This window comes from Streptomyces sp. NPDC096132 (assembly GCF_044763345.1).
Classification (GTDB): domain Bacteria; phylum Actinomycetota; class Actinomycetes; order Streptomycetales; family Streptomycetaceae; genus Streptomyces.
Genome location: NZ_JBIWGA010000003.1, coordinates 397019 through 508942 on the forward strand (window position 1 = coordinate 397019; position 111924 = coordinate 508942).

General features: G+C 71.7%; 98 protein-coding genes and 6 pseudogenes (2 of these 104 only partly in view). 51 read left to right on the forward strand and 53 right to left on the reverse strand.

What is annotated here, in order from left to right; translation table 11 throughout:
- Positions 1-43 carry the start of a hypothetical protein gene (locus ACIRF9_RS09525; RefSeq protein WP_403818609.1) on the reverse strand. 527 nt of this gene lie to the left of the window's left edge, so only the first 43 of its 570 coding nucleotides appear in the window; its start codon is at positions 41-43; its stop codon lies off the left edge, out of view.
- Positions 44-201: 158 nt separating this feature from the next.
- Between ACIRF9_RS09525 and ACIRF9_RS09530 the strand changes: the two genes are divergently transcribed.
- The gene (locus ACIRF9_RS09530) at positions 202-873 is read left to right on the forward strand and encodes a formylglycine-generating enzyme family protein (protein ID WP_403818611.1); all 672 of its coding nucleotides are present in this window, start codon (positions 202-204) and stop codon (positions 871-873) included.
- Between the two features lie 30 nt (positions 874-903).
- Here ACIRF9_RS09530 and ACIRF9_RS09535 read toward each other — a convergent pair whose 3' ends face one another.
- Positions 904-1359 carry a MarR family winged helix-turn-helix transcriptional regulator gene (locus tag ACIRF9_RS09535; RefSeq protein WP_403818613.1) on the reverse strand — a complete coding sequence of 152 codons (456 nt, stop codon included), beginning with the start codon at positions 1357-1359 and terminating at the stop codon, positions 904-906.
- Positions 1360-1460: 101 nt separating this feature from the next.
- On the opposite strand from ACIRF9_RS09535, the gene ACIRF9_RS09540 reads away from it, so the two are divergent.
- Positions 1461-2918, forward strand: a complete 1458-nt coding sequence (locus tag ACIRF9_RS09540; RefSeq protein WP_403818615.1) for an MFS transporter — start codon at positions 1461-1463, stop codon at positions 2916-2918.
- A gap of 87 nt (positions 2919-3005) precedes the next feature.
- On the opposite strand, the gene ACIRF9_RS09545 is transcribed toward ACIRF9_RS09540, so the two are convergent.
- The 4 genes from ACIRF9_RS09545 to ACIRF9_RS09560 form a co-directional block, all read right to left on the reverse strand.
- The gene (locus tag ACIRF9_RS09545; protein WP_403818616.1) at positions 3006-3656 is read right to left on the reverse strand and encodes a response regulator transcription factor; all 651 of its coding nucleotides are present in this window, start codon (positions 3654-3656) and stop codon (positions 3006-3008) included.
- Positions 3653-4903 (reverse strand): sensor histidine kinase, encoded by a 1251-nt coding sequence (locus ACIRF9_RS09550; protein ID WP_403818618.1) that lies wholly within the window; start codon positions 4901-4903, stop codon positions 3653-3655. Before ACIRF9_RS09550 ends, ACIRF9_RS09545 begins: the two co-directional genes overlap by 4 nt.
- 89 nt (positions 4904-4992) lie before the next feature.
- Complete coding sequence (locus ACIRF9_RS09555) at positions 4993-6141, reverse strand: ABC transporter substrate-binding protein (RefSeq protein ID WP_403818620.1); 1149 nt, start codon at positions 6139-6141, stop codon at positions 4993-4995.
- A 337-nt stretch (positions 6142-6478) separates the two neighbouring features.
- Entirely contained in the window at positions 6479-7696 is a 1218-nt protein-coding gene (locus tag ACIRF9_RS09560; RefSeq protein ID WP_403818622.1) for a helix-turn-helix domain-containing protein, read from the reverse strand.
- A 138-nt stretch (positions 7697-7834) separates the two neighbouring features.
- Between ACIRF9_RS09560 and ACIRF9_RS09565 the strand changes: the two genes are divergently transcribed.
- Entirely contained in the window at positions 7835-9202 is a 1368-nt protein-coding gene (locus ACIRF9_RS09565) for a TerD family protein (protein ID WP_403818624.1), read from the forward strand.
- A 27-nt stretch (positions 9203-9229) separates the two neighbouring features.
- On the opposite strand, the gene ACIRF9_RS09570 is transcribed toward ACIRF9_RS09565, so the two are convergent.
- Entirely contained in the window at positions 9230-10204 is a 975-nt protein-coding gene (locus ACIRF9_RS09570; protein WP_403818626.1) for an alpha/beta hydrolase, read from the reverse strand.
- 41 nt (positions 10205-10245) lie between these two features.
- Between ACIRF9_RS09570 and ACIRF9_RS09575 the strand changes: the two are divergent.
- Positions 10246-10868: pseudogene (locus tag ACIRF9_RS09575) on the forward strand (hypothetical protein).
- Here the strand turns inward: ACIRF9_RS09575 and ACIRF9_RS09580 are convergent.
- Entirely contained in the window at positions 10762-11775 is a 1014-nt protein-coding gene (locus tag ACIRF9_RS09580; protein ID WP_403818628.1) for an FkbM family methyltransferase, read from the reverse strand. The pseudogene ACIRF9_RS09575 and the gene ACIRF9_RS09580 sit on opposite strands and share 107 nt — an antisense overlap.
- Positions 11776-11956: 181 nt before the next feature.
- Positions 11957-12520, reverse strand: coding sequence for an NAD(P)H-dependent oxidoreductase (locus ACIRF9_RS09585; protein WP_403818630.1), 564 nt, complete (start codon positions 12518-12520; stop codon positions 11957-11959).
- A 117-nt stretch (positions 12521-12637) separates the two neighbouring features.
- On the opposite strand from ACIRF9_RS09585, the gene ACIRF9_RS09590 reads away from it, so the two are divergent.
- From ACIRF9_RS09590 to ACIRF9_RS09600, 3 genes are all read left to right on the forward strand, one after another.
- The gene (locus ACIRF9_RS09590) at positions 12638-13291 is read left to right on the forward strand and encodes a TetR/AcrR family transcriptional regulator (protein ID WP_403818632.1); all 654 of its coding nucleotides are present in this window, start codon (positions 12638-12640) and stop codon (positions 13289-13291) included.
- Between the two features lie 123 nt (positions 13292-13414).
- Positions 13415-14452 carry a LacI family DNA-binding transcriptional regulator gene (locus ACIRF9_RS09595; RefSeq protein WP_403818634.1) on the forward strand — a complete coding sequence of 346 codons (1038 nt, stop codon included), beginning with the start codon at positions 13415-13417 and terminating at the stop codon, positions 14450-14452.
- 110 nt (positions 14453-14562) lie between these two features.
- Positions 14563-16008 (forward strand): aldehyde dehydrogenase family protein, encoded by a 1446-nt coding sequence (locus ACIRF9_RS09600; protein WP_403818636.1) that lies wholly within the window; start codon positions 14563-14565, stop codon positions 16006-16008.
- 31 nt (positions 16009-16039) lie between these two features.
- Here ACIRF9_RS09600 and trxA read toward each other — a convergent pair whose 3' ends face one another.
- A complete protein-coding gene (trxA, locus tag ACIRF9_RS09605) occupies positions 16040-16420 on the reverse strand; it encodes a thioredoxin (RefSeq protein ID WP_403818638.1) in 381 nt (126 codons plus the stop codon).
- A gap of 144 nt (positions 16421-16564) precedes the next feature.
- Between trxA and ACIRF9_RS09610 the strand changes: the two genes are divergently transcribed.
- The gene (locus ACIRF9_RS09610) at positions 16565-17983 is read left to right on the forward strand and encodes a dihydrolipoyl dehydrogenase family protein (RefSeq protein WP_403818640.1); all 1419 of its coding nucleotides are present in this window, start codon (positions 16565-16567) and stop codon (positions 17981-17983) included.
- Positions 17984-17996: 13 nt separating this feature from the next.
- Here the strand turns inward: ACIRF9_RS09610 and ACIRF9_RS09615 are convergent, their stop codons facing one another.
- Positions 17997-22370 carry a hypothetical protein gene (locus ACIRF9_RS09615; protein ID WP_403818642.1) on the reverse strand — a complete coding sequence of 1458 codons (4374 nt, stop codon included), beginning with the start codon at positions 22368-22370 and terminating at the stop codon, positions 17997-17999.
- A 121-nt stretch (positions 22371-22491) separates the two neighbouring features.
- On the opposite strand from ACIRF9_RS09615, the gene ACIRF9_RS09620 reads away from it, so the two are divergent.
- On the forward strand, positions 22492-23871 hold the full coding sequence (locus tag ACIRF9_RS09620) for a hypothetical protein (RefSeq protein ID WP_403818644.1): 1380 nt from the start codon (positions 22492-22494) through the stop codon (positions 23869-23871).
- A 15-nt stretch (positions 23872-23886) separates the two neighbouring features.
- Here the strand turns inward: ACIRF9_RS09620 and ACIRF9_RS09625 are convergent, their stop codons facing one another.
- Positions 23887-24534 carry a peptide deformylase gene (locus ACIRF9_RS09625; protein WP_403818646.1) on the reverse strand — a complete coding sequence of 216 codons (648 nt, stop codon included), beginning with the start codon at positions 24532-24534 and terminating at the stop codon, positions 23887-23889.
- A gap of 133 nt (positions 24535-24667) precedes the next feature.
- Between ACIRF9_RS09625 and ACIRF9_RS09630 the strand changes: the two genes are divergently transcribed.
- Positions 24668-26077: a PepSY-associated TM helix domain-containing protein gene (locus tag ACIRF9_RS09630; RefSeq protein ID WP_403818648.1), complete on the forward strand. Its 1410-nt coding sequence runs from the start codon at positions 24668-24670 to the stop codon at positions 26075-26077.
- 66 nt (positions 26078-26143) lie between these two features.
- Here the strand turns inward: ACIRF9_RS09630 and ACIRF9_RS09635 are convergent, their stop codons facing one another.
- The 12 genes from ACIRF9_RS09635 to ACIRF9_RS09690 all read right to left on the reverse strand — a co-directional run bounded on the left by ACIRF9_RS09635 (position 26144) and on the right by ACIRF9_RS09690 (position 36945).
- A complete protein-coding gene (locus ACIRF9_RS09635; protein WP_403818649.1) occupies positions 26144-26521 on the reverse strand; it encodes a tetratricopeptide repeat protein in 378 nt (125 codons plus the stop codon).
- A gap of 62 nt (positions 26522-26583) precedes the next feature.
- Positions 26584-27042, reverse strand: coding sequence for a MarR family transcriptional regulator (locus tag ACIRF9_RS09640; protein ID WP_403818650.1), 459 nt, complete (start codon positions 27040-27042; stop codon positions 26584-26586).
- Positions 27039-27518 carry a MarR family winged helix-turn-helix transcriptional regulator gene (locus ACIRF9_RS09645; protein WP_403818652.1) on the reverse strand — a complete coding sequence of 160 codons (480 nt, stop codon included), beginning with the start codon at positions 27516-27518 and terminating at the stop codon, positions 27039-27041. The genes ACIRF9_RS09640 and ACIRF9_RS09645 overlap by 4 nt, the downstream gene beginning before the upstream one ends.
- Before the next feature lie 10 nt (positions 27519-27528).
- Entirely contained in the window at positions 27529-28701 is a 1173-nt protein-coding gene (locus ACIRF9_RS09650; RefSeq protein WP_403818654.1) for an XdhC family protein, read from the reverse strand.
- Between the two features lie 40 nt (positions 28702-28741).
- Complete coding sequence (locus tag ACIRF9_RS09655) at positions 28742-30973, reverse strand: xanthine dehydrogenase family protein molybdopterin-binding subunit (RefSeq protein WP_403818656.1); 2232 nt, start codon at positions 30971-30973, stop codon at positions 28742-28744.
- On the reverse strand, positions 30970-31950 hold the full coding sequence (locus ACIRF9_RS09660) for an FAD binding domain-containing protein (RefSeq protein WP_403818657.1): 981 nt from the start codon (positions 31948-31950) through the stop codon (positions 30970-30972). Before ACIRF9_RS09660 ends, ACIRF9_RS09655 begins: the two co-directional genes overlap by 4 nt.
- A 3-nt stretch (positions 31951-31953) precedes the next feature.
- Positions 31954-32604 (reverse strand): (2Fe-2S)-binding protein, encoded by a 651-nt coding sequence (locus ACIRF9_RS09665; RefSeq protein WP_403818659.1) that lies wholly within the window; start codon positions 32602-32604, stop codon positions 31954-31956.
- 231 nt (positions 32605-32835) lie between these two features.
- On the reverse strand, positions 32836-33702 hold the full coding sequence (locus ACIRF9_RS09670; RefSeq protein ID WP_403818661.1) for a helix-turn-helix domain-containing protein: 867 nt from the start codon (positions 33700-33702) through the stop codon (positions 32836-32838).
- Between the two features lie 473 nt (positions 33703-34175).
- Positions 34176-34943 carry a glucose 1-dehydrogenase gene (locus tag ACIRF9_RS09675; protein WP_403818663.1) on the reverse strand — a complete coding sequence of 256 codons (768 nt, stop codon included), beginning with the start codon at positions 34941-34943 and terminating at the stop codon, positions 34176-34178.
- Between the two features lie 47 nt (positions 34944-34990).
- Positions 34991-35539: a cyclophilin-like fold protein gene (locus ACIRF9_RS09680; RefSeq protein ID WP_403818665.1), complete on the reverse strand. Its 549-nt coding sequence runs from the start codon at positions 35537-35539 to the stop codon at positions 34991-34993.
- A gap of 227 nt (positions 35540-35766) precedes the next feature.
- The gene (locus tag ACIRF9_RS09685; protein ID WP_403818667.1) at positions 35767-35901 is read right to left on the reverse strand and encodes a hypothetical protein; all 135 of its coding nucleotides are present in this window, start codon (positions 35899-35901) and stop codon (positions 35767-35769) included.
- A gap of 27 nt (positions 35902-35928) precedes the next feature.
- A complete protein-coding gene (locus ACIRF9_RS09690) occupies positions 35929-36945 on the reverse strand; it encodes a zinc-dependent alcohol dehydrogenase family protein (RefSeq protein ID WP_403818669.1) in 1017 nt (338 codons plus the stop codon).
- Between the two features lie 168 nt (positions 36946-37113).
- Between ACIRF9_RS09690 and ACIRF9_RS09695 the strand changes: the two genes are divergently transcribed.
- From ACIRF9_RS09695 to ACIRF9_RS09735, 9 genes are all read left to right on the forward strand, one after another.
- On the forward strand, positions 37114-37995 hold the full coding sequence (locus ACIRF9_RS09695) for a helix-turn-helix domain-containing protein (protein ID WP_403818671.1): 882 nt from the start codon (positions 37114-37116) through the stop codon (positions 37993-37995).
- A gap of 163 nt (positions 37996-38158) precedes the next feature.
- Positions 38159-39571, forward strand: coding sequence for an alpha/beta hydrolase (locus ACIRF9_RS09700; RefSeq protein WP_403818672.1), 1413 nt, complete (start codon positions 38159-38161; stop codon positions 39569-39571).
- 146 nt (positions 39572-39717) lie between these two features.
- Entirely contained in the window at positions 39718-40899 is a 1182-nt protein-coding gene (locus ACIRF9_RS09705) for an ROK family protein (RefSeq protein WP_403818674.1), read from the forward strand.
- Between the two features lie 106 nt (positions 40900-41005).
- Entirely contained in the window at positions 41006-42523 is a 1518-nt protein-coding gene (locus ACIRF9_RS09710; protein ID WP_403818675.1) for a sugar ABC transporter ATP-binding protein, read from the forward strand.
- Positions 42520-43539 carry an ABC transporter permease gene (locus tag ACIRF9_RS09715; RefSeq protein WP_403818677.1) on the forward strand — a complete coding sequence of 340 codons (1020 nt, stop codon included), beginning with the start codon at positions 42520-42522 and terminating at the stop codon, positions 43537-43539. The genes ACIRF9_RS09710 and ACIRF9_RS09715 overlap by 4 nt, the downstream gene beginning before the upstream one ends.
- A gap of 17 nt (positions 43540-43556) precedes the next feature.
- On the forward strand, positions 43557-44597 hold the full coding sequence (locus ACIRF9_RS09720) for a substrate-binding domain-containing protein (protein ID WP_403818679.1): 1041 nt from the start codon (positions 43557-43559) through the stop codon (positions 44595-44597).
- A gap of 82 nt (positions 44598-44679) precedes the next feature.
- Positions 44680-45888: a Gfo/Idh/MocA family protein gene (locus ACIRF9_RS09725; RefSeq protein WP_403818681.1), complete on the forward strand. Its 1209-nt coding sequence runs from the start codon at positions 44680-44682 to the stop codon at positions 45886-45888.
- Positions 45889-45904: 16 nt separating this feature from the next.
- Positions 45905-46903, forward strand: coding sequence for a sugar phosphate isomerase/epimerase family protein (locus ACIRF9_RS09730; protein WP_403818682.1), 999 nt, complete (start codon positions 45905-45907; stop codon positions 46901-46903).
- A gap of 29 nt (positions 46904-46932) precedes the next feature.
- Complete coding sequence (locus ACIRF9_RS09735; protein ID WP_403818684.1) at positions 46933-47964, forward strand: sugar phosphate isomerase/epimerase family protein; 1032 nt, start codon at positions 46933-46935, stop codon at positions 47962-47964.
- A gap of 18 nt (positions 47965-47982) precedes the next feature.
- On the opposite strand, the gene ACIRF9_RS09740 is transcribed toward ACIRF9_RS09735, so the two are convergent.
- Positions 47983-49653: an amidohydrolase gene (locus ACIRF9_RS09740; protein WP_403818685.1), complete on the reverse strand. Its 1671-nt coding sequence runs from the start codon at positions 49651-49653 to the stop codon at positions 47983-47985.
- Between the two features lie 48 nt (positions 49654-49701).
- Positions 49702-51180, reverse strand: a complete 1479-nt coding sequence (locus ACIRF9_RS09745; RefSeq protein ID WP_403818687.1) for an APC family permease — start codon at positions 51178-51180, stop codon at positions 49702-49704.
- Positions 51181-51331: 151 nt separating this feature from the next.
- Between ACIRF9_RS09745 and ACIRF9_RS09750 the strand changes: the two genes are divergently transcribed.
- Together ACIRF9_RS09750 and ACIRF9_RS09755 are read left to right on the forward strand one after the other, a co-directional pair.
- Positions 51332-52024, forward strand: coding sequence for a TetR/AcrR family transcriptional regulator (locus tag ACIRF9_RS09750; RefSeq protein ID WP_403818689.1), 693 nt, complete (start codon positions 51332-51334; stop codon positions 52022-52024).
- A gap of 101 nt (positions 52025-52125) precedes the next feature.
- A complete protein-coding gene (locus tag ACIRF9_RS09755; protein WP_403818690.1) occupies positions 52126-52797 on the forward strand; it encodes a GntR family transcriptional regulator in 672 nt (223 codons plus the stop codon).
- A gap of 46 nt (positions 52798-52843) precedes the next feature.
- Here ACIRF9_RS09755 and ACIRF9_RS09760 read toward each other — a convergent pair whose 3' ends face one another.
- From ACIRF9_RS09760 to ACIRF9_RS09775, 4 genes are all read right to left on the reverse strand, one after another.
- Positions 52844-53650 carry an amino acid ABC transporter ATP-binding protein gene (locus ACIRF9_RS09760; RefSeq protein ID WP_403818692.1) on the reverse strand — a complete coding sequence of 269 codons (807 nt, stop codon included), beginning with the start codon at positions 53648-53650 and terminating at the stop codon, positions 52844-52846.
- 23 nt (positions 53651-53673) lie between these two features.
- Positions 53674-54636 carry an amino acid ABC transporter permease gene (locus ACIRF9_RS09765; RefSeq protein ID WP_403818693.1) on the reverse strand — a complete coding sequence of 321 codons (963 nt, stop codon included), beginning with the start codon at positions 54634-54636 and terminating at the stop codon, positions 53674-53676.
- Positions 54636-55568, reverse strand: coding sequence for a transporter substrate-binding domain-containing protein (locus tag ACIRF9_RS09770; RefSeq protein ID WP_403818695.1), 933 nt, complete (start codon positions 55566-55568; stop codon positions 54636-54638). The genes ACIRF9_RS09765 and ACIRF9_RS09770 overlap by 1 nt, the downstream gene beginning before the upstream one ends.
- Before the next feature lie 287 nt (positions 55569-55855).
- Positions 55856-56524 (reverse strand): GntR family transcriptional regulator, encoded by a 669-nt coding sequence (locus tag ACIRF9_RS09775; RefSeq protein ID WP_403818697.1) that lies wholly within the window; start codon positions 56522-56524, stop codon positions 55856-55858.
- A gap of 208 nt (positions 56525-56732) precedes the next feature.
- Between ACIRF9_RS09775 and ACIRF9_RS09780 the strand changes: the two genes are divergently transcribed.
- The 5 genes and pseudogenes from ACIRF9_RS09780 to ACIRF9_RS09800 all read left to right on the forward strand — a co-directional run.
- A complete protein-coding gene (locus ACIRF9_RS09780) occupies positions 56733-58100 on the forward strand; it encodes an MFS transporter (RefSeq protein ID WP_403818699.1) in 1368 nt (455 codons plus the stop codon).
- Positions 58101-58166: 66 nt separating this feature from the next.
- Positions 58167-59549, forward strand: a complete 1383-nt coding sequence (locus tag ACIRF9_RS09785; protein ID WP_403818700.1) for an NAD(P)/FAD-dependent oxidoreductase — start codon at positions 58167-58169, stop codon at positions 59547-59549.
- 43 nt (positions 59550-59592) lie between these two features.
- The gene (gene dapA, locus ACIRF9_RS09790) at positions 59593-60492 is read left to right on the forward strand and encodes a 4-hydroxy-tetrahydrodipicolinate synthase (protein WP_403818702.1); all 900 of its coding nucleotides are present in this window, start codon (positions 59593-59595) and stop codon (positions 60490-60492) included.
- Positions 60493-60614: 122 nt separating this feature from the next.
- On the forward strand, positions 60615-62126 hold the full coding sequence (locus ACIRF9_RS09795; RefSeq protein WP_403818703.1) for an aminobutyraldehyde dehydrogenase: 1512 nt from the start codon (positions 60615-60617) through the stop codon (positions 62124-62126).
- Positions 62127-62273: 147 nt separating this feature from the next.
- Positions 62274-62396, forward strand: a pseudogene (locus tag ACIRF9_RS09800) (SDR family oxidoreductase); the annotation flags it as partial.
- Between the two features lie 60 nt (positions 62397-62456).
- Here ACIRF9_RS09800 and ACIRF9_RS09805 read toward each other — a convergent pair.
- From ACIRF9_RS09805 to ACIRF9_RS09820, 4 genes are all read right to left on the reverse strand, one after another.
- The gene (locus tag ACIRF9_RS09805) at positions 62457-62804 is read right to left on the reverse strand and encodes a cytochrome C oxidase subunit I (protein ID WP_403818705.1); all 348 of its coding nucleotides are present in this window, start codon (positions 62802-62804) and stop codon (positions 62457-62459) included.
- Positions 62805-62824: 20 nt separating this feature from the next.
- Positions 62825-64516 (reverse strand): cytochrome c oxidase subunit I, encoded by a 1692-nt coding sequence (gene ctaD / locus ACIRF9_RS09810; RefSeq protein ID WP_403818707.1) that lies wholly within the window; start codon positions 64514-64516, stop codon positions 62825-62827.
- A gap of 291 nt (positions 64517-64807) precedes the next feature.
- Positions 64808-65419, reverse strand: a complete 612-nt coding sequence (locus ACIRF9_RS09815) for a hemerythrin domain-containing protein (protein WP_403818709.1) — start codon at positions 65417-65419, stop codon at positions 64808-64810.
- A 644-nt stretch (positions 65420-66063) separates the two neighbouring features.
- Positions 66064-67227 (reverse strand): amidohydrolase, encoded by a 1164-nt coding sequence (locus ACIRF9_RS09820; RefSeq protein WP_403818711.1) that lies wholly within the window; start codon positions 67225-67227, stop codon positions 66064-66066.
- A 783-nt stretch (positions 67228-68010) separates the two neighbouring features.
- Between ACIRF9_RS09820 and ACIRF9_RS09825 the strand changes: the two genes are divergently transcribed.
- The gene (locus tag ACIRF9_RS09825; protein WP_403818712.1) at positions 68011-69474 is read left to right on the forward strand and encodes an aminotransferase class I/II-fold pyridoxal phosphate-dependent enzyme; all 1464 of its coding nucleotides are present in this window, start codon (positions 68011-68013) and stop codon (positions 69472-69474) included.
- 264 nt (positions 69475-69738) lie between these two features.
- On the opposite strand, the gene ACIRF9_RS09830 is transcribed toward ACIRF9_RS09825, so the two are convergent.
- Both ACIRF9_RS09830 and ACIRF9_RS09835 read right to left on the reverse strand, forming a co-directional pair.
- On the reverse strand, positions 69739-70950 hold the full coding sequence (locus ACIRF9_RS09830; RefSeq protein ID WP_403819033.1) for a PP2C family protein-serine/threonine phosphatase: 1212 nt from the start codon (positions 70948-70950) through the stop codon (positions 69739-69741).
- Positions 70951-71389: 439 nt separating this feature from the next.
- Complete coding sequence (locus ACIRF9_RS09835; RefSeq protein WP_403818714.1) at positions 71390-71758, reverse strand: DUF6479 family protein; 369 nt, start codon at positions 71756-71758, stop codon at positions 71390-71392.
- Between the two features lie 323 nt (positions 71759-72081).
- On the opposite strand from ACIRF9_RS09835, the pseudogene ACIRF9_RS09840 reads away from it, so the two are divergent.
- Positions 72082-72544, forward strand: a pseudogene (locus tag ACIRF9_RS09840) (iron-containing redox enzyme family protein); the annotation flags it as partial.
- 19 nt (positions 72545-72563) lie between these two features.
- Here the strand turns inward: ACIRF9_RS09840 and ACIRF9_RS09845 are convergent.
- The 4 genes and pseudogenes from ACIRF9_RS09845 to ACIRF9_RS09860 all read right to left on the reverse strand — a co-directional run bounded on the left by ACIRF9_RS09845 (position 72564) and on the right by ACIRF9_RS09860 (position 75325).
- A complete protein-coding gene (locus ACIRF9_RS09845) occupies positions 72564-72890 on the reverse strand; it encodes a plasmid stabilization protein (protein WP_403818716.1) in 327 nt (108 codons plus the stop codon).
- Between the two features lie 294 nt (positions 72891-73184).
- Positions 73185-74244 (reverse strand): annotated as a pseudogene (locus ACIRF9_RS09850) (proton-conducting transporter membrane subunit); the annotation flags it as partial.
- 120 nt (positions 74245-74364) lie between these two features.
- Entirely contained in the window at positions 74365-74550 is a 186-nt protein-coding gene (locus ACIRF9_RS09855) for a hypothetical protein (protein WP_403818718.1), read from the reverse strand.
- A 133-nt stretch (positions 74551-74683) separates the two neighbouring features.
- On the reverse strand, positions 74684-75325 hold the full coding sequence (locus ACIRF9_RS09860; RefSeq protein ID WP_403818720.1) for a diguanylate cyclase: 642 nt from the start codon (positions 75323-75325) through the stop codon (positions 74684-74686).
- 135 nt (positions 75326-75460) lie between these two features.
- Here ACIRF9_RS09860 and ACIRF9_RS09865 point away from each other — a divergent pair, with 135 nt between their 5' ends.
- The 4 genes and pseudogenes from ACIRF9_RS09865 to ACIRF9_RS09880 form a co-directional block, all read left to right on the forward strand.
- On the forward strand, positions 75461-76417 hold the full coding sequence (locus tag ACIRF9_RS09865; RefSeq protein ID WP_403818722.1) for a TIGR03557 family F420-dependent LLM class oxidoreductase: 957 nt from the start codon (positions 75461-75463) through the stop codon (positions 76415-76417).
- Position 76418: 1 nt separating this feature from the next.
- Positions 76419-76697, forward strand: a complete 279-nt coding sequence (locus ACIRF9_RS09870) for an FAD-binding oxidoreductase (protein WP_403818724.1) — start codon at positions 76419-76421, stop codon at positions 76695-76697.
- Positions 76694-78235 carry a (Fe-S)-binding protein gene (locus tag ACIRF9_RS09875; RefSeq protein ID WP_403818726.1) on the forward strand — a complete coding sequence of 514 codons (1542 nt, stop codon included), beginning with the start codon at positions 76694-76696 and terminating at the stop codon, positions 78233-78235. Before ACIRF9_RS09870 ends, ACIRF9_RS09875 begins: the two co-directional genes overlap by 4 nt.
- Positions 78236-78271: 36 nt before the next feature.
- Positions 78272-78438, forward strand: a pseudogene (locus ACIRF9_RS09880) (thiamine pyrophosphate-binding protein); the annotation flags it as partial.
- A 432-nt stretch (positions 78439-78870) separates the two neighbouring features.
- Here ACIRF9_RS09880 and ACIRF9_RS09885 read toward each other — a convergent pair.
- From ACIRF9_RS09885 to ACIRF9_RS09895, 3 genes are read right to left on the reverse strand one after another with little or no spacing between them, the layout of a single operon-like run.
- Entirely contained in the window at positions 78871-79836 is a 966-nt protein-coding gene (locus ACIRF9_RS09885; RefSeq protein ID WP_403818728.1) for a pirin family protein, read from the reverse strand.
- A gap of 53 nt (positions 79837-79889) precedes the next feature.
- On the reverse strand, positions 79890-80378 hold the full coding sequence (locus ACIRF9_RS09890) for a hypothetical protein (protein ID WP_403818729.1): 489 nt from the start codon (positions 80376-80378) through the stop codon (positions 79890-79892).
- Positions 80375-80833, reverse strand: a complete 459-nt coding sequence (locus tag ACIRF9_RS09895; protein ID WP_403818731.1) for an ATP-binding protein — start codon at positions 80831-80833, stop codon at positions 80375-80377. The genes ACIRF9_RS09890 and ACIRF9_RS09895 overlap by 4 nt, the downstream gene beginning before the upstream one ends.
- Positions 80834-80963: 130 nt before the next feature.
- On the opposite strand from ACIRF9_RS09895, the gene ACIRF9_RS09900 reads away from it, so the two are divergent.
- Complete coding sequence (locus tag ACIRF9_RS09900) at positions 80964-81218, forward strand: DUF397 domain-containing protein (RefSeq protein WP_403818733.1); 255 nt, start codon at positions 80964-80966, stop codon at positions 81216-81218.
- 109 nt (positions 81219-81327) lie between these two features.
- On the forward strand, positions 81328-82242 hold the full coding sequence (locus ACIRF9_RS09905) for a helix-turn-helix domain-containing protein (RefSeq protein ID WP_403818735.1): 915 nt from the start codon (positions 81328-81330) through the stop codon (positions 82240-82242).
- A 21-nt stretch (positions 82243-82263) separates the two neighbouring features.
- On the opposite strand, the gene ACIRF9_RS09910 is transcribed toward ACIRF9_RS09905, so the two are convergent.
- Entirely contained in the window at positions 82264-83082 is an 819-nt protein-coding gene (locus tag ACIRF9_RS09910) for an SAM-dependent methyltransferase (RefSeq protein WP_403818737.1), read from the reverse strand.
- A gap of 177 nt (positions 83083-83259) precedes the next feature.
- Between ACIRF9_RS09910 and ACIRF9_RS09915 the strand changes: the two are divergent.
- From ACIRF9_RS09915 to ACIRF9_RS09925, 3 genes and pseudogenes are all read left to right on the forward strand, one after another.
- Positions 83260-83931: pseudogene (locus ACIRF9_RS09915) on the forward strand (transcriptional regulator); the annotation flags it as partial.
- A 359-nt stretch (positions 83932-84290) separates the two neighbouring features.
- The gene (locus tag ACIRF9_RS09920) at positions 84291-85268 is read left to right on the forward strand and encodes a threo-3-hydroxy-L-aspartate ammonia-lyase (RefSeq protein ID WP_403818739.1); all 978 of its coding nucleotides are present in this window, start codon (positions 84291-84293) and stop codon (positions 85266-85268) included.
- Positions 85269-85410: 142 nt separating this feature from the next.
- Positions 85411-85776 (forward strand): cupin domain-containing protein, encoded by a 366-nt coding sequence (locus ACIRF9_RS09925; protein ID WP_403818741.1) that lies wholly within the window; start codon positions 85411-85413, stop codon positions 85774-85776.
- Between the two features lie 32 nt (positions 85777-85808).
- Here ACIRF9_RS09925 and ACIRF9_RS09930 read toward each other — a convergent pair whose 3' ends face one another.
- Together ACIRF9_RS09930 and ACIRF9_RS09935 are read right to left on the reverse strand one after the other, a co-directional pair.
- A complete protein-coding gene (locus tag ACIRF9_RS09930) occupies positions 85809-87161 on the reverse strand; it encodes a VWA domain-containing protein (protein ID WP_403818743.1) in 1353 nt (450 codons plus the stop codon).
- Positions 87158-88015 carry an AAA family ATPase gene (locus ACIRF9_RS09935; RefSeq protein WP_403818745.1) on the reverse strand — a complete coding sequence of 286 codons (858 nt, stop codon included), beginning with the start codon at positions 88013-88015 and terminating at the stop codon, positions 87158-87160. The genes ACIRF9_RS09930 and ACIRF9_RS09935 overlap by 4 nt, the downstream gene beginning before the upstream one ends.
- Positions 88016-88140: 125 nt before the next feature.
- On the opposite strand from ACIRF9_RS09935, the gene ACIRF9_RS09940 reads away from it, so the two are divergent.
- Positions 88141-88716, forward strand: coding sequence for a hypothetical protein (locus ACIRF9_RS09940; protein WP_403818747.1), 576 nt, complete (start codon positions 88141-88143; stop codon positions 88714-88716).
- A gap of 71 nt (positions 88717-88787) precedes the next feature.
- The gene (locus ACIRF9_RS09945; RefSeq protein WP_403818749.1) at positions 88788-90326 is read left to right on the forward strand and encodes an FAD-dependent oxidoreductase; all 1539 of its coding nucleotides are present in this window, start codon (positions 88788-88790) and stop codon (positions 90324-90326) included.
- A gap of 22 nt (positions 90327-90348) precedes the next feature.
- On the opposite strand, the gene ACIRF9_RS09950 is transcribed toward ACIRF9_RS09945, so the two are convergent.
- The 6 genes from ACIRF9_RS09950 to rhaI form a co-directional block, all read right to left on the reverse strand.
- Complete coding sequence (locus ACIRF9_RS09950) at positions 90349-90990, reverse strand: lactate utilization protein C (protein WP_403818751.1); 642 nt, start codon at positions 90988-90990, stop codon at positions 90349-90351.
- Complete coding sequence (locus ACIRF9_RS09955; RefSeq protein WP_403818753.1) at positions 90987-92465, reverse strand: LutB/LldF family L-lactate oxidation iron-sulfur protein; 1479 nt, start codon at positions 92463-92465, stop codon at positions 90987-90989. Before ACIRF9_RS09955 ends, ACIRF9_RS09950 begins: the two co-directional genes overlap by 4 nt.
- Positions 92462-93217, reverse strand: coding sequence for a (Fe-S)-binding protein (locus tag ACIRF9_RS09960; protein ID WP_403818755.1), 756 nt, complete (start codon positions 93215-93217; stop codon positions 92462-92464). The genes ACIRF9_RS09955 and ACIRF9_RS09960 overlap by 4 nt, the downstream gene beginning before the upstream one ends.
- A gap of 72 nt (positions 93218-93289) precedes the next feature.
- Positions 93290-94678, reverse strand: coding sequence for a rhamnulokinase family protein (locus ACIRF9_RS09965; protein ID WP_403819035.1), 1389 nt, complete (start codon positions 94676-94678; stop codon positions 93290-93292).
- Positions 94679-94731: 53 nt separating this feature from the next.
- On the reverse strand, positions 94732-96771 hold the full coding sequence (locus ACIRF9_RS09970) for a bifunctional aldolase/short-chain dehydrogenase (RefSeq protein WP_403818756.1): 2040 nt from the start codon (positions 96769-96771) through the stop codon (positions 94732-94734).
- Between the two features lie 139 nt (positions 96772-96910).
- Positions 96911-98071, reverse strand: a complete 1161-nt coding sequence (gene rhaI / locus ACIRF9_RS09975; RefSeq protein ID WP_403818758.1) for an L-rhamnose isomerase — start codon at positions 98069-98071, stop codon at positions 96911-96913.
- Positions 98072-98345: 274 nt separating this feature from the next.
- Between rhaI and ACIRF9_RS09980 the strand changes: the two genes are divergently transcribed.
- The 11 genes from ACIRF9_RS09980 (at position 98346) to ACIRF9_RS10030 (ending at position 110011) form a co-directional block, all read left to right on the forward strand.
- Positions 98346-99863, forward strand: coding sequence for a sugar ABC transporter ATP-binding protein (locus ACIRF9_RS09980; protein WP_403818760.1), 1518 nt, complete (start codon positions 98346-98348; stop codon positions 99861-99863).
- Positions 99860-100930, forward strand: coding sequence for an ABC transporter permease (locus ACIRF9_RS09985; protein ID WP_403818762.1), 1071 nt, complete (start codon positions 99860-99862; stop codon positions 100928-100930). The genes ACIRF9_RS09980 and ACIRF9_RS09985 overlap by 4 nt, the downstream gene beginning before the upstream one ends.
- A complete protein-coding gene (locus tag ACIRF9_RS09990) occupies positions 100923-101897 on the forward strand; it encodes an ABC transporter permease (RefSeq protein WP_403818764.1) in 975 nt (324 codons plus the stop codon). Before ACIRF9_RS09985 ends, ACIRF9_RS09990 begins: the two co-directional genes overlap by 8 nt.
- A 116-nt stretch (positions 101898-102013) precedes the next feature.
- A complete protein-coding gene (gene rhaS, locus ACIRF9_RS09995; protein WP_403818766.1) occupies positions 102014-103093 on the forward strand; it encodes a rhamnose ABC transporter substrate-binding protein in 1080 nt (359 codons plus the stop codon).
- Positions 103094-103112: 19 nt separating this feature from the next.
- Complete coding sequence (locus ACIRF9_RS10000) at positions 103113-103433, forward strand: L-rhamnose mutarotase (protein WP_403818768.1); 321 nt, start codon at positions 103113-103115, stop codon at positions 103431-103433.
- Between the two features lie 63 nt (positions 103434-103496).
- A complete protein-coding gene (locus ACIRF9_RS10005) occupies positions 103497-104927 on the forward strand; it encodes a BNR repeat-containing protein (RefSeq protein WP_403818770.1) in 1431 nt (476 codons plus the stop codon).
- 79 nt (positions 104928-105006) lie between these two features.
- Positions 105007-106026: a LacI family DNA-binding transcriptional regulator gene (locus ACIRF9_RS10010; protein WP_403818772.1), complete on the forward strand. Its 1020-nt coding sequence runs from the start codon at positions 105007-105009 to the stop codon at positions 106024-106026.
- A gap of 127 nt (positions 106027-106153) precedes the next feature.
- Positions 106154-107455: an alpha/beta fold hydrolase gene (locus ACIRF9_RS10015; RefSeq protein ID WP_403818774.1), complete on the forward strand. Its 1302-nt coding sequence runs from the start codon at positions 106154-106156 to the stop codon at positions 107453-107455.
- A gap of 28 nt (positions 107456-107483) precedes the next feature.
- The gene (locus ACIRF9_RS10020; RefSeq protein ID WP_403818776.1) at positions 107484-108227 is read left to right on the forward strand and encodes a PIG-L deacetylase family protein; all 744 of its coding nucleotides are present in this window, start codon (positions 107484-107486) and stop codon (positions 108225-108227) included.
- A 29-nt stretch (positions 108228-108256) separates the two neighbouring features.
- Positions 108257-109156 (forward strand): sigma-70 family RNA polymerase sigma factor, encoded by a 900-nt coding sequence (locus ACIRF9_RS10025; RefSeq protein WP_403818778.1) that lies wholly within the window; start codon positions 108257-108259, stop codon positions 109154-109156.
- A gap of 24 nt (positions 109157-109180) precedes the next feature.
- Entirely contained in the window at positions 109181-110011 is an 831-nt protein-coding gene (locus tag ACIRF9_RS10030; RefSeq protein WP_403818780.1) for a pentapeptide repeat-containing protein, read from the forward strand.
- On the opposite strand, the gene ACIRF9_RS10035 is transcribed toward ACIRF9_RS10030, so the two are convergent.
- Positions 109973-111490: a cytochrome P450 gene (locus ACIRF9_RS10035; protein WP_403818782.1), complete on the reverse strand. Its 1518-nt coding sequence runs from the start codon at positions 111488-111490 to the stop codon at positions 109973-109975. The two genes, ACIRF9_RS10030 and ACIRF9_RS10035, sit on opposite strands and share 39 nt — an antisense overlap.
- A 107-nt stretch (positions 111491-111597) precedes the next feature.
- On the opposite strand from ACIRF9_RS10035, the gene ACIRF9_RS10040 reads away from it, so the two are divergent.
- Positions 111598-111924, forward strand: the 5' portion of a protein-coding gene (locus tag ACIRF9_RS10040; RefSeq protein ID WP_403818784.1) for a TetR/AcrR family transcriptional regulator. The gene runs 282 nt beyond the window's last position; the window shows 327 of its 609 coding nt (coding positions 1-327); the start codon lies at positions 111598-111600; its stop codon lies off the right edge, out of view.

Here is a 111924-nt window from a genome sequence, read left to right on the forward strand (position 1 = left end):
CGCCCGCGATCCCTTCGTGGGACTCCCCGAACTGCTCGGTCATCCACCCCACGGATCTTCCCCCCTGTGTCAGGTCCCGCTCGAACACCTCGCGAGGCGCCGTACGGCGAGGCACCCCGGGAGCGAGCATGCCCCGGCCCGCACGGGCGTGAACGGCGCTCGCCCGGCGCCCCGGGGCACGGCGGTGAGATCATCCTCGGCATGGACACCAGCCCGGAGCCCGAGATGACCGACGTTCCGCCGGGACGGGTCATCCTGTCGGACCGCCGTACGCGGCGCACCTGGGCCGTGGAGGTGGCGGCCTGCCGGATCGGCGCCCACCCGGTCACCCGGGACCTGTACGCGCGTGTGGCCGGGCCGCTCCCGGACATTGCCGGGGGAGACCGGCTGCCCGTGGAGGGCGTGTCCTGGTGGGACGCGGTCCGCTTCTGCAACGCGCTCTCCCTTCGCGCCGGTCTCACGCCCGCCTATGACCTGCGGCCCGACGAGGAGGCGGTCGCCTGGGACACCTCGGCCGACGGATACCGGCTGCCCACCGAGGCCGAATGGGAGCACGCCTGCCGGGCCGGCACCGACGGACCGCGTTACGGCCCCCTCGACGACATCGCCTGGTACCGCGACAACTCCGGCGAGCGGCTCCACGAGGTGGGCGGCAGGCTCCCCAACCCCTGGGGCCTGCACGACATGCTCGGCAATGTCTGGGAGTGGTGCTGGGACCTCTACGACAGCGACGTCTACGGCACCTACCGCGTCCTGCGTGGCGGCGGCTGGTTCGACGAGCACTGGAGCTGCCGGGCGTCCGTACGGCGTCGCAGTCATCCCACGTTCCGGGTGGACGACGTCGGCTTCCGTCTCGCGCGCACGGTGAGCTGACCGGCGTACGCCACTGACCGGCGTACGCCGCTACGGGCGCGGCCAGGGGCGCCCGCCGATCGCCTCGATGCCGTTGTTGAAGCGGCGCAGGAAGCCCGCGAAGGCGGCGATGTCGTCGTCCGACCAGTCCTGCATCACCCGGTCCAGGATCTCGACGATCCCCTCCCGCTCCGCGTCCAGCAGCCGTGTGCCCTCGTCGGTGAGACGGAACTTGCGGGCCATCCCGCCCTCGGGATCGGGGATGCGCTCGATGAGGCCCGCCCGCATCGCCGCGGCCGTCTGCCGGTTCAGGGTGGAGGCGTCCAGACCGAAGGCCTCGCTGAGTTCCCCGATCGACATGGGGCCCTGGACCCTGATCCGGCTCAGCAGGATGTAGGCGCTGCGCTCCATGAGGCTGTTGTTGCGGCGGCCGCCCCGTTGGTTCAGGAACGTGTGGCGGCTGAGCAGCATCTGCTCGTACTCGACCTCATGGGTGGGCGTCTCCATGGCTCCATCCTGGCATACCGGTGTGTATGGGCCACGACATGTGCTCGATACACACGGCATGTACGATGCACATCCTTCCTACTTTCACCGAGGAGTCCCTCATGGGCGCCCCCGCTCAACAGCCCACGGCCCGCCCGGGTGCCGTGATCGCCACGCTGGCCTTCGCCGGCACCACGGCGGCGATCATGCAGACGCTGGTCACGCCCCTCATCGCCGAGCTCCCGCAGATCCTGGACACCTCGTCCTCGAACGCGGCGTGGGTGATCACGGTCACCCTGCTGGTGGCGGCCGTGTGCGTGCCGGTCGTCGGCCGTCTCGGCGACCTGGTGGGCAAGCGCCGGATGCTGCTCGCCTGCTCCGTGCCGCTGATCGTGGGCTCGGTGGTGTGCGCGTTCGCCTCCGACGTCGTCACGATGATCGTCGGGCGCGGTCTGCAGGGCATGGGCATGGGCATGGTGCCGCTCGGCATCGCGCTGCTGCGGGACGTCGTACCGGCCGAGAAGCTCAGCGGCTCCATCGCCCTGGTCAGCGCCTCCATGGGCATCGGCGGCGCCATCGGCCTGCCGCTGGCCGCCGCGGTCGCCCAGTACGCGAACTGGCGGGTGCTCTTCTGGGGCTCCGCCGCCCTCGCCGCCGTCGTCGCCGTCCTCATCTTCACGCTCGTCCCGGACGTCCCCGCCGGCGCCAAGGGCCAGCGCTTCGACCTGCCCGGCGCGATCGGCCTCGGCGCCGGTCTGATCTCGCTGCTGCTCGCCGTCTCCAAGGGCGCCGACTGGGGCTGGGGCAGCGGCACGACCCTCGGTCTGTTCGCCGCCGCCCTGGTGCTGCTGGCCGGCTGGGGCGTGTGGGAGGTGCGCACCACCGACCCGCTGATCGACCTGCGCACCACCGCCCGCCCCCGCGTCCTCCTCACCAACCTCGCCTCGGTCTTCATCGGCTTCGGCATGTACGCGAGCATGCTGGTGATGCCGCAGCTGCTGCAGTTCCCGGAGGCCACCGGCTACGGCCTCGGCCAGTCCATGCTCGCGGCCGGTCTGTGGATGGCGCCGGGCGGCCTGATGATGATGCTGGTCTCCCCGCTCGGCGGAAAGCTCACCAACGCCCGCGGCCCGAAGTTCACGCTGGTCTGCGGTGCCCTGGTGCTCGCCGCCGGCTACTTCGCCTCCATGGCGCTGATCGGCTCCGCCTGGGGCGTCATGCTGGTCACGATCATCACCAGCAGCGGTGTGGGCCTCGCCTACGGCGCCATGCCCGCCCTGATCATGAGCTCGGTGCCGCTGACCGAGACCGCCGCCGCCAACGCCTTCAACACCCTCATGCGCTCGCTCGGCACCTCGATCGGCTCCGCCGTCATCGGGGTGATCCTCTCCCAGATGACCACCACCATGGGCGGCTACACCTTCGCCTCCGAGGACGGCTTCCGCACCGCGCTCCTCGTCGGCGGCGGCCTCGCCCTGGTCTCCGCGGCGATCGCCGCCGTGATCCCGGCCGCCCGCGCCGCCGTCTCCGGCGAGGCCGAGACCGATTCCGCGACCGCGCCCGAGCAGGCCAAGGTCTGAGACCCCGGAGGGTGTGAGGGCCTGAGAGGGCCAGGACCTGAGACCCCGGAGGGGGTGTCCGTAGCGGCGGACACCCCCTCCGGCCTGTCACGCCAGGTCCAGCAGCCCCCTGCGCACCGCCTCCGACACCGCCGCCGCGCGGTTGTCCGCGCCGAGCTTGCGGTAGACGCGCACCAGGTGGGTCTTCACGGTGGCCTCGCTCAGGAACAGCGCCTCGGCGATGGCCCGGTTGCTCAGCCCCTCCGCCAGCAGCCGCACCACCTCGACCTCCCGCCCGCTCAACTCCCGTTCCGGGGCGGGGGACCGGCCGACCAGCTCGCCCACGACCTCCGAGGCAAGCCCGAGCGCACCGGCCGCGGCACCCCGTACGGCCCGGAACAGTTCCTCCGGCGGACCCGCCTTCAGCACATACCCCCGGGCTCCCGCCTCCAGTGCGCGCACCACATCGGCGCGGCCCGAGTAACTCGTCAGCATCACCGCCGGGATCCCCGGCGCCTCGGCCGCGAGTCGGCGCACCGCCTCGATCCCGTCGATCCCGGACCCGCCCCCGCCGCCGAACCGCAGGTCCATCAGCACGACGTCCGGCACCAGCCGCGCCGCGAGCCGCACCGCCTCCTCACCGGACCCCGCCTCGGCGGCCACCTCGAGATCCGGCTCGCCCTCCAGCAGCGCGCGCAGACCCGCCCGTACGACGGCGTGGTCGTCGGCGACCAGCAGACGCAACGGCGTGCCGCTCACCGTGCGGCCACCCGGGCGGCCGGGCGGTTCTCCGGCAGGGCGGGCACCGTCGCCCGTACGCACGTACCGCGTCCCGGCGCGCTGCCCACGTCGAGGTCGCCCCCGCACTCCCGCAGACGCGCGCGGGCCGCGGGCAGCCCGAGGCCACGCCCGCCCTGGGAGGGGACGCCGAGCCGGCCGGTCTCGAACCCGGCGCCGTCGTCCCGTACTTCGAGCTCCACCCGGTCCGCCCGGGCGTGCAGGCTGACCTGGACGTTCACGGCGTGCGCGTGTTCGCGCACATTGGCCAGCGTGCTCTGCGCGACCCGGAACAGGGTCGCGGCGGCCTGCCCGTCCAGGGCCGGCCGCCGCGCACCCACCGACCGGAACCGGACCCGGGCCGCCGCGCCCTCCGCCTCGGCCCGGGCGCACAGCAGCCGCAGCGCGCCCTCCAGACCGGCCTCGTCCACGGCGGACGGCGTCAGGTCGCGGATGATCCTGCGGGTCTCGGCGAGATTGGCGTGCAGCCCGTCGGCCACGGCCCGCACCCGGGTACGGGCCATGTCCGGACGCGCGTCCCAGTCGCGGTCGGCGGCCTGCAGCAGCATGACACCGCCGGACAGCTCCTGGGCCAGCGTGTCGTGCAGGTCCCGGGCGATCCTGGCCCGCTCGGCCAGCACCCCGGCCTGCCGCTGCTGCCGGGCCAGCACGTCCCGGGTGCCGCGCAACTCCTCGACCAGCCGCAGCCGTTCGGCGGCGTCCCGCTGCTGGGAGCGGTACAGGGCGACCGTGCCCCAGACCGCCGCCACCGGGATCAGGACGATCTCCGGATCGAACCTGCCAGCGCTGCGGACGAGTTGAGCGGCGAGGACGACCGTGAGGGCGGCCACCGCCACCCCGGCCGCCCGCCGGCCGAGCGCCCGCAGCGCCGCACAGGCCAGCGGCACGGCACCCCAGACGTAGGCACCCGTGAGGGAGGAGGGGGCGAGGACCACCAGCGTGGTCCACAGCGCCAGCAGCGCCGCGACCCACGCGTGTGCGCCGACCCGCCCCAGTCGCTCACCGGCCGCGAGCCCGCCCGCGTACACCAGCGCCAGCAGCCCGCTGACGGTGACGATGTCCCAGCACAGTCCGATCCTCAGCTGGAAGAGCCGGACCAGCCCGGCGCCGACGACCACGAAGAACGTCAGATGGGCGAGGAGGGCGGGCGTCGGCCGGCTCCCGCGGACGGCCCTCGCAAGGGTACGGACGGGAGCACGATCGGACACGGAAGACCCCTTGGACGATGATCCGTTCGAACAGGGGGTCCGAGTCTATCCGCCGCCTGTAGGGACCGTGTGAAACCGGCCAGTGCCTGCTAGGCGCCCGGGTGCAGCCCCAGGAAGCCCGGGGTCGGGTCGCCCTTCACCTCGCCGAAGTAGAGGGCGAAGGTCTGCTTCAGGCGCTCCACCTCGGCGCGGTCGGACATGAAGCGGGGGAAGCCGTCGATGTTGGCGTTCGGGTACTCCCAGACCGGCTTCAGCCCGGTCGGGGGAGTGATGTCGGTGCGCACCGACCAGCCGTTGAAGGAGTTCTGCTGGGTGGCCGTCGACAGCTGCCAGTTGAGGTACAGCTTGGCCGCCGTGGTGTTCGCGGCCGCCTTGAGGATCGCCGCCCGCTGACCCCACGCCATGAACGGCGCGCTGTCCGGGAGGACCCACTTCACGGGGCCGGTCGACAGGGGCGCACCGGAGCCGCCGACGCCGATCGGGTACTGCCCGGAGCGCACGGCGTCACCGGGGGAGTTGCTGCCGCGCGCGAAGCGGACGTCCTGCGCGGCCAGCCCGGCCACCCAGTCCCAGCCGTAGTGCTTGACGTAGAGCGAGAAGAGGAAGAGGACCGCGTCGTCGTCGTGCGGGAAGGACGAGGCGATCTTCCCCTTCCACTTGGCGTCGACCAGGTCCAGCGGGGTGCGCGGCGCGTCCGAACCGACCGCGGCCGGCGCGTACATGAAGCTGAAACCGATCGCGGCGATCGCGACCCAGGCGCCCTGCGGGTCCTTGAACGTGTCGTGGACCGCGGCGAACCCGGCGGGCTTGTAGTGCAGCAGCCGGCCCTGGGACTTCCAGCGGACGAAGTCCTGGAGCGTCTGCAGCTGGACGACGTCGGGCACGAGGGTGCCGGTGGCGAGCTGGTTGTCGACGCGGACGTCGTGGTACTTGCTGTAGTCCACGATCAGCTTCAGGTCGATGCCGGGGAAGCGCTTGAGGAAGGCGGCCTTGGTGCCGTCCTGCTGGGTCGGGGTGTCCCCGCCGGCGTAGACGACGAGCTTGCCCCCTTCCGCGAGAGCGGCCTGGTACAGCTCGTCGAGCGACCGGGTCTCCTCGGCGCCCGAGCCGTACCGGGCGGACGCCGGCCGCGCGGACGCCGGGGACGCCGAGGCGGGGGACGTACCGAGGGCGCCGAGGCCGAGTGCGGCACCCGCGCCGGTCGCGAGGAGACGCCTTCTGCTGGGGGAGCTGGGCATGGTGCTACGACCTCTCTGATCTCTGAGAGCCTGTGTCATATCCCGGTCGGATCAGCGCGCGGCGTCTGGTGCGTGCGATCGCAAGGCGCCGGAGCGCCCTCGTGGCGGAGCCACGTGGGCCTTTCGGCAACGTGGCGAGCGTGCGTGCCAGGCGTCGCGCGCCCGGCCGGGGATATGACACAGGCTCTGAGGGGGGGTGGGAGACCGGGCGCCACGGTCGACGCCGATTCTGCTGGCCCCGGGCGGTCCCGCGCGTCGTCCGGACGGACCGGATGACAGGCGTCCGGTGGAACCGCCGTTCAATCGAACGGTTGAACGCCCTCGGACGGAAGGAGCTCTACGGCCGTGCCAGCCGCCGCATCGTCAGTGCGAGGTGCAGCCGCAGCCGGCCCTGCGGAGTGCGCACCGGCCAGCCCAGCAGATGCTCGGCGTGGACCAGCCGGTCCTGGAGCGTGGAGTGGTGCACGTTGGCCTCGGCGGCGGCCGCCCGCAGGCTCGCCGTCGCGGTGACGGCGTACAGCGTGGTGAGCAGCCAGGGCGCGTCCGCGGCGGCCGCCTCCACCGCCTGGACGTCCGGCGGCGGCTCGGCGCCCGGTACGACGAGGCCGGCCAGCAGGGCGATGCCGCCGAGCTCGTCGGCGTACACCACCCGGGGACCGGGGTCCTGCCCGGTGCCCTCGGCGGTGAACCGGAGCGCGGTGCGGGCGTCGGCCCAGGACCGGGGCAGTTCGAGGACGGGAACGGCGGGACCGACACCGGTCCGCACGCCGGGTACCTCGGCGGTGGGCCCTTCCGGCGCGACCGCCCGTGGCCGCTCTGCGGACGTGGCCGGCGGTCCGGCGGCGGCCGAGGCGTCGAGGCCCCTCCGGCGTGCGGGCGCGTCGCCGCCGCGGAGCTCCTGAGGTACGGGGAGGGCCGCCCTGGGGCGCCTGCCGGGTGAGGCCGTGGAGCGGGCAGCCAGAGGATCGGCGCCCGTCCGGCGTGCGGCGGATCCGCCGGTGCCGGGCTCCTCGGGCGTCGCGGACACCACCCGCGGCCGTCCGCCCGGTGTGGCGACGGCGCGGGCGGTGGCGAGCGGGTCGAGGCCGAGGCGGCGGGCCGCGTGCAGGCGGGCCGGCTCGGGGGCGGTGGCGTCCAGGAGCGTCTCGATCAGCGCGGGATCGTCGAGCGGGGCCCGCCCTCGGGTGCGGTCGAGGACGAGGCGCGCGGCTCCGGCGGCCCGCTCCAGGATCACCGCGTCGACCACGCTGGGCGCCGCACCCGCGCGCTCCAGCCACAGGGCGGGCTCGCCGTCCGGGGTCAGCGCGGCGGACGGCCACTGCGGGTCCGGCGGCCGGTCCGCGTCCCGGCGGGTGCCGTCGGCCTCGACCCGGATCCGCACCCGCCGGTCGGCGTCGACGAGCCGCGCGGGCACCCCGGCCAGCACCGCGGCCCCGCGCACCAGCGCCTCCACCCCGGCCCGGGTCTCGGCCAGCCGGTCGAAGTAGGCGATGACCCGCACGGCGGCACCGGCGTCCGGGTCCAGCGCGGTCAGGCGCCCGGCCAGCTCTTTCATACGGTCATGATGCGCCACGCGCACGCGGGTGAGGAGAGTCGCGATGCACCCTTCCCACCCTTCTGATCAAGATCGGGCATTGCCGGTCGGATCCGCTCACGTTGTGCAAAGGTGGCGGGAAACCGATGGGGAGATCGCGTGGGGGTGGGCGACATGCCGGAACTGGGCAAGGGCGGGAACACGGCGCTGGGGGCCGGAGCGGTGACCGTGGAGCTGTCCGCCGAGGGCGAGCCGGTCGACCTCAGCGCCCTGCTCGTCACCACCGAGGGCAGGGTCAGGTCCGACGACGACCTCGTCTTCTACAACCAGCCCTCCGCCGAGTCCGACGCCGTACGCCACCGGGCCGCCGACGCCGACGGTCCCGAGCGGATCGAGGTGGACCCGGCCGCGCTGCCCGCCGAGGTGGACCGGGTCGTCCTGGTGGCCAGCTGCGACCCGGACGACGCGGCCCGCACGTTCCACGGGGTGAAGAACGTCGAGGTGCGGGCCGTGCAGGACGGCACCGAGCCGGTCGTCTTCCGGCCGCCCGCCCTCACGGACGGCGAACGCGCGGTCCTGCTGACCGAGCTCTACCGCCGCGGCGAGGCGTGGAAGGTGCGCGCCATCGGCCAGGGGTACGCCGACGGGTTGGCCGGTCTCGCCACGGACTTCGGAATCGAGGTGGCCGAGGAGGCGGCCCCCGAGGCGACGGAGCTCGTGCAGCCGACGGCGCCGGCCGAGCCGGTGGTGGCGGAAGCCCCCTCCACCGTCGCCCCGCCCCCTCCCCGCCTGGTCAAGCCGCCCCTCGGGAAGATCAGTCTCGACAAGGGCAGCCAGGTCTCGCTGAGCCTGGACAAGGCCGACCGCGATCTGGTGGTCACGGTGGCCCTGGAGTGGGACGGCGGCAGTGCGGAACGCCGCAGGCGGGGCGCCGACCTCGATCTGTACGCCCTCTTCGTCCCGGCCACCAAGGCCCTGCGCGGTGCCGACGCGCCGGGCACCCGCGTGAAGAAGGGGCATGTACCCCAGGGCGAGCCGCTGCGTCCCGGCGGGGCGCCCTCCGGGCCCGCGCACCCCACGGGAAAGAAGCGCAGGAAGGGCGCCCCGCAGGACGTCGTCTACTACCGGCGTCTCGGCTCCCTGACGGAGCGCCCCTACCTCTGCCTCGACGGCGACTCGCGCGTCCCCGGCCGTGAGGTCGTGCGGATCGGGCGGCCCGACGAGCAGGGGTACGTCCTGCTGTGCGCGTACTCGGCGGTCAGCAACGGCGCCGGATCCTTCCACAGCTTCGGCGCGCGGGTCGTCGTCGACGACGGCCGGGGATCCACGGTCACCGTCCCGCTGTACGAGAACACCAGCACCCGCTACTGGGTGGCGATCGCGCTCGTCGACTTCACCTCGGCCGACGGGGCGGCGATCCACCACGTCGAGGCCTACAGCGCCCGGATGACCGAGCGCCGGCCCGTCCTGCACCCGGACGGGACCGTGGAGATGAACGCCGGTCCCATCGAGTTCAAGCGTCACTGAGTCCCGCGAGGCCTGGGACGACCTGTCCTACTCGGCGAGCAGCCGGCGCAGCCAGTCCAGGTGGGCCGCCCGTGCCGACCTGGACAGGGCGGCCTGCGGGGCGAATCCGTCGAAGCCGTGGAAGCCGCCCGGCCACACGTGCAGTTCGGCGATCCCGCCGGCCTGCCAGATCCGGGAGGCGTAGGCGACGACCTCGTCCCGGAAGGTCTCGGCGGAGCCGACGTCGAGGAAGGCCGGGGGCAGCCCGGACAGGTCCTCGGCGCGGGCCGGCGCCGCGTACGGGGAGACGTCCGGGCCGCCGCGCCGCTCGCCGAGCAGGGCGCCCCAGCCGGTCTCGTTGGCCGTGCGGTCCCACACGCCGAGGCCCGCCATCTGGTGGGAGGAGACCGTGTCGTTGCGGTCGTCCAGCATCGGGCACAACAGCAGCTGGCCGATCGGCCGCGGGCCGCCCCGGTCGCGCAGCAGCAGGGCGAGCGCCGCGCTGAGCCCGCCGCCCGCGCTGGCGCCGGCGATCACGATCCGCTCCGGGTCCCCGCCCAGCTCCTTGGCGTGCTCCGCCGTCCACACCAGGCCGGCGTACACGTCCTCGACGGGCGCCGGGTGCGGGTGCTCCGGCGCCAGCCGGTACTCCACGGACACCACGACCAGGTCCAGTTCCCGCGCCCAGTCCAGGGCCGCGTCGATGCCGACCCGGTTGTTGCCGATGACCATGCCGCCGCCGTGGACGTGGTAGACGACCGGCCGCGGCCGGTCGGGGGCCGCGGCGGTCGGGCGGCAGATCAGCAGCGAGATCTCGGGGGCGCCCTCGGGTCCCGGCACGGTCCGGTCCTCGACCTCGAAGGCCCCGCCCGCGGTCAGGTCCAGGTCGGCGAGCAGCGCGATGCCCGGCCCCTGACGGACGGTCTCGATGTCCTCGGGCGCCATCCCGGGCTGGATCATCTCCTTGATCAGCTCCAGCGCGGCGGCGAGTTCCGGGTCGAACGGCGGCGGGACGTACGTCATGGCTTCTCCTCACACAGGTGAGTGCGGCGGCTCGTGCACACATGATCCGTGCGGTGGACGCCTTACGGACCACCGCCGTCCGGCGGAAGCTCCCCGCCATCCGGCGGGTGACACACTTCACAGGCCGCAGACCCCATGACGTGTCCGTGCGGGAGGCCGGTGCCTGGACGATGGTGTGGCTCGTGCCGGCCCGCACGTTCGGGCTCGGTGTGTTCGTCTTCGGCGGCGGGGGACCGACGGGCGAGTTCTTCGCCGGGTACATCACGGAGAAAAGCGCTTCGGTGTCGCCGACCGCTACCACGGCGCCAAGCTGTGGATCGAGCAGAACGGCAAGCGGGTCATGACCCCGATGCTCGTCGTGATGCTCGCGATCGGCTCCACCGACGTGCTGTTCGCCCTCGACTCCATCCCCGCCATCTACGGGCTGACCGAGGCCCCTCAGCTACGGCCTGTCGATGTCGGCATCCCCTTCTCGCTCGGTTTCATCGTGCTCGTCCTCACGGTCACGACGTTCACCGGCCTGCGCGTGGCCAGGCGGCAGGAGGGGGAGGCTGCCGCTACTGCTTGGGCGGCTCGGGTGCCGCCTCCGCGCGCATCATCACGCAGTCGAACTCGATCACGCGGCCGGTGGTCGCCTCGCGGGTCACCGGGTACATCCCGGTGATGCCGAAGCCCTCCGCCTCGTACGCGGCGACGGCCTCGCCCATGCCCGGGCTGCCCTCGTACAGACGCAGACAGGCGACCTCGGACTGCAGGCCCACGAAGTCGGTGACGCGCTTGCCGGCCCCGGCGAAGACCTCCAGGTCATAGCCCTGGGTGTCCATCTTCAGATACGGGACGGGGTCGGCGAGACCCTCCAGCGCCTCGTCCATCACCTCGTCGAGGCGGCGGATGCGGATCTCCTCGGTGTCGGACTTCTTGAACCGGCTGTAGCGGCCCTTGCCGTAGTCGCTGGGCGGCAGCAGGGAGTTCATCGTCAGCCAGCTCTTGTGGATCTCGGCGGTCGACTCCTCGCGGCCCAGTCCGCACTGGTACACCCGCCAGTCGGGGTCCTTCTCGGCGGCCTTCGCCAGCTTGGTGAACGTCTCGGACGTGGGCTCGAAGGACACGATCCGGCCGGTGTAGCCGGCCCTGCGCAGCCGCTTGGCGTACTGGCCGGTGTTGGCGCCGACGTCGAAGACGCAGTTCACGCCGTACAGCTCGAGCATGGCGGTCACATGCTGGACGCACAGGTATTCGGCAGCGGAAAGCTGCAGTTTGCGCTCGTCCTGGTGCTCCGGGTCATCGATCAGCAGCACGGCACCGGTGTCGCCGAGCGGAACGACTCCCTTCTCGGCGACCGCGGTCCTGGCACCGCCCCGCGTCCGCCGCAGGAGCCAGGTGTCCTTGTCCACGCCGGTCACCCGGTAGGGGCCGCCACGCCGGGAGAGCACCTTCGTGCCCTGGTCCACGTCGGTCACCTCGTAGGGGCCGCCGCGCCGGGCCACCACCGCCGCGCCCGGGCCGAGGTCGGTCACCTGAACGCCGATACGGGGCATCAGTCGGAGCAGTCGTCGATAAAGGGTCTGCATCTCTCAAGCCATATCAGACCCGCTGGGCGGCGGTCTGCGGGTTGAACGACTTTCGACGGTCGGTTACCCGCCGGAAACGAGGACCGCCGGACTCGGAGGGCTCACCGCAACGGCGAGGGGGCCGCGGCAACCGTGCCGCGACCCCCTCGTGACGTACCGGACGTCGGGGACGTACCCCGGGTCAGGCGGCGACGGCCTCGCCCGCGTGGCCGTGCAGACGGGCCACGACCTCGGTCAGCTGGGCGGCGACCTCGGCGTCGTCCACCGGGTGGGTCTCGGCGAAGCGGGTCAGGGAGCCGGGGATGGAGAGCTTGAGGTCCTCGATGACCTTGCCGCCGGCGATGCCCACGGCCTTGCGGGCCTCGTCCTGCGCCCATACGCCGCCGAACTGGCCGAAGGCGGTGCCGACCACGGCGACGGGCTTGCCGCCGAAGGCGCCGGCGCCGTACGGGCGGGACAGCCAGTCGATGGCGTTCTTCAGGACGGCCGGGATGGTGCCGTTGTACTCGGGGGAGAAGAGCAGGAAGGCGTCGGCGGCCTGGGCGGCCTCGCGCAGCTTGGCGGCGGCGGCCGGGACGCTGCCCTCGACGTCGAGGTCCTCGTTGTAGAACGGGATCTCGGCCAGGCCCTCGAAGAGGTCGACCTCGGCGCCCTCGGGAGCGACCTTGACGGCCGCCTCGGCGAGCTGGCGGTTGGTGGAACCGGCGCGGAGGCTGCCGACGAGCGCGAGGATGCGGACAGACATGGGTACTCCCAAGGGCTGAAACATTGCGTTTACGATCCGGACCGAGGTCCGTTTAACTTTCTAGCACCCTAACCGGACCGCGGTCCAGTTTCATTCCCGGTGCTTTACGCTGAGTTCATGTCCAGCCTTCTGCCCCCGTGTCCGGAGCCCGAGGAGAAGATCGGCGAGCCTCAGCAACTGCTCCAGCTGGGGCCCGCCGGCGACGAGCCGTGCCTGCGGGCCGACGCGGCCCGCAACCGGGCCCGGCTGCTGGACGCCGCCGCCCGGCTGATCGCCGAGCACGGCGCGGCCGGGGTGACGATGGAGGCGGTGGCGGCCGCGGCGAACGTCGGCAAGGGGACGGTCTTCCGCCGCTTCGGCGACCGCACCGGCCTGCTGACGGCCCTCCTGGACCACTCCGAGCAGAAGATGCAGGCCGCGTTCCTGAGCGGCCCCCCGCCGCTGGGGCCGGGCGCGCCGCCGGTGGAGCGGCTGCGGGCGTTCGGCATCACCATGCTCAGGCGCGCCGTCGACGAACTCGACCTGCTGCTGGCGGCCGAGGCCGGCCCGGACCGCCGCCACTCGGTGCCCGCCCGCCGCGTCCACCACAGCCACCTCACGCTGCTGCTGCGCCAGGCGCTGCCGGGCGCGGACCACGAACTGCTCGCCCACACGCTGATAGGCGCTCTGGACCCGGTCCTGGTCCACCATCTGACCCGGCAGTGCGGGGTGCCGCTCGGGCGGCTGGAGGCGGGCTGGAGTGATCTGATCGACCGGGTCACGGGCCCCTGACGGCCATCGCGCGAGGCGCTCCAGGTCAGGGCGCCCGACCGTCCGGTATGTTGACGCTTCATCAAATTTGGGCGTCCCCCGCCCGAACTTCCGCGCACAGCTTCTGCCAAGATGCCGTACGTCATGGTGCAGATACCGAACACACCCGCGCCGACGAAGTCGCCGGCGCCGCGCTCCGTGCCCACGAGCGCCGACGTGGCCCGCCTGGCCGGCGTCTCGCGCGCGACCGTCTCCTACGTCCTGAACAACACCAGCGCCGTACGCATCAGCGAACCCACCCGCCGCCGGGTCCACGAGGCCGCGAAGGAACTCGGGTACGTGCCGCACGCGGCCGCCCGCAGCCTGCGCGCCGGACACAGCCGCATGGTCCTGATGCCCACCCTGCCCGTCCCGGCGGGCCCGCTCTACAGCCAGTTCGTGCACGACTTCCAGGGCGCGCTCAGCCGCCTCGACTACACCGTCGTCCAGTACGGCGCCACCGGTCTGCGCGGTGACGACGCCGCCCGGGCCTGGGCCGAACTGCGGCCCGTCGCCGTGCTGGTGCCCACCCCCGGCATCGGCCCGGAGGGGGTCGCCGTCCTCAAGCGGTCCGGTGCCCGGGCCGTGGTGACCCTCAGTCCCGTGGCCGTCGAGGGCGCCCACGCCCTGCTCCTGGACCACGCCGGCGTCGGCCGCAGCGCCGCCGGGCACCTGTACGCCCGGGGCAGACGGCGGATCGGCGTCGTCGTCCCCGAGGAGCCCGGTCTGGAGATCTTCTCCGCGCCCCGGCTGGCCGGCACCCGCGAGGCCCTGCACGGCACCGACGCGACCGTCACCGAGCTGTCCCTCGCCTACACCGAGGAGTCCGCGGCCGCCCTCGCCGCCCGCTGGACGGACCTCGGCCTGGACGCCGTGTTCGCCTACAACGACGAGTACGCGATGCTGCTGATGCGGGCCCTGCAGGACGCCGGGGTGCGCGTCCCCGAGGACGCGGCCGTCATCGGCGCCGACGACCTGATGCTCGGCCGGCTGCTGCGGCCCCGGCTCAGCACCGTCCGCATAGCGCTGCCCTCCGGCCGCGACCTCGCCTCCCTGGTCGACCGTGCGGTGCGCAACCCGAACGCCGAGCCCGGGTCGCACGAGCTGTTCGGGGCAACCGCCGTGCACCGCGAGTCCAGTTGACCCACGGTGGTCTCGTCTGACAGGACTAGGATGTTGCATGCTCAACCAGATGGGATCTCCGCTCCCCTGTGAGCCGTGGGTCCCGCGGGACACCGATCGGAGAGCCATCCATGCCGCTGCTCGACCCCCAGACCTGGCAGTCCTCGCCGTCCCGCGCCCTGACGGGCGGGCAGTACACCGTCACCGAGCCCGCCACCGGTGAGACGCTCGGCACGGTCGTCCTGGCCGCCGCCGCGGACGTGGCCCCGGCCGCCGAGGCCGCCCGCGCCGCCCAGACCGAGTGGGCCCGCGTCCCGCACTTCGTCCGCGCCGGCGTGCTGCGCAAGGCCGGTGACCTGTTCGCGGCCCACGCGGAGGAACTGCGCGACTGGATCGTCCGTGAGTCCGGCTCCATCCCGGGCAAGGCCGAGTTCGAGCTGCACGTCGCCGCCCAGGAGTGCTACGAGGCCGCCGCCCTCGCCTCCCGCCCGGCCGGACAGGTCCTGCCCAGCGAGGCGCCCCGGCTGTCGTACACCCGGCGGGTCCCCGTCGGCGTGGTCGGCGTGATCTCCCCGTTCAACGCCCCGCTGATCCTCTCCATCCGCTCCGTCGCCCCCGCCCTCGCCCTCGGCAACGCGGTCGTCCTGAAGCCGGACCCGCGCACCGCGGTCTGCGGCGGTCTCTCCCTGGCCGCGGTCTTCGCCGAGGCGGGACTGCCCGAGGGCCTGCTGCACGTGCTGCCCGGCGGCGCCGAGACGGGCGCGGCCCTGGTCGCGGACCCGCACGTGCCGGTGATCTCCTTCACCGGCTCCACCGCCGCGGGCCGCGCGGTCGGCGAGGCGGCCGGACGCCACCTCAAGCGCGCCCACCTGGAACTCGGCGGCAACTCCGCCCTGATCGTGCTGGAGGACGCCGACCTCGACGCCGTGATCTCCACCGCCGCCTGGGGATCCTTCTTCCACCAGGGCCAGATCTGCATGACCACCGGCCGCCACCTGGTCCACGCCTCGCTCTACGAGGAGTACGTCGAGCGGCTCGCGGCCAAGGCTGACTCCCTGGCCGTCGGCGACCCGCACCGCGCCCAGGTCCACCTCGGCCCCCTCATCGACGGCGGCCAACTCGCCAAGGTGCACGGCCTGGTGGAGGCCAGCACGGCAGCCGGCGCGAAACTCGCCGCGGGCGGCCACCACGACAGCCTGTTCTACCGACCGACCGTCCTCGCGGGCGTCGACGACGCCACCCCCGCCTACGCGGAGGAGGTCTTCGGCCCGGTGGCCCCCGTACGTCCCTTCACCACCCCCGACGAGGCCGCCGCGCTGGCCGCCCACAGCGCCTACGGCCTCTCCCTGGGCATCGTCACCCGTGACGCCGCCCGCGGCCTGGACCTCGCCGAACGCGTCCCCACCGGCATCGTCCACATCAACGACCAGACCGTGAACGACGAGGCCGTGGCCCCCTTCGGTGGCGTCGCCGCCTCCGGCACCGGCGCCCGCTTCGGCGGCGAGGCCAACCTGGAGGCCTTCACCGACGTGCGCTGGACGACGGTGCGCGGGGACGTCGCGCCCTACCCCTTCTAGATCCCGCCGTACCCCTCCCGGATCCCCGCGGTCACTCGCCGGCGGTCTCGGCCTGCTGGGCCTCGACCGCCTTGCGGACCTCGTCCATGTCCAGCTTGCGCGCCTGCCCGATCACATCCGCGAGAGCGGGCTCGGGCAGGGCGCCGGGCTGGGCGAACACCGCCACCCGGTCACGGACGATCATCAGCGTGGGAATGGACTGGATGCCGAAGGCCGCGGCCAGCTCCGGCTGCGCCTCGGTGTCCACCTTGCCGAAGACCAGGTCGGGGTTGTCCTGCGCGGCCTTCTCGTACACCGGCGCGAACTGACGGCACGGGCCGCACCAGGCCGCCCAGAAGTCGATCAGGACGAAGTCGTTGTCCGTGACCGTCTGGTCGAAGTTCTCCTTGGTGAGCTCCACGGTGCTGCTCATGACCTTGAATCCCTCTTCCCGGTGCTTCCTGCCAGGTGCTTCCCGGCATGGGGCGAAGCCGTCCGCACAACACGGCCGGACAGTCGCGTATTCCGCGCCCTTACCCGTGTGGCCAGCGCGCACACCACCCACCAGACTGACCCCATGACGGAATCGGAAACCATCGCGTACGACGTCGTGGTGCTCGGGGCCGGGCCCGTGGGGGAGAACGTCGCCGACCGCACCCGCGCGGCCGGCCTCACCACCGCGGTCGTGGAGAGCGAGCTGATCGGCGGCGAGTGCTCGTACTGGGCCTGCATGCCGAGCAAGGCCCTGCTGCGCCCGGTCATCGCCCGGGCCGACGCCCGCCGCCTGCCCGGTCTGCGCCAGGCGGTGCAGGGCCCGCTGGACACGGCGGCGATCTTCGCCCGGCGCAACTGGTACACCGGCGACTGGACCGACGACGGCCAGGCCGACTGGCTCGCCGGCATCGGCGCCGACCTCTACCGCGGCCACGGCAGACTCGCCGGGCCCCGCACGGTCACCGTGGGGGACCGGACACTCACCGCCCGCCACGCCGTCGTCGTCTCCACCGGCACCCGCGCCGTCCTGCCCGGTCTGCCGGGCCTCGCCGAGGTGAAGCCCTGGACGAGCCGCGAGGCGACCAGTGCCCAGTCCGTGCCCGGCCGGCTCGTCGTGGTCGGCGGGGGAGTGGTCGCCACCGAGATGGCCACCGCCTTCCAGGCCTTCGGCGCGCGGGTCACCGTCCTGGTGCGCGGCAAGGGCCTGCTGAACCGCATGGAGCCCTTCGCCGGCGAACTCGTCGCCGAGGCGCTCACCGAGGCCGGCGCCGACGTGCGGACCGGCACCTCGGTGGAGTCGGTCACCCGCTCGGACGGCACCGTCGTGGTCGTCACCGACCACGGCGACCGCATCGAGGCCGACGAGATCCTCTTCGCCACCGGCCGCGCCCCGCGCACCGAGGACATCGGCCTCGACACGATCGGCCTGGAACCCGGCTCCTGGCTCACCGTCGACGACAGCCTGCGCGTCACCGGCACCGACTGGCTGTACGGGGTCGGCGACGTCAACCACCGTGCCCTCCTCACCCACCAGGGCAAGTACCAGGCCCGGATCGCGGGCGCCGCCATCGCCGCCCGCGCCGCCGGCACGGCCGTGGACGGGGCGGAGCCGTGGAGCGCCCACGTGGCGACGGCCGACCACGAATGCGTCCCCCAGGTCGTCTTCACCGACCCGGAGGCCGCCGCGGTCGGCCTCTCGCTCGCGGAGGCCGAACAGGCCGGGTACCGGGTGCGGGCCGTCGACGTCGAGATGTCCTCGGTGGCGGGAGCCGGCCTGTACGCCGAGGGCTACAAGGGCCGCGCCCGGATGGTCGTCGACCTGGAGGAGGAGATCCTGCGCGGGGTCACGTTCGTCGGCCCCGGCGTCGGCGAGCTGATCCACTCGGCGACCGTCGCCGTCACCGGCCGGGTCCCGATCGCCCGGCTGTGGCACGCGGTCCCCTCCTACCCGACGATCAGCGAGGTGTGGTTGCGGCTGCTGGAGGCCTTCCGGGACACCTGAGCCACCCCCGCGGTCAGGCGGAGAGCAGAGGGCCGAGCCGGGTCAGCCGGAGGGCGAACCAGTGCTCCTCGACCAGGACGTACACGAGGTCGGGGGCGGTGACGGCGAGGTCGTCGACGGCCCCCGGCACCGGCACGGACAGCGGTTCGCGCTCCGGCCGCGTCGGGTTCCAGACGCGCAGGGCCCGGTCCTCGCACGCGCCCACGATCAGGTCCTGGTCGGGGCGCGCGAGCCGGGTCAGCTGCGTCAGCGGGACGCCGGAGTGGCGCAGGGTCAGGCCGGTCGCCTCGTCGTGACCGGGCGTCAGGTCCCACAGCTCCACCGCGTGCCGTGTGCTGCCGGGAACCTCCACCGGCACGGCCAGCTGCCAGTGACCCGTCGGGGTGGACACCGCGACCGGCGCCAGACCGGGCACCGGAGGAGCGGCCGTACGCCCCACGAACCCGGTGCGGTCCGGGGGACCGTGCACGTCGACGGTGCCGTCCGGGTGCGTCAGGGCGGTCAGGGCCGTGTCCCGCGGATGCACACACGGCACGGCCGTGACCTCGGGGCCGAAGGCGGCGTCCTCCTCGACCGGGGCGTGTTCCCGGACCTCTGTCCTGTTGCCCGGCAGCCACAGCAGGGTGCGCGGCGGACGGTCGTCGTACTGCACGACCAGGGCGGCCATCCAGTGCGGTACGTCCGCGGCGCGCAGCGCGCTCACCGGGCCTTTCAGCGCCTCCAGTGCCGCCATCACCTCGCCGGACGCGATCGCCTCGCCCGTCTCGGCGTCGACGAGGCACAGCCCGTGCTTCTTCGGCTCGGTCAGGGCGACGACCGGCTCGCCGCCGGGGAGCACCAGGGCGGCCAGGTGCTCGACCCGTCGGTTGGCCGGCCACAGCCCGGTCCGGGTCCCCCCGTCGGCGTCGGCCAGCCAGGCGCCGCCCGACCTGCCGGCCACGACCAGGGCCCAGCCCAGGCCGTCCGGCAGATGGGAGAAGGCCGCGACGCGTCGTGCCCGGCGGCTGTCGTAGTCGGGCTGACCGCTCGCTCCGCCGCTCCGCGCGCTCCACAGACGTACGGCCCCGTCCCAGCCCGCCGAGGCGAACAGATCCGTCGTGCGGCCCGTCCGCAGGGTGGTGAGCGCGTACGACCCGCTCACATGACGCTGCTCGTCGCGCACGTGGGGCAGGTCGACCGGCACCAGCTGGGTCCCGGTGACCCCGCGGGAGTCGAGCTGCTCGGGCACGGCGGACATCCGGGTCGTCAGCAGCCGTGACAGGGAACCCTCGTACGGATCGACGACGGCCAGCCGCGACCCCCGGCCGGCCACCGCGAGCAGCGTCCGGCCGTGCGCCCTGAACGCGGACAGCGAGCGGACTCCGCCCACCTGCCCGGGGATCACCCGCTGGATCGCCATCCGGGCCACGTCCCAGATCCGCAGCGTGCCGTCGTCGCCGCCCGACACCGCGAGCGGGCCGCCCTCCGGCGCTTCCAGACAGGTGAGCGAGTAGACCGTGCCGGTGTGCCCGTGCATCGACCCGGCCGCCTCCGGGCCGTCCGGGAACCAGCGGCGTACGGCGCAGTCCGCGCCCGTGGACAGCAAAAAGCGGCGCCCGTCCGTCAGACGGCCCCAGGTCACGGCCGTCACCGGACCCACATGGCCGGTGAGGGGGGTGCTGTTCCACTTGCCGGGACGCCACACCCGCAGCGTGCGGTCCACACCCGCGGAGACCAGCAGGGGCGGGCCCCCGGCCTCGACGGCGGTGAGGCACAGCACGGTGTCCGTGTGCCCCTGCAGCACGGTCACCTGGGCGCCGGTGTCGAGGTCCCACACGAACAGGTCGGGTCCGGCCGCCCCGACCAGCAGCCGGCGGCCCGTGGCGTCGGTGAGCCGGGTCAGGGCCGTCACCGTCGTCGTCGGCCCGGTCAGGACCATGCGGGTCTCCCCGGTGTCCGGATCCCACACCCGCACGGTCGCGTCGCCGCCCGCGGAGGCGAGCAACTCGCGTCCGTCACCGCTGTCGACGGGCTGCAGGGCGACCACGGGACCCGAGTGCCCCCGCAGGACGACACTGAAGTCGTCCGGGGGCGTGGAGGAGCCCTCCAGCCGCGCGGGCACGACGGTGTGCCCCCGGAACAGGCCGATCAGGTCCGGTTCCTCGAACATCGCCGTCATCTGCAGCGTGCGCAGCCGCTCCGCCGGGGAGAGCGCGGGCAGCCGGTGCGCGGCCCGGAGGTACAGGCGCGCCTCCGGCAGGTCGAAGCGGTTCGGCAGGGTGCGCACCGCCGCGGCCGTGCGGGACGGGTCGGTGCAGGTGAGGAAGCCGAGGTCGCGCATGACCGTGGGCAGCAGGCGCGCCGCGAGGGCGTGCGTGGCGAGGTGCCGCCGCAGATAGGGCTGGGCGGAGGAGTTCCAGGCGGCGGGGCCGCGACCCGGCAGCGTCGCGAGGAGGGCCTTGGTGATGCGGGCGTGGGCGTCCCAGGGCGAGGTACGGCGGAAGTGGTCGATGAGCGACTGGTGGTGGAGGCGGTACACGGTCTGGCCCGACTCGCCGGACTCCACGAGATGGAATCCGGCGTGCTCCAGCACCCAGCTGACGTCCGTGTCCTCGTAGGCGCGCTTCCCGTCGGCGAGCGCGGACGCCAGCACCGGCCACAGGTCGCGGCGCGGCAGCCCGGCCCCTTCCGCCCAGGCCAGCGGACGCAGCAGGTCACGCAGCCGCTCCGGATCGGGGGACCGTTCGAACTCCGTGTCGAGCACCTTCGTGAGGCCGCCCGTGAGCAGCCGCTCCAGGGCGGTCCGCCAGTTCGTGCCCGGCGGCGGGACCGGCGCCTCCAGAATCGAACGAGCGGCGACCCGCGCGTACAGGAAGCTGCCCCGGCTCGCGTCGGCGATCCGTTCGGCCCACTCGCGGGCGCTGTCCTGCGGCAGCCGTGGCCCGTCACCCGGTGCGAACAGCCGGCGGTACGCGTAGGCGGTGAGGTCGGCCCGGCTCTCGGGCTCGTGGTCCAGCACCGCCGTCTCGTCGGGGTCCAGGGCGTGGATCAACGGGCCGGCGTCGGTGGTGACCGTGGTGCCGTCGGCCCGGTGCGGCCGGGTTCCCACCAGCACGCGCACGCCCGGCAGTTCGGCGAGCGGGCGCAGCAGATCGGCGGCGATCGGCACGGCCTCGGCCCGTTTCGCCTCGTCCAGACCGTCGATCACCACGGCCACCCGCCGGCCCAGGTCGCCGACCTGTCGTACGACCTCCGCCGCCCGCAGCCAGCCGTCCTCGCGGGTCGGCAGGTCCAGGGCGTCGGCCACCGCGCGCAGACAGTCGTCCAGGGTCTTGTTGCGGCAGGACAGCGCGAGATCCACGGAACCCAGCGTCGGCAGGGCGGAGTTGGGCGTGTCGTTCAGGGCGCCCTCCGCCTCCGCCACCGCCCGCAGCTCCGGCACCGACAGGGTGGCGATCCGGCCGAGCAGCGCGGACTTCCCGGTGCCGGGCGAACCGGTGACCGCGAACAGGCCCCGGTCGGCCCGGTCCAGCCAGCCGATGATCCGGCGCAGCAGCCGGGTCCGGCCACAGAAGTACCAGCCCGTCTCGCCGACCTCGATCCCGCGCGCGCAGAGCACGAGGTGCTGGTCCACCGCGCCCGCCCGCAGCCTGCGCAGCCGTTTGGTCTCCACGTCCTCGTCCGGGACGATGGCCGACGGATGCAGCGGATTGCGCAGGCCGGGAACGGGCGCGCCGCGCGCGACATAGGCGGTGCCGGCGTCCCGCCGCGCCATCATCCGGTCCATCACGTCGGCCAGTTCGTCGGAGCGGATGGTCTCGTCGTGCTCCGTCCAGCGGCGGTCCTCCGGACCCTGCCGTACGACGCGCTCCAGCGTCTCGGCGAACACCCCGTCCTCGGCGCTGTCGAAGCCGCGCGCCGAGGCGATCACCGCGAACCGCCGCTCGGGCCCGGCGGTACTGGTGTGATCGAGCACGTCGCAGATCTCGGTGGCGATCCGGGACGCGGCGATGCCGCTCGCGCAGCAGTCGAGCAGGACCAGGACTTCGTGGAACTCCCGGTGCGCGAGGAACCGGGCCAGTTCCCTGGCCGTGATCGCCCGCAACCCGTCCAGCCGGCTGCCGGGGGAGTCGGCCGCGATCAGGAAGTGCTCACCCGCGTCGAAGCAGCCGTGTCCCGTCCAGTACAGGACGAGCCGCGTCCCGTCACCCCGCCAGCCCCGCAGCCGCCCGGTGATCGACGCCCAGTCGCCGCCGGCGGTCAGCTCCGGCAGTTCGTGCCCGTAGCCCAGGGACCGGAACAGGTCGTACAGCCTGCGCACGCTCGCCGGGACATGGCTCAGCCGCCGCCAGTTCGCGTCCTGGTACTCGCCGATCCCGACGAGGACGAAGCGTCCGTCGTCCGTCATGCGCGCCACCGCACTGTGGTGCTCCCCGTTTCCGTGCCCCCTGGACGGCGACGGCGGCCTAGCATGTGACCTGCCGTCAACCAGGCGCATACTACGGCGAATTGTGCAACAGGGGGAATCCGTGCCCAGTACTCCCAGGACGGACCTGCCGAGCGGCCCGGTGGGCGATCTGGTCGTGGTGCTGCCCGGCATCATGGGCAGCGTCCTGGCCCGGGACGGGCGCGAGGTGTGGAACCACACGCTCGCGGTGGCGGGGCGTCTCGCGCTGAGCCGGCTCGACGAGGTGGAGCGGCTGGTGCTGCCGCCGGGCACCGGGGACGCCGACCCCGGGGACGGCGTGCGCCCCGTGGGCCTGATGAACGGGCTGCACGTGCTGCCGGGGGTCTTCGCGATCGACGGCTACGGCACCCTGCTGACCTTCCTCGAGCGGAGGCTGGGCCTGTCCGAGCGGGCCGGCAACCTCCTGACCTTCCCGTACGACTGGCGGCTCTCGGTGCGGCTGACGGCGCGCCGGCTCGCGGCCCGGGTGGAGCCCGCGCTCGCCGACTGGCGGGCCCGCAGCGGCAACCCCGGGGCCAGGGCCGTGTTCGTGGCCCACTCGATGGGCGGTCTCGTGGCGCGCTACTACCTCGACGTCCTGGGCGGCGGCGCGCACGCCCGGAGCCTCGTGACGATCGGCACCCCCTACCGGGGATCGGTGAACGCGCTCGTCTCACTGCACGCGGGCGTGGCGCCGGGCCTGGGCCGGCTGTCCGCGCCGTTCACCCGGCTGGCGCGGTCGATGCCCTCCCTGCACCAGCTGCTTCCCTCCTGGCGATGCCTCGCCGACCGGGACGGCACACGGTCGGACGTCGTCCGGACCCAAGTGTCCGGTGTCGACGGCGCGCTGAGCGCCGACGCCGGGCGGCTCCACGAGGAACTGGACCACGCCGACGGCGACGGTTACGCCCTGCACGTGTTCGGCGGTTGCCGCCAGCCCACCCGTCAGTCGGCGCTGCTCACCTCCGGCCAACTGGGCGCCCGGCGCGACCTGGACGGGACGGACCACCTCGGGGACGGGACGGTACCCCGGTTCTCCTGCTTCCCGGCGCAGTGGACCGACGACTCGACGGTGCGGTTCTTCGCCCAGAAGCACGGGGCGCTGCAGAACGAGCGGGCCCTGCTGAACCAGCTGGAAGCCCTGCTGACCGCCCGCGATCCGCGGCGGTTCCTCGACGGCCGGCTGGAGCTGTGCGTGGACGTGCCCGAGGTCGCCGAGGGGGCCGAGTGCCCCGTGGAGGTGACGGCCGACGACGACCGGCTGGCCCTCTCGGTCACCGCCGAGCACGTCGAGACGGGCCGGGCGGACCGCGGCAGGACCCTGCGCAACCGCGGCGACGGCCGCTACGGCACCCGGCTCACGCTGCCCGCTCCCGGCGCGTGGCGGGTGACGGTGACGGACACCCGGAACGCGGGCCGGGTGCACCCGGTGAGCAGCGTCGTGCTGGCGCCGGAGCGATAGCGGGAGCCGCCGCGCTCAGTACGGCAGTTCGAACCCGAGCGCCTTCGCCGCCGCCTCCGGCGTCGGATGCGCCCACCGCTCCAGCACCGTCTGGTTGGCGGCCAGCGAGCGCGGTTCGGCCCGGTCGAGATAGAGCAGCCCGTCGAGGTGGTCCGTCTCGTGCTGGACGATCCGGGCGGGCCACCCGGCGAACACCTCGTCCAGCGCCCGCCCGTGCTCGTCCGCACCGGTCAGCCGCACCTCGGCGTGGCGGGCCACCACCGCCTGGTAGCCGGGCACGCTCAGACAGCCCTCGAAGAACGCGGCCCGGGCCGGACCGACCGGCTCGTACGACGGGTTGACCAGCACCCGGAACGGCTGCGGCACCCGGCCGCGGGCCACCCGCACCTCCTCCGGCACCGGCGCCGGGTCCTCGATCACCGCGATCCGCAGCTCCACGCCCACCTGCGGCGCGGCCAACCCCACCCCGGGCGCCGCGTGCATGGTGACGCGCAACGCCTCGACGAACCGGGCCAGCAGCGCCGGGTCGAGCTGACCGTCGTAGCGCTCGGTGCCGGAGCGCAGCACCGGATCGCCCGCCGCGACGACGGTCAACGGGCCGCCGGGGGCGAGGAGTTCCTCGATGCGGTCGGCAAGGGGCGCGCGGGGACTGGGAGCTGCCATCGGGCCAGCATGCCACGACCGACACCCGTGTGACGCAGGTCACTGAAAGTGCCGGGAACTCGGCGCGCACCCGATCCGACTACTGGACCGTCACGGCTCCACACGTCCCCTCGTCCCCCGGAGAAGCCCGCCGATGTCCACCGCTCCCTCGACCACGGACGAGGCCCCCGAGGCCCCCGAGGCGGCCGCGGCGCCCGCGCCGAAGTCGCCCGGCCCCTGGGCCCCGTTGCGCCCCCTGGTACTGCGCCTGCACTTCTACGCGGGCGTGCTCGTCGCGCCGTTCCTGCTGATCGCCGCCGTCACCGGTTTCCTGTACGCGGGCTCGTTCCAGGCCGAGAAGTTCGTGTACGCGCACGAGATGACCGTGCCGGTCGGCGACACCGAGCTGCCGATCTCCGAGCAGGTGGCGGCGGCCCGCAAGGCCCACCCCGAGGGCACGGTCTCGGCGGTCCGGCCCTCCCCGGAGGCCGACGCCAGCACCCGGGTGATGCTGTCCGGCGTCGAGGGCGTCGACCCCGAGCACACCCTCGCCGTGTTCGTCGACCCGTACACCGGCAAGGTGCGCGGTGCGCTGGAGCAGTACGGCTCGACCGGCGCGCTGCCCCTGCGCACCTGGATCTCCGGGCTCCACCGCAACCTCCACCTCGGCGAGACCGGCCGCCTCTACAGCGAGTTCGCCGCGAGCTGGCTGTGGGTGACAGCCGCCGGCGGCATCGCGCTGTGGTTCTCCCGCCGCCGTGCCCTGCGCAAGGTCCGCGGCACCAGCGGCCGGCGCCGCACGCTCGGCCTGCACGGCACCGTCGGCGTCTGGGCCGCCGCCGGCTTCTTCTTCCTGTCCGCGACCGGTCTGACCTGGTCGACCTACGCCGGCGCCAACATCGACGAGCTGCGCACCTCCCTCAAGCAGGCCACCCCGTCGATCTCGGCCACGGTGAGCGGCGGCGGCGAGCACGCCGGCCACGACGCTGCCTCCGGTACGGGCGGGGACGGCGAGCACGGTGTCGGCCTCGACAAGGTCCTCGCGGCCGCGCGCGCCGAGGGGCTGGGCGACCCGGTCGAGATCGTGCCGCCCGCCGACGAGACCTCCGCGTACGTCGTGAAGCAGGTGCAGCGCAGCTGGCCCGAGAAGCAGGACTCCGTCGCGATCGACCCGGCCACCGGCGAGGTCACCGACACGCTGCGGTTCGCCGACTTCCCGCTGCTCGCCAAGCTGACCCGCTGGGGCATCGACCTGCACACCGGCGTCCTGTTCGGCCTGGTCAACCAGATCGCGCTGATGCTGCTCGCGCTCTCCCTGATCCTGCTGATCGTGTGGGGCTACCGCATGTGGTGGCAGCGCGGCCGCGGCAACGCCTTCGGCCGTCCGATACCGCGCGGCGCCTGGGCACAGGTCCCGCCGTACGTCCTGGTCCCGCTGATGGCGGTGATCGCCGTGCTCGGCTACTTCGTCCCGCTCCTCGGCATCCCGCTCGCGGGCTTCCTGGTCGTGGACGTGATCCTCGGCGAGATCGCGCACCGGCGGGGACACCGGACGGCCGCCTGAGTCCGGCAGCGCGACGTTCCCGGCGCCGGATCCGAGCCGGCGCCGGGAACATGCGGGCGGAGGGTGTCAGACCTCCGGGAAGTCGCCCGCCAGCGCCGAGGCGATCCGCAGATGCGGTCCCGCCTCAGCGTGCCGCCCCTGCCGCTCCAGGGTGCGGCCCAGCATCAGCCGGGCGTAGTGCTCCACCGGGTCGCGCTCGACGATCAGACGCAACTCGGTCTCGGCGCGGCGCAGTTGGGCCGAGTGGTAGTAGGCGCGGGCCAGCAGCAGCCGGGGACCGGTCTGCTCCGGCACCTCCTCGACCAGCCCGACCAGCACCCGCGCGGCGGCGGTGTAGTCCCGGGCGTCGAAGAACAGCTGCGCGCGCTCCCAGCGCTCGGCCGGCGTCCCGTGGGAGTAGTACTCCTGCGTGGTCTCGTACGCCGTGTTGTATGTCGTGTCCACTCGTGACCTCCTTCGAGGCCGTCAACCGCGCCGGATGGTTGACTATTCCACCGACTCTTCCGCTATACGGCGGGGCGCTCGGCGCCGAAGGAGGCCAGCTCCGCGTCCGCCCGCTCGGTGACGAGAGCGAGCACCCGGCCGGCGACGGCCAGGTCCTCGGCGGGGATGCCGGCGTACATCCGGGCCGAGATCTCGCCGGTCTCCGCCCCTACCAAGGCGAACAGCTCCCGTCCGGCGTCCGTGGCACGCACCCGCGGCCCCTCGGCTGCCAGGAGTCCCCTGTCGAGGAGCTCGCCGACGATGACCCGTACGGATGCGGTGTCGGACTTGAGCGATCCGGCGACCTGGGCGATCAGCGCGTCCCGCTCCAGGGGCCCGTCGGCCACGACCGCCGCCCGGAGGGTCGCCTGCTGCGCGAAGGTCGCGCCGTGGCGGGCCAGGACGTGTTCCAGGACGGCGCGGCTCGCGAAGTGCGCCAGGCCGATCGCGCGGCCGTCGACGGGGCGTGCGGTGGTGGTCATGACTCTCCCTGAGGTTTGTCGATGAGGTCGAGCGGTACGTCGAGCAGGGCCGTGAGCTCACCGGTGAACACCCGGGCCCGGGCGCTGTCCAGGCCGCCGAGAGGTTCCATGAGCCGCTCCAGCAGCCCGTGGACGATCTTGATCGCCCGCCGGGTGACGTCCTCGCCCTGCTCGGTGAGCGCCAGTTGCACGGCGCGCGGGTCGCGGGGGTCCCGGGTCCGCTCGATCAGCCCGGCGGACTCCAGGGCACGGGCCAGCTTCGATACGTAGAGCGGCTCGAGACCGGTGTGGTCGGCGAGCCGGCGCTGACTGGGGTGCTCTCCGGCGCGCCGCATGCCGTACAGCGACGACACCAGTGAGTACTGGGCGTGCGTGAGACCGAGCGGAGCCACCGCCCGGTCGACCGCCACACGCCACTTCGTCGACAGACGCCACACCAGGTAACCGGGCGTGGCCCGTTCGGAACCCTTGCTCATGCTCGATAGATTACATGGACACTATATCCATGGCTACTGTTTCCCGTTCGGAGACCGTCGACTCGGCCGGGGGCAGGGTGCGGTGGATCGGGCCGGCCAGGTCGGACAGGGGGAGGCCGGTGCCCTGGTGGGTGTGGGCGATGATCTCCGCGGTGATGGAGACGGCCGTCTCCTCAGGGGTCCGTGCGCCGAGGTCGAGTCCGATCGGGGAGCGCAGCCGGGCCAACCGGTCGTCCGTGACGCCGGCCTCGCACAGGAGACGCCGGCGCTCGTCGTGGGTGCGTCGGGAGCCCATGGCGCCGACGTACCCGACGGGCAGGCCGAGGGCCAGCCGCAGCAGGGGGATGTCGAACTTGGCGTCGTGGGTGAGGACGCACACGGCGGTACGGGCGTCCACCCGCGTCTGTTCCAGGTAGCGGTGGGGCCAGTCGACCACGACGTCGTCGGCGTGGGGGAAGCGCGCGGCGGTGGCGAAGACGGGGCGGGCGTCGCAGACCGTGACGTGGTAGCCGAGAAAGTGCCCCGCCCGGCTGAGGGCGGCGGCGAAGTCGACGGCACCGAAGATCAGCAGGCGCGGGCGGGACGCGTGGACGTGGACGAGGACGGTCAGCGGTTCGGGGCAGCCGTCGCCGTTCCCGCCGACCATGACGCGTGCGGTGCGTCCCGCCCGCAGGAGGGCCCGGGCCTCGTCGGCCACCCGTCCGTCGACCGCCCCTCCGCTCAAGGTCCCGTAGGTGGCCGCGCCGTCACCGACGACACTCAGGGTCGAGCCCACCAGGCCGGCGGGACCGTCGACGACCTGTGCCACGGCGGCCGGCCGGCCCCGGACGACCTCGGCGAGAGCCACGGCGAGGTGCGGCCGCGCCGGGGGATCGACGCGCTGGACGAGGACGTCGAGTTCGCCGCCGCAGGTCAGGCCGACGGCGAAGGCGTCCTCGTCGGAGTAGCCGAACCAGGCCCGCTGGGGAGCACCCTCGTCGGCCAGCACCTGTCGGCACAGCTCGTAGACGGCTCCCTCGACACAACCGCCGGAGACGCTGCCGACCGCGGTCCCCTCCGCGTCCACCGCGACCGACGTGCCGACGGGCAGCGGCGCGCTGCCGCGGACGTCGACGACCGTGGCCAGGGCGAAGGGACGCGCCTCGCGGCACCAGCGGTGCAGCGTGTCCGCGATGTTCAGCATGAGCCGTTCTCCGTGGTTCTGTGCGGATGGAACGCTGCTGTCAGAGCAACGCTTCAGCGGTGATGGGCAGTTGACGCACCCGGCGTCCGGTGGCGTTGAACACCGCGTTGGCGATCGCCGGCGCCACACCCACCTGCACGACCTCACCGAGCCCCTTGACGCCGATGGCGTTGCCGTCGTTGTCCTCGCCGTCCAGGTAGATCGCCCTGACCTCGGGGACGTCGGCGTTCACGGGCACCAGGTAGTCGGCCAGGGAGGCGTTCACGATCCGCCCGTCGCGGTGGTCGGTGACGGTGTGCTCCAGCAGGGCCGTGCCGATGCCGCCCACGATGCCGCCGAACGCCTGGCTCTCGGCGAGCTTGGGGCTGATGATCCGGCCCGCGTCGTACACGCCGAGCATCCGACGCACCCGCACCAGGCCCAGGTTCGCGTCGACGGCGACCTCGGCGAAGGTGGCGTTGTAGGCGAAATAGGAGCGTCGCTCGGGCCGGGACGGCCCGGTGTAGGAGCCGAGGGCCTCCAGATAGGGGCGGTCGTTGCGGGCCAGCAGGCTCCGGTACGTCTCACCGCGGGCCGGGTCGCCCTGCACGTGCAGCCGGCCGCTCCGGACCACCACGTCGCTCGCGGCCACCCCGTACAGCGGCGACCGACGGTCCCCGACGGCCAGACGGATCGCCTCCTGCCGCACCTGGTCGCACGCGTCGACGACGGCGGAGCCGACGCTGGCCATGGTCGCCGACCCGCCGTGCGGAGAGGTCTGCGGATAGCGGGAGTCACCCAGCCGGAAGGTGACCGTGCTCATGGTCAGCCCGAGGGCGTCGGCGGCGACCTGCGTCTGGGAGGTGTAGGTGCCCGGCCCCATGTCACTGGTGGCCGCCTCGACCACGGCGGTGCCGTCGGCGTCCAGGCGGGCCCGGGCCTGCGCGGGAAAGCGCCCGGAGTCGTAGACGCCGGCGGCCATGCCCAGACCGATCAGCCAGTCGCCCTCGCGCCGGGCACGCGGCCGGGACGAGCGGCGGTGCCAGCCGAACTCGCGGGCGCCGACGGCGTAGCACTCGCGCAGCCGGCGGGTGGAGAACGGCAGGTTGTTCGACTCGTCCTCGCTGGGCTCGTTGCGCAGGCGCAGCTCGATCGGATCGACGCCGAGTTCGTTCGCGAGCTCGTCCATGGCCGACTCGATCACGAACGACGCCGAGGCGAAGCCGGGACCGCGCATCCAGATCGGGGTGTTCACGTCCAGGGGCACCCTCCGGTACGCCTGGCTGACGTGGGGCATGCTGTACAGCATCTGGCCCGCGCCCATGACGGCCTCGAAGAACGTCTCGTACGACGAGGTCTCGGCGTCGATCTCATGGGCGGCGGCGGTCAGCCGGCCGCGCCGGTCGCTGCCCAGCCGCAGACGGTACCGGTACGACGGCCGGAAGCCGGTGCCGAAGTACATCTGCTTGCGGGTCAGCACCAGTTTCACCGGGCGGCGCGTCACCCGAGCGGCCAGCGCGGCGACGATCGTGTGCGGCCAGCAGCGCAGCCCGCTGCCGAAACCGCCCCCGACGAACGGGTTGATGACCCGTACCGCGTCCGCCGGAAGGTCGAACACCGCGGCGATCTCGTCGTGCGTGCCCATCACCCACTGTGTCTTGTCCCAGACGGTGAGCTCGTCGCCGTCCCAGCGGGCGATGGTGGCGTGCGGCTCCATCGGGTTGTGGTGGTTGCGCGCCAGTCGATACGTCAGGTCCAGCCGTACGGCCGAGGAACGCAGCCCGGCCTCCGCGTCACCGCGCGCGTAGGTCGTCGGCTCGCCCGGCTCGGCCTCGTCCAGGTCGGTCGAGGGCTGTTCGGCGTCGTAGCGGACCTTCACCAGGCTCGCGCCGTGCTGCGCGGCCTCCAGGGTGGTGGCGACCACGACGGCCACCGGCTGGCCGTGGAAGAGCACCCGGTCGTCCTGGAAGACCCTGAGCCTGCGCCCTGGCGGGTTGTTGGATCCGGGGTTGTCGCGGTACGGCAGCGCCGGCGCGTTGCCGTGATGGATCACCCGCAGCACGCCGGGGTGCTTCTCGGCATCGCCGGTGTCGACGGAGTTGATACGGCCACGGCCGATGCTCGCGTCGACGATGACGGCATGCACGACACCGTCCATGATGGGGGTCGTCCCGCGCGAGGTTGTTCGAGCGTGGGGGAGTTCGGCGGCGTACTCCGCCTTGCCGGTGACCTTCAGCCGGCCGTCCACCCGGGACAGCGGCGCGCCGACGGCTGCCTGCGGCTGGGGGCTCACTTGGTACCTCCTACGATGCGCAGCTGGCGTTCGACGGTCCGCCGGAGCAGCTCGACCTTGAAGCCGTTGTGCTCGAGCGGACGTGCCCCGTCGGCGGCGCGCTCCGCGGCGGCCGTCCACAGGGACTCCGAGGGCCGCTCGCCGATGAGGTGCTGTTCGACGGCGGGCAGTTTCCAGGGCACGGTGCCGACTCCGCCGACGGCCACCCTCGCCTCGCGGATCACGCCGCGGCGGATGTGCAGTGCGACGGCGGCGGAGGTGAGGGCGAACTCGTAGGACTGCCGGTCGCGGACCTTGAGGTAGCCGGACTTCAGCGGGCGGGGCAGCGCGGGGATCTCCACCGCCGTAATCAACTCGCCCTTCCTGAGGGCCTGTTCGCGGCTCGGTGTACTGCGCGGGCGTAGCAGGAAGTCGGCGAAGGGGAGGCTGCGGGCACCGTCCGGGCCCAGCAGGTGCACGCTCGCCTCCAGTGCCGCGAACGCCACGGCTACGTCGGAGGGGTGCGTGGCCACGCAGGACTCGGAGGTGCCCAGGATCGCGTGTGTGCGGTTGTAGCCGTGCAGGGCCGCGCAACCGGAGCCGGGCTCACGTTTGTTGCAGTCGGCGGTCACGTCGCGGAAGTAGGTGCAGCGGGTGCGCTGCATGATGTTGCCGCCGATGGTGGCCATGTTGCGCAGCTGGGCGGAGGCGCTCAGCTCCAGTGCCTGGGAGACGACGGGATACAGCGTGCGCACCTTGGGGTGGGCGGCGGTCTCGGACATCCGCACCAGCGCGCCGATCCGCAGGCCTGCGCGCTCGGTCACGGTGATCTCCCGGAGCGGCAGGGCGGAGATGTCGACCAGGCTCTCGGGGCGTTCGACGGTCTCGCGCATCAGGTCGACCAGCGTGGTGCCGCCGGCGATGTAACGCCCGCCCTGTCGACCGGCGTCGAGGGCCTCGCGGGTGTTCGAGACACGGGTGTAGGCGAAGGGAAACATGGCTCACCTCCCGCCCGCGGTCTGCTCGACCGCGCGCACGATCTTCACGTAGCAGCCGCAGCGGCAGATGTTGCCGCTCATCCACTCCCGGATCTCCTCGGGCGAACCGGTGTGGCCCTCCTGGATGCAGCCGACACCGGAGAGGATCTGGCCGGGGGTGCAGTAGCCGCACTGGAAGGCGTCCTGGTCGATGAACGCCTGCTGCAGCGGGTGCAGTTCGTCTCCGTCGGCCAGACCCTCGATGGTGGTGACCTCGGCACCCTCCAGCCGGACGGCCAGCGTCAGACACGAGTTGACCCGGTGGCCGTCGACGAGAACCGTGCAGGCCCCGCACGCACCCGCGTTGCAGCCCTTCTTGGAGCCGGTCAGGCCGAAGTGCTCGCGCAGCAGGTCCAGCAGCGAGGTGCGGTTGTCGACCGTGACGGTCCGGCGGGTGCCGTTGACCGTCAGGGAGACACGGCTGGCGGGCGACGCCCCCGCGGCACTCGCCTCCTCCGGGCCCGCGAGGAGGGTTCCTCCGATCACACCGCCCGCGACGACGGCGCCGCCGACCGCGGTGCCGGTGGCGATGAAGGTGCGCCGCGTGGGCGCCGAGGAGGACTCGCTGGATCCGGTGGGGGGCGGGACGGCAGATTCAGGGAGTTCAACAGACATACGTACGCCTTCGCATCACGGACGGGCCGGTCGTACACGACAGGAGGACAGCGGGCGGGATCGTCGTCACCGCGCGGAACGGGGCGCCGCCGCGCACCTCGGCAGCGGCGGCTGGTCACGCCGGACGTCTTGCACCGACGGCAACACTCGTAACAGGGAGACTTTTGTCCCCCCTTGGTTTCCGCACCCGCGAACAGGGGCTGACCAAGCCGCTTTTGAGGGCATGTCAGATCATGTGGCTGCGCCGGAGGGGGTGAGGTGGTGGTCGGTGGCCCAGGAGGCGAGGAGGCGCAGTGCGTCGTGGGAGGGGGAGTGGGGTGGGGCCGTCCAGACGATGATGTGCTGGTCGGTGTCGGTGGCGCAGGTGAGCGTGTGCCAGTCGAGCGTGAGTTCCCCGACGAGGGGGTGGCGCAGCCGCTTGGTTCCCATGGTGCGGAGGGCGACGTCGTGGGCGGCCCACCACTGGCGGAACTGCGGGTCCAGCGCGGAGAGCTCGTCGACCAGGGCGGAGAGGCGCGGGTCGTCGGGGTAGCGGGCGCTTTCCATGCGGAGCTGGGCGATGGCCAGCCGGGTGACCTCTGCCCAGTCGACGTAGAGCCGTCGCATCGCGGGGTCCGTGATCAGCAGCCGGAGGTAGACGCGGTCCTCTTCCGGCATTTTCCCGAAGTCGGCGAAGAGGGCGGCGGCGAGGCGGTTCCAGCCCACGACCTGGGTGCGGCGGCCGATCACGAAGGCGGGGGTGGTGGCGAGGTCGTCCAGCATGCGCTGGAGCTGGGGGTCCACCTCCTGGCGCACGGTGCTGCGGGGCGGCACGCTCTTCCCCGCGAGTTCGTAGAGATAGACGCGCTGGTCCTCGTTCATACGGAGGACCTGTGCGAGTTCGGTCAGCAGAGGGGCGGATGCCTGGAGGCGGCCCTGTTCGATCCGCGTGTAGTAGTCGGTGCTGATGGCGGCCAGCAGAGCGACTTCCTCGCGGCGCAGACCCGGTACCCGGCGTGGGTGACCGCTGTCGGGAAGGCCCACGTCGCCGGGGCTGAGCTCGGCACGGCGAGCCTTGAGGAACTCCCCGAGTTCGTTCAGATGCGGGTTCCGGCTCATGGACGCCAGCGTGGCACGGAATCGCCGACCGTGAGGGGGGAGAGTTTTCTCCCTGGACAATCTCCACCGGGCGGTGTCCCGACCTGTGCCCTGAGGGCGCGTCCTCCTCAGCGGACGTGGTCGTCGAACCAGGCGACGGCGACCTCGGGGTGCTCGCTGAATTGGCCGGTGCGCTCGAGGACGGCCTGGTCGAGCCGGTCGTAGCCGCCCTCGAAGCCGATGACCTCGGAGAACTGCTGGCGAACTCGTCAGGGCGCTGGGCCCATGCCAACGCGGTGGAGTTGGCGCCCGGGCACACCGACACATCAGCGGTCCGTCGATGCCTCCGAGCCCGGTGACACCACCCCCCGGATCATCAACAACAGGAGGGGGAAGTCATGCCGGACCCGAAGGCCGGAGGCCCCATTGCGGAGCCACGAGAAAAGGTAACGGGGGGCTTCACCGTCGGCCGGTCGGCCGGGCGGTGGCTGTGGCTATCGGGCGACGTAACCGCCGTCCACCGGCAGGGCGACGCCCACGACGAAGCCGGCGCCGGTGCTGCACAGCCACAGGACGGCCTGGGCGATCTCCTCGGCGGTGCCGAGACGGTTGATGGGCTGGTTCGCCTCGGCCTCGGCGCGGTCGAGGTCCCCCTTGGCGATCATGTCCCTGACCATGGGGGTGTCGATGGTGCCGGGGCAGACGGCGTTGATGCGGATGCCGCGCGGCGCGTATTCGAGGGCCGCGCTGGTGGTCAGGCCGATCACACCGTGCTTGGAGGCGTGATAGGAGGCGCGGCCGGGCAGTCCGACCAGCCCGCCGAGCGAGGAGCAGTTGACGATGGCGCCACTGCCCTGCGCGCGCATGTGCCGCAGTTCGTGCTTCATGCAGGCCCAGACACCGCGGAGGTTGACGGCGTGGACGCGGTCGAACCGCTCGGCGGGTTCATCGGCGGCGTCGGCGGCCGGGATCTGGATGCCGGCGTTGTTGTAGGCCATGTCGAGACGGCCGAAGGTCTCCACGGTGCGGTCGACGGCGGCGGCGACCTGGTCCTCGTCGCTGACGTCGCAGGTGAGGGCGAGGACTCGGTGGCCCGCGTCGGTGAGCTCCTTCGCGGCCGCGTTCAGGGCGGCTTCGTCGATGTCGGTGAGCGCGACGGCGGACCCGGCCTCGGCGAAGGCGTGCGCGGTGGCCAGGCCCATACCGGAGCCGGCTCCGGTGACGAGGGCGACCTGGCCGGTGAAGTCATAGGTGGGGTTCATCGGGTTCTTCTCACCTCACGGGTGCGGGTGCGGGTGCGGTGTCCGGGTCAGGCGACGGCTTCGATGGTGATCTCCTCGGCGGCGGCGAGGCGCCGAGTGTCGGCGTCGGCCACGTGGCCGAGGATGATCAGACCGGTGTCGCGGGAGCCGCCGTCGCGGTAGTAGACGGCCAGGTTCCCCCACGGCGCGTAGTACGCGAGGTCACCGGCCTCGGCTTCGGCTGCTTCCGGCGCACCGGCGGTGGACAGACGGCGGGGCAGATCGGCGATCCTCTCCGTCCGGTGGAAGTCGCTCAGGCGCAGCGTGAGCGGGAGCAGGGAGGCGAAGTCACGGGCGGTGGCGCTGTCGTTCAAGGTGGCGTCGACCTGGCGGCCGTCGAGGGTGAGCCGGATGTCCATGGCGGTGTTCCTGGGGGTGTGCCCGGGGGCGTTTCTGTCGGACGGTGCGGCGGGTGCCGGGGCGGTCGGTGACTGGTGTGGTGTGGACGCGGAGGAACGGGGGGCGGACGGCGCGTCCTCGGTGCAGGCGGTCGCGGCCACCAGCAGGGCCGTGGCGGGCAGGGTGCGGGTGAGCGTGCGAAGAGGAGCCGGGGGCATGGGCGTCGTCCAGGAGGCTCAGTCGGGCAGGGGCTCGGCGTGGTGGCGGGAGCCGTCCCGCCGGTCGTGGATGTCGTACAGGCGCTGGGCGCCCCGCGCCCCGTGCCGAATCTCGATGGGCCCCAAGGCTGCCGCTGCCGCGTACGGGGCGGTGGTCAGGGACTCGATGTCGAGGACGTCGGCGGGGAAACCACGAGCCCGGACGTCGTCACGGGCGAGTTCGGCGGTCAGACGTCCAGGTTCTCGGCGGTGCGGGAGATCAGGGCGACGGTGTGGCCCGCGGTTCCGAAGCGCCGGGCGGTGGCGAGACCGGGACCGGGGCCGGGGATCCGCTGCCCGGCCCCGGCCCCGGCCCCGGGCACGGCTCCGGCCGCGTGAGGTTGCCGAGGTCAGGGCTTGAGGAGGGCCTTGATGGCGCGGCGCTCGTCCATCGCCTTGTAGCCCTCGGCGACCTGGTCCAGGGGCAGGGTGAGGTCGAAGACCTTGCCCGGGTCGATCCGGCCGGTCAGGACGCGGTCGATCAGGTCGGGCAGGTAGCGGCGCACGGGAGCCGGGCCGCCGCGCAGGCCGACGTGGGAGAAGAACAGCTCCACGCCGTCGACGGCCACCTCGTGCGGTACGCCGACGAAGCCGACGTTGCCGCCGGGCCGGGCGGAGTGCAGGGCCTGCTGCATGGACTCGGCGGTGCCGACGCACTCCAGCACGGAGTCGGCGCCGATGCCGCCGGTGAGCTCCTTGACGCGGGCGATGCCCTCCTTGCCGCGCTCCGTGACGACGTCGGTGGCACCGAACTCGAGGGCGAGCTTCTGGCGGGGCTCGTGCCGGGACATGGCGATGATCCGCTCCGCGCCGAGCTCCTTGGCGGCGATGACACCGCACAGGCCGACGGCTCCGTCACCGACCACCACGGCCGTCGAGCCCGGCTTGACCTCGGCGGCCAGCGCCGCGTACCAGCCGGTGCCCATCACGTCCGAGACGGCGAGCAGGCTGGGCACCAACCCGCCGTCCGGGTGCTCGTCGGTGGCGACGAGGGTGCCGTGGGCGTTGGGGATGCGGACGTAGTCGGCCTGGCAGGTGCTCATGAACTCGCGGTGCAGGCAGTTGGACTGCCAGCCGTTGCGGCAGTTCGCACAGGTGTTGTCCGAGGTGGCGAAGGAGCCGACCACGAACTGGCCCGGCTTGACGTGGGTGACCTCGCTGCCGGTCTCCTCGACGATGCCGACGTATTCGTGTCCCATCGGGTGCGGGTCGCCGATGGGCTCCAGACCGCGGTACGGCCACAGGTCCGAGCCGCACACGCAGGTGGCGACCGTACGGATGATGGCATCGGTCGGCCGGATGATCTTCGGGTCGTCGAGGGTCTCGAAGCGCACGTCGCCGGGGGCGTGAATGACTGCTCCGCGCATGGGGATGCTTCTTTCGATGCGAGGGTCGATGTACCGCAGCCGTCAGGAACAGCTGCTCACGATCGAGACTCACACGCGAGGGCGGGCGGGAAAAGCGGAGGAATTCATCCTGGGAGAAGAACTTCCTGGGAGGAAATTCTCCCCCCTTCCCCGGCTGCGGTCGGTGCCATGCTGGGAAACATGACCAGTAACGTCCCCCTCAACGAACTGGGAGAATTCCTCAGGAAGCGCCGTGCCGAGCTGAGCCCGCGCACGGTCGGACTTCCCGACACCGGCAGGACCCGCCGGGTGGCCGGGCTGCGCCGTGAGGAGGTCGCCCAGCTCGCCAGCATCAGCACCGACTACTACACCCGGCTCGAGCAGGGCCGTATGCAGGCGTCCGCGCCGGTGCTCGACACGCTCGCCCGCGTCCTCCACCTGGACGACGACGAGCGCGGCTACCTCTTCCAGCTCGCGGGCAAGACCACCACCCGCACGCGGCGCCGCGGGGCGCAGAAGGTGCAGCCGCAACTGCAGCGGGTCCTGGACGACCTCACCGCGACCCCGGCCATCGTGCAGGGCCGGCGCGGGGACATTCTGGCCTGGAACGCACTGGCGGCCGCGCTGGTCACCGATTTCTCCCGCGTCCCGGAGAAGCACCGCAACTATCCCCGGATCCAGTTCACCGATCCGGCGATGCGTACCCTGTACGCCGACTGGGAGACGTCCGCGCAGATCTCCGTGGCGCAGCTGCGGATGGAGGCCGCGAAGTATCCCGAGGACCCCCGGCTGATCGAGCTCGTCGGTGAACTGTCCCTGCGCGACGAGCAGTTCGCCCGGTGGTGGGGCGATCACCGCGTCGCTGCCCGCACCGTGGGCACGAAGACGCTCAACCATCCGGTCGTCGGCGAACTGGTCCTGGACTGGGACACCCTCACCGCCAACACCGACTCCGAACAGCACCTGACCGTCTGGACCGCCGAGCCCGGCTCCCCGACCCACGAGCGACTGCGCATCCTCGCCTCCTGGGCCGCCGAGCAGCAGCTCTCCCCCTCGCCGCCGCCTACCTGATCCAGACCGCGCGACATGGCTCCCCCGGGAAGTTGTGCACTCTCTTGACGATGGCAAGAAAAGCGCCCTAGATTCCTCGACGCCTTCGTTCAGTACACCGAGTGTCTGCACCGGGTATCCGCTCCGGCCCCCACTCCGCAGCCGCCCCCAAGGAGCCGCCTCCATGCCTGCTGTCACCCGTCCCCGCACGCCCCGCACCCGTCTGCGTATCGCCCTGGCCGCCCTGGCCGTGCTGACGTCCGCGGCCCTCGCCACCCTCCCCTCGCCGGCCGCTTCGGCGGACGCCGGGGCCGCCACCCGCCTCACCGGCACTCTCTCCGACGGCGCCACCTGGATCGCCGACGTCCCCGAGCGCTGGAACGGCACCCTGCTGCTGTTCAGCCACGGCTTCGGCCCCACCGTCGCCAGGAACGCCCCCACCGAGGCCGTACGCCTCGAACTGCTCGCCCAGGGCTACGCCATGGCCGGCTCGTCGTACGACCCCCAGGGCTCGATGTGGGCCCTGAACAGCGCCGAACGGGACCAGTTCGCGACGCTCGACGCCGTCACCGCGAAGATCGGCGAGCCGCGGCGCACCCTTGCCCTCGGCAACTCGATGGGCGGGCTGGTCAACGCGCAGCTGGCCCGGGACGGCGGCGGGCGTATCGACGGCGCGCTCGGCCAGTGCGGCCTGGTCGCGGGCGGCACGGACCTGGACAACTACCAGCTGGACGCCGAGTACACGATCGCCCGCCTGCTGCTGCCCGGACAGGACGTGAAACTCGTGCGGTTCGGCAGCTCGGCCGAGGCCGCCGCCACCGCCGACCTGCTCACCAAGGCGGTCACCGCCGCGCAGAGCACCCCGCAGGGGCGGGCCCGGATCGCGCTCGCCGCGGCGTTCCTCAACCTGCCCGCCTGGGCGCCCGGACAGGACCGTCCCGCCCCGACCGACTGGGCGGGCCAGGAGGAGCAGCAGTACGCCTGGTTCGCGCAGGGCATCCTGTCCTTCGTCGAGGGCGGCCGGTACGCCGTGGAGCAGTCCGTCGGCGGCAACAACTCCTGGAACAAGGGCGTCGACTACGCCCACCTGCTCTCCGGTTCCGCCCACGCGCCCCAGGTCCGCGCCCTCTACCGGGCAGCCGGCCTCGACCTGCGTGCCGACCTGCGGGTGCTGACCGAGGACGCCACGATCACCGCCGACCCCGCCGCCGTCCGCACCGCCGAGCGGACCTCCTCGGCGGGCCAGGGACTCGAGGTACCCCTGCTCGACATCCACACCACGGCCGACAACCTCGTTCCGGTGGAGCAGGAGAACCGCTTCGCCGCACGCGTGCGCGCCTCCGGCGACGGCGCGCTGCTGCGGCAGGCGTACGTCGAGCGGCAGGGACACTGCACGTTCACCACCGCCGAGACCGTGGCCGCCCTGCACGCGCTCGAACACCGCGTCAGCACGGGCCGTTGGGACGACGTCGCGACCCCGGCCGCGCTCCAGCGGTCCGCCACCGCGCTCGGTCTGGACGGGGCGGCGTACACCTCGTACCGCCCGGCGCCCCTGACGGTCGGCCGTGACCACCAGGCGCACCCCACCCAGCGCTGAGACCCCTTCGGACTTTGTCCTGCAAGGAGAAAAAGTCTGCAGAATCTACGTCGGACTTCTTCCCGCCCTCGGCATCCGCTGCTACGTTCCCTGTGGAAGCCGGACACTGGTGGCTGAAACCGGGCGGGGAGGAGCCTGTGAGACGTATGACGGCGCGACCCGCGAACGCTCATCAGGCTCGTCTGCTCAAGCTGTTGCGTGACGGCGGCCCCAATTCCCGTGCCCAGCTGGGGGATCAGGTCGACCTCTCGCGGTCCAGGCTGGCCGTGGAGGTGGACCGGCTCCTCGAGACGGGGCTGATCGTGGCCGACGGGCTCGCCGCCTCGCGCGGCGGCCGCCGCTCCCACAACATCCGGCTCAACCCCCAACTGCGCTTCCTCGGCGTCGACATCGGCGCGACCTCGGTCGACGTCGCCGTCACCAACGCCGAACTGGAGATCCTCGGACACCTCAACCAGCCCCTGGACGTGCGCGAGGGGCCCGTCGCGGTCTTCGAGCAAGTCCTGTCCATGGCCGCGAAGTTGAGGTCCTCGGGGCTCGCGGAGGGCTTCGACGGCGCCGGCCTCGGCGTCCCGGGACCGGTCCGCTTCCCCGAGGGCGTTCCGGTGGCCCCGCCGATCATGCCGGGCTGGGACGGCTTCCCGGTGCGGGAGGCGCTCAGCCAGGAACTCGGCTGCCCGGTCATGGTCGACAACGACGTGAACCTGATGGCGATGGGGGAGATGCACGCCGGCGTCGCACGCTCCGTCAGCGACTTCCTCTGCGTCAAGATCGGCACCGGCATCGGCTGCGGCATCGTCGCCGGCGGTGAGGTCCACCGCGGGGTGACGGGCAGCGCGGGCGACATCGGGCACATCCAGGCCGTGCCCGACGGCCGCCCGTGCGCCTGCGGCAACCGGGGCTGCCTCGAGGCGCATTTCAGCGGGGCGGCCCTCGCCCGCGACGCCGTCGCGGCGGCCGAGCAGGGACTGTCGGAGGAACTCGCCGCGCGGCTCGCGGCGAACGGCACGCTGACCGCCGTGGACGTCGCCGCCGCGGCCGCCGCCGGCGACCCGGCCTCCCTCGACCTGATCCGCGAGGGCGGCAACCGCGTCGGCCAGGTCATCGCCGGCCTGGTCAGCTTCTTCAACCCGGGCCTGGTGGTGATCGGCGGCGGGGTGACCGGCCTCGGCCACACCCTGCTCGCCGCGATCCGCACCCAGGTCTACCGCCAGTCACTGCCGCTGGCGACCGGCAACCTGCCCATCGTGCTGGGGGAGTTGGGCCCCACCGCCGGGGTGACCGGCGCGGCACGGCTCATCGCCGACCATCTGTTCTCGCCCGCATAAGCGCGACCACCACACCACTCGCCGGCACGACCCCGCTTCGCCGTGCCCGCGACGAGCCTGTCCAAAAAGCCGCTCCGAGGCCCGCACGCCTACCACGGGAGCCCCCATGGCACGAGAAGCACCCCTGCTCAGCATGTCCGCCATCACCAAGTCGTTCCCCGGAGTCCGGGCCCTCGACGGTGTCGACCTCGACGTCCGGGCGGGAGAAGTGCACTGCCTGCTCGGCCAGAACGGGGCCGGCAAATCCACCCTCATCAAGGTCCTGGCCGGCGCCCACCAGCCCGACACCGGCACCGTCCGCTGGCGCGGCGAGCCGGTCACCCTCCGCTCGCCCGTCGCCGCCATGCGCCTCGGCATCGCCACCATCTACCAGGAACTCGACCTGGCCGAGCACCTGTCCGTGGCCGAGAACGTGTACCTCGGCCATGAACCCACGGCCGCCGGGTTCGTCGTACGACGCAAAGCCGCACAGGCCGCAACAGGCGGGCTGCTGAAGCGACTTGGGCACCCCGAGATCGATCCCGCACAGCTCGTGGGCGAGTTGTCGGCGGCCCAGCGGCAGATCGTCTCCATGGCCCGGGCGCTCTCCCACGACGTACGGCTCATCGTGATGGACGAACCGTCCGCCGCCCTCGACCCGGACGAGGTCGACAACCTCTTCCGCATCGTCGGCGACCTCACCTCCGAGGGCGTCGCCGTCGTCTACATCTCCCACCGGCTGGAGGAGATCCGCCGCATCGGCGAGCGGGTCACCGTACTCAAGGACGGCAGGACGGTCGCCCGCGGACTGCCCGCGAGGACGACGCCGACGCGTGAGGTCGTCGAGCTGATGACCGGGCGCGACGTCGAACACGTCTTTCCCGACCGCACCACCTCGCCGGCCCGCGGCGCACCGGTCCTCGAAGTCCAAGGACTGTGCCGTACGGGCGAGTTCGCGCCCCTCGACCTCACTGTGCACGCCGGGGAGATCGTCGGTCTCGCCGGACTCGTCGGCTCCGGCCGCTCCGAGATCCTGGAGACGATCTACGGGGCACGGAAGCCGAGCGCGGGACGGGTCCTGGTCGAGGGCCGTCCGCTGCGCCCCGGCAGCGTCCGCTCGGCGATCCGTGCCGGACTCGGCCTCGCCCCCGAGGAACGCAAGGCGCAGGCACTGCTGCTGCTGGACTCCGTCACCCGCAACGTCTCCATCTCCTCCCTGTCCCGCTTCTCACGCGGAGGCTGGGTCGACCGGAGAGCCGAAACGGGGGCGGCGCGGGCCGCGACCCGTGAGCTGTCACTGCGCCCCGACAGCCCCTCCGCACCGATCCGCACCCTGTCCGGCGGCAACCAGCAGAAGGCCGTCCTGGCCCGCTGGCTGCTGCGCGGCTGCCGGGTGCTGCTGCTGGACGAACCGACCCGGGGTGTCGACGTCGGCGCCCGCGCCGAGCTGTACACGGTGATCCGGCGCCTCGCCGACGAGGGCCTGGCCGTGCTGCTGGTCTCCAGCGAGGTGCCGGAAGTCCTGGGTCTGTCCGACCGCGTGCTCGTCCTGCGCGAAGGACGCGTCGTCCACACGGCTCCCGGCTCCGAGCTCGACGAACACCGCGTACTCGATCTCGTCATGGAAGGAAGTCCGGCGTCATGACGCAGTCCTTCTCCCCGCCGCGAAGCGCCGGCGACAAGGTGCCCACCGCCGGCGGATCCTCCCCCTGGCGTTCCCTGGCGGCCCGCGCCGACCTCCGCATCCTCTCCCTGCTCGGCGTGCTCGCCGCACTGGTGCTCATCGGCGGCCTCACCAAGCCCGAGGAGTTCCTCGACACCCGCAACCTCCAACTGGTCCTCACCCAGGCCTCGGTGATCGGTGTCGTCACCGTCGGCATGACCTTCGTCATCACCTCCGGCGGCATCGACCTCTCGGTCGGCGCGATCGTCGCCCTCGCCTCCGTGTGGGCCACCACGGTCGCCACCCAGGAGTACGGCTTCGCGGGCATCCTCTTCACCGCGGTGATCGTCGGCGTCGGCTGCGGACTGGTCAACGGCCTGCTCATCGCCTACGGCGGGATGGTCCCGTTCATCGCCACGCTCGCCATGCTGGCCTCGGCGCGCGGCCTCGCCCTGCAGATCACCGGCGGCAGCACCCAGATCGTCACCGTCGACGGGATCCTGAGGCTCGGCGGCCGCGAGTCGTACGTCCTCGGCATCCCGCCGCTGGTGCTCGTCCTCGCCGTCGTCGTGGTCCTCGGCTGGCTGATCCTCAACCGCACCACGTTCGGCCGGCGCACGGTCGCCGTCGGCGGGAACGCGGAGGCCGCCCGGCTCGCCGGCATCGACGTCCGCCGCCAGCGCCTCTACCTCTATCTGCTGTCCGGACTGTGCTGCGGCATCGCCGCCTTCCTGCTGATCATCCTGTCCGGCTCCGGCCAGAACACCAACGGCAACCTCTACGAGCTCGACGCCATCGCCGCCGCGATCATCGGCGGCACCCTGCTCAGCGGGGGACGCGGCACCATCACCGGCTCCGTGCTCGGCGTCCTGATCTTCACCACGATCACCAACCTCTTCGCCCTGAACAACCTGCAGAGCGACGTCCAGCAGATCGCGAAGGGCGCGATCATCGTCGCCGCCGTGCTGGTCCAGCGCCGTACCGCGAGCACGACCTGAGGAAAGGGTTCACCGCCATGCCGCACATCACGAGCCGCAGAGGACTGCTCTTCGGGACCGCCGCCGTCTCGGCCGGTGCCCTCCTCGCGGGGTGCACGAGCAACGAGACCTCACAGGCGAGCGAGGGCTCCGGCACCCAGCCGGCCGCCGACGACAAGCCCGGCAAGCACGTCACCATCGGCTTCGCCGGTCCCCAGGCCGACCACGGCTGGCTCAACGCCATCAACGACAACGCCAAGAACCGCGCCGAGAAGTACTCCGACGTCACGCTGGAGATCACCGAGGGCTCGAACGACGTCGCCGCGCAGATCGGGCAGATCGAGACCCTCATCAACAAGAAGGTCGACGTGCTGGTGGTGCTGCCCGCCGACGGCAAGGCCCTCACCCAGGTCGGACTGAAGGCCATGCGGGCGGGCATCCCCGTCGTGAATCTCGACCGGATCTTCAACACCGCGCAGGCGTACCGGTGCTGGATCGGCGGCGACAACTACGGCATGGGCCTCAACGCCGGTCACTACCTCGGCGAGAAGCTCAAGGGGAAGGCGAACGCCAAGGTCGTCGAACTGGCCGGGCTCGACAACCTGGAGCTGACCAGGCAGCGCACCCAGGGCTTCGACGACGCCCTGAAGAACTACCCCAACATCAAGAAGGTGGCCCGTCAGGCCGCCGAGTTCACCGTCGAGTCCGGGCAGGCCAAGATGGCCCAACTCCTGCAGGCACAGCCCCGGTTCGACGCGTTGTGGAACCACGACGACGATCAGGGCGTGGGCGCGCTGCGCGCCATCGACCAGGCCGGGCGCGACGACTTCGTCATGGTCGGCGGGGCCGGTGCCCTCTCCGCCTTCCAGGCCATCAAGCAGGACGACGGCGTCCTCAAGGCGACCGTCCTGTACCCGCCGACGATGGCCGCGTCCGCGATCGACCTGGCGCGCGCCCTCGGGCAGAGCAAGGGCGTCAGCGGTCTCGCCGAACACGAGATCCCGGCCTCGCTGACGCTCTACTCGGCCGTCGTCGACAAGGACAACGTCGACCAGTACATGCCCACCGGCTTCCGCTGACCGCTTCGGCGGGAAAGGCCCCGCCCCGCACCCCCCACGGCGCCACCACGACGAGGACGACGAGGACGAGGAGGACATCCGTATGTCACAGCCCCAGCAGCCGGACGGACCGCGGGCCGGGAAGCCGCCCCTGCGCGTCGGCATGGTGGGCTACGCCTTCATGGGCGCCGCCCACTCCCAGGGCTGGCGCACCGTGGGCCGTGTCTTCGACCTGCCGTACCGCCCGGTCCTGGCCGCGCTCTGCGGTCGCGACGCGACGGCCGTGCGCGCCGCTGCCGACCGGCACGGCTGGGCGTCCGTCGAGACCGACTGGCGTGCCCTGACCGAGCGGGACGACATCGACCTCGTCGACATCTGTACCCCCGGTGACAGCCATGCCGAGATCGCCCTCGCCGCGCTCGCGGCCGACAAGCACGTGCTGTGCGAGAAACCCCTCGCCAACAGCGTGGAGGAGGCCGAGCGCATGGCCGGCGCGGCCGAAGAGGCCCAGTCCCGCGGCCGGTTGGCGATGGTCGGCTTCAACTACCGCCGGGTGCCTGCCGCGGCCCTCGCCCGGAGCATGGTCGCCGAGGGCAGGCTCGGCACCCTGCGGCACGTCCGGGTGACCTACCTTCAGGACTGGCTCGTCGACCCGGCGTTCCCGCTCACCTGGCGGCTGCGCAGGGAACACGCCGGCTCGGGGGCGCTGGGCGACCTGGGCGCGCACATCGTCGACCTCGCGCAGCACCTGGCGGGGGAGCGGCTGGCGGGGGTGTCCGCCCTGACGGAGACCTTCGTACGCGAACGCCCCCTGTCCGTCGGCGCCACCAGCGGCCTGTCCGGCGTGTCGTCCGCCGGCACCGGCCAGGTCACCGTCGACGACGCGGCGCTCTTCACCGGCCGCTTCACCTCCGGCGCCCTCGCCACCTTCGAGGCGACCCGCTACGCCACCGGCCGCAAGAACGCCCTGCGCATCGAACTCAACGGGGAGCACGGCTCACTCGCCTTCGACCTGGAGCGGCTCAACGAGCTGGCGTACCACGACGGCAGGGAACCGAGCAGCCGGGCCGGCTTCCGCCGCATCCTCGTCACCGAACCCGACCACCCCTACCTGGACGCCTGGTGGCCACCGGGCCACGGCCTCGGCTACGAGCACACCTTCGTCCACCAGGCCCGCGACCTCGTGCACGCCATCGCGCGGGGCCGCCGGCCCGACCCCTCCTTCGCCGACGGACTGCAGGTGCAGCGCGTGCTGGCGGCGGTGGAGGAAAGCGCCGCCAAGAACTCCGTCTACACCCCGATCGCCGACTGAGGAGGGTTTCCGAGAGATGCCGCGTCCGTTCACACTCTTCACCGGCCAGTGGGCCGACCTGCCCTTGGAGGAGGTCTGCCGGCTCGCGCGCGACTTCGGCTACGACGGTCTCGAACTCGCCTGCTGGGGCGACCACTTCGAGGTCGACAAGGCGCTGACGGATCCGTCCTACGTCGACTCGCGTCACCAACTGCTCGACAAGTACGGCCTCACATGCTGGGCCGTCTCCAACCACCTGGTCGGCCAAGCCGTCTGCGACGCCATCATCGACGAACGCCATCGGGCGATCCTGCCCGCCCGAATCTGGGGCGACGGCGACGCGGAGGGCGTACGGCGCAGGGCCGCCGCCGAGATCGCCGACACCGCCCGCGCCGCGGCCGCCTTCGGCGTCGACACCGTCGTCGGCTTCACCGGTTCCGCGATCTGGCACCTGGTCGCCATGTTCCCGCCCGTCCCCGAGTCGATGATCGAGCGCGGCTACGAGGACTTCGCCGCACGCTGGAACCCGATCCTCGACGTGTTCGACGCGGAGGGCGTGCGGTTCGCGCACGAGGTGCACCCCAGCGAGATCGCGTACGACTACTGGACGACCCACCGGGCCCTCGCGGCCGTGGACCACCGTCCGGCCTTCGGCCTCAACTTCGACCCCTCGCACTTCGTCTGGCAGGACCTCGACCCGGTCGGCTTCCTGTGGGACTTCCGCGACCGGATCTACCACGTCGACTGCAAGGAGGCCCGCAAGCGCCTCGACGGCCGCAACGGCCGTCTGGGCTCGCACCTGCCCTGGGGCGACCCCCGCCGCGGCTGGGACTTCGTCTCCGCCGGCCACGGCGACGTCCCGTGGGAGGACGTCTTCCGCATGCTGCGCTCCATCGACTACCGAGGCCCCGTCTCCGTCGAGTGGGAGGACGCCGGCATGGACCGGCTCCAGGGTGCGCCCGAGGCCCTGACCCGTCTGAAGGCCTTCGACTTCGAGCCTCCCTCGGCCTCCTTCGACGCGGCCTTCGCCCACTGACCTCTTGGACCGACCCAAGGAGTTCCCGCATGAGCCGCACCTTCGAGCCCGACCCCGAACCGACCCGTCGCCTCACCAGACGAGGCATGCTCGGCGTCGCCGCGGGCGCCACCGCCGCCGCACTGCTGGGTGCCGCGGCGACCCCGGCGAGCGCCGCGCCCGCCACGTCGGCCGGCCGTGGCCGTCCCGTCCTGCCCCCCGGCCGCCTCGGCATCCAGCTCTACAGCCTGCGCGACAAGGTCTCCACGCTCGGCTTCGGTCCCGTCTTCGCCGAACTGGAGAAGTACGGGTACGACGAGGTCGAGTTCGCCGGCTACACCCAGGGCTCCGCGGGCCCGATCACCCTCGCCCAGCTCAAGCGGCTGGCCAGGAACCACGGCCTGACCCCGATCGGCAGTCACGTCGGCCACTACTCCAGCGACCCGAACGCCTACACCTTCGCCCAGAACCTCGGCAAGGTCCTCGACGACGCCCAGGCCCTCGGCCTGAAGCACATCGGCACCGCCTCCGGACCCTTCCGCTACGGCTCCACCGTGGACGCCGTCAAGCGGGCCGCCGAGGAGTTCAACACCTACGGCGCGGCGGCCAAAGCCCGCGGCATGAAGTTCTACCAGCACAACCACTCCGAGGAGTTCTCCTTCGCCACCGACGACCCCAGGGTCCGCCTCTACGACGTGCTGCTCGCCGAGACCGACCCCGATCTGGTGTTCCTGGAGATGGACATCTTCTGGGCCCACGTCGGCCGGTTCCGCTTCTCCACGCGTCCCGACGGCACACCCGCTCCCTTCGAGCCCCTCGACTACGTCCTCGAGCGCCCCCACCGCTACCCGCTCTTCCATGTGAAGGACGGCGTGAGCGATCCGTCCGACCCGTTCGGCTACCGCATGGTCGACGTCGGCGACGGCGACATCGACTACGAACGGTTCATCTCGACCGTGACCCGGCTGCGCGGCGAGCGCCTCGCCCACCACTGGCAGACCGAGTTGGACAGTCCGACGGACTCCTTCACCTTCGCCCGCCGCTCCAGCGCCTACCTGCACTCACTGCGCGAGAGGTGCTGAACCCCCCTTCCGAGAGGCTCAGGCGTCGGGCGCCGCGTGCACGCGTTCCCCGTCCACGAAGGTCTGCAGGACCCGCGTGGCGGCGATTTCCCCGGGCGGACCCGTGAACGGGTCGCGGTCGAGGACGACCAGGTCGGCGGCCTTGCCGACGGTGATACTGCCGGTGAGGGCGTCGAGGTGGTTCACATGGGCGCTGCCCGCCGTGTACGCCGCGAGGGCGGTGCCGAGGTCGAGGCGCTGTCCGGGCAGGAACTCGGGGGTGCCCTCGGGTGCGTCGGGGGAGACACGGTTGACGGCGACATGGACGGCCTGGAGCGGGTCGGGGGTGCTGACCGGCCAGTCGCTGCCCGCGGCGAGCGTCGCTCCGGCACGCAGCAGGTCGCCGAACGGGTACTGGCGGGCGCCGCGTTCGGCGCCCAGGAAGGGGAGGGTGAGTTCGTCCATCTGCGGTTCGTGGGCGGCCCACAGCATCTGCAGGTTGGCGGTGGCGCCCAGCGCCCTGAAGCGTCGTACGTCGTCGGGGTGGACGACCTGGAGGTGCGCCAGCTGGTGGCGGGTGTCGCGGTGGCCGTTGGCGGTGCGGGCGGCCTCGACGGCGTCGAGCGCCTCGCGCACCGCGCGGTCGCCGAGGGCGTGGAAGTGGACCTGGAAGCCGAGCGCGTCGAGTTCGGTGACGTACTTCTTCAGCTCGGCGGGTTCGACGAAGCTGATGCCGCTGGTGACCGAGGCGCAGCAGCCGCAGCCGGTGAGATACGGGTCGAGCATGGCCGCGGTGTGGTTCTCCGCGATGCCGTCCTGCATGATCTTCACCGCGCCGGCGCGGAACCGGCCCCCGCTCAGTTCCTCGCGTCGCGCGACGAGTTCGGGGATCTGCTCGGCGCCGCGCTCGCGGTCCCACCACAGCGCGCCGACCACGCGCGCGGTGAGGAGCCCCCGGTCCCGGGCCGTCCGGTAGGAGGGTGCCGGGTCGGTCATGTTGGCGTAGGCGCCGACGATGGCGTCCTGCCAGGCGGTGACACCGTGGGAGTGCAGCACCGCCTGGGCGCGCAGCAGGGCGGCCAGTTGTTCCTCGGCGGTGGGGTCGGGCACCAGCCGACCCACCAGGTGGACGGCGCCCTCCTGGAGCATGCCGGTCGGGTTGCCCTCGGCGTCGCGTTCGATGCGGCCGTCGGCGGGATCGGGGGTCCGGGCGTCGATGCCGGCCCGCTCCAGTGCGCGGGTGTTGACCCAGGCGCCGTGGTGGTCGCGGTTGGGCAGGAAGACGGGACGGTCGGGGACGATCGCGTCGAGGGCGGCGGCGGTGGGGGCGCCGCCGGGGAAGGCCTCCAGGGACCAGCCGCCGCCGGTGATCCATTCGGCGTCCGGGTGCTCGTCGGCGTACCGCCGGATCCGCCGCAGGTACTCGGCGGGGTCGACGGTGTCGGCCAGGTGGCACAGGCCGAGTTCCAGGCCCGCGCCCTGCGGGTGGACATGGGCGTCCTGGAAGCCGGGCAGCAGCAGCTTTCCGGCGAGGTCGACGACCTCGGTGCCCGGTCCGATCAGGGCGTGCACCTCGGCGTGGCCGACGGCCGTGATCCGCCCGCCGTGCACCGCCACGGCGGTGGCGCGGCTGCGGGCGGGATCGACGGTGTGGACGGGCCCGCCGGTGAGGACGAGGTCGGCGGGGCCCGTGACCTGGGACTGCGGCATGAGGATGGACTCCTGGGAAGGGGGAACGCGACGGGACGGGCGCGGCGGTCAGACGGCCGTGTGGTCCATGGGGAGGGGGATGGCCTCGGCGTCGGTGCCGCGACCGGTGGCGAAGTACGGCGAACGGCGGACGTACTTGGCGACCGCGGCCATGCCGAGGCCGGCGAGGACGATGACGGCGGGCAGGGAGAACATGAACCACCCGTTGTCGGGGCTGAGTTCGAAGTGGTCGCTCATGGTCAGGTATGAGTATCCGAGATAGCCGCCGAGGCCCAGCAGCACCATGCTCGACACGGCGGGCACGCCCACGGCGAGCACCGCGGTGCGCAGCCCTTCGCGCCCAGCGGACCGGAAACGGACGGCACAGGCGAGCGCGGTGAGACCGTAGTAGAGGGCGACGAGCAGACCGATGGCGTTGACGGCGGCCAGCAGCATGTCGCTGAGCCGGGGGATGGCGACGGCCAGCAGGGCGATCACGGTGGCGATGGCCAGCACGACGGCCGTTCCGGCCGCCGGGGTGCCGAACCGCGGGTGCACCCGGGTCCACACCGGCCCCATGGTGCGGTCCCGGCCCATCGCGAGCAGCCCGCGCGCCGTGGGGATGAGCGTGGACTGCACGGAGGCCGCGGCCGAGAACATCAGGGCGACCACCGGCAGGGTGGCCCACGGTTCGGCGGCCAGCTTCCGACCGAGGTACGGCAGGGCCTGCGGGCCGTTCTCGATGAGTTCGCTCAGGCTCATCTCCCGCTGGAAGGCGACCGAGGCGAAGAGGAACAGACCGAGCATCGCGAACAGCGCGATCAGTCCGCCGCGGGCCGCGTCGTCCGGCTTCCTGGTCTCCTCGGTGACGCTGAAGGCCGCGTCCCAGCCCCAGAAGAAGAACACCGCGAGGACCATGCCCTGGGCGAAGGTGGTGCCGTCGGTGATCTCGAAGGGGTTGAACCAGGAGAAGGAGAAGGACTGGTCGCCGGTGACCAGGGCCCAGCCGCAGAACCCGAGCAGCACCGCGTACTCGAAGACCAGCAGCGCGAACTGGAAGCGGGTGGTGGCGCGCGTGCCGGTGACGGCGAGGGCGGTCAGCCCGAGCAGGAGCACCAGCCCCACGGCCGTACTGACGCCGGTGGACGCCGGATCGAGGGCGATGCCCGCCAGAGAGTGCAGGCCGGCCTTGTTGGCGAAGATCAGGACGACCGAGCCCATGACCGCGCTGGTGTAGGCGCAGAAGATCACCGAGCCGACGATCGTGACCCATCCGGTCAGGAAGCCGGGCCAGGGGCCGAGGGTCTTGCCGACCCAGGTGTAGCCGTTGCCGCAGTTGGGTTCGGAGCGGTTGAGGCGGGCGTAGGCGGTGGCGATGCCGAGCACGGGCAGGAAGGCGAGGATCAACAGTGCCGGGGCCTGCAGACCCACGATGGTGGCGATCGTGCCCATGCCGATGGCGATGCTGGTGGTGGCGGCGGTGCTGGAGGCGGCGATGGCGACGCCGTCGACGACACCGAGGGAGCGGCGCAGTTGCGTGGATGACATGGAGGGCTCCTCGTGGGAAGGGGACGAGGGAAGAGCCGCGCGGGACTGTGATGGAACACCGGGCGTCAGCGTTGCGTCAATCCTGTTGACATAAGGGTGGGGTTCCCCTTCACTGCCGGTACGCGGTCCCGACCGACAGGAGCCCGGAGCCATGACCACGCGTGTCCCGCAGGAGCGCCGACGCCGCCGTCCGACCCGCTCGGGAGTCCTGCTGTCGGAGGACCTGATCGTGGAGACCGCCCTGCGGCTGATCGGCGAGCACGGCCCGGAGGCACTCAGTGTGCGCCGGCTCGGCACCGCCCTGGGCTGCGACCCCAGCGCCCTCTACCGCTACTTCCACGGCACCGACGACCTGGTGCTCGCGATCGCCGACCGCATCATCGGCGACGCCATGGCGGGCTTCGTCCCCGGGGACGACTGGGTGGCCGCACTGCGCGACATGGCCCTGCGGGTGCGCGCCGGATACCTCGCCCATCCCCGCGCGGCCGCCTTCGCCTCGTACCGGGTGACCCGCCGCCCGAACGAGATCCGCGCCGTGGAGACCGGGATCGGCCTCCTGCTCTCCGCGGGCTTCGGACCGGCCGACGCGACCCGCCTGTATCTGACGTTCATCGACACCGTGCTCAGCCACGCGGCCATGGACGCCGCGTGCCTGGCGCTCCCGCGACCGCAGCGCGAGGCTGACCACCGGGCGTGGAACGAGGTCTACCAGGGGCTGGACCCCGCGTCGTATCCCGCGCTCACCGCCGTGCGCGGGGAACTGCACGCCCTGGGCGACAGTTCCTTCGAGGAGGCGGTCGACCTGCTCCTGGAAGCGTTGGCGGCCCGCGCCGCGAGAAGCTAGCTTTTCGCAGGTCGACGCGTGACGTGCCATCAGACGAGCATCTGATATATCAAGGTCTGCGGTAAGGTACGGGAGCTCGCTCGACAGGTCAAGGGGGCCTCATGCAGCAGGTGGCGACAGAGCAGGCCGCAGGCGAGGAACTGTCCCTCGCCGAGCGGGCCTACCGGGCCATCCGCGACCGGCTCGTCATGCTGGAGATCCGCCCGGGCACGCCGATCAACGAGGACCAGCTGGGGCAGTCCCTCGGGGTCGGCCGGACGCCGGTGCGCGAGGCGCTCAAGCGGCTCCAGTACGAGCGCCTCATCGCGACGTACCCCCGACGCGGCACCTTCGCCACCGATGTCAACATCACCGACCTGGCCCACATCTCCGAGGTGCGCCAGGAACTGGAACCCCTGGCCGCCGCGCAGGCCGCACGGCGTGCCACGGCCGCGGACCGGGCCACGCTGACGGCCCTGCTGCGGGAGCTCGAGAGCGCGGATCCCCGGCGACCCGCCGACGCCGCCGGGCTCATGCACCTCGACCTTCAGGTGCACCGCGCCATCTACGCCGCCACGCACAATCCCTACCTGGAGGACACCCTCGTCCGCCACGACAACCTGGCCACCCGTATCTGGTGCCTGTTCGTCGACCGGCTGTCCGACATGGCCGGCCATGTCGAAGAACACGGCCCGCTGATCGAGGCGATCGTCGCCGGGGACCCCGACAAGGCGGCACGGCTCGCCCGCAGCCATGTCGAGGGTTTCGAACGGGCCGTTCGCGACGCCATCTGAAAGGGCGCTGTGAGGCCTCGACCGCTCCCCTCCCTGAAGGGAGCAGTCAAAGGATGCTGTCGATGAAGGTGCGCGTGGACTCGTGGACGGGTGCGTCGATGACCTGGGACGGCGGGCCCTTCTCGACGAGCCGGCCCTCCGACATGAAGACCACTTCGTCGGCGACGCCGCGGGCGAAGCCGATCTCGTGGGTGACCACCATCATCGTCATCCCGCTGGTCGCCAGCCGCTTCATGACGTTCAGCACCTCACCGACCAGTTCGGGGTCCAGGGCCGAGGTCGGCTCGTCGAAGAGCATGACGCTCGGCTTCATGACCAGGGCCCGCGCGATCGCCACGCGCTGCTGCTGGCCGCCGGACAGCGTGCCGGGGTAGACGTCGGCCTTGTGGGCCATGCCCACCTCCTCCAGCGCCTGCATCGCGTCCGCCACGGCCTCGGCCTTGTTCACGCCCTTGACGCGGCGCGGCGCTTCGATGAGGTTCTCCAGCACCGTCATGTGCGGGAAGAGGTTGTAGGCCTGGAAGACCATGCCGGTCCTGGTGCGCTGCTTCGCGATGGCCGAGGGCGGCAGTTCGTGCAGCTTGTCGCCCTTGACGCGGTAACCGATCACCTCGCCGTCCACGACGACGGTGCCCCTGGACGGGCGCTCGAGGTGATTGACGCACCGCAGCATGGTGCTCTTGCCGGAGCCGGACCGACCGAGGATGACGACCACCTGACCGCGGTGCACCTCCAGGTCGACGCCCTTGAGGACCTCGACCGGTCCGAAGTTCTTGTGCAGGTCGATGATCCGGACGATGGGATCGTTCACCGGGGTGTCAGTGTTGCCGGGCGCGGACATGGGTGCGCTCATCGGATCTCTCACCGGTCCTTTCGTCACGCCGGATTCGGGTTGTCGTTTGCCTGGGGCCGCCGCGCGAGCCGGGACCGGAGTTTCGCGACTCCGCCGGGCCGGTGCGCGCCGACGTGGACGCCACGCCCGTAGTGACGCTCGATGTGGCTCTGGGCGTAGGAGAGCACCGTGGTGCACACCAGGTACCAGATCGAGATCACGACGAGCAGCGGGATCGTGCGGAAGTTCTGCGAGTAGATCAGTTGCGCCGAGTACAGCAGGTCGGCGAGCGCGATGATGCTCACGAGCGAGGAGTGCTTCAGCATGCCGATGACCTGGTTGCCGGTGGGCGGGACGATCACCCGCAGGGCCTGGGGCAGGACGACCCTGCTGAAGGTCTGCCACCGGTTCATTCCGAGCGCGACGGCCGCCTCGCTCTGGTGCTTGGGCACCGAGAGAAGGCCGCCGCGCACGATCTCCGCCATGTAGGCCGATTCGTTGAGGGTCAGACCGATGATGGCGACGGCCCACAGGTTCAGCACCCCGTTGGTGGCCGCGCCGGCGATCTCAGGACCGCCGAACGGCACGCTGAGCGACAAGCGCGGGTAGAGCGCCGACAGGTTGAACCAGAAGATCAGCTGGACGAGGAGCGGCGTCCCCCGGAAGAACCACAGGTAGGCGCCCGAGAGGGACGAGAGCACCCGGTTCTCCGACATCCGACACGCGGCCAGAACGATGCCGAGGGTGATGCCCAGCGTCATGGACACCCCGGTGAGGACCAGTGTCGTGCGCAGGCCCGCCATGATCTCGGGGTGGAACAGGTAGTCCCCGACGACCGGCCACTCGAAGTTGTCGTTGGTCATCACGGAGTAGCCCAGATTCGCCGCGACGAGGAGAACGGCCAGGGCGGCCAGGCGCCGGCCCTGGTGCCGCATCGGCACGAGTTCGGAGGGCGGGACGGCCGACGGGTCCACGCGGGTGGAGGCGGTGACGGTGGCTGCTTTCATCAGTTGCCCCCCGTGGACGGAAGGATCTCGGCCTTCGCGATGAGCCCCTGGCCGGCGTTGAACTTGTCGAGGATCTTCTGCAGTTCGCCGTTCTCGATCAGGTGGTCGGTGGCCGCCGCGATCGCCTTGGCGAACTGCGCGGTGTCGCTGTTGCGCCCCAGCACGAAGCCGGTCTTGTACTTGGGGGCCCAGGGCAGCTCGATCAGCTTGAACTGGTTCTTGGCCTGGCTCATCACATAGGCCACCTGGCTCGCGCTGCTCACGGCAGCGTCGACGCGGCCTCCGCGCAGGGCGAGGTTCACGTTGGCCTGTGAATCGAAGGTCTTGACGGTGATCGGGTCCTTGCCCGCGGTCCTGCACTTGCCCGCGAGCTTCTCGGCCAGTGCCGCCTCGGCGGAGCCGAGCGACGCGGCCAGCGTGTGACCACAGAGGTCCGTTTCCGCGGCGGCGCTGGTGATCTTGCTGCCGACCGGCACCATCAGGGCGTCGCTCGAGGCGTGGTTGGTGACGAAGGTGACGGTCGCCGTGCGCTCGTCCGTCGCGTAGATCTCCCCGGTCGCGCCGTCGTAGCGGCCCGCCTGCAGACCGGTGATGATGCCGTTGAACGGGGCGATCTTGATGTTGACCTTCAGACCCAGGACCGCGGCGATCCGACGCACGTTCTCGATGTCCCAGCCCGTGGGAGTCGCGCCGTTGGCCGGCTCGATCACCGCGGGTGGGTAGGTGGCGGCGGCGATCGTCAACGTGCCTTTCTCGGCTATCGACTTGGGAACCATGGCGGCGATCGAGTCGACCTTCTTCGACCCGCTGTCCGACGCGGTGGTGGACGATCCGGCGGCGGACGACCCGCACGCGGCCGTCGACCCGATCAGGGCAATGGATCCGACGATCGCCCCGAAGCGGACCGGAAGTGAATCGCGAAGACGCTCCATGACTCTCCCTGTGGCTGGTATGTCTGAGCGGATTAATCACGACATAGGCCCGGTTTCGGATGTCTCAGGCCTTGGTGATGGCAGGTAACTTCGCACCTTCATCGAGGTCTGACAAGATGTGATCACAGATCTTTTTCGCGCCGCCGTCTGTGGCACCCCCTCTGACCTGGGGAAAGCTTTGGGTAACGAATTCGACGAGCACGAAAACTGCTCCCGAGTGAGATCGCGTCACTCAGGAGCAGCGGGGAAGGGGGCGCGACGGGGGAGTGGCTCACCCCCGAGGGCGGCTACCGCGAAACCAGCTGTGCCTTGATCCGGTCGGTGGCGTTGGCCAGGGACTCGGTGTTGATGGCGGCCGCCGCCTCGGCGTCTTGCGCCTGGGCGGCCTTGAGCAGGAGCTCCTGGTAGCGCCAGAGCGTGTCGTCGCCGGGTGTGTCGAGGGACGCCCGGGCGCCGACGATCTTGTAGGCGCGGCAGTGCTGCCACAGGGTGCGGACGGTGTTCACCAGCACGGGGTTGCCCGCCGCCTCGTAGAGGATGGTCAGCAGGGCCTCGTCGTGATCGAGGTACGGGACGACGGCGCCCTCGGCGATCGCGCCCCGCATCAGCTCGAACTCCTCGCGCATCCGGGCGACGTCCGCCTCACCGATCCGTGCGGCACCGCGGCGCGCGGCCTCGACCTCCAGGATCTGCCGCGTGTCGTAGATGTGCAGCAGCTCGGCGAGGTGCTGGCCCTTCACGACCGAGCCCTTGTGCGGAACGCGCTCGGCGAAGCCGGCCTCCTCGAGGCGTCGGATGGCCTCGCGTACCGGCATTACGCTGGTTCCGACCTCCTCGGCGAGATCGCGGATGCGCAAGCGGTAGCCGGCCGGATACTCGCCGCTCGTGATCGCCTCGTGCAGCACCGCGTACACCCGGTCGGTCAGGGAAGGCGACGGCTCGACACGTTTGGACATACGCACGACTGAATCATAAACAGCCTGGTCGGTGACAGGGATTCGACGAACGCTTGTGTGATCTGTGATCACATCCTATGGTGGCGGGCAGTCCGGGTGAGAGCAGGAGCTCCCTCGGGCATCGCCTGAACCCTTCCCCCGCCCGGTCGACACCCGCACCGGACCCACCCCCTGACGGGTGGGTCCGGTGCCGCTCCCGGAGGCTGTGATGACCGCAACCGCAGGAAACAGACTGGATGACGCGCCCCTGTCGCGCTTCCACAAGAAACTGGCGCTGTACTCATCGGGCGGCCCGTTTCTCGACGGCTACGTGCTCAGCGTCATCGGCGTCGCCATGGTCCAGATCACGCCCCAGCTGGACCTGTCCGACTCCGCCCAGGGCCTCATCGGCGCGTCCGCGCTCATCGGGATCTTCCTCGGTGCGTTCGCAGGCGGCTACCTGACCGACAGGTTCGGCCGGCAGGTCCTCTACACCATCGACCTGATCGCCATCATCGTCTGCTCCGTCGCGCAGTTCTGGGCCGCCGACCCGGTGTGGCTGTTCGTCCTGCGTCTGCTGATCGGCATGGCCGTCGGCGCCGACTACCCCATCGCCACCTCGCTGCTGGCCGAGTTCACCCCCCGCCGCTACCGCGGGCCGCTGCTGGGCGGCCTGGTCGTCATGTGGTTCGTGGGCGCCGCGGCGGCGTACATCGTCGGCGAGGTGCTGCTGAGGACCGGTGACGACGGCTGGCGGTGGATGCTCGCCAGCGCCGCACTGCCCGCCACGGTCATCGTGCTGCTGCGGCTGGGCACGCCCGAGTCGCCGCGCTGGCTGGCGAACAAGGGCCGCGTCGAAGAAGCCGAAGCCGTCCTCAAGCAGGTCTACGGCCCCGACACGACGATCGCCGACCTGCCGGACGAGGCGGAAGAACGCGAGAACGTCGACCTCAAGGCGATCATGCGCTCCGGCTACGGCGGACGGATGCTCTACATCACCGTCTTCTGGACCTGTTCCATCATCCCGCTCTTCGCCATCTACGCCTTCGGCCCGAAGATCCTGGACGCGCTCCAGCTCGAGGGCGGCCTCGCCAACGTCGGCGAAGCCATGATCACCGTGATGTTCCTCATCGGCTGTGTGGTCGCCCTGCTCTTCGTGAACCGCGTGGGCCGGCGCCCCCTGGTCATCCACAGCTTCGTCTGGTCGGGCCTGGCCCTGCTGCTGCTCGGCATCTTCCCCGACGCCCCGTCGGGCGTGATCATGACTCTCTTCGCCCTGTACGCGGTCATCATCGGCGGCACCCAGATCCTGCAGTGGGTCTACCCGAACGAGCTGTTCCCCACCGAGGTGCGCGGCTCCGCCGTCGGCCTCGCCTCCTCCGCCAGCCGGATCGGCGCCGCCGTCGGCACCTACCTGGTCCCCATGGCCCTGACCGGCTGGGGCGTCGGCGGCACCATGCTCGCGGCCGCCGCCATCAACGCCGTCGGCGCCGTCGTCTCCGTCCTGTGGGCACCGGAGACACGCGGCATGGCCCTGCACGAGGCCGCCGCACTGACACCCCGGACCCAATCCGTCGGCAACACCGCGCCCGTCTGACCGGCCGGCCGGGCCCCCAAGAGCCGGACCCCACCCGTATTTCTGCATTTCTGCCGGAGGGCACTGATGAAAGACGTAGTGATCGTTGGCGGCGGCATCGCCGGACTGGCCGCCGGCTGGCGCCTGCGGCACTGGGACACGCTCCTGCTCGAGTCCGAGGGACGGGTCGGCGGACGCATCCGCTCGGAGCGCCGCGGACCGTACTGGCTCAACTGGGGCGGGCACGTCTACGCCGGCGGGAACTCGGCCACGTCGTGGCTGCTGAACAGCACCGGCGTCGACTCGGTACCGGTGCCCGGCTCGCTGGCCGGACTGTCGATGAACGGCAAACTGCTGCTCAAGGGCCGGGTGGAGACCTACCCGTTCCGCATCCCGATGCCGATGTCGGCGCGGGTCGGCATGGTCAAGGCGGGTGCCAAGGTCGCCCTGTCGGTGGCCCGCTACGCCCGCATCGTGCAGCGGCGCCGGGGCGAGACCGAGGCCCAACGCCAGCAGCGCGTCTACGACTTCATGAACGACCGGTCCTTCAAGGACTTCATCGGCGACCTGCCCGAGGACGCCGAAGCCCTGTTCAAACCCACCGTGACCCGCTCCGCCGCCGACATCGACCAACTCGCGGCCGGCGCGGGCGTCGGCTACTTCAGCCTCGTCTGGAACATCGGCGCCGGGCTCTCCGAGAGCATCCTCGGCGGCCCGTCCACCCTCACCGAGAGCATCGCCGCGGCTCTGGCGGACCGGGTGCGGCTCAACGCCACCGTCGACGAGGTCGTCCAGAAGGACGGCTCCGTCGTGGTCCGTTACCGGCAGGACGGCGTCGAGAAGGAGGTCGAGGCCCGCTGCGTCGTCCTGGCCACTCCCGCGACCGTCACCCACCGGGTCGCCGTCGACCTCGACCGCGACGTCCGCGACGCCCTCTCGAAGATCGTCTACGGCCCCTATGTGAGCGCGGCGTTCCTCACCAACGAGACGGAGCGCCAGGTCTGGGACGACGCCTACGGCATCGCGACGCCCAAGCGGTCCTTCAACGTCGCGCTGAACATGTCGAACGTCGTGCACGGCTACGAGGCGGAACGCCGGCCCGGCAGCAGCCTCATGACCTTCTCGCCGGGCAGCCTGGCACGCGAACTGCTGGAGCACGACGACGACACGATCCGCCGGATCTACCTCGACGACCTGGACCAGGTCCTGCCCGGCTTCGCCGAGAAGGTCGTCGAAGCCGAGATCCAGCGCTGGCCCACCGGCGCGCCCTACTGCTTCCCCGGCCGCGGAAAGCTGCAGCAGACGCTGACCCGCCGCACCGGACGCGTGCTCCTGGCCGGTGACTACCTCGGCACCCTCTACACCGAGACCGCGATCCAGACCGGACTGTCGGCCGCGCAGGAGGCCCAGAGCCTGCTGGCCACCGACCGCCACTCCACGCGGCCCGAGTTGGCCCCGGTGGCCCCGTAAGCCGGCCTCCCCACCCACAGCTTCAACTGAGGAGACTCAAGAAATGTCGTCACAGCTGAGCGGTGTGCTCACCGCACTCGCCTCACCGTTCGCGTCGGACGGGCAGATCGACGAGAAGACACTGCGCCGCCTGGTCGACCGCAGTATCGACGGCGGGGTCGACGGTGTCGTCGCCTGCGGATCCACGGGCGAGTTCGCGGCGATGAGCGCGGGGGAACGGCGCCAGGTGGTCGAGACCGTCGTCGACCAGGCCGCCGGACGGGTCCCGGTCATCGCGCAGACCGGTGCGGTGAGCACCAGGGAAGCGGTCGAGCTGTCCCGCCACGCACAGGCCGCCGGAGCGTCGGTCCTGATGGTGGTCACCCCGTACTACGAGCCGCTCACGCTCGACGAGACGCTGCACTACCTGCGCACGGTCGCCGACGCCGTGGACATCCCGATCATGCTCTACAACCTGCCCGGAGCCACGGGCGTCAATCTCGCGCCGGACACCGTCGGACAGCTCGCCCGCGAGGTCGAGAACATCCAGTACATCAAGGACACCAGCGCCGACATGGCTCAGGCCGGGCAGCTGATCCACCGCTACGGCGACGTCATCTCCACCTTCATCGGCTGGGACAGCCTCCTGCTGCAGGCGATCACCGAGGGCGCCGCCGGCGTCATGGCCGGAACGGCGAACGTGATGCCGGCCGAACTCGTCTCGATCCACCGAGCGCTGCGCGACGGCGACCTCGCCCGCGCGCAGGCCGAATGGGCGCGGATCTACCCCCTGATGGACGCGATCATGTCCGCTCCGTTCATCCCGGCGGTCAAGGCGGCCCTGAACGCGGCCGGATTCCCCGTCGGAGCGCCCCGTGAGCCGCTGCTCGGCCTCGACGCCGCCACGATCGCCAGGATCTCCTCCCTGGTCGAGGCACTCCCGCGGCTGACCACGTCCCGGTGACGTCCGGCCGGCAGCCGTGAGGTTCGGCGCCGCGAGCGCGGAGGGGGGTACGACCCGACGTCCTCCACACCGGCAAGGCCACCCGGCTCTCTCACACGACCACACTCAAGGAGTCACTGATCATGACCACCGCCGCTGACCTCACGACTGCCACGGTTCGACGCGCGGCAGACGCTCAGCCGCTGATCACCGAGTCCGACCTTCCTCCGGCCCGCCATTTCGTCGACGGGAAGTTCGTCGAGGGATCGACCGACCGCGTCATCGACGTGGTCGACCCGAGTACGGAGGACATCATCGCCCGGATTCCCGAGGGCACGGCCGAGGACATCGACCGAGCGGTCGCCGCCGCGGTCGCGGCCGAGGACCAGTGGGCGCGGCGGGTCCCCAAGGACCGCTCGGAAGTGCTGCACGCCATCGCCGACCGACTGGCCGAGCACACCGACCTGCTCGTCAGGCTGGAGTCGGCCAACACCGGCAAGCCGCTCGCGGTGTCCCGGGACGACGTCGGCATGACCATCGACACCTTCCGTTTCATGGCCGGCGCGGTGCGCGCGACCACCTCCCTGGCCGCCGGTGACTACGCCGAGAACCACCTCTCGGTCATCCTGCGCGAACCGCTCGGCGTGATCGGTGTGATCACCCCGTGGAACTATCCCCTGCTCATGGCGGCCTGGAAGATCGCGCCCATTCTCGCCGCGGGCAACACCCTGGTCCTCAAGCCGTCCGAGCAGACCCCGCTGACCACCCTGAAGTTCGCCGAACTCGTCGCCGATCTCCTCCCGCCCGGCGTCCTGAACGTCGTCAACGGATACGGCCCGGGTGCCGGCGCCCGGCTCGCCGAGCACCCGGACGTGAACATGATCGCCCTGACCGGTTCGGTCAACAGCGGTCACGCCGTCGCCCGGGCCGCCGCCGACACCCTCAAGCGCGTCCACCTCGAACTGGGCGGCAAGGCCCCGGTCGTGATCTTCGAGGACGCCGACCTCACGGCCGCCGCGTCGTCGCTGCGCGCCGCCGGGTTCTGGAACTCGGGCCAGGAATGCGGGGCCGCCTGCCGCGTGCTCGTCCACGAGTCGGTTGCCGAGCAGTTCGTCGAGCAGCTCGTCGGCGAGGTCGAGTCCCTGGTCGTCGGCGAGCCGACCTCCGGTGAGGACGTCGAGGTCGGCCCCATGGTCTCGAAGGCCCACTTCGACCGTGTCACGGGCTACTTGGAGCGCGCGAAGAAGGAAGGCGTGCGCGTGGCCACCGGAGGCGGGGCCCTCGACGGCCCCGGCTACTTCGTCGCCCCGACCGTACTGGTCGACGTCCCTGAAGGAGCCGAAGTCGCCCGCGAGGAGATCTTCGGCCCGGTGATCTCGGTCGAGACCTTCGCCGACGAGGAGGAAGCCGTACGGCGCGCCAACGACGTCCCCCTCGGCCTGTCGGCATCGGTGTGGACCGAGAACGCCCGCCGCACCCACGACATCGCCGCCCGCCTCGACTTCGGCACCGTCTGGGTCAACTCCCACCTCGTGCTGGCCGGTGAGGTCCCCTGGGGCGGCTTCAAGGGATCCGGCTACGGCCGCGACCTGTCCCTCTACGCGCTGGACGACTACTCGCGCACCAAGCACGTCATGCACAACCACGGACGCTGATCCCGCACCCAGTGCCCGGCGCCGGTCAGCGCACCCTTCCCCGCGGCTTCAGCGGCGTGGGCGGCAGTTCCGGCGCGGGCAGCGGATCACCGTCGTATCCCCGCAGGTGCGGCCGACGAAGTTCCACCCCATATGCGCAGAAGCCGGCTCGCCTTCCTTGGAAGCGCGGGCGCCTCGTACGTCACGGGCGCCTCCTGGGCGGTGGACGGAGGGATGCTGCGCATGGGACCGCAGACCGGCAGCCATCTCCCCGACGATCGCTTCCCGCGTTGCGCTGTACGTCGCGGGCGACCCGGCCGTTGTGCATCCGCCTCGCGGTGCCTCGCCACGTCAGCGGGTCAATGACACCGCTGCCACGAAGATGAGGCCCGCGCAGACGGCCAGAGCCCACCCCGTACAGCGCAGACGCAGCGTGCGGTACCGCCGCTCGTACTCGCCCCGAAGGGAGACGCAACGAGCGGCGATCCTTTCGAGGTCCTGCCGGGCACGCTGAAGGCTGTCGGCGACGTAGTGGCGTTCGATCTCGTCGCGTTGGGCGGTCGTCAGCCACTCCATGGGCCGGACGAACGCACGCGCGCGCTCCTCCGCCACCGCGACCGTCGCCTGCCACAGGAGATACCCCTCCACTTCGTTCCCGAGACCGGCTTCCGTGCCCCCCTGCCTCGACAGATCGCTCATCTGTCCTCCCCGGTCGGTCATCAGTGGACCCTGTGGGCCTCGGCCTCGGCCATGGCGATGTCGGGGTGGTGCAGGTCGAACGCCGGGGACTCCGAGCGGATCCTCGGCAGCGACGTGAAGTTGTGCCGCGGCGGCGGGCAGGAGGTCGCCCACTCCAGGGAGCGGCCGTAGCCCCACGGGTCGTCGACGCCGACCGGTTTGCCGTACCGGCCCGTCTTCCACACGTTGTACATGAACGGCAGCATCGACAGACCGAGGACGAACGAGCTGATCGTCGAGATCGAGTTGAGGGCGGTGAAGCCGTCCTGCGCCAGGTAGTCGGCGTAACGACGCGGCATGCCCTCGGCACCCAGCCAGTGCTGGACCAGGAAGGTGCCGTGGAAGCCGATGAACAGCGTCCAGAAGGTGATCTTGCCGAGACGCTCGTCGAGCAGCTTGCCGGTGAACTTGGGCCACCAGAAGTGGAAGCCGGCGAACATCGCGAAGACGACGGTGCCGAAGACGACGTAGTGGAAGTGCGCCACCACGAAGTACGAGTCGGACACGTGGAAGTCCATCGGCGGCGAGGCCAGGATGACGCCGGTCAGACCGCCGAAGAGGAACGTGACGAGGAAGCCCGTCGCCCAGAGCATCGGTGTCTCGAAGGACACCGAGCCCTTCCACATCGTTCCGATCCAGTTGAAGAACTTCACGCCGGTCGGTACGGCGATGAGGAACGTCATGAAGGAGAAGAACGGGAGCAGGACGCCACCGGTGACGTACATGTGGTGCGCCCACACGGTCACGGAGAGGCCGGCGATGGCGATCGTCGCGGCGATCAGGCCCATGTAGCCGAAGATGGGTTTGCGGGAGAAGACCGGGATGATCTCGGTGACGATGCCGAAGAACGGCAGGGCGATGATGTACACCTCCGGGTGTCCGAAGAACCAGAAGAGGTGCTGCCACAGCAGTGGGCCGCCATTGGCCGGGTCGTAGATGTGGGCGCCGAACTTGCGGTCCGCCTCCAGGGCGAACAGTGCGGCCGCCAGGACCGGGAAGGCCAGCAGGACCAGGACACCGGTGAGAAGGACGTTCCAGGTGAAGATCGGCATGCGGAACATGGTCATGCCGGGCGCGCGCATGCAGATGATCGTGGTGATGAAGTTGACCGCGCCGAGGATGGTGCCGAAGCCGGAGAAGGCCAGACCCATGATCCACATGTCGGCGCCGACGCCCGGCGTTCGGATGGCGTCCGACAGCGGGGTGTAGGCGAACCAGCCGAAGTCGGCCGCGCCCTGCGGCGTGAGGAAGCCGCCGACAGCGATCGATGAGCCGAACAGGTACAGCCAGTAGGCGAACATGTTCAGCCGCGGGAAGGCGACGTCCGGCGCACCGATCTGCAACGGCATGATCCAGTTCGTGAAGCCGGCGAACAGCGGCGTCGCGAACATCAGCAGCATGACCGTGCCGTGCATCGTGAACGCCTGGTTGTACTGCTCGGGCGAGATCAGCTGCAGGCCCGGGCGGGCCAGCTCGGCGCGCATGAGCAGCGCCATCACACCGCCGATCAGGAAGAACACGAAGGACGTGGTCAGGTACAGCGTGCCGATCGTCTTGTGGTCGGTGGTCGTCAGCCACTTCACCACGACGTTGCCGGGCTGCCTGCCCCGTACCGGCACCTCACTGTCGTAGAGGACAGCGCTCGGCTGGTCCGGGCCATTGAGAATAGTCACTGGTGTGTTTCTCCCGATGCTCACGGTTCACCCGCGCCATGGCGTGAGTCACGGTCATCCTGGCGTGTCAGGGCGGGGAGGGCAGCGCTGAGCGGACCACATACGGCTGATCGGGCGATGGCCACCCCCAAGTGGAGCAATCGCCGGATACGGCCGGGGTACGGCAGCAAGGGTGAAGGTCGCCGTGGCCGTCGGCCGGCCGGCAGGCGCGCCCCTTCCTTGTGTCGTTTCCCCCCAAGCGCATGAAGGGGCCGCCGGGAGTCCCGGCAGCCCGCTCCGGTTCGACGTGGTTCAGCCGTTGTCGCCCTCTGCGCGGTGAACCTCCTCCGCCAGCTCTTCCTTCTTCATCGAGGACCGTCCCTCGATGCCGAGGTCACGCGCCTTCTCGTACAGCTCTGCCCGGGTCTCTCCGCCGTGCTCCTGCTGCCCACTGGTGCCGCCACCGGTGCTTCCGGCCTTGAGATGCTCGCCCGCCAGGGCCTGAGACCGGCGCTGCGCGAACGCCATGCCCATTTCCTGCAGCCTGTCAGGGTCCAGCGCCTCACTCAACGCGGGCAGGATGTCGTTCTCCTCCTCCTCGACATGGTGGACGACGGCGCTCGTCCACCGCTCCAGGGCGCGGTCGAACTCCTTGCTCTCCCAGTCCATTTCGAGAAGGTGCTTCCCGAGGTTCTCGGCCTCGTGGTGCTCCTCGGCGGCGTGCTCGGCCTCCTTCTTCTGGCCGGCCTCGCGGGCCAGGGCGGGGTACACCTGCTCCTCCTCCGCCTCGCTGTGGGCCTCCAGCATGGCCACCGCCAGGGGAAGGGCCAGGGGACGGGAGCTTCTGTCCTCCGTCATCATGTCGAACAGGCGCCGCAGCTCGCGGTGGTCGGTGGTGAGCATGGTGATGATGTCGTCAGCCATGTCGGGCCCTCTCATCTCTGGTCTTTCGGCCCCCCCCGACGACCCCGACCGCCGAGTTTCCCGCGTGGTCGTGTTCGATACATCCGAAAGAGGCAAAGCGCCCCGTTGGAGGGCAGGAACTGAGGCGACCCACGCACTGGGGCCGGACATGAGTCGTCAGCATCAACGTGATGGGCTACGTGTACGCGGCACGGGCACGCTGATCAACATCTCGTCCATCGCGGGGCCGTCGCCCAGCCGTGCAGCCGACATGCCCGCGACCATCGACACCCGCACTTCGAGCAGGCGGCCAAATACACCGGGCGCAAGGTGGTCGCCATGCCGCCCGTCTACAGCCCCGAGCGGGTCGCCCGGGCGGTCGTCGGCCTGGTCCGCCACCCGCGTCGTGAAGTGGTGGTCGGACCCGCGGGCCGTGCGCCGACACGGCGGCTGGGACGGGCGGCGGCGCACCGCGATGCGCAGGACCGCCCTCGCCGCGACCCTGGCGGGAGCGGCCGTGACCGCCCGGTGCCGATAACTCGTGGTCAGGCGGGCGCCTGAACGGCACCCGGTCGGCAGCGGTTCCGCCGACCGGAGTCCCCGGCGCACCCGTCAGGCGGCCGGGTTCAGGAGCGTGAGTCCGGCGGCCGGGACCCGGTCTCGGGTCAGTGTCGGCCCCAGGCTCGGGCGCGCAGGTCCGTGTCCCGCAACACGTCCAGGGCCGTGGACGCCAGCGCCTCGACCACGGCCGTCAGGACGTGACGGGCGCGTTCGCAGGCCGCGGCCGCGGCGAACTCCGGGGTGTGATCGCTGCCGTCGGAGTCCGTGATCGCGACGAAGGGATGGATGGCGGGTACCCGGTCGCTGACGTTGCCGATGTCCGAGGAGCCCAGGTAGACGCCGGGGACGGGCGGTGTGAGGGTGATGCCGGCCCGGGTCAGGTGACCGGCGAAGTGCTCGGACAGCACACGGTTGTCCCGGAAGTGCTCGTAGCGGACGCTCACCGGCTCTACCTCGAAGGACGTGCCGATCGCCTGGGCGATGCCCTCCGCGGAGGTGTGCAGCTGTGCGGCGAGGTCGTCCAGGGCGGCTGTGGTCGCCGCCCGGAGTCCGAAACGCCCCTCGGCGAGGTCGGGGACGACATTGGTCGCCGTGCCGCCGTGCGTGATGATCCCCTGGATATGGGACCCGGCCGGCAGCCGCCGGCCGAGCGCCGACAGGACGTTGAACAGCTCGATCAGTGCCGCGAGGGCATCGATGCCCTCAGTGGGGTTGCCCGTGGGGTGGGCGGCTCGGCCCCGGAACACGACCCGGTACTGCTGCTGCGCGGTCAGCGGCGCCCGCACCCAGTCGTGTACGCCGGGATGGAACATCAGGGCGGCATCGACGTCGTCGAAGACCCCGGCCCCCATCAGAAAGGCCTTGCCGCCACCGCCCTCCTCGGCCGGGGAGCCGACAGCCAGCACCGAGCCCTCGGTGCCGTCCCGCACGGCGTCCACGACCAGCGCGGCCCCGAGGCCGGCGGCTGCGATCAGGTTGTGCCCGCAGGCGTGCCCGAGTCCCGGCAGGGCGTCGTACTCCAGGAGGAGCGCCACCGTGGGCCGTTCCCGGCCCGAGCGGGCCGTGAAAGCGGTCGGGAGGTCCGCCACGTTGCGCCGTACCTCGAAGCCCGCGCCTTCCAGCTTGCCGGTGAGCAGAGCCGCCGCCCGATGCTCGGCGAAGGCGGTCTCGGGGTCCGCGTGCAGCGCGCACGCCACGGCCCACAGCTCTTCCGCGCGCCGGGCGACCTCGTCTCGGACACGCCGGTACGGCGGCTTCGGGCCGGACACTCGGTCCTCCTTCGGTCGGCGGGCGGTTTCCACGCTGGGCCGGGTTCCACCCCGACAGGGTCCGAACCCGGTCACGGAGCATCGCGCGCGAAGCGACTGTCGGCCGAGCTCGTCGAGCGCTCCACCCGCCGGAACACCACGGCACCTCAGACGACCGTAGGTGTCGCGGCAGGACGGCGCGGGGGACGAGGCGCCACGCCGGCCTCCGGCGGGACCGAACTCGAGCATGCTGCCCATCACCGGCGGCAGCAGGCCGCGCAGGAGGCGGTGGCCGGCGTGTCGGCCGGACACCGCCGTCACCCGGACCCGCGCGCCGCCGTGCTGGAGGGTGAGGCCCCTGCCAGGCGCGCAGCCCGGCCGCGTGGGAAAAGGCCGTGTACGTGCGGGTGCGACAGCCATCGACGAGACCGCACCCGCCTTTCGGTCCGTTCGGCCGCCGACCGGTCCCACGGCCGTTGAGCGCATGAGCGAGCGGCTCGCCGCCCGCGTGGTGGTCCGGAGCAACAGGAACGCCGGTGCTCAACCCGCTCCACCACGAGCGGATCTGTTGCGTACGGGGGTCGCCGTCTGTGGCAGGCCGGACTTCGCGACCCTCTTCGCCGGTACGGAGCGCCCTGGCTCGCGGAGCATCGACGCGCTGCGTGTTCCCCTGCCCGCCGTCCACGGCGAACACCTGGCGCCACCCGACCGCGTGAACCGCGTTTCGACGGCCGCGCACGGTGCACACGGGCCGTGAACGCAAGCGCCCGGCGCTTCCGTGCGGGGGACTGCTTGGGAGGAACGATGGACCACTCGCGGGTACCCGTGCTGGAGGCGCTGCAGGAGTTCCGGCGCCGTGGAGACGTCGTCTACGGTCCGCCCGGCCACAAGCAGGGCCGCGGCGTGGACCCGCGGGTGGCGGACATCGTCGGCCTGGATGTGTTCCGCTCGGACGTCCTGGTCCTCAACGGGCTGGACGACCGCCGTCAGTCCGAGGGCGTTCTCAGCCAGGCCCAGGAACTGATGGCGGACGCCGTCGGCGCCGATCAGGCGTTCTTCTCCACCTGCGGCAGCTCCCTGTCGGTCAAGACCGCCATGCTGGCGGTGGCAGGCCCCGGCGAGAAGCTGCTGCTCTCGCGCAATGCGCACAAGTCGGTGATCGCGGCTGTCGTCGTCAACGGGGTCGAGCCGATCTGGGTGCACCCCGAGTTCGACACCGAGCGGCACATCGCCCATCCGCCGGAGCCCGACGACGTACGCCGTCGCCTCCGGGAACACCCGGACGCCAAGGGCATGCTGCTGATCACGCCCACGGACTGGGGCACCTGCGCCGACATCCAGGGCGTGGCCCGCGTATGTCACGAGTTCGACGTCCCCCTCATCGTCGACGAGGCGTGGGGCGCGGTGTTCCCGTTCCACCAGGAGCTGCCGCCCTGGGGCATGGATGCCGAGGCGGACCTGGTGGTCACCAGCGTTCACAAGACGGGCGGTGCCGTCGAGCAGAGCTCCGTCTTCCACCTTCAGTACGACCGGGTCTCGCCCGAAGTCCTCAAACAGCGGGAGGACCTGCTCGGCACCACCAGCGCCTCGACCCTCGTGTACGCGACGCTCGATGGCTGGCGCCGACACATGGTCGAGCACGGGCACGAGCTTCTGGATGCCGCGCTGCACCGCGCGGAACGGATCCGGAAGGCCGCCGGTGAGCTGTCCGGCCTGCGGCCCATGGGTCAGGAGGTCGTCGAGGAGGGACTGGCCGCCTCCTTCGACCCACTGAAGATCGTGCTCGACGTACGGGAGCTCGGCGTCAGCGGCATGCAGGCGGCCGAGTGGCTCCGCACCCATCGGCACGTGGACGTCGGCGGCTCCGACACCTGCCGCCTCAGCGCCTTGATCACACTCGCCGACGACGACGAGACCGAACAGGTCCTGCTGGACGCCCTGCGCGCCCTCGTCGAAGGCGCCGACTCCATCGAACGACAGCCGCCTGTCCACCTCCCCGAGCCCTCCGCCCTGGAGCTGGAGCAGGCCATGCTGCCGCGGGAGGCGTTCTTCGCCGAGGCCGACCATGTGCCCGCCGAGCGCGCCGCGGGACGGATCGCCGCGGAGATGATCAGCCCCTACCCGCCGGGAGTGCCCGTGATCGCCCCCGGAGAAGTGATCACCGACGAGATCGTCGACTACCTGCGCGGCGGCGTCGACCACGGCGTCCTGATCCCGGACGCGGCCGATCCGTCCGTGCGGACGCTGCGCGTGGTGGCGCGGCCCTGAAGCTCGGGGCGATGCCCCATGGGCCCGGCTCGTGCCGAGGCCGCTCGTCCGCCCTGTTCGTGCTGCGCGGCGACGAGGGCGGCCCAGCCGGTGGCACCGCCGGTTCCCGTAAGCCTCGAGCCGCGCGACGGCTGCCGACACCGGCGAGGACGCCGACGTGACCGAGACTCTCGACAGCCTCGACGGCGGTGCCCAGACCCGTACTGCGGGCGTGGGTCGGTCCCCACTGGTCCTTCGTTCCCCCGGCGTCCCCCCGGCGGCGGATCACGGGGTGAGTCTGTGCTGGTGACCGGCGTGCCATTCCGCCAGGAGGACGGTCGCGTCGTCGTCGAGGCGGCCGGCGTGGTGTTCGACGACCGCGTGCATCAGACGACGCAGGGTCTCGTGGAGTGTCTGGTGGCCCGAGTGGTGGCGGACGATGAAGTCGACGAAGCGGTCGCGGCCGAACTCGCGACCGGCGGCGTCGCGAGCCTCGATGATGCCGTCGGTGTAGAGCAGGAGCCGGTCGCCGGGCTGGAGCTGATCGCGGCGCACGACGATGGGCAGTCCCAGCGCAGTGCCCATCGGGGCGGCCGGCGGGCATGTCAGCTCGATGGTCCAGCGGTTGTCGCGGACCACGAGCGGCAGGTGATGTCCGCGGTTGATCCAGGTCAGCAGGCCGGTGGCGAGGTCGAGGTCGGCAAGGAGGCCGGTGACGTAACGGCTGGTGCCGAAGTGGGCGGTGAGCACGTCCTCGACGGCCTGGCTGGTCCGGGTGAGCGAGGCCCCCTGGCGGCGCGCGTTGCGACAGGCCGCGACCGCCACACCGGCGGTCATCCCGGCGGTGGTGTCATGTCCCATGGCGTCGAAGACGGACAGATGGAGCGTGCTGCCACTGACGGCGTAGTCGAAGGCGTCGCCGCCCACCTCGTAGGCCGGCTCGACCATGGCGCCCACCGTCACATCGGAACCGGCGAAGGCGGACGGCGGCATCAGGTTCCACTGCAGCTCCGCGGCCACGTTCATGGACTTCGTACGTACCAGCCGTGCGAAGGAGTCGCTGAAGGACCGCTTGCTCAGCAGCAGCAACGCCACCAGCGAGGCCAGATCGCGAAGATCCTCCCGTACCGTCTCCTGATCCCCCTCCGCCGTGTCCGCCCGCAGGACGCCGATCCGCTCGACGCCGTCGGTCACCGGAGCCCACCAACGCCGCGGCCCGTGCTGGTGAGCGGGTTCGGCCATGAGGGTGACGCGCTGGTACGCGCGGCCTGGCACCGTGCCGTCGAGATTCAGCTGCTCGCCACCGCCACCCGCGTCGTCGCCACGTCCCGTGATCTGCCGCAGCACCGTCTCCTGGAGATCGACGGCGTACACCGCGACATCGTGCAGGCCCACACGCGCGGCGTGCGAGGCGATCAGGGCGGGCAGCTGCTCGAGGGTCGCCAGGTGAGCCTCCTGCATCAGCTCACGCAGCATGGTCCCGCTGCTCGTCACCATCGCCATCGTGCGCTCCAGTGCCGCACCACATGCGGCACCGACCGCGTACCCAGAAGGGCTCAGGCCGAGACCGCGTCCTCCTCGGTTTCCCGGACGACCAGCACCTCATCGGCCCCAGTGAGCGCGAGAATCCGCCTGAGCGGGGGCGCCGGCGCGGCGCTGGCCGGATTCGGTGAGCGTGGCGTTCCACTGTCCTCTCCGTTTGGAGATCGTGAGGAGTCCTCGATTCTGCGGGGTGCGGTCGGAAGACGTCTCCGCCGTGATCGCGATTCCAGATGTGCCTGCGTTCGATGATTGCGACGATGTGAGCCGAGCGACGGCACAGGGCAGCGGGGCTGGCGTTGTGCCGGGAACGACGTGTGCAGGTACAGCTCTGCGGTACGGGCGGGACTGACACCTCGGCCCCGGCCGCTCGTCGCTGCCTGCAGTAGGCTGCGGCTCACGTCGCGCCGCCGCCTCCACCGCCGAAGGTTCCGCTGGAGCCGGACTGCCAGCGTGGGCGGGTCTGGTTCTCGCCCGGCCTGCTGGGGTCGTTGCCGAGCTGGTGGGGAGTGAGACGGTCGTTGTCGCCGGTGGCCCGGGGCACTTCGTTCGGCTCGCGCATGCTCTGCTCCTCGCGCACCGGTCCCGAAGGCGGCGGTGTGGGGTGCTCCCCGCGGCGAGGTGGTCGGGACTCCTTGCGCCGGACGCCTATACCGAGACGTACGGCGCCCACCAGTGCGGCCGTGACGAGCAGACCGCAGACGACGATGACCACCATCCCCGCCGCCGACCCGGCGGCGGCCAGTTGCTCATGGGTCGAGTGCATGGGCGCCGAGTACCCGGTGCCCGGCAGCGAATGCCGTGGCGAAGAGGCCTGGCTGCCGTGGTGTGCGCCTGGCCGCCGGTGGCTTGGCCACGGAGTGGACCAACACCCGTGTGTCGGCCGTGCCGGTGAGTGTCGCCCGTCCGTGGGAGTCAACGCTTTCCCGGGGCGGCGAACAGGACGCCCGCGAGGCGCTCTCCGCGCTCGGCTCGGTAGAGGAGGACCATGAGCGAGCTGTCGCAACGGGTCGACGAGGAAGCCGGGTCTCCCGCCGCTGGGCCGCAGGCTTGCCGGCCGTCCGCGGCGCGCTGGAGGGTCGCTTCCTGGACGCGGATCCCGGGGACAGCGTCTCCTCCTGGGTCATCCCCCGGCTGTACGGGCGCGCCGAGGCGGCCATGGTCGCCGTCCAGTACGACGCGTTCGGCGCCGGCCGCGCCGACGAGATCCACGCGGAACTCTTCGCCGCCCTCTTGGCGGACCTCGCACTGACACGACGTACGGCCGGTACGTCGACGCCGCCCCTGCCGAAGCGCTCGCCACCGTCAATCTGATGTCCCTGCTCGGTCTCGTCCCCGGCCTCGCGTCGCCTGGCCGAGGCGATGGGGCGGAACGGCGCGGACGCGGCGGCCGTACGGTTCTGCACCGAGCATGTCGAGGCGCCGCCGTGCACGAACAGGTCGTACGCCATGACGTCGTCGGCGGGCTCCTGGAGAGCGAGTCTCACTGGCCGCCCGGCTCCTCACCGCCTGGCGCGGGGGAGTCACGGCGCTGCGCGGGCAGGCGCCGTGACTTCCCGGGAATCCTCGACTCACCGCCCGAGGGCGTTCTGCAACTGCTGCTTCGTCATCGACGAGCGGCCCTCGATGTTCCGCTTCTTGGCCTCTTCATACAGCTGATCCCTGGTCGGTCCCTCCGCACCGCTGTGCGAGCGCTGCCCGCCGCGCTGCGACGCCGACTTCGGGTCACGGGTCGAGGTCCTGCTCGCGGTCTTCGACTCGCCCGACCTGGCCCGCTCCTTGTTGACCGTGCGTGCCGCGATCTCCTCGGCCCGCTTCGTCGACTCCCCACGGTCCTGGGCACTCTTCTTGACGTGTTCGTACTGGCGCTCCCGCTTAGGTCTCGATCCAGCCGGCATGGCGCCTCTCCTTTCTCGTACGGCCCGTGTGCCGCTCGACGAGTTCCCCCGAAGACACGGCGAAAGCACGCCGCCACGGCCCAACCAGTAACGCCCGCTGCGCGTTGTCGTACAGGACGCCGATCCTGACGAGCGGGTCCACGAGTGGGCCGCCTCCAGCGGCCGGCAGGCTGGAAAGCGACAGCCCTGTCTCGCCCCGGGACGAACGACCAGTGGTCGGGAAACTCCTGGCACGGCATCCGTCCGGCCCCGGCGGTTCGCCGGCGCCGCACTCGGTTCACGGGGCCGTCGGGCTCAGCCGCCCCCTACGACCGGCAGGGCCAACGCCCCCAACGCGGCGGCCCCCAGCAGCAGCCACGCCACATAGTCCCCGACGCGACCGGACTGCAGGCGCCGCAGGGGCCGGGTCCAGGACGGGGCCACCGCCCAGCGCGGCCGTGTTACCGCGAGCAGCGCGAGGCCCACGGCCAGCAACGTGGACAGCAGTCCGAGCAGGACTCCGGGAAGCGTCCAGTGCACGGGCGGGACAGGGACCGGCCCGCCGCCGCCCCTGCCGGACGCGCTGACGCCGTGCGCGACGTATTCGCCGAAGCCGGGAGCCACGCCGATGGCGAGTGCGCCGGCGAGCAGCACCGACGGTACGGCGGTCATGGTGTCCGGGACCCTGCGCAGTCTGCCCACGGTCTCGGGCTGCTCGTCGGAGCCGGTCGTCTCGTAGCGTTCCGGTGCGGCGGGGCGTGGACCGAGTCCCCAGAACACCCGGGCGGTCGCCCGCAGGACGGCGCCGGCGGTGATCGCCGGTACGACGACGTACAGCACCGTGAGCGGCCCGCCGACGGCCTCCTCCACGACCGACTTGCCCAGCGCCGTACCGAACGGGGGCAGGCCCGCGAGACCCAGCGTGCCCACCGCCCACATCGCCCCCACCCCGCCTGTCCGGCGTGCGGCCGTGCAGGGCGATCTCGTCGATGCTGCCGTAGCGGTCGAGCAGCACGCCGGCGCAGGCGAACAGCGCCGCCTTCACCCCGGCGTGCCCGAGGACGTACAGCGCGACCCCGACCTCGGCCTCCGGTTTCAGCACTCCGATGCCGACGAGGGACAAGCCCAGATGGGCGACGGTGGAGTAGGCCAGCAGCCGCTTGAGGTGGCGCTGGTACCAGCACATGACGGCGCCGGTGGCCGCGGTGAGCGCGGCGAGCGTCACGAGCGCGCGCTCGAGGGCGGCCGCCGGGATTCCGCCCGGTCCGGCGAAGACGGTGGTGTACACCCGCCAGACGCCGTAGGCGCCGAGTTCCACCATGACGCCCGACAGCAGCATGCACACCGGCGTGGGGGCGACGGCGTCCCGGGCAGGCGACCGAGCTGGTGAGGTTCTGCGCGACCACTCTGCGGGAAAGCGGCCCGCTCGCCACGGCCCACAGGGCCGCCGTCAGTCCCGTGCCGAGCAGGAGCGTCGCGGCCAGGATCCAGCCGTTCAACGCCACCTCACCGCCCGCCGCCCGGCCCGCGCGGCCACGGCACCCACGGCCGCGGCACCCGCGCCGACCACCAGCTCCAAGGGGTCGACCGCGCTGATCAGCGCCAGCCACAGCAGGGCGAGTCCCGTCCACCAAGCGGCCAGTTCGGCAACGGCTGCGACGACCGTACGCCACCCCCTCATGGACCAGCCTCCTCTCGCGCCGCCACCGGCATCCAAACACCGCGGGGACGACCGGGCGCCGCGGCGCGCAGCACTCCGGCCGGCCAACGGCTTGCGGGGCGGGCAGCAGCCGTACCCGCCCCGGCCGTGTCACCTACGCCGCGGACCGGGTCCGCAGACAGCGCCACAGTTCCTCGGCATACGGCACGACGACCCCCGCCACGACGACCCCTGCGAGGCCCGTCAGATAGGTGGCCGGCAGCGGGCGTTCCTTGGGCAGGAGCCGCCAGTCACCCGGGTCCCGTCCGCCCCGCAGGGTCGCGCGGACCTGGTCGGGGTACAGGCACGCGGTGAAGGCCAGCGCGGTGAGCGGTACCACCTCGAGGAAGCTGTGGATGTGCTGCTCGATGGGCCGGACCTCGCGCTCGCCGACGGCCAGTGACACGTCGTACACGGCTGTCGCCCCGTGTGCCGCGGCGGCCGCACCCATGGTGGTGAGCACCAGCGGATTGACGCGGGCCAGCAGCCCCATGACCACCGGTACGCCGGCCTCGGTCATCATCAGCGCGTGGACCGCGGACTCCCTGGTCCCGCTGGTGCGCTCGATGTGCGTCCTGCGGTGCATCCACCAGTCCGCCAGGCCGGGCGCCACCCACAGCGGGAGCAGGCCGAGCAGCAGGAAGCGGCGGTCGGCGTCCTCGACGTCCGTCGAGGACGGCGGGATCCGCAGGTCGTCGGCCCGGCGCCAGTCCCGCCATGCCCGCGACGCCCTGCGGGGCAGAACGCGCAACGCCATAAGAACCTCCCTGAATGGCTTCCGGCTTCCGGTACCCCTCCGCGCCCCCACCACACCACGCACCGGCGGGTTCGGCCCGTGGGCGTTCCGGGTACTCGGAGCGCCGGCCGCGTTCGTCCAGGAAGGCACCCGCCCATGGCTGACTTCGGATATTTCCTCTCGTGCGAGGAGCACACCCCGGCACAGCTCGTCGAGCAGGCCCGCATGGCCGAGCAGGCCGGCTTCAAGACCCTGTGGATTTCCGACCACTACCACCCGTGGAACGACCGGCAGGGCCAGAGCCCGTTCGTGTGGTCGGTGATCGGCGCCCTGTCCCAGGCCGTGTCGCTGCCGGTCGAGACAGCGGTGACCTGCCCCCTGGTGCGTACGCACCCCGCTGTGATCGCGCAGGCCGCCGCCACGAGCGCGGCCTTGCTGGGCGGCCGCTTCCGGCTCGGGGTCGGTACCGGTGAAGCGCTGAACGAGCACATCCTGGGCAGCGGATGGCCCGAGGCCCCTGTGCGTCTGGAGATGCTGGAGGAGGCTCTCCAGATCATCCGGAAGCTGCTCACCGGCGAGCAGACCAGCCATCGCGGCAAGCACTACACCGTCGAGAACGCCCGCCTGTACACCGTGCCCGACGGGCCGGTCCCCATCGACGTCTCCGCCTTCGGCCCGCAGGCCGCCGAGGTGGCGGCCCGTATCGGCGACGGCCTGATCACGATGATGCCCGACCCCGCCCTGGTCGAACGCTTCCGCCGCAGCGGCGGCGGCGCCGATCCGGTGCAGGGCGGGCTGAAGGTGTGCTGGGGCTCGGACCGGCAGGAGGCGGTCCGCACCGCCCACCGTCTGTGGGCGAACGAGCAGCTGCCGGGGGAACTCCCACAGATCCTGCCGACCCCGCGCCACTTCGAGCAGGCGTCCGAGCTGGTCACCGAGGACCAGGTGGCGGCCGCCGTACCATGCGGTGACGATCCGGACGCGCACCTCGAGGCGCTGTCCGCGTACCTCGGCGCGGGGTTCGACACCGTGTACGTCAACCAGATCGGCCAGAACCAGCAGGGCTTCTTCGACTTCTACCGCACGAAGGTGCTGCCGCAGCTGGGCGGCTGAGGTGACGCGTACCCCTTTCGACGCCTCCGGGGCGCTGGACGTGGCGGGACTGGAGGCGGCGCTGAGCGCGGAGCTGGACGCCGAGGTCAGATTCGACGCGGGCACCAGGGGCGCCTACGCCACCGACGGATCCAACTACCGGCAGGTGCCGATCGGGGTCGTGGTGCCGCGTACGGTGGAGGCCGGGGCACAGGCGGCGAACGTGTGCGCGCGTTTCGGTGCCCCGGTGCTGTCGCGGGGCGGTGGCACGAGCCTCGCGGGCCAGTCGACGGCGAGTTGAAGGCTCTGTTCGACCCGGGCGACCGGATGAACCCGGGCAAGGTCGTCCACCCCAACAGGGTCGACGGGCAGCTGCGCCTCGGCCCCTCCTGGCGTCCGAAGACCCCGGAGACGCACTTCGGCTATCCGCAGGACGACCACTCCTTCAACCGGGCGGTGATGCGCTGCGTGGGCATCGGCAACTGCCGCAGCCACTCCGGCGGCGTCATGTGCCCCTCCTACCGGGCCACCCTGGAGGAGGAGCACTCCACCCGTGGCCGGGCCCGGCTGCTGTTCGAGATGCTCGACGGCCACGCCGACTCGGCCGTCAGCGACGGCTGGCGCTCCGCCGAGGTGCGCAACGCGCTCGATCTGTGCCTGGCCTGCAAGGGCTGTAAGTCGGACTGCCCGACCGGGGTCGACATGGCCACCCTGAAGGCGGAGTTCCTCGCTCACCACTACGAGGGCCGGATGCGCCCCGCCGCCCACTATTCGATGGGCTGGCTGCCGGTGTGGGCGCGTCTGTCCCGTGTTGCCCCCGCACTGGTCAACAGCGCCCTGCACGCGCCCGGTCTGGGCCGGGTGGGCAAACGGCTGGCAGGGGTGGACGAGGCCCGACAACCACCGGTGTTCGCCCGGCAGTCCTTCCTCCAGTGGTGGCGGCGGCGGGGCCCCGAGGCACCCGATGCGGCCGATCCGCGAACGGTCGTGCTGTGGCCCGACACCTTCAGCACCTACTTCCACCCCTCCATCGCCCTCTCAGCCGTACGCGTCCTCGAGGACGCCGGCTTCCGGGTCGCCGTACCGGACCAGCCGGTGTGCTGCGGGCTGACCTGGATCTCCACCGGCCAGCTGCCGCGTGCGCAGAAGGTGCTGCGGCACACGCTCGGTGTGCTGCGGCCGTATCTGGAGGCGGGCACCCCGGTCATCGGCCTCGAACCCTCCTGTACGGCTGTCTTCCGCTCCGACGCCCCCGAACTGATGCCCGACGACCAGGACGTACGGCGGCTGGCCGGACAGGTCCGCACCTTCGCCGAGCAGCTCGTGCACCACACGCCCGAGAACTGGCGGCCGCCCCGGCTGGATCGGCGGGCGACCGTGCAGACGCACTGTCATCAACACGCGATCATGAAGTTCGATGCCGACCGCGAACTGATGTGCCGCGCGGGTCTCGACGCCGACGTCCTCGACGAGGGTTGCTGCGGTCTGGCCGGCAACTTCGGCTTCGAACGCGGCCACCACGAGGTCTCCGTGGCCGTCGCGGAACTGGGCGTGCTGCCCGCCGTACGCCGGGCACCGGAGGACGGTCTGGTGCTCGCCGACGGTTTCATCTGTCGTACCCAGATCGAACAGGGCGACACCGGCCGACGGGCCCTGCATCTGGCCGAGGCCCTGGCCCTCGGGCTGGAAGGCACTCTTGCGGGCGAGCACCCCGAGAGCCTCGCCGTACGCCCAGACCCGCCCTCCCGCTCGTCGCGGTGGGCTGTCACCGCGGGCGCGACCGCCCTCACGGCGGTAGCCGGCCGAGCCGGCGTGCGTTCGCTGCGCCGACGCCCCTAGTCCTCTCCGTACGCACCACAAGAAAGGTCTTCGACCATGTCGCAGAAGGTCTCCGACCACATCCTCGAACGTCTGCGCGAGTGGGGGTGGAGCATGTCTTCGCCTACCCCGGCGACGGCATCAACGGACTGCTCGCGGCCTGGGGCCGAGCCGACGACGACCCGCGGTTCATCCAGTCCCGCCACGAGGAGATGTCGGCCTGGCCTTCGGCCCCATCGACGTCTGGATCAACGAACGGCTCGGACGTCTCCACCACCCTCCACGAGCTGTGGCGGAAGCGTGGAGACAGGATCGGAGGCAGCCGAGGCCCTGAGCGAGCTGCCGACTGGCCTCGGCGTCGACCTCCCGCAATGGGGTGCGCCGGGCGCCGCCGGTTCTGAGGTGGTCACGGGCGCCTCCAAGGGGCGGCCAGCGGGTCGAACAGGCCCGGCGGGATGACCTCGGCCGACGAGGTGTCTGTGTCCTCATCCACCGGTTCGCTGTCGGTCGGTGGATCGGGGGTCCCCGACCCGGGGCGGTCGCCCGGGTGCGGGCGGCGATCTCGCGATCCCGAGCACGATCTCGGCAAGCCCGCAGCACAGCTGAAGCAGCCCACAGATGCCCACGAATGGGGAGCAAGTCCGGCTTTCCCCAGGTCAGCGCGTCCTGCCCCGCGGTTTGAGGGGTGTCGCCGGCAGCTCCGGCGCGGGCAGCGGAGCCCCGTCGTAGCCCCGCACCTCACCGAAACGTGCCCCCTTCATCCAGTCCTCGCGGGCCTGTACGATCTCGGCCTGGGTGCGGCCGACGAAGTTCCACCACATGATCAGCTCCTCCTCGAACGGCTCGCCGCCGAGGAGCATGAGGCCCGCGTCGGACTCGGCGCGCAGCGGCAGTTCGGTGCGGCCGCAGCCGAGGTAGAGCATCGAGCCCGGGAGGACGGGCACCCCGTCGACGTGTACCTCGCCGGACATCGACAGCACGCCGTACTCGAAGTCGGGCACCAGCGGGAGCCGTACGTCCGCCCCGCGGGCGAGCGCGAGATCGGCGCCCACGATGGGGGTGTACGCGGTTCCGGGGGAGCGGGAGCCGTCGAGCTCGCCCAGGATCAGGGTCGCCGTGAGGCCGGGAGCGGTGACCTGGGGCAGTTCGGCGTGGTGTTCGAAACGGGGCTCGGTGTGGCGGTGGGCGTCCGGCAGCGCGACCCAGAGCTGGGCGCCGTGCAGGAACCGGGCATGGGACTTCGGGCTCTCCTCGGAGTGGCTGATCGCTCGCCCCGAGGTCATCAGGCCGAGTTCCCGGGGCCGGACGGTCTGCAGGCTGCCCGTGGAGTCGCGGTGCAGCACCTCGCCCTCGTGCAGCCAGCTGACGGTCTGCAGACCCATGTGCGGGTGCGGTGGGACCTGCATTCCGGGTTCGTCGGCGATGTCGTCGGGGCCGTAGTGGTCGACGAAGGCCCAGGCCCCGATCATGCGCCGGCCGAGGTTCGGCAGCAGCCGGCGCACCTCGGTCGACTCGCCGAGCTTCACCTTCCGGGGGCTCAGCAGCTCGCGGACGGGCTCGGCGACGACGAATCCACGCCCGCCGCACACACTCGGCACGGGCGCGCGGTCAAGGTTGCTCATGCGGTCAACCTAGCGCCCGGGTGTCCCGGGCGTGCCGACCTGTTGCCCGGTCTTCAGTCGTTCAGCGTCGCCGCGAGCTCCCGGCCGGCCTCGACGATCTCGCTGTCCCGGTCCCGGAGGACGTCCGTCAGGAGGCCGCGCTGGGCGCGGACCGCGTGGCGGGCCTCGCGTTCCCAGGTCACGTGGTTGCCCGGGTGGCGCAGCAGCTTGGGGTACTCGGCGGCCGTGGTCTCCCACTGGCGGGCGTCGGCGATGCTCTTGAGCAGGCGCAGTATCTCCGCGCGGCAGGTGACCTGGGGGAGCCGTGCCAGTTCCCAGAGGAAGGGGACCGTCGCGGCGGTCGCCTGGTCCACCACGAAGCCGTACCGGCAGATGCGGCGGCGCAGTTGGCCGAGCGCGGTCTCCGAGGTGTCGGCGTCGCCGCGGGCGACCGTGGTGAGCAGGGCGGGGATGCCCGCGGCGGATCCGGTGGTGTCCTGGATCTCGGGCCACGGCACATGTCCCAGGTCCTTGAGGGGTGGGGTTCTCTTGGTGGCAGTCATGGCGATGGGGTGCGGGTCGGCAGCATGGCCCAGACGGTCTTGCCCACGGGGGAGCGGCGGGTCCAGCCCCAGTGCTCCGCGAGGGCTTCGACGATGTGCAGCCCCCGGCCGTGCTCCCGCAGGTCGTCGCAGGCGTGCGGGTAGAGGGGCGGGCTGTCGCTGGGGTCGGTGACGGCGCACATCAGATGCGAGCGGCGCAGCGAGAGTCTGAGCCGTACGTCGAAGTGGTCCGTCGAGAGGTGCGGGAGGCCGTGCAGCACGGCGTTGGAGGCGAGTTCGGCGACGACGGTGACCGCGTCGTCCGCGCAGTGGTCCAAGGACCAGCCGTCGAGGACGCGGTGGGTGAAGTCCCGTGCCTCGGCGAATCCCTCCCGACCGCCCTTGAGGTGCAGCGTTGCGGTTCTGGACGAGTCGCGCACGGACTCGTGGCTCCGGAACTGCGCAGGTGATGACACGGGGCATCTCCCTGAGGCGAGGTCAGGACGGGCCGCCGGAAGTGCGGTTGACGGCATGGTTATTATCCACGCTGACGATGTCCTCGTGCAATTTCACGGGAAATTGCGCGTACGAGCGAGGAGAGTTGCCGTGTCGTCAGTTCCCGAGTCGGTTCCTGAGCCGGTTGCCAACGGAGTGCGGGCGAGCGCGCTCGACGTCCGCTGGATCAAGAGCAGTCACAGCAACGCGGAGGGCAACTGCGTCGAGGTCGCGGCGCTGGCCGGGGGAGGTGTGGCGATGCGCAACTCCCGGGACCCCGAGGGGCCGGCCCTGATCTACACGCCGGCCGAGGTGGCGGCGTTCCTGGCAGGGGCCAGGGACGGGGAGTTCGACCACCTGCTGTGAGGGTGCCGTCCGGCGCGACGCGCGGTTCAATTCCCGCGCTCCATACGGTCGTAGGCCGTCGGATGCGATAATGGGCTCTGTCGTCTGCCGGTCCAGGGGGAGTCACAGGATGTCTGCCGAGTCGCCTCGAGTCTCCCGTCTCGAACCGTATCTGAACCGGGTCGAGCCCGCCCCGACCTTGCTCAAAATGCTGGTCGGGGTTCAGCTCGCGGGTATGCGGGAGGACGCCGGCCTCGCCCAGGACCAGGCCGCGCGCGCCGTGAAGTTCAGTGCGGCGAAGCTGTCGCGCATCGAGGCGGGCAAGGGACGCCGTCCTCCGACGGAGGGCGACGTCCGCGCGCTGCTGACGCTGTACGGCGCGGACGACCACGAGTCCTCCGTGCTGCTGCGGTTGCTGCGGCAGGCGGGGGAGCCGGGCTGGTGGCAGCGGTACGACAAACGGCTGATGCCGGAGTGGTTCGACCGGCTGGTCGGACTTCAGGAGTCGGCGACCGCGATCCGTACGTTCGAGATCCAGTACGTGCCGGGCCTGCTGCAGACCCCCGCGTACACGCGGGCCGTCGTGGAGCGCGGGCTGCCCTCGGCCTCGGCCCGGGAGGTGGAGCGCCGGGTGGAGCTGCGGACCCGGCGCAGCGAACTGCTGCGCCGCGCCGACGCCCCGCGGGTGTGGGCGATCCTCGACGAGTCGGTGCTGCTGCGCGTCCTGGGCGGCCGAGAGGTGATGCGGGAACAGCTCGCGCATCTCGTGGAGCTGTCCCGGCTGCCCCATGTCACCGTCCAGGTCGTCCCGCTGGACGTCACGCACGCCTCCGCGCCGGCCATACCGGTCACCTATCTGCGCTTCGGTGGCGCCGATCTGCCCGATGTCGTCTATCTGGAGCAGATCAGGAGCGCCACCTTCCTGGAGGACCGCGACGAGACGGAGGAGTACCGGGTCGCCCTGGACCGGCTGGCCGACCAGGCGCTCCAGCCCCGTGAGTCCCTGAGGATGCTCGAGGACACCGTCCGGCAGCGCTACGCCTGACGGCCGGGGGCTGCCGGACGGTCAGCCCAGGCGGCCCACGCCGCCGAACTCGATCCACTCCTGGGTGAGCTGACGGGGCGCGACCTCGGTGTCGGGCCGCCAGGTGGAGACCTCCACCAGGCCCGGTTCGAGGATCTCCAGCCCCTCGAACCACTCGGTGACGTCCCTCTCCTCCCGCACCCGGCCCCAGTGCCCCTGGGTGGCCTGGTCCATGAAGTCGGTGACGAACTTCCGCACCTTCGGGTCCTCGCTCACCAGCTGACACATCACCAGATAGCTGCCCGGGGCCAGGCGTTCGGCCACGCGGCGGACCACGGCGGACGGGCCGTCGGTCTCGCTGTCGGGGATGCAGTGGAAGACCGAGTTGAACAGCACCGCCACCGGCTGCGAGAAGTCGATCAGCCGCTCGGTGTCGGGGTGGGTGAAGATGGCCTCGGTCTCACGCATGTCGGCGTGGATGACGGTGGTGCGCTCGTCCTGCTCCAGCAGGGCGCGGCCGTGGACGAGGACCATCGGGTCGTTGTCGACGTAGACGACGTGGGCGCTCGGGTCGATGCGCTGGGCCACCTGGTGGACGTTGTCCTGGGTGGGCAGACCTGAGCCGTGGTCCAGGAACTGCCGGATGCCGTACTCCTGGGTCAGGGTCTTCACGACCCGCTGCAGGAAACGCCGGTTGTTGAGCGCGAGGGCGCGGGTGCTCGGGACGACCTGGTCGAGCTGCTCGCAGGCCGCGCGGTCGGCCGCGTAGTTGTCCTTGCCGCCCAGATAGTGGTCGTACATGCGCGCGGCCGTCGGAACCGTCGCATCGATCTTCGTGGACAGAGGCTTCCCGGACTGCATGTCTTCCCCCAGCTCCCCAGCTCCCAGCCGTGGCCGCGTCGTCGCGGTCGGTAACACATCCTAGGGAAACGGCAATTGGCCACACCACCCCTTGATCGGCGGTTCCCCTGAACGGGGTGGCGCACTACGTTGGCTTGGACTGTTGGTCCAGCTTCTGGACGTGTGGTCTAATCGAGTATGGATTCCAGGGAAGCGGAGCGGGACGCGATCCTGCGGGCGCTCGCCCCCGTCGTGGACGGGATCGCCGCGACGTTCGGGCCGGTGTGCGAGGTTGTCCTGCACGACTACCGGCGGCCGGAGAAGTCCGTCGTCGCCGTCGCCGGGGCGGTGACCGGACGGACGGTCGGCGGGGCGATGAGCGAGATCGGCCTGCGGGTCCTCGCCCGCGGCGACGACGCCCGCGACGAGCTGAACTACGTCACCCGCACCGGCACCGGCAAGCTGGTCAAATCGTCCACGATGGTGCTGCGCGACTCCGCCGGCGCCGTGTTCGGCGCGCTCTGTGTCAACGTGGACGTCACCGAGGTCGACCGGGTGCAGGGCCTGCTGGCCGCGCTCGCGGGGGCCGCGGGGGCGTCGGCGCAGACATCGGTGACCACGTTCGGCGACGACATCGACTCCGTCGTGGACGCCCTGCTCGACGAGCATCTGCGGCGCCAGGACCAGACCTGGGCCGGTCTCGACCGGACGCGGCGCGTCGCGCTCTTCCGCGGCTTGGACGAACGCGGCGTGTTCGCCGTGCGCCGCGCCGTCGAACAGATCGCCGGCCGCCTCGGCATCTCCCGCGCCTCCGCCTACAACTACCTGTCGCAGGCCAGGGCGACGGCCGGAGCGCCGACCGCCGAGGGTACGGGCGGTGCCGCGGCGGGAGCGCCGACTGCCGACGGTACGCCCGGCGCGGCGGCGGGCCGGGAGGCCGGGGTTCCGGCTGTCACGGTCAGGCCGGGTGCGGCGGCGGGCCGGGAGGCCGGGGTTCCGGCTGTCACGGTCAGGCCGGGTGCGGCGGCGGGCCGGGAGGCCGGGGTTCCGGCTGTCACGGTCAGGCCGGGCGCGGTGGCGGGCCGGGAGGCCGGGGTTCCGGCTGTCACGGTCAGGCCGGGTGCGGCGGCCGGCCCGGAGGCCGGCGTCCCGGCTGCCACGGTCACGCCCGGTGCGGCAGCGAGCCCGGCGGCCACCCCGACCGACGACACCCCCGAGGGAGCACACCCGTGACCACCACACCCCCGCCGATCACCCTGGACGACGTCCGGGACGCGGCCGCCCGGCTCAAGGGCGTCGCCCACCGCACCCCCGTGCTGCGCTCCCGCACCCTGGACGAGGCCGTCGGCGCCGAGGTGCTCCTCAAGTGCGAGAACTTCCAGCGGGTGGGCGCCTTCAAGTTCCGCGGCGCCTACAACGCGGCCTCCCGCCTGACTCCCGGACAACTGGCCCGGGGCATCGCCGCCTACTCCTCCGGCAACCACGCCCAGGCGGTCGCCCTGGCCGCGCGGGAACTGGGCACCACCGCGGTGATCGTCATGCCCGAGGACGCGCCGCGCTCCAAGCGGGCGGCGACGGAGGGCTACGGCGCCGAGATCGTGACGTACGACCGCTACAGCGAGGACCGGGTGGCCCTCGCGCAGGCCTTGGCCGCCGAACGGGGCCTGACGCTGATCCCGCCCTACGAGCATCCGCACGTCATGGCCGGGCAGGGCACAGCCGCCCTCGAACTCCTGGAGGAGGCGGGGGAGTTGGACGCGCTCCTCGCCCCGGTCGGCGGTGGCGGGCTGATCGCCGGCAGCGCCACGGCGGCCAAGGGGCTGCGACCGGGCATCCGGATCGTCGGCGTCGAGCCCGAGGCCGGGGACGACACCAAGCGCTCGCTGGAGGCGGGCCGACGGGTGGAGATCCCGGTGCCGCGCACCATCGCCGACGGCCAGGCCCTGCACACGCCCGGTGAGCTGACCTTCTCGGTGAACCGGCGGCTCGTCGACGAGATCGCCCTGGTCTCCGACGACGAGATCCGCGCCGCCATGCGGTTCGCCTTCGAGCGCCTGAAGATCGTCGTGGAGCCGAGCGGGGCCACTCCGCTGGCCGCCCTGCTCGCCGGACGCGTCACCGCCCTGCCCCGGCGCGTCGGAGTGATCGTCTCCGGCGGCAACATCGACACGGGCCGCTTCGCCGAGCTGTGCGGCGACGGTGCCTGACGAGGGCGTCCGCCGAATGGCGGCCCCCGGTGGACGGGCGGACGATGGAGGTGTGGGGTGCGGCCCCCACCGGTGACGTCCTGGGCCGCCGGGGAGACCGGGCCCCGGCCGTGGGCGAGTGCGGCCGGAAGGGAGGAGCGCCATGCTGGAAGTGAAGACGCTCGACAAGCCGGACGAGCGGCGTGACTTTCCCCGGGGACACCTGGAAGCCGTCCACATGAGTGGGCTCGACTTCGCCATCGCGACGTTCGAGCCCGGGTGGCGCTGGACGGAGTCGGTGGCGCCGATCGCGGGAACGGACACCTGTCAGATCCACCACAACGGCTATGTGGTCAGCGGGCGCATGCACGTCCTCATGGACGAGGGCGGCGAGACCGAGGTGGGTCCCGGCGACGTCTTCGTGGTCTCGCCCGGCCATGACGCCTGGGTGGTCGGTGACGAGCAGTGCGTGGTCTACGACTTCCAGGGATCGATGGCCAAGGAATACGCCAAGGCCAAGGACAAGTAGGCCGGTTGGCCGGACCGAGCCGGGCGGTTCGCTCAGATGGGCAGCAACCGCCCGACCAGCGCGCCGAGTTGGTGAGCGTTGCGGCATTCGTGCATCGCGACCAGCTCGGCGTACTCGGGTGCGGCCGAGTCGCCCGTGCCCCACAGCGCACGCGGCTCCGGGTTCAACCAGTAGAGGCGGCGGGCCCGTTCGGCGATCTCCCGGACCGCCGCCAGGTTCGGGTCGCTCATGTTCGTCCGCGCGTCCCCCAGCACGAACACCGTCGTGCGGGGGCCCACGGCGGCGCCGTACCGCTCCGCGAACTCGCCGAGTGCCATGCCGTAGTCGCTGCTGCCGTGATAGCCCGTCAGCCGCGCCTCGGCCTGGATGCGGGCGCCGAGACCCTCCGGGTCGGCGGCACCGCGTTCGAGGAGCCCCGTGATCTCGTCGATCCGGTTGACGAAGGCGAACACCCGCACCTTGCTGAACTGGTCGTGCAGCGCCTGCACCAGCAGCATCGTGAAGTCGGAGAAGCCGGACACCGAGCCCGACACATCGCACAGCAGCACCAGTTCGGGCCGGGCCGGACGCCGGCGGCGCAGCACGGGCCGCATCGGCACCCCGCCCGTGGACAGCGAGCCGCGCAGGGTGCGCCGCAGATCGATCGTCCCGCGTGCGGCACGGCGGCGGCGCGCGGCCAGCCGGGTGGCCAGCTTGCGCGCCAACGGCTGTACGGTGCGCCGCAGTTCGGCCAGCCGGTCCCGCCCCGCGTACAGGAAGTCCACCCGGTCCGCGGTGGGCGCCACGGCCCGCCGCGCGATCTCGTCCCGCCCCCGCCGCTCCGCGACCCGGCGCCGTGCCTCCGCCGCCACCAGGGTGCGGAAGGCCTCGATGCGCCGCCGGATCTCGTCCTCCAGGAGCCGGCCGGCGAAACCGGCCCCACCGCCCTGCCGCCGCATGTCGTCCCGTACCCGTGCCAGCAGCGTCTGCGGACGCAGCCGGTCGAGGGTCTGGTACGACGACCAGCCGTCCGCCCCCGGTGAACTCCCGTACCCGCCCAGCCCGTCGACCGCCTCGATCGCCAACTGCCCCAGCGCGGCACGGTCATTGGCGGCGAGGGCGTCGGCGAGCCGGTCGCGCAGATCCTCCCGGTCGCCGGGCTCACCCGCGGGCGCGCCCACGCCGTGGGGGAAGTACAGGTCGAAGACGGTGTCGAACAGCCGCCGTTGGTCCGTGGTGTGCAGCAGTGTCGCGGCCAGTCCCTCGCGCAGCAGCCCCCGGTCCGCGAACCCGAGCACCGCCACGGCCTCGGCCGCGTCCACGGTCTCGCCGGTGCCGATCCGGACGCCGTGCGCCCGCAGCGCGGCCACGAACCCGGTCAGCCGCTCGGCGGCGTCGCCGCTCACACGGCGTCCAGATCGAGCTTCGCCCCGGCCTTCAGGACGTCGTCCTGGTGCTTGAGGATCACGCCCAGACTGTCCCGTACGACGGTCTCGTCCAGGGTGGTGGCGCCGAGCGCGAGCAGGGTGCGGGCCCAGTCGATGGTCTCGGCGACCGACGGCACCTTGCGCAGGTCCATCGCCCGCAGCGCGGCGACCACCCGGACCACCGACTCGGCCAGCGCCGCGTCGAGACCGGGCACCTTGAGCCGGACGATCCGCCGCTCCAGCTCCTCGTCGGGGAAGCCGAGGTGCAGGAACAGGCAGCGGCGGCGCAGCGCCTCGGACAGCTCGCGGGTGGCGTTGGAGGTGAGGACGACGAAGGGACGGCGGGTCGCGGTGATCGTGCCCAGCTCCGGGACGGTGACCTGGAAGTCGCTGAGCACCTCGAGGAGCAGGCCCTCCACCTCGACGTCGGCCTTGTCGGTCTCGTCGATCAGCAGGACCGTCGGCTCGTCGCCGCGGATCGCGGTCAGCAGCGGGCGGGGGAGCAGGAACTCCTCGCTGAAGATGTCCGTGCGGGCCTCGTCCCACGTCTCGTCGCGGCCGGCGCTGATGCGCAGCAGCTGCTTGGCGTGGTTCCACTCGTACAGCGCCCGGGACTCGTCCACGCCCTCGTAGCACTGCAGCCGCACCAGCCGGGCCCCCGCCACCTGCGCGACGGCCTTGGCGAGTTCCGTCTTGCCGACCCCGGCCGGGCCCTCCACGAGCAGCGGCTTGCCGAGCCGGTCGGCGAGGAAGACGGTCGTGGCGACCGCGGGGGAGGCCAGATAGCCGGTCTCGGCGAGACGGGCGGAGACGTCGTCGACGGACGTGAACAACGGGGCCTCCGGGGGATCGGTCGAGGAGGGGCAGGTCCGGTCACATATCTAAGCGCTTGTTCAGCGCTCTTGTCGATGTTGCCGATGGTGACGTCGGTGTCAGTGGCGGCGGTTACCTTGCGCTCATGGGCATCTATCTCGTGAGTGTGAGTTCTCAGGACTGGTCGCCGGCGGGGGAGGACGGCCACGGTGACATCGCCTCGGCGCTGAACGCGGAGCTGGCACGGCGGGGGCTGCCGCCGTACGAGGCGAAGGGCGGCCCGGGCGCCCCGGACTGGTTCGAGGAGAAGCTGAGCCCGTCGATGGACGGCTTCGACGCGCTGTGCCGGGAGCGGCTGACCCCCGACGAGCGGGACGCCCTCCTCGGCTGGTCGCTCCTGGTCCCGTTCGCGCTGGCGGAGGCCGTGCCGCTGCCGGTCGCCTCCTCGTACACGGACGAGACACTGGTCGTCGGAGCCCCGTACGTCCTCGGCCTGGCCGAGCGGCTCGCCGGGGCCATCGGCCTGCCGCTGGACCTGATACCGGCCACCTTCCGCGCCCTCGAACTGACCGCCTGGTTCCTGGACGGCGCCGCGGACAAGGCCGCCACGACCCGCCCCGGCCCGTGGGCCGACGACCTCTCCAGCGCGTTCTACACGGCGGTGTACCTGCGGGCCGCCCAGTACTCGCTGCGGCACGGCTGCGCCATGACCTACTCCTGAGCCCGTCCCCGTGCCCGTCCCCGGCCCGGCCCCGCTCGTGTGACCCGGCCGGTCGCGGGAACCCGGCGACCATGGACGAACAGGCGCGTCTCCACGGGTCGTACTGGCTGCAGAGCGCCCCGCCCGGTGATCCCGCACCCCCGCCGGAAGGGCCACTGAGGGTCGATGTCGCCGTCGTCGGCGCGGGCGTCGCGGGGCTGAGCACGGCGTGGGAGCTGGCCCGGGACGGCCACTCCGTCGCCGTCCTGGAGGCCGGGCGGATCGCGGCCGGCGTCACCGGCCACACCACCGCCAAGCTGACCGCCCTGCACACCCTCGTCTACGACCGGCTGCGCCGCACCCGGGGCCCGGAGGCGGCCCGGCTCTACGCCCGCTCGCAGCAGGGCGCGATCCGCCGGGCCGAGGAGATCGCGAACCTGCTCGGCATCGACTGCGAGTGGGAGGACACCGCCGCGTACACCTACGCCGAGGATCCCGCCCGGGCCGGTGACCTGCGGGCCGAGGCGGAGGCGGCGCGGGAGGCCGGGCTGCCGGCCCAGTTCGTGACCGAGACGGAGCTGCCGTTTCCCGTCGCGGGCGCGGTCCGGGTCACCGGCCAGGCCCAGTTCCACCCCCGCAAGTACCTGCTGGCCCTCGCCGACGGCATCCGGCGGCTCGGCGGCACCCTCCACGAGTACACCCGCGTCACGGAGCTGAAGGAGGGCGAGCCCTGTGTGCTGACCGCCCGGTCACCCGCGTCCGCGACGACGGTGACCGCCCGGGACGTGGTCGTCGCCACCCACTACCCCGTCTTCGGCCGGGCCCTGCTGTTCACCCGGCTCTCCCCGCGCCGCGAACTGGTCGTGGCCGCGCCCCTCGACGCCGACAGGGCTCCGCTGGGCATGTACATCACCCCCGAGCGGAACACCCGCTCGGTCCGCACGGCACCCCTCGACAACGGACGCCGACTGCTCGTCGTGACCGGCGAGCACTTCACCCCGGGCACGGGCGACGACGTCGAGGAGCGCTTCGCCCGGCTCTTCGGCTGGGCGACGGACCACTTCGGCGAGCTGACCCCGACCCACCGCTGGGCCACGCAGGACAACGCCTCCACCGACACCGTCCCCCTCGTCGGCCCGCTCCACCCCGGCGCCGACCACGTCCACGTCGCCACCGGCTTCGGCGGCTGGGGCCTCAGCAGCGGCATCATGGCCGGCCGGCTGCTCGCCGAACGGATCGACGGGCGCCCCTGCGAGTGGAGCGAGCTGTACGACCCCCGCCGTATCGCGTCCGTCGTCCGCGAGGGTGCCGCCTTCCTCAAGCACCAGGCCGACGTGGCCCGCCACTTCGTCGGCGACCGGCTGCCGGCGCCGTCCGGCCCGTCGGTGGACGACATCGCCCCCGGTGAGGGCGCGGTCGTCCGGGTCTCAGGCGAACGCTGCGCCGTCCACCGCGACGAGGACGGAAAGCTGCACGTGCTCTCCGCGCGCTGCACCCACCTGGGCTGCCTCGTCGCGTTCAACCGTGCGGAGCGCGCCTGGGAGTGCCCGTGCCACGGCTCCCGCTTCGACGTCCACGGAGGCGTCGTCCAGGGCCCCGCGAACGATCCCCTGGAACCCAGGGATCTCTGAAGGGCACCGGCCCGAAGGCTCCTCAGCCGACCAGGATCACCTCCAGCGTGCGCGGACCGTGCACCCCCTCCACCCGGTCCAGCTCGATGTCACTGGTCGCCGACGGACCGGAGATCCATGTCAACGGGCGGGCGGGGTCCAGCCGTTCGAGGGCCTGCGGCACGGACGACACGACCTGTCGGGGCACACGCACCACGCACACATGGTGGTCGGGGACGAGCGTGATCCGGCGCCGGCCCTGGTCCGGTCCGCCGTCCAGCACGATCGTCCCGGTCTCGGCGATGGCCACCGCGCACGCCGTGACCACGCTGTCGACCCGGTCGAGCTCGTGCGGGGTGCCGTCCGCGTGGTCCTCGACCCGGTCGGCATCGGTGGCCGACAGCCACTCCGCGTCCAGACCCGGCGGCACGACCACCGACCTCGCCCCGCGCTCGGCCAGCAACCGGCCGATCACGGCCGGCAGTTCACCCTCCGAGCAGCGGTGCACGAGCGCCCGGTAGTCGGCGAGGTTCTCGGCCAGCAGATCGACGGTCTGCGCGACACTCCGGTCGCCGTGCTCGCGCAGGTAGTCCCGCGTGACCGCCTGGTCGTACGGCCTGTCGTCCCGCTCCACATCGGCGAGCGCGCGCCGCACCCGGCCCAGGATCCGTTCCCTGCTGCTCACTTCGCCCCGCCCTTTCCACCGTTCGTCCGCTGCCACCAGTCCCGGAACGGCTCGGCCGGCACCGGCGGCAGCTCCCGGGTGGCGCTCCACGCCTTGCCGGGACCCGGCAGCCTGCGCGGGTGGAGACGGCGGGTGCGGGAGGCGAGCCGCTGGCCGGTGCGCAGGGCGCCCGGGTGCGCGAACGCCCACCGGGCCGCCCGCATCGCCGCCCGCTCGGCGGCATGTCCCTTGGCCGGCTTCAGTACGACCTTGTTGCCCTCGCGGATCACCGGACCGCCCTCCACGACCCGTTCCCGCAGATGCACCAGCACCTCGGGGATGTCGATGGCGACCGGGCACACCTCGTAGCAGGCACCGCAGAGCGAGGACGCGTAGGGCAGGGAGGCGTCGATCTCGCTCGCCGTGCCCCGGAGCTGGGGGCTGAGGATGGCGCCGATCGGGCCCGGGTAGACCGAGCCGTAGGCGTGGCCGCCGGCCCGCTCGTAGACCGGGCAGACGTTCAGGCAGGCCGAGCAGCGGATGCAGCGCAGGGCCTGGCGGCCGACCTCGTCGGCGAGGGTGTCGGTGCGGCCGTTGTCGATGAGGACCAGATGGAAGGTCCGCGGACCGTCCTCGTCCGAAGTGCCGGTCCACATCGAGGTGTACGGGTTCATGCGCTCGGCCGTCGAGGAGCGGGGGAGCGTCTGGAGGAAGACCTCCAGGTCCTGCCAGGTCGGCAGGATCTTCTCGATGCCGACGACCGAGATCAGGGTCTCGGGCAGGGTCAGGCACATCCGTCCGTTGCCCTCGGACTCCACGACGACCAGCGTGCCGGTCTCGGCGATCATGAAGTTGGCGCCGGAGATGCCGACCTTGGCGCGCAGGAACTTCTCGCGGAGGTGGAGACGTGCGGCTTCGGCGAGTTCGGCGGGCGTGTCGGTGAGCCCTTCCGGTGCCGGACGTCCCCACTCGCTCATCTCGCGTTCGAAGATCTCCCTGATCTCGCCCCGGTTGCGGTGGATGGCGGGAACGAGGATGTGCGAGGGCCGGTCCTTGCCCAACTGCACGATCAGTTCGGCGAGATCGGTCTCGTAGGCGCGGATGCCCTCCTCCTCCAGCGCCTCGTTGAGCCCGATCTCCTGGGTGGCCATCGACTTGACCTTGACGACCTCCGACTCGCCCGTCTCCTTGACGAGTCGAGTGACGATGCGGTTGGCCTCGTCGGCGTCGACGGCCCAGTGGACCGTGCCGCCCGCGGCCGTCACCGACTCCTCCAACCGCACGAGATAGCGGTCGAGATGACGAAGTGTGTGGTCCTTGATCCGCTTGCCTGCCTCGCGCAGCGCCGCCCAGTCCGAGACCTCGGTGACGGCCTTCTCGCGCTTGGCGCGGATCGTGTGCGTGGCGTGCCGCAGGTTCCCGCGCAGGGTCTGGTTGTCGACGGCCTCGTGCGCGGCCTCGGGGAAGGCCGGCATCCCTACGAACGTCCCGCTCATGCCGTCGGCTCCTCCTCCGTGCTCGCCAGGATCTCCGCGATGTGCACCGGCCGCATGCCGGTGCTCAGCCGGGCCATGGTGCCGCCGATGTGCATGAGACAGGAGTTGTCGGCCGCGCACAGCACCTCGGCGCCGGTCGACTCGGCGTTGCGCACCTTGTCGGCACCCATCGCCGCCGAGACGTCGGAGTTCTTCAGCGCGAAGGTGCCGCCGAACCCACAGCACTCCTCCGCCCCCGGCAGCTCGACCAGCTCCAGCCCCTTCACGGCCTGGAGCAGCCGCCGGGGCCGGTCGCCGAGCGCCAGGCCGCGCAGCCCGTGGCAGGTCGGGTGGTAGGTCACCCTGTGCGGGTAGTGGGCGCCCACGTCCGTGACCCCGAGGACGTCCACCAGGAACTCCGTCAGCTCGTACGTCTTCGGCACCACGGGCGCCAGCGTGGCCGCGAGGGTGTCCCCGCGCCCCTCGGCCCGAGCCCGCTCGCCCATCCGCGGATACAGCTCCCGCACCATCGCCCCGCACGACCCGGACGGCGTCACGATCGCCTCGTACTCCCCGAAGACATCGGAGAAATGCCGGGCGAGCGGCTCCGCCTCATGGCGGTATCCGGTGTTGTAGTGGGCCTGTCCGCAGCAGGTCTGCGCCATCGGGAAGTCGACCTCGACACCCAACCTGGTCAGCAGTTTCACCACGGCACGGCCGGTGTCCGGATAGAGCGTGTCGTTGACACAGGTCAGGAACAGTGCGACACGCATCGCGGCTCCTTGGGGTTGATCATCGGATGAGTGCAGGGTAGTCCGGCACAAGGATCGGGGGGAGACCCCGGCTCACCGCGTGGCGAGCCGGGCCTGCGCCTCCTGCCACCGCGCGGTGCCGCCCCGCGGCTCGTAGCGCGTCAGGGGCTGGGTACGGGCGAGCAGGCGCCGCATCCCCGCGAGGTCCCCGACCAGCCCGTGCGCCCGGGCCTGCACCAGCACGTTGCCGAGCGCCGCCGCCTCCGTCGGTCCGGCCACCACCGGCAACCCGCAGGCATCGGCGGTGAGCCGGCACAGCAGCTCGTTGCGGGTACCACCACCCACGATGTGCACGACGTCGACGGGATGACCGGCGAGCCGCTGGGCGTCCTCGACCGCCCGCCGGTGGGCCAGGGCGAGCGAGTCGAGGATGCACCGCGTGATCTCACCCCGCGTCTGCGGCACCGGCTGCCCGGTGGCCCGGCACGCCTCGGCGATCCGCTCCGGCATCCGCCCCGGCGCGAGGAAGACGGCGTCCCCCGCGTCCACGACCGACCGCAGCGCGGGAGCGGCGGCCGCTTCCCGCAGCAGCGCGCCCAGATCCGGGTCCCCCCAGGCCCGTACGCACTCCTGGAGCAGCCACAGCCCCATGATGTTGCGCAGATAGCGGACCGTGCCGTCCAGCCCCAGCTCGTTGGTGAAGTTGGCGGCGCGGCTCTCCTCGGTGAGCACGGGCGCCGTCAGTTCGAGGCCCGCCAGGGACCAGGTGCCGGTGCAGATGTAAGCGAACCGCTCACCGGTCGCCGGCACGGCCGCCACCGCGGACGCCGTGTCGTGCGACCCGACGGCCGTCACCGGCACGGGCCCGGTCAGCCCCGTCTCCTCCAGCACCCGTGCCCGCAGCACCCCGGCCGGGTCACCGGGCTGCCGCAGCGGCGCGAACAGCTCCAGGTCGATGCCCAGCCGCGCGGCGACGTCGTACGACCAGTCGCGCGTCCGGGGATCGACGAGCTGGGTCGTGGAGGCGTTGGTCAGCTCGGTGCCCTGCTCGCCGGTCAGCCAGTACGTCAGCAGATCGGGGATGAGCAACAGCCGCTCTGCGTGGCTCAGCTGGGCCGAGTCGGCGGCCGCGGTCAGCTGGTAGAGGGTGTTGAAGGGCGCGTACTGGATGCCGGTCGCCGCGTACAGCTCGGCCGCCGGCACGGTGGCCCACACCTTCTCCGCGATGCCCTCGGTGCGCGCGTCCCGGTAGTGCACCGGGTTGCCGAGCAGCGCCCCGTCGGCGTCCAGCAGCCCGTAGTCCACGGCCCAACTGTCGATGCCGACGGAGTCGACCTGTCCTGCCGCCCGCAGCCCGTCCAGGACACCGGCGTACAGCGACAGCACGTCCCACCGCAGCCCCTCCGGCACCCGCACCGGACGGTTCACGAACCGGTGCGCCTCCGCCAGCTCCAGCGAGTCCGGGCCGACCCGGCCGACCATGACCCGCCCGCTGGACGCGCCGAGGTCGACCGCGGCGTACGACCTCACGGCCGTCACCGGAGGAACGCGGCCGCCACACCCGCGTCGACGGGCACATGCAGCCCGGTGGTGTGGGTCAGCTCCCCGCCCGTCAGCGCGAACACCGCGTTCGCGACGTGCTCGGGCAGCACCTCCCGCTTGAGGATGGTCCGCTGCGCGTAGAACTCGCCCAGCTTCTCCTCCTCGATGCCGTAGGTCGCGGCCCGCTGGGCACCCCAGCCCCCGGCGAAGATGCCCGACCCCCGCACCACCCCGTCCGGATTGACCCCGTTCACCCGGATCCCGTGCTCACCCAGCTCGGCGGCCAGCAGCCGCACCTGGTGGGCCTGGTCGGCCTTGGTGGCGGAGTAGGCGATGTTGTTGGGGCCGGCGAACACGGCGTTCTTCGAGGCGATGTAGACGATGTCCCCGCCCAGCCCCTGCGCGATCATCACGCGGGCCGCCTCGCGCGACACCAGGAACGACCCCCGGGCCATGATGTCGTGCTGCAGGTCCCAGTCCTTCGCCGAGGTCTCCAGCAGCGGCTTGGAGATGGAGATCCCCGCGTTGTTGACCACGAGATCGACGCCGCCGAAGGCGAGCGCCGCGGCCTTGAAGGCGTCGGCGATCTGCTCCTCGGAGGTCACGTCGACGGTCACGGCGACGGCCTTGTCCGGCCCGCCCAGCTCCCCGGCGACGGCGGCGGCGTTGTCACCGTTGAGATCGGCGACGACGACACACGCCCCTTCCGCGACGAGCCGGCCCGCGATGGCCTTCCCGATCCCGCTGCCGGCCCCCGTCACCAGCGCCACACGCGTGGCCAGCGCCTTCGGCTTCGGCATCCGCTGGAGCTTGGCCTCCTCCAGCGCCCAGTACTCGATGCGGAACTTCTCCCGCTCCTCGATCGGCGCGTAGGAGGACACCGCCTCGGCCCCGCGCATCACGTTGATGGCGTTGACGTAGAACTCGCCCGCGACCCGCGCGGTCTGCTTGTCCTTGCCGAACGAGAACATGCCCACCCCCGGCACGAGCACGATCGCCGGGTCGGCGCCGCGCAGGGCGGGGGAGTCCGCCTCGGCGTGCCGCGCGTAGTAGGCGGCGTACTCCTCCCGGTACTCGGCGTGCAGCTCCCGAAGCCGCGCGATCGCCTCGTCGAGCGGAGCGGCGGGCGGCAGGTCGAGCACCAGCGGCCGCACCTTGGTCCGCAGGAAGTGGTCCGGGCACGAGGTGCCGAGCGCGGCGAGCCGAGGATGCTCGGCCCGGGCGACGAAATCGAGGACGACCTCGGAGTCGTCGAAGTGCCCGACCTGCGGCCGGTCCTGCGAGGCGATCGCCCGCACATACGGTGCGAGCGCGGCGGCCCGCTCCCGCCGCTCACCCTCGGGCAGTGCCTCGTACCCCTCGACGACGGGCCCGAAGGGCTCGGCCTTCCCCCGCTCCTCCAGGAACTTCTCCGCGGTCCGGATGATGTGCAGCGAGTTCCGCTCGCACTCCTCGGCGCTGTCACCCCAGGCGGTGATCCCGTGCCCGCCCAGGACGACCCCGATGGCCTGCGGGTTGGCTTCCTTGATGGCGGCGATGTCCAGCCCCAGCTGGAACCCGGGCCGCCGCCACGGCACCCACGCCACCGTGTCCCCGAAGCACTCGGCGGTCAGCTTCTCCCCGTCGGCGGCACAGGCGAGCGCGATCCCGGAGTCCGGGTGCAGATGATCCACATGGGCGGCGTCGACGAGCCCGTGCATGGCGGTGTCGATGGACGGAGCGGCCCCGCCCTTCCCGTGCAGGCAGTAGTCGAACGCGGCGACCATCTCGTCCTCACGCTCGACCCCCGGGTACACCTCGACGAGCCCTCGCAGCCGATCCAGCCGCAACACGGCGAGCCCGCTCTCGGTGAGCGTGCCGAGATCGCCTCCCGACCCCTTCACCCACATCAGCTCGACATCCGAGCCGGTGACGGGATCGATGTCGGTGCCTTTCGCGGACGCGTTGCCGCCCGCGTAGTTGGTGTTCCGGGGATCAGAGCCGAGCCTGTGGGACCTGGCGAGGAGTGCGGCAGCTTCGGGGTGCGGTGCCATGAACCTTCAGTCCTTACTTGAAAGGGGTGAGTGCATGTTTTTCAGGGGCGCGGGGCCGTATCAATGTGCGGCTCCGCCGCGTGGGCGCGACCAGCCACATCCGGCCCGCAGCCCGCGACGAACAGATCCAGGCAGACGCTCACGCACCCCAACCGGCCTGCTCTCCGCCAACCCGCTCAGCAACGATCTTCTCGGCCCACCCCGACCGCCGGTACGCGGCAAGAGGCTCGGGGTCCAACTCCATCTCCTCCCGCACCTCACGCAGCAGCGGACGCACGTCCGTGTTGTACGCGTCCATCAAGACGGCGTTGGCTTCCAGCACATCCCCGGAAGCCTGCGCAGCAGAAAGCGCCGACCGGTCGACGAGCAACGCCTTAGCCGTCGCCTCCTGCACATTCATCACCGACCGGATGATCGCCGGAATCTTCGCCTCGATGTTGTGGCACTGGTCCAGCATGAACGCCACCTCGGAGGTGTACCCCCCGCCCCGTACGACCTCGTACATGATCCGGAACAGCTGGAACGGATCGGCGGCGCCCACCATCAGATCGTCATCGGCGTAGAACCGCGAGTTGAAGTCGAACCCCCCGAGCTTCCCCTCCCGCAGCAGCGTGGCCACGATGAACTCGATGTTGGTCCCCGGCGCATGGTGCCCCGTGTCGACCACGACCTGTGCCTTCGGCCCCAGCTTCAGACAGTGCGCGTACGCCGTCCCCCAGTCGGGGACATCGGTCGTGTAGAAGGCCGGCTCGAAGAACTTGTACTCCAGCAGCATCCGCTGCCCGTCGCCGAGCCGCTCGTACACCTCGGCCAGCCCCTCGGCCAGCCGGTCCTGCCGCGCCCGCACATCGTCCTGCCCCGGGTAATTGGTGCCGTCGGCGAACCACAGCTTCAGATCGGCGGAGCCCGTCGCGTCCATGATGTCGACGCACTCCAGCAGATGATCGACGGCCTTGCGCCGCACCCCCGCGTCGGGATGGCAGATGCTGCCCAGTTTGTAGGCGTCGTCCTGGAAGGTGTTGGAGTTGATCGCCCCCAGCTTCACCCCCCGGTCCTCGGCATGTTTCGCAAGTGCGGAGTAGTCCTCCACCTTGTCCCACGGGATGTGCAGCGCGACGGTCGGCGCCACTCCGGTGAACGCGTGGACCTGCGCCGCGTCCTCCAGTTTCTCCTGCGGGGTGCGTGGCACGCCCTCCTGGGCGAACACCTTGAAGCGGGTCCCCGAGTTCCCGTACGCCCACGACGGCGTCTCGACGGCCTGGGTCTTCAGCGCGGCCTTCACCGCGGCGAGGTCGGTCACTTCGGGCTCCTGTGACATCGGTCCGGCACCTGCGCCGGATGAAACGATTCAGAACGGGAAGCTATGAGCCTCCGGTAGGAGTGTCAACCCCTTCGACCACGCGCCCTTTTCGTGACATCCGCGTGACCTTCAGCTATCGAAAGATTTTCGAGACGGACCCATTGACGTGACATGCCCGGCGTGCCTAACGTCCCGGCAATCCAGTTGAAACCTTTCACGACGCCGTGACGGACCCCTGAGGGCACCGGTTGCGGCCGTCGTCGAGGAGCCACCCATGACCCACCCGTCCGACACGGGACCGGCCCCGGTGCTGGCGCTGAGGGACGTCGCCAAGTCCTTCGGTGCCGTACGCGCCCTGCGGGGCGTCTCCCTGGAGCTGTTCCCCGGCGAGGTGCACGCCCTCGCCGGGGAGAACGGCGCGGGCAAGTCGACCCTGATCAAGACCCTCGCGGGGGTGCACCGACCGGACGCCGGCCGGGTGCTGCTCGACGGTGAGCCCGTGGTCTTCCACGGTCCCGGCGACGCCCGCGACGCCGGCATCGCCGTGATCTACCAGGAACCCACGCTCTTCCCCGACCTTTCGATCGCCGAGAACATCTTCATGGGCCGCCAGCCGCGGCGCGCCCTCGGCCGGATCGACCACAAGGCCACCCACGCGGCGACCGCCGCCCTGATGACCCGGCTCGGCGTCGACCTCGACCCGGACCGCCCGGCGCGCGGACTGTCCATCGCCGACCAGCAGATCGTCGAGATCGCCAAGGCGCTCTCCTTCGACGCCCGCGTCCTGATCATGGACGAGCCGACCGCCGCCCTCACCGGCAGCGAGGTCGCCCGCCTCTTCGGAGTCGTGCGGACCCTGCGCGAGCAGGGCGCGGCCGTCCTGTTCATCTCCCACCGGCTCGAGGAGATCTTCGAGATCTGCCAGCGGGTGACGACCCTGCGCGACGGCGCCTGGATCGCCAGCGAGCCCCTCGACGGCATGACCGAGGACGACCTGGTCCGCCGTATGGTCGGCCGCGACCTCGACGAGCTCTACCCCAAGCAGGACGTCACCCCGGGCGAAGTCGCCCTCAGCGTCCGTCGGCTGACCCGCGAGGGCGTCTTCACCGACGTCTCCTTCGAGGTCCGGCGCGGCGAGATCGTCGGACTGGCCGGACTGGTCGGCGCCGGACGCACCGAAGTGGCCCGCGCCGTGTTCGGGATCGACCGCTGGGACGCCGGCGAGGTCACCGTGGACGGCAGGGCGCTGGTCAACGGCGCCCCCTCCACCGCGATGGCCGCCGGACTCGCCCTGGTCCCCGAGGACCGCCGCGCCCAGGGCCTGGTGATGGACATGTCGATCGAGCGCAACATCGGCCTCACCGGACTCCGTACGACGGTGAAGGCCGGCCTGATGGACCGGGGTGCCGAACGCAGCCGCTCCCTCGACTGGGCGGTCAAGCTGCAGGTGAAGTACGCCCGGATCGCCGACACCGTCAACACGCTCTCCGGCGGCAACCAGCAGAAGGTCGTCCTCGCCAAGTGGCTGGCCACCGCCCCCAAGGTACTGATCGTCGACGAGCCGACCCGCGGTATCGACGTCGGCACCAAGGCCGAGGTGCACCGGCTGCTCAGCGAGCTGGCCGCCGACGGGGTCGCCGTCCTGATGATCTCCTCCGACCTGCCCGAGATCCTCGGCATGGCCGACCGCGTGCTGGTGATGCACGAGGGCCGGATCACCGCCGAGATCCCCCGTACCGACGCCACCGAGGAAACCGTGATGGCCGCAGCCACCGGGAGGGCAGCCGCATGACGGTCGCCACTCCTGAGCAGGCCCCCGTCGCCGAGGCGCCCAAGTCCAGTGGGACGCGACTCGTCGACCGTGTCTTCAAGATGCGCGAACTCGCCATCCTGGCTGTCTTCCTGGTGATGATCGCCGTCACCCAGGCCGGCAACAGCGAGTTCCTCTCCGAGCAGGGCATCAAGGACCTGCTGCTGAACGCGACCATCCTGGTGCTGGTCGCCACCGGCCAGTCGCTGGTCGTCATCACCCGCAACGTCGACCTGTCGGTCGGCTCCACCCTCGGCATCACCGCCTTCGCCGCCGGCACCTATCTGCAGGGCGGCGGCAACCCGGTGATCGCGATCGTCCTGGCGATCCTGCTCGGCGTCGGCTTCGGGCTCCTCAACGGTCTGCTGGTCAGCCTCGGCCAGGTGCCCGCCCTCGTCGTCACCCTCGGCACGCTGTACATCATCCGGGGCATCGACTCCATCTGGGTCGGCTCCCGGCAGATCACCGCGGCCGACCTGCCCGGCGGGTTCGTGGACTTCGGCTCCGGCGGCCTCTCCGCGGTGCCCTGGCTGGCGCTGATCGCGGTGGCGGTGCTGGTGGCGACCGCCTACTACCTCAAGCACTTCGGCAGCGGCCGGGAGCTGTACGCCCTCGGCTCCAACCCCGAAGCCGCACGGCTCGCCGGTATCCCGGTGCGCAAGCGGATCCTCGCCGCGTACACCTTCTGCGGCGGCCTCGCCGGCCTGGCCGGCGCGATGTACCTGGCCCGGTTCGGCAACGTCGACTCCGGGACCGGCAACGGCTACGAACTCACCGTGGTCAGCGCGGTCGTGGTCGGCGGTGTCGTCTTCACCGGCGGCTCCGGCAGCGTCTACGGCGCCGCACTGGGCGCCCTGCTCCTGACCTCCATCAACAGCGTCCTGCCCGCCCTGGGCGTGAGCTCGGTCTGGGTGCTGGCCATCAACGGCTTCCTGCTCCTGCTGGCGATCGCGGTCGACCGGATCGTGGCCCTGCGGGTGGCGGCCGCCCTGAAGAAGAAGTCGGCGTCGGTCAAGCCGGCCGTAGAGAAGGGGGAGGCCCGTGCCTGAGTCCCTGAACCGCGCGATCCGGTGGGACACGGTCGTCAGCGCTCTCCTCATCGTCCTGCTGCTGTTCTCCTTCTCCTTCGTGGACGGCTTCGGCAACGCGCTGAACCTGTCCTTCCTGATCGGCAACACCCTGCCGATCGCGCTGATCGCCCTGCCGATGACCCTGCTGGTGGTCTCCGGAGAGATCGACCTCTCGGTCGCCTCCACGGCCGGTCTGTCCGGCGCGGTGATGGGCGCCCTGTGGAACCAGGGCATGACCATCGAGACGATCATCCCTATCTGTCTGCTGCTCGGTGTCGTCTGCGGGCTGATCAACGGTCTGCTCGTGACCCGCCTCGGGCTGCCCTCCCTCGCCGTCACCATCGGCACCCTCGCCGCCTACCGGGGCATCGCACAGATCGTGCTGGGCTCCGACGCGGTGACCGACTTCCCCTCCCAGTACCTGGACTTCGCGGCCGGGCGGGTCGGGAACAGCTTCCTCCCGCAGGCCTTCCTGCCCTTCCTGGTCCTGCTGGCGATCGCGGTGGTCGTCCTGCACGCCACCCCGTTCGGCCGCTCGCTCTTCGCGACCGGCGCGAGCGAGGAGGCCGCGCGGTTCGCCGGCATCCGCGTCAAGCGGCAGAAACTGATCCTCTTCACGGTGACGGGGCTGATGGCGTCGCTCACCGGGATCTTCTGGGCGCTGCACTACGCCAGCGCTCGCTATGACAACGCGACCGGGCTCGAACTCTCCGTCGTCGCGGCGGTGTTGCTCGGAGGAATCGACTTCGACGGCGGCAAGGGGACGTTGGGCGGTGCGATCGCCGGTGTCTTCCTGCTGGGGGCGCTGCAGAACGTGATGAGCCTCGTCAATGTCTCCGCGCAGTCTCAGATCGTCGTGACCGGTGTGCTGCTGGTCGTCTCCGTGCTCGGCCCTCGGGTCGCCCGGCAGGTCTCCGTTGCTCGGGCGGCACGCTCCGCTGGATAGGCAGTACGCCGTCGGCGGGCCGGTTGTGGCTGGTCGCGCCCGCGCGGCGGAGCCGCAAATCGATACAGCCCCGCGCCCCTAAAGGCATTCACCTCACCTCTCTCAGAAGGATCCCCATGCGTAAGTCATCCCTTCGGCGTGCCTGTGCCGCCCTCGCCGTCGTCTCCTCCCTCGCCCTCGCCGCCACCGCCTGCGGTGGTACCACCAAGGAGGACGTGAAGAGCGAAGGCGCCTCCGCGGCCGCCACCGGCAAGGCCGACCCGAACGCGGCCACCAAGAAGGGCCTGACCGTCGGCTTCCTGCCGAAGCAGGTCAACAACCCGTACTTCACCTCCGCCGACAAGGGCGGCGAGGCGGCCCTGAAGGAGCTGGGCTCCAGCTACAAGGAGGTCGGTCCGTCCAGCGCGACCGACACCTCGGGGCAGGTGTCGTACGTCAACACGCTGACCCAGCAGCAGGTCGACGCGATGGCCGTGTCGGCGCAGGACCCCGGTGCCCTGTGCACCGCGCTCAAGCAGGCCATGAGCAACAAGATCAAGGTCGTCACCTACGACTCGGACACCAACCCCGAGTGCCGCAACGCCTTCGTCTCGCAGGCCTCCGCCGAGGACCTGGGCCGCACCGAGGTGCAGCTGCTCGCCGAGCAGATCGGCTACAAGGGCGAGATCGCGATCCTGTCCGCCGCGCAGACCGCGACGAACCAGAACACCTGGATCGACTTCATGAAGGACGAGCTGAAGGACGCCAAGTACAAGGACGTCAAGCTCGTCAAGGTGGCGTACGGCAACGACGACGCCCAGCAGTCCTTCCAGCAGACCCAGGGCCTGCTCCAGGAGTACCCGAACCTGAAGGGGATCATCTCCCCGACCACCGTCGGCATCAAGGCGGCCGCGCAGTACCTGTCGGGCTCCAAGTACAAGGGCAAGGTCAAGCTGACCGGCCTCGGCACCCCCAACGACATGCGCAAGTACGTCAAGAACGGCACCGTCGACGCCTTCGAGCTGTGGGACCCGGCGAAGCTCGGCGCGCTGGCCGCGCAGACGGCCGTGGCGCTGGTCTCCGGCCAGATCACCGGCAAGGAGGGCGAGACCTTCACGGCCGGCGGCACCTCGTACACCATCGGCAAGGACGGTGTGATCAGCCTCGGCAAGCCGACCGTGTTCGACGCCAAGAACATCGACCAGTTCAACTTCTGATCCGAAGGAGCGGTACTTCATGCAGCGCGTCTGCTTCCTGCTCAAGGTCCGCCAGGACAAGCTCGCCGAGTACCGCGAACGCCACGCCGCCGTGTGGCCCGAGATGCTCGAAGCACTCTCGGCCACCGGCTGGCACAACTACTCCCTCTTCCTGAGAGACGACGGCCTGCTCGTCGGCTACCTGGAGACCGAGGACTTCGCCGCCGCCCTCGCCGGCATGGAGGCTTCCGAGGTCAACGCCCGCTGGCAGGCCGAGATGGCGCCCTTCTTCGAATCCCTGGACGGCGCCCGGCCCGACGAGGCCATGAAGCCGCTCACCGAGGTGTTCCACCTCGCCTGACACACCCCGTCCCCCTCGCCTCACATCCCCGTCCCCCTCTCGCACGACAATGGAGTCCCCGAGATGAAGAGACGTACGCTGCTCGGCGCAGCCCTCGCCTCCGCCGTGGTCACCCCCGCCCTCGCCGCCGGCACGGCCCGCGCCGCCGACCCCGGGCCCTCGGTCACCCTGACCGGCAGCACCCTCCTCGACAACCAGGCCATCTTCTTCGTGTCGTACGACGGTCTCGTCAACAACAACTCCTTCCAGAAGAACGGCCTGCTGACCTACAAGGGCTACCAGTACGCCGTCTGGTACACCGCCGACCGCAACGCCGTCGTCGGCCGCCGACTGCTCGGCTCCAGCACCTGGTCGACCGTCAAGGTCGGCCACACCCTGCGCTACGACGACTCCCACAACGTCATCTCCATGGGCGTCTCCAAGGTCGACGGCCGGCTCCACCTCAACATGGACTCGCACAGCGACGGCTTCACCTACGTCAAGTCGGTGGCCGGGCTGATGGACAACCCGGCCGGGCTGAGCTGGGACGCGAGCCGTTTCGGCGCCCCCCAGTCCACCCTGGACGGGCTCGCCCTCACCTCCCAGTTCACCTACCCGCAGTTCGTCTCGACGCCCGAGGGCAAGCTCCAGCTGAGCTACCGCGTCGCCGTCTCGGGCAACGGCCGCAACGCCCTGGCGGAGTACGACGGCACGTCCTGGACCAACCTCGGGGAGTGGTCCAGCTCCACCGGCACCTACACCAGCGAGCACGGCTCCAGCACGGCCCGCAACATGTATCTGCACGGCATCGACTACGACAAGAACGGCCGGCTGCACTCCTTCTTCACCTGGCGCGAGCAGAACGGCGCCGTGATGTGCTCCAGCGGCGGCATCACCAACCACGACACCGGCTACGTCTACTCCGACGACCGCGGCCGCACCTGGCGCAACAACGCGGGCACCGTCGTCGGCACCACCGGCGGCTCCGACAAGGTCGCCGTCACCGACAGCGGACTGGTGATCGACGCCCTCAACCCGGACCACTCCCTGATGAACCAGGAGAGCCAGTTCACCGACTCCGGCGGCCTGCCGCACGCGATCATCAGCTACGTCCCCGGCCGTTTCGGACAGTGCACGACGAACTATGTGTCCGACCGCACCGCCAACGGCCGCGCCTTCCACGTCCGCAAGAACGCCTCGGGCACCTGGCAGAAGACCGAGATCCCGGTCCCGCTGAACTCCAGTCAGCGCACCAAACTCATACTGGACAAGTACGACAACGCGTACGCGATCTTCCCCTTCTGCCGTATCGCCGGAGCCTCCAAGGCCTCCGGATACACGGACTGGACGATCCTGTACGACGGGGTCGGCGCCGGGCTGAACGCCTTCGGCGAGGTCGTGATCGACGAGACGCGGGTCGGACAGGACCACTTCCTGTCGATCATGTACCAGGAGAAGTCCAGCGGTACGACGCCCTCGGCGCTGCGCAACCTCAACTTCCGCCTGCCCACCTGACCGAAAACGACCGGGTGCGGCGTGAGGGTAATGTGAAGCCGCCTTCCCGCCGCCCCGTCTTCCTGGAGGAACCTGCCCGATGACCCAGTCGGTGGGTATCAAGGACGTGGCCCGCGCCGCCGGAGTATCCGTGGGCACGGTCTCGAACGTCATCAACCGTCCGGACACGGTCGCGACCGAGACCCGGGCGCGTGTGCTGTCCGCGATAGACCGCCTGGGCTACGTCCGCAGCGAGTCCGCGCGCCAGCTGCGGGCCGGCCGCAGCCGGATCATGGGGCTGCTCGTCCTCGACATGGGCAACCCGTTCTTCGTGGACGTCGCCCGGGGCGCCGAGCGGGCCGCCCGGGACGCCGGCCTCGGTGTCATGGTCTGCAACAGCGCCGAGAGCGTCGGCGAGGAGGCCGAGTACCTGTCCCTCTTCGCCGAGCAGCGGGTGCGGGGCGTGCTGCTCACCCCGGCCGACGCGACCGGCCGCAACATCGAGTCGTTCCGCCGCCACGGCATCCCGTTCGTGCTGGTCGACCGGGTCTCCGAGGGCACCACCGAGTGCTCGGTGTCGGTGGACGACGTGGCGGGCGGCGCGCTCGCCGTACGGCATCTCATCGACGCCGGGCACCGCTCCATCGCGTACGTCAGCGGCCCGCCCGGCTTCAACCAGGTGCGCGACCGCCGCACCGGCGCCCTGAACGCGCTCGCCGAGGCGGGCCTGGGCCCCGAGTGCCTGCGCGAGCTGCCCACCGAGCGGCTCGACGTGGCCGCCGGACGGGACGCCGGCGCCCGGCTGCTCGGGCTCGCCGACCGCCCCACGGCCGTGTTCTGCGCCAACGACCTGCTCGCCCTCGGCGTCCTGCAGGCCATGTACGCGGCCGGCGTCGGGGTCCCCGACGATCTCGCCATCGTCGGCTACGACGACATCGAGTTCGCCGCCGCCGCGGCCGTCCCGCTCACCTCGGTCCGCCAGCCCGCCGTCACCATGGGCGCCCTGGCCGCCGAGATGCTGCTGGAGGAGACGGAGGAGGAGGGCCGCAAGCATGAGCACCGGCGGGTCGTGCTCCAGCCGGAGCTGGTGGTGCGCCGCTCCAGCCTCTCGGCGCGCTGAGGACGGCGCGGAGCAGCGGCTGAGCCGCTGTTCAGTAGCCGTTCATGATCCCCCGGGCTCCGCGGGTGCCCCGACATGTGCTGAACTGGGACGCGGCCCGTACATCGAGCGTCCCAGGAGACCCCTGTTGTCCCTCAGCTACCGCCAGCCCGGCGTCGTCCTCACCGACCGCCGTTTCACCGTCCCCCTCGACCACACCGACCCGTCGGGGGAGACGATCGAGCTGTACGCCCGTGAGGTCGTCGCCAGTGACAAGGCCGGGCAGGACCTGCCCTGGCTGCTGTTCCTCCAGGGCGGCCCCGGCTTCGGCGCCAACCGCTTCGTCGGCAAGCCGGCCTGGCTCGGACGCGCCCTGAAGGAGTACCGCGTCCTCCTTCTCGACCAGCGCGGCACCGGACACTCCACACCCGCCAACCGCCAGACGCTCCCGCTGCGCGGCGGCCCGGCCGAGCAGGCCGACTACCTCACGCACTTCCGCGCCGACTCGATCGTCCGCGACTGCGAGGCGATCCGCCGCGAGGTCACCGGCGGCGCCCCCTGGACGGTCCTCGGCCAGAGCTTCGGCGGCTTCTGCACGGTCAGCTACCTCTCCCTCGCCCCCGAGGGCCTGGCCGCCGCCATGATCACCGGAGGTCTGCCCTCCCTCGACGCCCACGCCGACGACGTCTACCGCGCCGCCTACCCGCGCATGGAACGCAAGGCCGCCGCGCACTACGCCCGCTACCCGCAGGACGTCGAGCGGGTCCGCCGGATCGCCGACCACCTGCTCCAGCACGAGGTCACCCTGCCGAACGGCTACCGCCTCACCGTCGAGGCCTTCCAGACCGTCGGCATCATGCTCGGCGGCGGCGAGGGCAGCCACCGACTGCACCACCTCCTCGAAGAGGCCTTCGTCCCCACCCCGCACGGCCCCGAACCGTCCGACGCCTTCCAGGAGGAGATCCAGAACCTCCTCTCCTTCGCCGGCCACCCCCTGTACGCCCTCGTCCACGAGGCGATCTACGGCCAGGACGCCCGCCCCACCGCCTGGTCCGCCGAACGGGTGCGCGCGGAGTTCCCGCAGTTCGACGCGGCGAAGACGCTCACCGGCGACGGACCGCTGCTGCTGACCGGCGAAACGATCCACCCCTGGATGTTCGACACCGACCCCGCGCTGCGCCCGCTGCGCGAGACCGCCGAACTCCTCGCCGCCCGCACCGACTGGACGCCCCTGTACGACCCCGCCCGCCTCGCCGCCAACGAGGTCCCGGTCGCGGCCGCGATCTACCACGACGACCTGTACGTGGACACCGCCCACTCGCTGCGCACCGCCCGGGCCGTCCGCGGCCTGCGCACCTGGGTCACCGACGAGTTCGAACACGACGGCGTCCGGGCCGGCGGTCCGCGGGTCCTGGACCGGCTGCTCGCCCTCACCCGTGACGAAGTGTGATGTCGGTGTCACCGATTAGTCTTCAGGCATGACCGAGCCGACGATCACTCAGCTGCAGCCGATGCCGGAGGACTGGCAGCGGGCCCTGGCCGTCGTGGCGCACCCGGACGATCTGGAGTACGGGTGCTCCGCGGCCGTCGCCGCCTGGACCGACGCCGGCCGCGAGGTCGCCTACGTCCTGGCGACGCGCGGCGAGGCGGGCATCGACACCATCGCGCCCGCCGAGTGCGCCCCCCTGCGCGAGCGGGAGCAGCGGGCGAGCGCGGCCGTCGTCGGCGTGTCGACGGTCGAGTTCCTCGACCACCGCGACGGCGTGATCGAGTACGGCACGGCCCTGCGCCGGGACATCGCGGCCGCCATCCGCAGACACCGTCCCGAACTGGTCATCACCCTCAACCACCGCGACACCTGGGGCGGAGTCGCCTGGAACACCCCGGACCACGTGGCCGTGGGCCGCGCCACGCTCGACGCCGCCGGGGACGCCGGCAACCGCTGGATCTTCCCGGAGCTGACCGAGCAGGGCCTCGAGCCGTGGAACGGCGTGCGCTGGGTCGCGGTCGCCGGATCCGCCACCCCCACCCACGCCGTGGACGCCTCGGCGGGCCTGGAGCGCGCGGTGGGCTCGCTGCTCGAACACCGCGCGTACATCGCGGCGCTCACCAGCGAGGATCCGGAAACCTATGTACGCGGCTTTCTGACAGGGGTCTCGAAGTCGGTGGGGGAGCGGTTCGGCGGCCGCCCGGCCGTGGCGTTCGAGCTGTTCAACCGATGACGCACCACGCCGACAGGGGGAGAGGCGACATGACCGACACGGACGTACTGGCGGCACGCTTCGAGGAGCACCGGACGCATCTCAAGGCCGTCGCCTACCGGATGCTCGGCTCGCTCACGGAGGCGGACGACGCCGTACAGGAGACCTGGCTGAAGCTGAGCCGCAGCGATGTGAGCGAGGTGCGCAACCTGGGCGGCTGGCTGACCACGGTGATCGGCCGAGTCTGCCTGGACCTGCTGCGCTCGCGCACCGCCCGCCGCGAACAGCCGATGGACGAGGGGTACGACACCTTCGTGCCGGACCCGGTGATCAGACCCCTGTCCGTGACCGACCCGGAGGAGGAGGTGCTCCAGGCCGACGCGGTGGGCCTCGCCCTGCTGGTCGTGCTGGAGACGCTGGACCCCGCGGAACGGCTCGCGTTCGTGCTGCACGACATGTTCGCCGTGCCGTTCGACGACATCGCCCCGATCGTGGAGCGCAGCACGGCCGCGACCCGACAGCTCGCCAGCCGCGCCCGCCGCCGGGTCCAGGGCGCCACGCCCTCGGCGGAGCCGGACCTCGGCCGGCAGCGCGAGGTGGTGTCCGCCTTCCTGGCCGCCGCCCGCGCCGGGGACTTCGAGGCGCTGCTCGCCGTGCTCCACCCCGATGTGGTGCTGCGTGCCGACGCCGGGGCACTGGTGCGGGGCGCGGCCGCCTCCAAGGTGGTGCACGGGGCGAAGACGGTGGCCGAACAGGCCATGTTCTTCCGCCAGTTCGCGCCGGCCGGGCGACTCGCGCTGGTGGGCGGCGCGGTCGGGATCCTCAACGGCCCCGAGGGAGAGGTGCGGTCCGTCATGGGCATCACCGTCGTCGACGGCCGGATCGTCGCCCTGCACATCCTCGCCGACCCGGAGCGGGTGGCCGCCCTGGACGTGCCGGAGGGAGCGTGAGCGCAGGTCAGTAGGGTGGAGGGCATGCGAGACCAGACAGCGGGCCGGGAAGAACTGCGCGGCGACTGCGGGAACTGCTTCGGCCTGTGCTGTGTGGCCCTGCCCTTCGCCCGCTCCGCGGACTTCGCGCTCGACAAGCCCGCGGGCCGGCCCTGCCCCAACCTGGCGGAGGACCACCGCTGCGGCATCCACGACCGGCTGCGGCAGAAGGGCTTCACCGGCTGCACGGTCTACGACTGCTTCGGCGCCGGCCAGAAGGTCTCGCAGGTCACCTTCGGCGGCCGGGACTGGCGGGGCGCCCCGCGGGAGCACTCCCGCCTCGTGTTCGAGGTGTTCCCCGTCGTCCGCCAACTGCACGAGCTGCTCTGGTACCTCACCGAGGCCCTCACCCTGCCCGCCGCCCGCCCGGTCCACCCGGAGCTGCGCCGGCTCCTGGAGCGGACCGAGGCACTCACCCGGGGGACGCCCGAGGAGCTGGCCGCCCTCGACGTCCCGGCCCACCGCCAGGAGGTCAACGTCCTGCTGCTGAGGACCAGCGAACTCGCCCGGGCCGGGGCCGGCGGGCGCAGGAAGGACCGCCGGGGCGCCGACCTGATGGGCGCCCGCCTCAAGGGCGCCGACCTGCGGGGCGCGAACCTGCGCGGCGCCTATCTGATCGCCGCCGACCTCACCGGCGCGGATCTGCGCGGCGCCGACCTGATCGGGGCCGATCTGCGCGACACCGACCTCACCGACGCCGACCTGACCGGCGCGTTCTTCCTCACCCAGCCCCAGCTGAACGCGGCCCGGGGCAGCGCGGGCACCCGGCTGCCGGGGTCAGTCACCCGCCCGGTGCACTGGACAGCGAGGCTCTGACACCTCCGCCGACGGCAGGGGCGCATCGGCTGCCACCGGTTCCGTTCGCCGCTCCAGACGCAGCCGCAGTCCCTCCGGCATCAGCGTCAGGCGTTCGGTGACCCGGAGCCGGTAGGCCGGGTCGGGCCGCAGGTCGTAGCGGCGCAGGAGAAGGCCGAGGACCAGCGTGGCCTCGTGCAGTGCGAACTGGCGTCCGATGCAGGCCCGGGCGCCGGTGCCGAACGGCTTGAAGGTGTGCGGGGCCCGCCCGCGGACGGCGGAGGCGTCGAAGCGGTCCGGGTCGAAGCGCTCGGCGTCGGCGCCCCACACCTCGGGATCCCGGTGCAGCATCGCCGTCAGCACCAGCGCCCAGGCACCCCGCCGCATCGGATGCTCCCCGCCCAGCACCGTGTCCTCGCGGGCCTCCCGCGCGAACGCGGGCGCCGTGGGCCACAGCCGCAGCGCTTCGTCGAGCACCCGGCGCACATACCGCAGCTTCGCCACCTGGTCGTACCCGGGCACCGCCGTGTCGCCCCACACCCGGTCCACCTCGGCCCGGGCCCGCGCCGCGACCTGCGGGTTCAGGGAGAGGTAGTGCAGGGTGAAGGAGAGCGCGCCGGAGGTGGTCTCGTGGCCCGCGACCAGGAAGGTGATGACCTGGCGCCGTACGTTCTCCGCCGACAGCCGTTCACCGGTCTCGGGGTGCGAGGTGTCGAGCATCCGGTCGAGCAGGTCCCCGTCCCCGCCTCCTCCGTCGCGCCGCGCCCGTACCAGGTCGTCGACCGTCCGGTTGAGGTAGGCGATGTCGGCCTCGTTCTGCCGCGTGGCCTGCCTCAACAGCCCCGGGAACGGCAGGGAGTTGAGACGCTGGGCATAGGTGAGCGTGCCCACCATCGCCGTCACGAAGGGATGGAGCCGGGCACGCTCGAAAGAGCCGAAGTCGTGTCCGAATCCGGTGCGCGCGATCGTCTCCAGGGTCAGCTTGGTCATGTCCCCGGGCACGTCGACGGCGCGTCCGGCGGCCAGTTCCCGGTCCCAGTGACCGGTGAGCCGCTCGGCGACGTCCAGCATCATGGGGTGGTAGGCCGCCATGGCCTCCCGGCTGAACCCCGGGGCGAGGACGTCGTGTGCCAGCTGCCAGTTGGGCTCGTGGTTGTACGCGGTGAACAGGCCGTCCCCGGCCACGGGTCGCAGGTTGGCGATCCCGAGCCCCACGTGCTTGGCGAACCGCGACTCGTCGGCCATGTCGGCGGCGAGCCGCGCGCCCCACACGAACACGAACTCCCTGCCGAACGCCTTGCGCCGGAAGATCGGCCCCAGTTGCCGGGCGTACCGCAGCGAGTCCTGCAGCGGGGTGCGCCGGCTGGCGCCCAGGAGGTCGCCGAGCAGCGGCAGCCGGTACGGCGGATGCGGAACGCGGTGCAGCTCCGGCCACCCCAGCTCCGCCCCGCGGAACCCCCTGGGGAGTACGTCCCCGGTCCTCGTCACCGTCTCCGCCATGACGCGATCTCCTTTGAGCCAGCGGCAGGTTGGAACTGTTGTACGTGGGTTCAATAACGCGCCCAGTCTCGTCCTCCCGTCGAACCGGCGTCAAGTAAAGTGCGGGCATGGCCGCGAACCAGCAGGAGCGCACCCGGCGCCGAATGAGCACCGAGGAGCGCAGGGAACAGCTCCTGTCGGTGGGCGCGCGCCTGTTCTCGGAGAGTCCGTACGACGAGGTCTGGATCGAGCAGGTCGCCGAGATCGCCGGCGTCTCGCGCGGGCTGCTCTACCACTACTTCCCGACCAAACGGGACTTCTTCGCGGCGGTCGTCGAGCGGGAGAGCGAGCGGATGCTGCGGATGACCGCGGCGGTGCCGGGCGTCCCGGTCCGCGAACAGCTCGCCTCGGGCCTCGACACGTACCTGGAGTACGTCGAGACGCACGCGCACGGC

Bases quoted from the DNA above. Each gene is read 5' to 3' on its own strand.
- ACIRF9_RS09530 (WP_403818611.1), top strand. From the start codon at position 202: ATGGACACCAGCCCGGAGCCCGAGATGACCGACGTTCCGCCGGGACGG.
- ACIRF9_RS09535 (WP_403818613.1), bottom strand. From the start codon at position 1,359: ATGGAGACGCCCACCCATGAGGTCGAGTACGAGCAGATGCTGCTCAGC.
- ACIRF9_RS09540 (WP_403818615.1), top strand. From the start codon at position 1,461: ATGGGCGCCCCCGCTCAACAGCCCACGGCCCGCCCGGGTGCCGTGATC.
- ACIRF9_RS09555 (WP_403818620.1), bottom strand. From the start codon at position 6,141: ATGCCCAGCTCCCCCAGCAGAAGGCGTCTCCTCGCGACCGGCGCGGGT.
- ACIRF9_RS09560 (WP_403818622.1), bottom strand. From the start codon at position 7,696: ATGAAAGAGCTGGCCGGGCGCCTGACCGCGCTGGACCCGGACGCCGGT.
- ACIRF9_RS09570 (WP_403818626.1), bottom strand. From the start codon at position 10,204: ATGACGTACGTCCCGCCGCCGTTCGACCCGGAACTCGCCGCCGCGCTG.
- ACIRF9_RS09580 (WP_403818628.1), bottom strand. From the start codon at position 11,775: ATGCAGACCCTTTATCGACGACTGCTCCGACTGATGCCCCGTATCGGC.
- ACIRF9_RS09585 (WP_403818630.1), bottom strand. From the start codon at position 12,520: ATGTCTGTCCGCATCCTCGCGCTCGTCGGCAGCCTCCGCGCCGGTTCC.
- ACIRF9_RS09590 (WP_403818632.1), top strand. From the start codon at position 12,638: ATGTCCAGCCTTCTGCCCCCGTGTCCGGAGCCCGAGGAGAAGATCGGC.
- ACIRF9_RS09595 (WP_403818634.1), top strand. From the start codon at position 13,415: ATGGTGCAGATACCGAACACACCCGCGCCGACGAAGTCGCCGGCGCCG.
- ACIRF9_RS09600 (WP_403818636.1), top strand. From the start codon at position 14,563: ATGCCGCTGCTCGACCCCCAGACCTGGCAGTCCTCGCCGTCCCGCGCC.
- trxA (WP_403818638.1), bottom strand. From the start codon at position 16,420: ATGAGCAGCACCGTGGAGCTCACCAAGGAGAACTTCGACCAGACGGTC.
- ACIRF9_RS09610 (WP_403818640.1), top strand. From the start codon at position 16,565: ATGACGGAATCGGAAACCATCGCGTACGACGTCGTGGTGCTCGGGGCC.
- ACIRF9_RS09615 (WP_403818642.1), bottom strand. From the start codon at position 22,370: ATGACGGACGACGGACGCTTCGTCCTCGTCGGGATCGGCGAGTACCAG.
- ACIRF9_RS09625 (WP_403818646.1), bottom strand. From the start codon at position 24,534: ATGGCAGCTCCCAGTCCCCGCGCGCCCCTTGCCGACCGCATCGAGGAA.
- ACIRF9_RS09630 (WP_403818648.1), top strand. From the start codon at position 24,668: ATGTCCACCGCTCCCTCGACCACGGACGAGGCCCCCGAGGCCCCCGAG.
- ACIRF9_RS09640 (WP_403818650.1), bottom strand. From the start codon at position 27,042: ATGACCACCACCGCACGCCCCGTCGACGGCCGCGCGATCGGCCTGGCG.
- ACIRF9_RS09645 (WP_403818652.1), bottom strand. From the start codon at position 27,518: ATGAGCAAGGGTTCCGAACGGGCCACGCCCGGTTACCTGGTGTGGCGT.
- ACIRF9_RS09650 (WP_403818654.1), bottom strand. From the start codon at position 28,701: ATGCTGAACATCGCGGACACGCTGCACCGCTGGTGCCGCGAGGCGCGT.
- ACIRF9_RS09660 (WP_403818657.1), bottom strand. From the start codon at position 31,950: ATGTTTCCCTTCGCCTACACCCGTGTCTCGAACACCCGCGAGGCCCTC.
- ACIRF9_RS09665 (WP_403818659.1), bottom strand. From the start codon at position 32,604: ATGTCTGTTGAACTCCCTGAATCTGCCGTCCCGCCCCCCACCGGATCC.
- ACIRF9_RS09670 (WP_403818661.1), bottom strand. From the start codon at position 33,702: ATGAGCCGGAACCCGCATCTGAACGAACTCGGGGAGTTCCTCAAGGCT.
- ACIRF9_RS09675 (WP_403818663.1), bottom strand. From the start codon at position 34,943: ATGAACCCCACCTATGACTTCACCGGCCAGGTCGCCCTCGTCACCGGA.
- ACIRF9_RS09680 (WP_403818665.1), bottom strand. From the start codon at position 35,539: ATGCCCCCGGCTCCTCTTCGCACGCTCACCCGCACCCTGCCCGCCACG.
- ACIRF9_RS09690 (WP_403818669.1), bottom strand. From the start codon at position 36,945: ATGCGCGGAGCAGTCATTCACGCCCCCGGCGACGTGCGCTTCGAGACC.
- ACIRF9_RS09695 (WP_403818671.1), top strand. From the start codon at position 37,114: ATGCTGGGAAACATGACCAGTAACGTCCCCCTCAACGAACTGGGAGAA.
- ACIRF9_RS09700 (WP_403818672.1), top strand. From the start codon at position 38,159: ATGCCTGCTGTCACCCGTCCCCGCACGCCCCGCACCCGTCTGCGTATC.
- ACIRF9_RS09705 (WP_403818674.1), top strand. From the start codon at position 39,718: ATGACGGCGCGACCCGCGAACGCTCATCAGGCTCGTCTGCTCAAGCTG.
- ACIRF9_RS09710 (WP_403818675.1), top strand. From the start codon at position 41,006: ATGGCACGAGAAGCACCCCTGCTCAGCATGTCCGCCATCACCAAGTCG.
- ACIRF9_RS09715 (WP_403818677.1), top strand. From the start codon at position 42,520: ATGACGCAGTCCTTCTCCCCGCCGCGAAGCGCCGGCGACAAGGTGCCC.
- ACIRF9_RS09720 (WP_403818679.1), top strand. From the start codon at position 43,557: ATGCCGCACATCACGAGCCGCAGAGGACTGCTCTTCGGGACCGCCGCC.
- ACIRF9_RS09725 (WP_403818681.1), top strand. From the start codon at position 44,680: ATGTCACAGCCCCAGCAGCCGGACGGACCGCGGGCCGGGAAGCCGCCC.
- ACIRF9_RS09730 (WP_403818682.1), top strand. From the start codon at position 45,905: ATGCCGCGTCCGTTCACACTCTTCACCGGCCAGTGGGCCGACCTGCCC.
- ACIRF9_RS09735 (WP_403818684.1), top strand. From the start codon at position 46,933: ATGAGCCGCACCTTCGAGCCCGACCCCGAACCGACCCGTCGCCTCACC.
- ACIRF9_RS09740 (WP_403818685.1), bottom strand. From the start codon at position 49,653: ATGCCGCAGTCCCAGGTCACGGGCCCCGCCGACCTCGTCCTCACCGGC.
- ACIRF9_RS09745 (WP_403818687.1), bottom strand. From the start codon at position 51,180: ATGTCATCCACGCAACTGCGCCGCTCCCTCGGTGTCGTCGACGGCGTC.
- ACIRF9_RS09750 (WP_403818689.1), top strand. From the start codon at position 51,332: ATGACCACGCGTGTCCCGCAGGAGCGCCGACGCCGCCGTCCGACCCGC.
- ACIRF9_RS09755 (WP_403818690.1), top strand. From the start codon at position 52,126: ATGCAGCAGGTGGCGACAGAGCAGGCCGCAGGCGAGGAACTGTCCCTC.
- ACIRF9_RS09760 (WP_403818692.1), bottom strand. From the start codon at position 53,650: ATGAGCGCACCCATGTCCGCGCCCGGCAACACTGACACCCCGGTGAAC.
- ACIRF9_RS09765 (WP_403818693.1), bottom strand. From the start codon at position 54,636: ATGAAAGCAGCCACCGTCACCGCCTCCACCCGCGTGGACCCGTCGGCC.
- ACIRF9_RS09770 (WP_403818695.1), bottom strand. From the start codon at position 55,568: ATGGAGCGTCTTCGCGATTCACTTCCGGTCCGCTTCGGGGCGATCGTC.
- ACIRF9_RS09775 (WP_403818697.1), bottom strand. From the start codon at position 56,524: ATGTCCAAACGTGTCGAGCCGTCGCCTTCCCTGACCGACCGGGTGTAC.
- ACIRF9_RS09780 (WP_403818699.1), top strand. From the start codon at position 56,733: ATGACCGCAACCGCAGGAAACAGACTGGATGACGCGCCCCTGTCGCGC.
- ACIRF9_RS09785 (WP_403818700.1), top strand. From the start codon at position 58,167: ATGAAAGACGTAGTGATCGTTGGCGGCGGCATCGCCGGACTGGCCGCC.
- dapA (WP_403818702.1), top strand. From the start codon at position 59,593: ATGTCGTCACAGCTGAGCGGTGTGCTCACCGCACTCGCCTCACCGTTC.
- ACIRF9_RS09795 (WP_403818703.1), top strand. From the start codon at position 60,615: ATGACCACCGCCGCTGACCTCACGACTGCCACGGTTCGACGCGCGGCA.
- ACIRF9_RS09805 (WP_403818705.1), bottom strand. From the start codon at position 62,804: ATGAGCGATCTGTCGAGGCAGGGGGGCACGGAAGCCGGTCTCGGGAAC.
- ACIRF9_RS09815 (WP_403818709.1), bottom strand. From the start codon at position 65,419: ATGGCTGACGACATCATCACCATGCTCACCACCGACCACCGCGAGCTG.
- ACIRF9_RS09825 (WP_403818712.1), top strand. From the start codon at position 68,011: ATGGACCACTCGCGGGTACCCGTGCTGGAGGCGCTGCAGGAGTTCCGG.
- ACIRF9_RS09830 (WP_403819033.1), bottom strand. From the start codon at position 70,950: ATGGTGACGAGCAGCGGGACCATGCTGCGTGAGCTGATGCAGGAGGCT.
- ACIRF9_RS09835 (WP_403818714.1), bottom strand. From the start codon at position 71,758: ATGCACTCGACCCATGAGCAACTGGCCGCCGCCGGGTCGGCGGCGGGG.
- ACIRF9_RS09845 (WP_403818716.1), bottom strand. From the start codon at position 72,890: ATGCCGGCTGGATCGAGACCTAAGCGGGAGCGCCAGTACGAACACGTC.
- ACIRF9_RS09855 (WP_403818718.1), bottom strand. From the start codon at position 74,550: ATGAGGGGGTGGCGTACGGTCGTCGCAGCCGTTGCCGAACTGGCCGCT.
- ACIRF9_RS09860 (WP_403818720.1), bottom strand. From the start codon at position 75,325: ATGGCGTTGCGCGTTCTGCCCCGCAGGGCGTCGCGGGCATGGCGGGAC.
- ACIRF9_RS09865 (WP_403818722.1), top strand. From the start codon at position 75,461: ATGGCTGACTTCGGATATTTCCTCTCGTGCGAGGAGCACACCCCGGCA.
- ACIRF9_RS09885 (WP_403818728.1), bottom strand. From the start codon at position 79,836: ATGAGCAACCTTGACCGCGCGCCCGTGCCGAGTGTGTGCGGCGGGCGT.
- ACIRF9_RS09890 (WP_403818729.1), bottom strand. From the start codon at position 80,378: ATGACTGCCACCAAGAGAACCCCACCCCTCAAGGACCTGGGACATGTG.
- ACIRF9_RS09905 (WP_403818735.1), top strand. From the start codon at position 81,328: ATGTCTGCCGAGTCGCCTCGAGTCTCCCGTCTCGAACCGTATCTGAAC.
- ACIRF9_RS09910 (WP_403818737.1), bottom strand. From the start codon at position 83,082: ATGCAGTCCGGGAAGCCTCTGTCCACGAAGATCGATGCGACGGTTCCG.
- ACIRF9_RS09925 (WP_403818741.1), top strand. From the start codon at position 85,411: ATGCTGGAAGTGAAGACGCTCGACAAGCCGGACGAGCGGCGTGACTTT.
- ACIRF9_RS09940 (WP_403818747.1), top strand. From the start codon at position 88,141: ATGGGCATCTATCTCGTGAGTGTGAGTTCTCAGGACTGGTCGCCGGCG.
- ACIRF9_RS09945 (WP_403818749.1), top strand. From the start codon at position 88,788: ATGGACGAACAGGCGCGTCTCCACGGGTCGTACTGGCTGCAGAGCGCC.
- ACIRF9_RS09955 (WP_403818753.1), bottom strand. From the start codon at position 92,465: ATGAGCGGGACGTTCGTAGGGATGCCGGCCTTCCCCGAGGCCGCGCAC.
- ACIRF9_RS09960 (WP_403818755.1), bottom strand. From the start codon at position 93,217: ATGCGTGTCGCACTGTTCCTGACCTGTGTCAACGACACGCTCTATCCG.
- ACIRF9_RS09965 (WP_403819035.1), bottom strand. From the start codon at position 94,678: ATGGTCGGCCGGGTCGGCCCGGACTCGCTGGAGCTGGCGGAGGCGCAC.
- ACIRF9_RS09970 (WP_403818756.1), bottom strand. From the start codon at position 96,771: ATGGCACCGCACCCCGAAGCTGCCGCACTCCTCGCCAGGTCCCACAGG.
- ACIRF9_RS09980 (WP_403818760.1), top strand. From the start codon at position 98,346: ATGACCCACCCGTCCGACACGGGACCGGCCCCGGTGCTGGCGCTGAGG.
- ACIRF9_RS09985 (WP_403818762.1), top strand. From the start codon at position 99,860: ATGACGGTCGCCACTCCTGAGCAGGCCCCCGTCGCCGAGGCGCCCAAG.
- rhaS (WP_403818766.1), top strand. From the start codon at position 102,014: ATGCGTAAGTCATCCCTTCGGCGTGCCTGTGCCGCCCTCGCCGTCGTC.
- ACIRF9_RS10000 (WP_403818768.1), top strand. From the start codon at position 103,113: ATGCAGCGCGTCTGCTTCCTGCTCAAGGTCCGCCAGGACAAGCTCGCC.
- ACIRF9_RS10005 (WP_403818770.1), top strand. From the start codon at position 103,497: ATGAAGAGACGTACGCTGCTCGGCGCAGCCCTCGCCTCCGCCGTGGTC.
- ACIRF9_RS10010 (WP_403818772.1), top strand. From the start codon at position 105,007: ATGACCCAGTCGGTGGGTATCAAGGACGTGGCCCGCGCCGCCGGAGTA.
- ACIRF9_RS10020 (WP_403818776.1), top strand. From the start codon at position 107,484: ATGACCGAGCCGACGATCACTCAGCTGCAGCCGATGCCGGAGGACTGG.
- ACIRF9_RS10025 (WP_403818778.1), top strand. From the start codon at position 108,257: ATGACCGACACGGACGTACTGGCGGCACGCTTCGAGGAGCACCGGACG.
- ACIRF9_RS10030 (WP_403818780.1), top strand. From the start codon at position 109,181: ATGCGAGACCAGACAGCGGGCCGGGAAGAACTGCGCGGCGACTGCGGG.
- ACIRF9_RS10035 (WP_403818782.1), bottom strand. From the start codon at position 111,490: ATGGCGGAGACGGTGACGAGGACCGGGGACGTACTCCCCAGGGGGTTC.